The sequence below is a fragment of the Pseudomonas sp. LBUM1664 genome (assembly GCF_059695895.1).
In genome coordinates this window covers 3718823-3834165 of record NZ_CP166791.1, presented here as the reverse complement: position 1 = coordinate 3834165, position 115343 = coordinate 3718823, and the positions used below count along the sequence as shown (strand labels likewise).

The 115343-nt window shown below is 57.4% G+C and carries 87 protein-coding genes and 9 pseudogenes (1 of these 96 cut by a window edge); 49 read left to right on the top strand and 47 right to left on the bottom strand.

The window, feature by feature from the left end; all coding sequences use genetic code 11:
• A pseudogene (locus tag ACA047_RS17725) lies at positions 1-798 on the top strand (IS1182 family transposase) (it extends 634 nt beyond the left edge of the window).
• A gap of 184 nt (positions 799-982) precedes the next feature.
• Here the strand turns inward: ACA047_RS17725 and ACA047_RS17720 are convergent.
• Positions 983-1177 (bottom strand): hypothetical protein, encoded by a 195-nt coding sequence (locus ACA047_RS17720; protein ID WP_497360424.1) that lies wholly within the window; start codon positions 1175-1177, stop codon positions 983-985.
• A 679-nt stretch (positions 1178-1856) separates the two neighbouring features.
• On the opposite strand from ACA047_RS17720, the gene ACA047_RS17715 reads away from it, so the two are divergent.
• Positions 1857-2156 (top strand): Arm DNA-binding domain-containing protein, encoded by a 300-nt coding sequence (locus ACA047_RS17715; RefSeq protein WP_497351460.1) that lies wholly within the window; start codon positions 1857-1859, stop codon positions 2154-2156.
• A gap of 301 nt (positions 2157-2457) precedes the next feature.
• Here ACA047_RS17715 and ACA047_RS17710 read toward each other — a convergent pair.
• The 4 genes and pseudogenes from ACA047_RS17710 to ACA047_RS17695 all read right to left on the bottom strand — a co-directional run bounded on the left by ACA047_RS17710 (position 2458) and on the right by ACA047_RS17695 (position 12580).
• Positions 2458-2813, bottom strand: a pseudogene (locus ACA047_RS17710) (type II toxin-antitoxin system RelE/ParE family toxin).
• Positions 2814-2815: 2 nt separating this feature from the next.
• Positions 2816-2917, bottom strand: a pseudogene (locus tag ACA047_RS17705) (type II toxin-antitoxin system ParD family antitoxin); the annotation flags it as partial.
• A gap of 212 nt (positions 2918-3129) precedes the next feature.
• The gene (locus ACA047_RS17700; protein WP_497351458.1) at positions 3130-3855 is read right to left on the bottom strand and encodes a Crp/Fnr family transcriptional regulator; all 726 of its coding nucleotides are present in this window, start codon (positions 3853-3855) and stop codon (positions 3130-3132) included.
• 76 nt (positions 3856-3931) lie between these two features.
• Positions 3932-12580 carry a GH36-type glycosyl hydrolase domain-containing protein gene (locus ACA047_RS17695; protein WP_497351456.1) on the bottom strand — a complete coding sequence of 2883 codons (8649 nt, stop codon included), beginning with the start codon at positions 12578-12580 and terminating at the stop codon, positions 3932-3934.
• A 1326-nt stretch (positions 12581-13906) separates the two neighbouring features.
• Between ACA047_RS17695 and ACA047_RS17690 the strand changes: the two genes are divergently transcribed.
• Positions 13907-15796 carry a potassium transporter Kup gene (locus ACA047_RS17690; protein WP_497351454.1) on the top strand — a complete coding sequence of 630 codons (1890 nt, stop codon included), beginning with the start codon at positions 13907-13909 and terminating at the stop codon, positions 15794-15796.
• Between the two features lie 84 nt (positions 15797-15880).
• On the opposite strand, the gene ACA047_RS17685 is transcribed toward ACA047_RS17690, so the two are convergent.
• Positions 15881-16831: a magnesium transporter CorA family protein gene (locus tag ACA047_RS17685; protein ID WP_497351452.1), complete on the bottom strand. Its 951-nt coding sequence runs from the start codon at positions 16829-16831 to the stop codon at positions 15881-15883.
• 66 nt (positions 16832-16897) lie between these two features.
• Positions 16898-18484: a RimK family ATP-grasp domain-containing protein gene (locus tag ACA047_RS17680; RefSeq protein ID WP_497351450.1), complete on the bottom strand. Its 1587-nt coding sequence runs from the start codon at positions 18482-18484 to the stop codon at positions 16898-16900.
• A gap of 92 nt (positions 18485-18576) precedes the next feature.
• On the opposite strand from ACA047_RS17680, the gene rimI reads away from it, so the two are divergent.
• On the top strand, positions 18577-19722 hold the full coding sequence (gene rimI, locus ACA047_RS17675) for a ribosomal protein S18-alanine N-acetyltransferase (protein WP_497351448.1): 1146 nt from the start codon (positions 18577-18579) through the stop codon (positions 19720-19722).
• A 52-nt stretch (positions 19723-19774) separates the two neighbouring features.
• Here the strand turns inward: rimI and ACA047_RS17670 are convergent, their stop codons facing one another.
• Genes ACA047_RS17670 through kdpF form a run of 6 tightly spaced genes read right to left on the bottom strand, consistent with a single transcriptional unit; the run spans position 19775 to position 27722 of the window.
• Positions 19775-20464, bottom strand: a complete 690-nt coding sequence (locus ACA047_RS17670; protein ID WP_497351446.1) for a response regulator — start codon at positions 20462-20464, stop codon at positions 19775-19777.
• Positions 20461-23160 carry a two-component system sensor histidine kinase KdpD gene (gene kdpD / locus ACA047_RS17665; RefSeq protein ID WP_497351444.1) on the bottom strand — a complete coding sequence of 900 codons (2700 nt, stop codon included), beginning with the start codon at positions 23158-23160 and terminating at the stop codon, positions 20461-20463. The genes ACA047_RS17670 and kdpD overlap by 4 nt, the downstream gene beginning before the upstream one ends.
• A 26-nt stretch (positions 23161-23186) precedes the next feature.
• Positions 23187-23759: a potassium-transporting ATPase subunit KdpC gene (kdpC, locus tag ACA047_RS17660; RefSeq protein WP_497351442.1), complete on the bottom strand. Its 573-nt coding sequence runs from the start codon at positions 23757-23759 to the stop codon at positions 23187-23189.
• 12 nt (positions 23760-23771) lie between these two features.
• The gene (gene kdpB / locus ACA047_RS17655; protein ID WP_497351440.1) at positions 23772-25850 is read right to left on the bottom strand and encodes a potassium-transporting ATPase subunit KdpB; all 2079 of its coding nucleotides are present in this window, start codon (positions 25848-25850) and stop codon (positions 23772-23774) included.
• Positions 25851-25860: 10 nt separating this feature from the next.
• A complete protein-coding gene (gene kdpA, locus ACA047_RS17650; protein ID WP_497351438.1) occupies positions 25861-27633 on the bottom strand; it encodes a potassium-transporting ATPase subunit KdpA in 1773 nt (590 codons plus the stop codon).
• A complete protein-coding gene (gene kdpF, locus ACA047_RS17645; RefSeq protein WP_019689681.1) occupies positions 27630-27722 on the bottom strand; it encodes a K(+)-transporting ATPase subunit F in 93 nt (30 codons plus the stop codon). Before kdpF ends, kdpA begins: the two co-directional genes overlap by 4 nt.
• Positions 27723-28833: 1111 nt before the next feature.
• Between kdpF and ACA047_RS17640 the strand changes: the two genes are divergently transcribed.
• Together ACA047_RS17640 and ACA047_RS17635 are read left to right on the top strand one after the other, a co-directional pair.
• A complete protein-coding gene (locus ACA047_RS17640) occupies positions 28834-29244 on the top strand; it encodes a DNA cytosine methyltransferase (RefSeq protein WP_497351435.1) in 411 nt (136 codons plus the stop codon).
• Positions 29245-29475: 231 nt separating this feature from the next.
• A complete protein-coding gene (locus tag ACA047_RS17635) occupies positions 29476-29772 on the top strand; it encodes a DNA cytosine methyltransferase (RefSeq protein WP_497351433.1) in 297 nt (98 codons plus the stop codon).
• Between the two features lie 125 nt (positions 29773-29897).
• Here the strand turns inward: ACA047_RS17635 and ACA047_RS17630 are convergent.
• From ACA047_RS17630 to ACA047_RS17620, 3 genes and pseudogenes are all read right to left on the bottom strand, one after another.
• A pseudogene (locus tag ACA047_RS17630) lies at positions 29898-30743 on the bottom strand (conjugal transfer nickase/helicase domain-containing protein); the annotation flags it as partial.
• Positions 30744-30898: 155 nt separating this feature from the next.
• Complete coding sequence (locus ACA047_RS17625) at positions 30899-33832, bottom strand: TIM-barrel domain-containing protein (RefSeq protein ID WP_497351431.1); 2934 nt, start codon at positions 33830-33832, stop codon at positions 30899-30901.
• A gap of 99 nt (positions 33833-33931) precedes the next feature.
• Entirely contained in the window at positions 33932-35551 is a 1620-nt protein-coding gene (locus tag ACA047_RS17620) for a hypothetical protein (protein WP_497351429.1), read from the bottom strand.
• Positions 35552-36652: 1101 nt separating this feature from the next.
• Here ACA047_RS17620 and ACA047_RS17615 point away from each other — a divergent pair.
• Positions 36653-37066 (top strand): annotated as a pseudogene (locus tag ACA047_RS17615) (integrase arm-type DNA-binding domain-containing protein); the annotation flags it as partial.
• A 77-nt stretch (positions 37067-37143) separates the two neighbouring features.
• Here ACA047_RS17615 and ACA047_RS17610 read toward each other — a convergent pair.
• Positions 37144-37529: pseudogene (locus tag ACA047_RS17610) on the bottom strand (transposase); the annotation flags it as partial.
• Between the two features lie 203 nt (positions 37530-37732).
• On the opposite strand from ACA047_RS17610, the gene ACA047_RS17605 reads away from it, so the two are divergent.
• From ACA047_RS17605 to ACA047_RS17575, 7 genes and pseudogenes are all read left to right on the top strand, one after another.
• Complete coding sequence (locus ACA047_RS17605; protein ID WP_497351427.1) at positions 37733-38839, top strand: NADH:flavin oxidoreductase/NADH oxidase; 1107 nt, start codon at positions 37733-37735, stop codon at positions 38837-38839.
• Positions 38817-40220, top strand: coding sequence for an aldehyde dehydrogenase family protein (locus ACA047_RS17600; RefSeq protein ID WP_497351425.1), 1404 nt, complete (start codon positions 38817-38819; stop codon positions 40218-40220). The genes ACA047_RS17605 and ACA047_RS17600 overlap by 23 nt, the downstream gene beginning before the upstream one ends.
• Before the next feature lie 94 nt (positions 40221-40314).
• Entirely contained in the window at positions 40315-41628 is a 1314-nt protein-coding gene (gene aroA / locus ACA047_RS17595; protein ID WP_497351423.1) for a 3-phosphoshikimate 1-carboxyvinyltransferase, read from the top strand.
• 277 nt (positions 41629-41905) lie between these two features.
• Positions 41906-42223, top strand: a complete 318-nt coding sequence (gene tnpA / locus ACA047_RS17590) for an IS66-like element accessory protein TnpA (protein ID WP_497351421.1) — start codon at positions 41906-41908, stop codon at positions 42221-42223.
• Positions 42224-42349: 126 nt separating this feature from the next.
• Positions 42350-42514 (top strand): annotated as a pseudogene (locus tag ACA047_RS17585) (IS66 family transposase); the annotation flags it as partial.
• Positions 42515-42870: 356 nt separating this feature from the next.
• Positions 42871-43063, top strand: a pseudogene (locus ACA047_RS17580) (IS66 family transposase); the annotation flags it as partial.
• 50 nt (positions 43064-43113) lie between these two features.
• Positions 43114-43899 (top strand): nucleotide sugar dehydrogenase, encoded by a 786-nt coding sequence (locus ACA047_RS17575; protein WP_497351419.1) that lies wholly within the window; start codon positions 43114-43116, stop codon positions 43897-43899.
• On the opposite strand, the gene ACA047_RS17570 is transcribed toward ACA047_RS17575, so the two are convergent.
• The 3 genes from ACA047_RS17570 to ACA047_RS17560 all read right to left on the bottom strand — a co-directional run bounded on the left by ACA047_RS17570 (position 43881) and on the right by ACA047_RS17560 (position 46822).
• Positions 43881-44681 carry a helix-turn-helix transcriptional regulator gene (locus ACA047_RS17570; RefSeq protein ID WP_497351417.1) on the bottom strand — a complete coding sequence of 267 codons (801 nt, stop codon included), beginning with the start codon at positions 44679-44681 and terminating at the stop codon, positions 43881-43883. The genes ACA047_RS17575 and ACA047_RS17570 overlap by 19 nt on opposite strands.
• A gap of 78 nt (positions 44682-44759) precedes the next feature.
• Positions 44760-45344: an anthranilate synthase component II gene (locus ACA047_RS17565; RefSeq protein WP_497351415.1), complete on the bottom strand. Its 585-nt coding sequence runs from the start codon at positions 45342-45344 to the stop codon at positions 44760-44762.
• Positions 45341-46822, bottom strand: a complete 1482-nt coding sequence (locus ACA047_RS17560; RefSeq protein ID WP_497360422.1) for an anthranilate synthase component I family protein — start codon at positions 46820-46822, stop codon at positions 45341-45343. The genes ACA047_RS17565 and ACA047_RS17560 overlap by 4 nt, the downstream gene beginning before the upstream one ends.
• Positions 46823-47466: 644 nt before the next feature.
• Here ACA047_RS17560 and ACA047_RS17555 point away from each other — a divergent pair.
• The 9 genes and pseudogenes from ACA047_RS17555 (at position 47467) to ACA047_RS17515 (ending at position 56367) form a co-directional block, all read left to right on the top strand.
• Positions 47467-48819: a phenylacetate--CoA ligase family protein gene (locus ACA047_RS17555; protein ID WP_497351413.1), complete on the top strand. Its 1353-nt coding sequence runs from the start codon at positions 47467-47469 to the stop codon at positions 48817-48819.
• Between the two features lie 8 nt (positions 48820-48827).
• The gene (locus tag ACA047_RS17550) at positions 48828-49025 is read left to right on the top strand and encodes a hypothetical protein (RefSeq protein ID WP_497351411.1); all 198 of its coding nucleotides are present in this window, start codon (positions 48828-48830) and stop codon (positions 49023-49025) included.
• A gap of 10 nt (positions 49026-49035) precedes the next feature.
• Positions 49036-49590, top strand: a pseudogene (locus ACA047_RS17545) (SDR family NAD(P)-dependent oxidoreductase); the annotation flags it as partial.
• A gap of 242 nt (positions 49591-49832) precedes the next feature.
• Positions 49833-51080, top strand: a complete 1248-nt coding sequence (locus tag ACA047_RS17540) for a cytochrome P450 (protein ID WP_497351409.1) — start codon at positions 49833-49835, stop codon at positions 51078-51080.
• Between the two features lie 74 nt (positions 51081-51154).
• Positions 51155-52756 (top strand): GMC family oxidoreductase, encoded by a 1602-nt coding sequence (locus ACA047_RS17535; protein ID WP_497351407.1) that lies wholly within the window; start codon positions 51155-51157, stop codon positions 52754-52756.
• The gene (locus tag ACA047_RS17530; protein ID WP_497351405.1) at positions 52753-53514 is read left to right on the top strand and encodes an enoyl-CoA hydratase/isomerase family protein; all 762 of its coding nucleotides are present in this window, start codon (positions 52753-52755) and stop codon (positions 53512-53514) included. Before ACA047_RS17535 ends, ACA047_RS17530 begins: the two co-directional genes overlap by 4 nt.
• Positions 53515-53534: 20 nt before the next feature.
• Positions 53535-54692 (top strand): serine hydrolase domain-containing protein, encoded by a 1158-nt coding sequence (locus ACA047_RS17525; RefSeq protein WP_497351403.1) that lies wholly within the window; start codon positions 53535-53537, stop codon positions 54690-54692.
• Positions 54693-55547, top strand: coding sequence for an HTD2 family dehydratase (locus tag ACA047_RS17520; RefSeq protein ID WP_497351401.1), 855 nt, complete (start codon positions 54693-54695; stop codon positions 55545-55547).
• Between the two features lie 28 nt (positions 55548-55575).
• Entirely contained in the window at positions 55576-56367 is a 792-nt protein-coding gene (locus tag ACA047_RS17515; RefSeq protein ID WP_497351399.1) for an HpcH/HpaI aldolase/citrate lyase family protein, read from the top strand.
• Positions 56368-56421: 54 nt separating this feature from the next.
• On the opposite strand, the gene ACA047_RS17510 is transcribed toward ACA047_RS17515, so the two are convergent.
• Positions 56422-57198 (bottom strand): IclR family transcriptional regulator, encoded by a 777-nt coding sequence (locus ACA047_RS17510; RefSeq protein ID WP_497351397.1) that lies wholly within the window; start codon positions 57196-57198, stop codon positions 56422-56424.
• Between the two features lie 347 nt (positions 57199-57545).
• Here ACA047_RS17510 and ACA047_RS17505 point away from each other — a divergent pair, with 347 nt between their 5' ends.
• The 6 genes from ACA047_RS17505 to ACA047_RS17480 all read left to right on the top strand — a co-directional run bounded on the left by ACA047_RS17505 (position 57546) and on the right by ACA047_RS17480 (position 62563).
• A complete protein-coding gene (locus ACA047_RS17505) occupies positions 57546-58478 on the top strand; it encodes an SDR family NAD(P)-dependent oxidoreductase (protein WP_497351395.1) in 933 nt (310 codons plus the stop codon).
• Between the two features lie 110 nt (positions 58479-58588).
• Entirely contained in the window at positions 58589-59788 is a 1200-nt protein-coding gene (locus ACA047_RS17500; RefSeq protein ID WP_497351393.1) for a cytochrome P450, read from the top strand.
• A 9-nt stretch (positions 59789-59797) separates the two neighbouring features.
• Entirely contained in the window at positions 59798-59962 is a 165-nt protein-coding gene (locus ACA047_RS17495; protein WP_497351391.1) for a rubredoxin, read from the top strand.
• 61 nt (positions 59963-60023) lie between these two features.
• Positions 60024-60821 carry an enoyl-CoA hydratase/isomerase family protein gene (locus ACA047_RS17490; RefSeq protein WP_497351389.1) on the top strand — a complete coding sequence of 266 codons (798 nt, stop codon included), beginning with the start codon at positions 60024-60026 and terminating at the stop codon, positions 60819-60821.
• Positions 60822-60850: 29 nt separating this feature from the next.
• A complete protein-coding gene (locus ACA047_RS17485; RefSeq protein ID WP_497351387.1) occupies positions 60851-61543 on the top strand; it encodes an SDR family NAD(P)-dependent oxidoreductase in 693 nt (230 codons plus the stop codon).
• A gap of 81 nt (positions 61544-61624) precedes the next feature.
• Entirely contained in the window at positions 61625-62563 is a 939-nt protein-coding gene (locus ACA047_RS17480; protein WP_497351385.1) for an SDR family NAD(P)-dependent oxidoreductase, read from the top strand.
• A gap of 69 nt (positions 62564-62632) precedes the next feature.
• Here ACA047_RS17480 and ACA047_RS17475 read toward each other — a convergent pair whose 3' ends face one another.
• From ACA047_RS17475 to ACA047_RS17460, 4 genes are all read right to left on the bottom strand, one after another.
• Positions 62633-63613: an NAD(P)H-dependent flavin oxidoreductase gene (locus ACA047_RS17475; protein ID WP_497351383.1), complete on the bottom strand. Its 981-nt coding sequence runs from the start codon at positions 63611-63613 to the stop codon at positions 62633-62635.
• A 192-nt stretch (positions 63614-63805) separates the two neighbouring features.
• The gene (locus ACA047_RS17470; protein ID WP_497351381.1) at positions 63806-64606 is read right to left on the bottom strand and encodes an enoyl-CoA hydratase/isomerase family protein; all 801 of its coding nucleotides are present in this window, start codon (positions 64604-64606) and stop codon (positions 63806-63808) included.
• Between the two features lie 39 nt (positions 64607-64645).
• Positions 64646-65560 (bottom strand): NmrA family NAD(P)-binding protein, encoded by a 915-nt coding sequence (locus tag ACA047_RS17465; RefSeq protein ID WP_497351379.1) that lies wholly within the window; start codon positions 65558-65560, stop codon positions 64646-64648.
• Between the two features lie 29 nt (positions 65561-65589).
• On the bottom strand, positions 65590-66354 hold the full coding sequence (locus ACA047_RS17460) for an IclR family transcriptional regulator (protein ID WP_497351377.1): 765 nt from the start codon (positions 66352-66354) through the stop codon (positions 65590-65592).
• 116 nt (positions 66355-66470) lie between these two features.
• Between ACA047_RS17460 and ACA047_RS17455 the strand changes: the two genes are divergently transcribed.
• The 3 genes from ACA047_RS17455 to ACA047_RS17445 are packed head-to-tail and all read left to right on the top strand — an operon-like array spanning position 66471 to position 69653.
• Positions 66471-67244 (top strand): SDR family NAD(P)-dependent oxidoreductase, encoded by a 774-nt coding sequence (locus tag ACA047_RS17455; RefSeq protein ID WP_497351375.1) that lies wholly within the window; start codon positions 66471-66473, stop codon positions 67242-67244.
• A 21-nt stretch (positions 67245-67265) separates the two neighbouring features.
• Positions 67266-68474 carry an acyl-CoA dehydrogenase family protein gene (locus ACA047_RS17450; protein WP_497351373.1) on the top strand — a complete coding sequence of 403 codons (1209 nt, stop codon included), beginning with the start codon at positions 67266-67268 and terminating at the stop codon, positions 68472-68474.
• A gap of 12 nt (positions 68475-68486) precedes the next feature.
• Positions 68487-69653, top strand: a complete 1167-nt coding sequence (locus ACA047_RS17445) for an acyl-CoA dehydrogenase family protein (RefSeq protein ID WP_497351371.1) — start codon at positions 68487-68489, stop codon at positions 69651-69653.
• A 104-nt stretch (positions 69654-69757) separates the two neighbouring features.
• Here the strand turns inward: ACA047_RS17445 and ACA047_RS17440 are convergent, their stop codons facing one another.
• The 4 genes from ACA047_RS17440 to ACA047_RS17425 form a co-directional block, all read right to left on the bottom strand.
• Positions 69758-70369, bottom strand: a complete 612-nt coding sequence (locus ACA047_RS17440; protein WP_497351369.1) for a TetR/AcrR family transcriptional regulator — start codon at positions 70367-70369, stop codon at positions 69758-69760.
• Between the two features lie 134 nt (positions 70370-70503).
• Entirely contained in the window at positions 70504-71355 is an 852-nt protein-coding gene (locus ACA047_RS17435) for a 3-hydroxybutyryl-CoA dehydrogenase (RefSeq protein WP_497351367.1), read from the bottom strand.
• A gap of 10 nt (positions 71356-71365) precedes the next feature.
• On the bottom strand, positions 71366-72547 hold the full coding sequence (locus tag ACA047_RS17430; RefSeq protein WP_497351365.1) for an acetyl-CoA C-acyltransferase family protein: 1182 nt from the start codon (positions 72545-72547) through the stop codon (positions 71366-71368).
• A 712-nt stretch (positions 72548-73259) separates the two neighbouring features.
• Positions 73260-74174: a LysR family transcriptional regulator gene (locus tag ACA047_RS17425; protein ID WP_497351363.1), complete on the bottom strand. Its 915-nt coding sequence runs from the start codon at positions 74172-74174 to the stop codon at positions 73260-73262.
• A gap of 131 nt (positions 74175-74305) precedes the next feature.
• Between ACA047_RS17425 and ACA047_RS17420 the strand changes: the two genes are divergently transcribed.
• The 3 genes from ACA047_RS17420 (at position 74306) to ACA047_RS17410 (ending at position 77897) form a co-directional block, all read left to right on the top strand.
• On the top strand, positions 74306-75202 hold the full coding sequence (locus ACA047_RS17420; RefSeq protein ID WP_497351361.1) for an alpha/beta hydrolase: 897 nt from the start codon (positions 74306-74308) through the stop codon (positions 75200-75202).
• A gap of 83 nt (positions 75203-75285) precedes the next feature.
• Positions 75286-76179, top strand: coding sequence for a SphA family protein (locus ACA047_RS17415; RefSeq protein ID WP_497351359.1), 894 nt, complete (start codon positions 75286-75288; stop codon positions 76177-76179).
• Positions 76180-76649: 470 nt separating this feature from the next.
• Entirely contained in the window at positions 76650-77897 is a 1248-nt protein-coding gene (locus ACA047_RS17410; RefSeq protein WP_497351357.1) for a glycoside hydrolase family 68 protein, read from the top strand.
• Between the two features lie 74 nt (positions 77898-77971).
• Here the strand turns inward: ACA047_RS17410 and ACA047_RS17405 are convergent, their stop codons facing one another.
• On the bottom strand, positions 77972-79180 hold the full coding sequence (locus tag ACA047_RS17405) for an MFS transporter (RefSeq protein ID WP_497360420.1): 1209 nt from the start codon (positions 79178-79180) through the stop codon (positions 77972-77974).
• A gap of 270 nt (positions 79181-79450) precedes the next feature.
• Between ACA047_RS17405 and ACA047_RS17400 the strand changes: the two genes are divergently transcribed.
• Both ACA047_RS17400 and treA read left to right on the top strand, forming a co-directional pair.
• The gene (locus ACA047_RS17400; RefSeq protein WP_497351355.1) at positions 79451-80146 is read left to right on the top strand and encodes a tRNA (adenine(22)-N(1))-methyltransferase; all 696 of its coding nucleotides are present in this window, start codon (positions 79451-79453) and stop codon (positions 80144-80146) included.
• Between the two features lie 150 nt (positions 80147-80296).
• Positions 80297-81925, top strand: a complete 1629-nt coding sequence (gene treA, locus ACA047_RS17395) for an alpha,alpha-trehalase TreA (RefSeq protein ID WP_497360418.1) — start codon at positions 80297-80299, stop codon at positions 81923-81925.
• 180 nt (positions 81926-82105) lie between these two features.
• On the opposite strand, the gene ACA047_RS17390 is transcribed toward treA, so the two are convergent.
• Positions 82106-83827 (bottom strand): acid phosphatase, encoded by a 1722-nt coding sequence (locus tag ACA047_RS17390; RefSeq protein WP_497351353.1) that lies wholly within the window; start codon positions 83825-83827, stop codon positions 82106-82108.
• A gap of 355 nt (positions 83828-84182) precedes the next feature.
• Between ACA047_RS17390 and ACA047_RS17385 the strand changes: the two genes are divergently transcribed.
• Positions 84183-84749 carry a GNAT family N-acetyltransferase gene (locus tag ACA047_RS17385; protein WP_497351351.1) on the top strand — a complete coding sequence of 189 codons (567 nt, stop codon included), beginning with the start codon at positions 84183-84185 and terminating at the stop codon, positions 84747-84749.
• An 87-nt stretch (positions 84750-84836) separates the two neighbouring features.
• Here the strand turns inward: ACA047_RS17385 and ACA047_RS17380 are convergent, their stop codons facing one another.
• The 5 genes from ACA047_RS17380 to ACA047_RS17360 form a co-directional block, all read right to left on the bottom strand.
• Complete coding sequence (locus ACA047_RS17380) at positions 84837-86531, bottom strand: bifunctional metallophosphatase/5'-nucleotidase (protein WP_497351349.1); 1695 nt, start codon at positions 86529-86531, stop codon at positions 84837-84839.
• Positions 86532-86598: 67 nt separating this feature from the next.
• On the bottom strand, positions 86599-87246 hold the full coding sequence (locus ACA047_RS17375; protein WP_497351347.1) for a MotA/TolQ/ExbB proton channel family protein: 648 nt from the start codon (positions 87244-87246) through the stop codon (positions 86599-86601).
• Between the two features lie 23 nt (positions 87247-87269).
• Positions 87270-89552 carry a TonB-dependent receptor gene (locus tag ACA047_RS17370; protein ID WP_497351345.1) on the bottom strand — a complete coding sequence of 761 codons (2283 nt, stop codon included), beginning with the start codon at positions 89550-89552 and terminating at the stop codon, positions 87270-87272.
• Between the two features lie 25 nt (positions 89553-89577).
• On the bottom strand, positions 89578-90312 hold the full coding sequence (locus ACA047_RS17365) for an energy transducer TonB family protein (RefSeq protein ID WP_497351343.1): 735 nt from the start codon (positions 90310-90312) through the stop codon (positions 89578-89580).
• Complete coding sequence (locus tag ACA047_RS17360) at positions 90309-90716, bottom strand: ExbD/TolR family protein (RefSeq protein WP_497351341.1); 408 nt, start codon at positions 90714-90716, stop codon at positions 90309-90311. The genes ACA047_RS17365 and ACA047_RS17360 overlap by 4 nt, the downstream gene beginning before the upstream one ends.
• Before the next feature lie 189 nt (positions 90717-90905).
• Here ACA047_RS17360 and ACA047_RS17355 point away from each other — a divergent pair, with 189 nt between their 5' ends.
• Positions 90906-92486 carry an alkaline phosphatase D family protein gene (locus ACA047_RS17355; RefSeq protein ID WP_497351339.1) on the top strand — a complete coding sequence of 527 codons (1581 nt, stop codon included), beginning with the start codon at positions 90906-90908 and terminating at the stop codon, positions 92484-92486.
• A 55-nt stretch (positions 92487-92541) separates the two neighbouring features.
• On the opposite strand, the gene ACA047_RS17350 is transcribed toward ACA047_RS17355, so the two are convergent.
• Complete coding sequence (locus ACA047_RS17350; protein ID WP_497351337.1) at positions 92542-93249, bottom strand: ArsR/SmtB family transcription factor; 708 nt, start codon at positions 93247-93249, stop codon at positions 92542-92544.
• Positions 93250-93388: 139 nt separating this feature from the next.
• On the opposite strand from ACA047_RS17350, the gene ACA047_RS17345 reads away from it, so the two are divergent.
• On the top strand, positions 93389-94762 hold the full coding sequence (locus ACA047_RS17345; RefSeq protein ID WP_497351335.1) for an MFS transporter: 1374 nt from the start codon (positions 93389-93391) through the stop codon (positions 94760-94762).
• Here ACA047_RS17345 and ACA047_RS17340 read toward each other — a convergent pair.
• From ACA047_RS17340 to ACA047_RS17330, 3 genes are all read right to left on the bottom strand, one after another.
• Positions 94674-95216, bottom strand: a complete 543-nt coding sequence (locus ACA047_RS17340) for an SDR family oxidoreductase (RefSeq protein ID WP_497360416.1) — start codon at positions 95214-95216, stop codon at positions 94674-94676. The genes ACA047_RS17345 and ACA047_RS17340 overlap by 89 nt on opposite strands.
• Positions 95217-95346: 130 nt before the next feature.
• Complete coding sequence (locus ACA047_RS17335) at positions 95347-96363, bottom strand: EthD domain-containing protein (protein ID WP_497351333.1); 1017 nt, start codon at positions 96361-96363, stop codon at positions 95347-95349.
• Entirely contained in the window at positions 96356-97555 is a 1200-nt protein-coding gene (locus ACA047_RS17330) for an MFS transporter (protein WP_497351331.1), read from the bottom strand. The genes ACA047_RS17335 and ACA047_RS17330 overlap by 8 nt, the downstream gene beginning before the upstream one ends.
• Before the next feature lie 130 nt (positions 97556-97685).
• Here ACA047_RS17330 and ACA047_RS17325 point away from each other — a divergent pair, with 130 nt between their 5' ends.
• Positions 97686-98609, top strand: coding sequence for a LysR family transcriptional regulator (locus tag ACA047_RS17325; protein WP_497351329.1), 924 nt, complete (start codon positions 97686-97688; stop codon positions 98607-98609).
• 101 nt (positions 98610-98710) lie between these two features.
• Here ACA047_RS17325 and ACA047_RS17320 read toward each other — a convergent pair whose 3' ends face one another.
• Positions 98711-99427, bottom strand: a complete 717-nt coding sequence (locus ACA047_RS17320) for an SDR family oxidoreductase (RefSeq protein WP_497351327.1) — start codon at positions 99425-99427, stop codon at positions 98711-98713.
• Between the two features lie 518 nt (positions 99428-99945).
• Between ACA047_RS17320 and ACA047_RS17315 the strand changes: the two genes are divergently transcribed.
• Entirely contained in the window at positions 99946-100800 is an 855-nt protein-coding gene (locus ACA047_RS17315) for a helix-turn-helix transcriptional regulator (RefSeq protein ID WP_497351325.1), read from the top strand.
• Positions 100801-100858: 58 nt separating this feature from the next.
• Here the strand turns inward: ACA047_RS17315 and ACA047_RS17310 are convergent, their stop codons facing one another.
• On the bottom strand, positions 100859-102418 hold the full coding sequence (locus tag ACA047_RS17310) for an MFS transporter (RefSeq protein WP_497351323.1): 1560 nt from the start codon (positions 102416-102418) through the stop codon (positions 100859-100861).
• Positions 102419-102560: 142 nt separating this feature from the next.
• Between ACA047_RS17310 and ACA047_RS17305 the strand changes: the two genes are divergently transcribed.
• Positions 102561-103463 carry a LysR family transcriptional regulator gene (locus tag ACA047_RS17305; protein WP_497351321.1) on the top strand — a complete coding sequence of 301 codons (903 nt, stop codon included), beginning with the start codon at positions 102561-102563 and terminating at the stop codon, positions 103461-103463.
• A gap of 30 nt (positions 103464-103493) precedes the next feature.
• On the opposite strand, the gene ACA047_RS17300 is transcribed toward ACA047_RS17305, so the two are convergent.
• Complete coding sequence (locus ACA047_RS17300; RefSeq protein ID WP_497351319.1) at positions 103494-104096, bottom strand: glutathione S-transferase; 603 nt, start codon at positions 104094-104096, stop codon at positions 103494-103496.
• A 167-nt stretch (positions 104097-104263) separates the two neighbouring features.
• Here ACA047_RS17300 and ACA047_RS17295 point away from each other — a divergent pair, with 167 nt between their 5' ends.
• Positions 104264-105163, top strand: a complete 900-nt coding sequence (locus ACA047_RS17295; RefSeq protein ID WP_497351317.1) for a LysR substrate-binding domain-containing protein — start codon at positions 104264-104266, stop codon at positions 105161-105163.
• A gap of 35 nt (positions 105164-105198) precedes the next feature.
• Here the strand turns inward: ACA047_RS17295 and argC are convergent, their stop codons facing one another.
• Positions 105199-106122, bottom strand: coding sequence for an N-acetyl-gamma-glutamyl-phosphate reductase (argC, locus tag ACA047_RS17290; RefSeq protein ID WP_497351315.1), 924 nt, complete (start codon positions 106120-106122; stop codon positions 105199-105201).
• Positions 106123-106236: 114 nt separating this feature from the next.
• Here argC and ACA047_RS17285 point away from each other — a divergent pair, with 114 nt between their 5' ends.
• Positions 106237-107121 (top strand): LysR family transcriptional regulator, encoded by an 885-nt coding sequence (locus ACA047_RS17285; RefSeq protein ID WP_497351313.1) that lies wholly within the window; start codon positions 106237-106239, stop codon positions 107119-107121.
• Positions 107122-107197: 76 nt separating this feature from the next.
• Here ACA047_RS17285 and ACA047_RS17280 read toward each other — a convergent pair whose 3' ends face one another.
• Positions 107198-108424 carry a LysR family transcriptional regulator gene (locus ACA047_RS17280; protein ID WP_497351311.1) on the bottom strand — a complete coding sequence of 409 codons (1227 nt, stop codon included), beginning with the start codon at positions 108422-108424 and terminating at the stop codon, positions 107198-107200.
• Between the two features lie 136 nt (positions 108425-108560).
• Here ACA047_RS17280 and galB point away from each other — a divergent pair, with 136 nt between their 5' ends.
• The 4 genes from galB to ACA047_RS17260 all read left to right on the top strand — a co-directional run bounded on the left by galB (position 108561) and on the right by ACA047_RS17260 (position 113714).
• Complete coding sequence (gene galB, locus ACA047_RS17275) at positions 108561-109298, top strand: 4-oxalmesaconate hydratase (RefSeq protein ID WP_497351309.1); 738 nt, start codon at positions 108561-108563, stop codon at positions 109296-109298.
• Positions 109295-110008 carry a 4-carboxy-4-hydroxy-2-oxoadipate aldolase/oxaloacetate decarboxylase gene (locus ACA047_RS17270; RefSeq protein WP_497351307.1) on the top strand — a complete coding sequence of 238 codons (714 nt, stop codon included), beginning with the start codon at positions 109295-109297 and terminating at the stop codon, positions 110006-110008. Before galB ends, ACA047_RS17270 begins: the two co-directional genes overlap by 4 nt.
• A 2-nt stretch (positions 110009-110010) precedes the next feature.
• A complete protein-coding gene (locus ACA047_RS17265; protein ID WP_497351305.1) occupies positions 110011-111102 on the top strand; it encodes a 4-oxalomesaconate tautomerase in 1092 nt (363 codons plus the stop codon).
• 224 nt (positions 111103-111326) lie between these two features.
• On the top strand, positions 111327-113714 hold the full coding sequence (locus tag ACA047_RS17260; RefSeq protein ID WP_497351303.1) for a putative bifunctional diguanylate cyclase/phosphodiesterase: 2388 nt from the start codon (positions 111327-111329) through the stop codon (positions 113712-113714).
• A gap of 14 nt (positions 113715-113728) precedes the next feature.
• Here the strand turns inward: ACA047_RS17260 and ACA047_RS17255 are convergent, their stop codons facing one another.
• Positions 113729-114166: a type 2 periplasmic-binding domain-containing protein gene (locus tag ACA047_RS17255; RefSeq protein ID WP_497351301.1), complete on the bottom strand. Its 438-nt coding sequence runs from the start codon at positions 114164-114166 to the stop codon at positions 113729-113731.
• A gap of 11 nt (positions 114167-114177) precedes the next feature.
• Entirely contained in the window at positions 114178-115272 is a 1095-nt protein-coding gene (locus tag ACA047_RS17250) for a porin (RefSeq protein WP_497351299.1), read from the bottom strand.
• Between the last annotated feature and the right edge of the window lie 71 nt (positions 115273-115343).

Below are 115343 nucleotides of genomic sequence, written 5' to 3'. Positions count from 1 at the left end.
TTCAGGCGATCGAAATCCAGCTCAATGAATCGCCGGATAAACAAGTCTCACTGACCGGTCCAGACAGCCGCTCCATGATGACGCGCGGCACGGGAATAGTCGGCTACAACGTGTAGACAGCGGTCGATACTCAGCACCATTTGATCGTTGCTCACGAGGTGACGAATGTCGGTTCCGACCGCGATCAACTCAGCTCGATGGCCAAGCAGGCCCGCGAGGCAATGGCGTCAGATACGTTGTCGGTAGTGGCTGACCGAGGTTACTTCAAAAGCGAACAAATCCTGGCTTGTCACGATGCAGGCATCACCGCCTATGTGCCCAAGCCGATGACCTCTGGAGCCAAGGCTGAAGGGCGTTTCAATAACGATGCCTTCATCTATGACGCGGCAAAAAACGAATACATTTGCCCTGCTGGAGAGGCGCTGATCTGGCGCTATACCAACGTTGAAAAAGGCCTGACGTTGCACCGTTACTGGAGTTCGAAATGCCGGGGCTGTGCAATGAAACCGCAGTGCACACCGAGCACGGAACGGCGGGTTCGACGCTGGGAGCATGAAGCCGTCCTGGAGGAAATGCAGAACAGGCTGAGCAACGTGCCGGAAAATGATGCGGATCCGAAAACGGACGGTTGAGCATCCCTTCGGGACGCTCAAACAATGGATGGGTGCGACACACTTCCTGACCCGAAAGCTTAACGGGGTAAGCGCCGAGATGAGCTTGAATGTGCTCGCCTACAACCTGAAACGGGTCATGAAAATCATCGGCACCACTGGCTTGATGAAAGCGTTAACGGCGTAAAAACCGGTCTTTTTACCCCGTCCAAATGACTTTAAGAGGCTGCTGAGCCGTTTTAACTGTTCCTGAAAACGTCGTGACCTTGATCAGCTTGCGAAACGTGAGCACGGTCTCCTAGCGTCGATATAGAAAATCCAATCTGACGTTTTTACACACTCTGGGCCGACAGTTGTCTGTCGCGAAGTAGTTACTCCGGCGTCATGAGCACCGCGAGCGTCATATTGATGAACTCTTCGTTCCTACTGATGGCCCCCAGAGCACCCCGAACGTTCTCGGCAACGTCACCTGATCCACGTTGCTCGACCCAGAGCGTGAGTTCCATGATGGCGGCCTCAAGGGCAAGCTGGTTTTGGTTGATCTTGAAAAGCAGGGAAGGGAGCAGCCACTCAACGCCGATAACTCGCGATTGACGACGACAGTATCGAGGTGGAAGTACAGACCCGTGACACGGTCCTGAAGCGGCCAAACGCGGCAGGTCTGCTCAGCGCCGCCTCTGCGGACGCGCCGTTTAAGCTGGAAATCTACTGATCCACAGCGGGCTTTGCCCGCTGCTGGTGCGGCGGCCGAAGGCAATCTTCGGTCGTTGCGCCTAGGGGGCTTGTCGGTGGGGACGGATCTCGATCTGAACCTGAGCAATTGATGCGTTCGGGTTAATGACATACTCCCGATTGGCTATGAGCAGAACCCATTAGCTTGCCTTGGAATTTCTCTTTTTTTGCTCTTGAAATACCCCAATAACAAGTCCAGAATTGAGTCTTTTCCTGCTTTGGCAAGAAAAGAAACCCCATAGATTTCAATGGGTCGGACGCTAGATGCGAGTCTCGTTTTCCGCTTCAATGATTGTTCTACAGGCTTCTATAGAGATCTATAGAGACTGAAAAAAGAGGCTTCGGCCTCTTTTTTAGTTCCAGTAAATTCTTCTCGAAAGTACTAGCAGTCACGAATTTTTAGTACATTTTTTAGTACATTAATCCGGCGCCTGGTAGATCACTTTTTTGTGGTACTTAACTCATCGGAAACCGTACAAATCTCCTCCTTCCAAACGAGACGGAGACTGTACGATGGCCCTCACCGATACCGCGGTCCGACACGCCAAACCCCGTGTCAAGAACTACACCCTTCCTGACTACGACGGCCTCGCTCTTTTCGTGAATACGAAAGGCGCCAAGTGCTGGCACTTCCGCTTTTCCTGGGCGGATAAGCAACCTCGTATTTCTCTCGGCACCTATCCTGAAATTAGCTTACGAGATGCCCGCGTTCTGCGTGATGTTGCCAGGGCGCTGGTCGCCAAGGGCATCGATCCGCGCGTTCATCGACGGCAGGAGCATAATACCAGGCGTCTGGCCACGGAAAACACCTAAGAAGCGGTCTTTCAGCATTGACGTGATTTAAAGGCGTTGAGTCTGAGTATGTGCTGGAGGTGGTGCGCAAAATTAAACGTCGTCGTGCACTGACGGCGGCGGAGAAGTGCCGAACCAAATCTACTCTCCGGTACGTCATCGTCGCGGGAGAGCTCGAGACCAATCCGGCCGCCGACACTCGATAGTGTGGCAGTGCTTCGCCGAATCGGGCGACAGCGATGGGCGCTCAGATTGAGGCGTAGAGGGATGTGCCTCAGCTTCGCTGTTCATGGCCAGTTAACCCTTTGGGCCAGGTCTGTGATCAGTCATTAGGCAAGTGCAACTGCACTTCCATGGCGTCATGAGGGAGTCGGACGACCTCGATCACGTCGTCGTTTACCACACGATAGAACACGATATGGCGTGGGCCTTTGACCATTCCATGGGCTGTTTGGCCTGCTGGCGTGAATAGATGAGGTGATAGTTGCGAAGGCCCGGTGCAAGCTCATCACGGTCGTGGCTGCCAATGCGATAAGGCGTGCCGGCGATAGCTTGCAGCGCGGTGAGGGTCAGCGCCTGGTAGCGCTGGCGTGCTTGATCGCCGAACTGCGTCTGGGAGAGCCTGAGGATGTCGACAATGTCGGCGCGCGCCGCGTTGGAAATCCGATACGGCGGCATGCTCAGTGTTTCTCCCGCATGGGGAGGGCTGCCTCCAGACTCAACTCCTTGAGGTAGTGCTCCAGATCCCCTTCGTTCAACTGAGTAAAGCGCCCGTGCTCAAGTCCTCAAGCGGTTAAAGCACCGCTCCGTGGCACTGGGCATGGCCGGATGCGCCGCCTTCTTTCAGGCGAGTTCGCCGGGCTTAACTGACCTCCCTGTCCCATTGCTCCCCAGACCCCATGAAGCTCCCAGCGTTAAGCTCAAGAAAGCAGTGCATCTGAAGTCTAGAGTGACAGTAAATCACCCTGCACTTGATGCATAGCCATTACCCGCATCACTCGTCCTGACGACGGGTGTAATGCAACAGCCGATCGGTTTCGGTCTTGACCACCAGGTAGCACTCGCAGCTGAGCCGTTCAAGGCGCGCTCTATCCAGAACCGTGATCTGGCCCCGGCTGTACTCGATGACACCTTGACGCTGCAGTTTGCCCGCCGCTTCCGTGACGCCTTCGCGGCGCACGCCCAGCATGTTGGCGATCAGCTCCTGGGTCATGTTTAGGCGATTGCCGTGCAGGCGATCTAGCGACAACAGCAGCCATCGACACAATTGCTGATCGATCGAATGGTGGCGATTGCACAAGGCGGTCTGTGACATCTGCGTGATCAGCGCCTGGGTGTAACGCAGCATCAGCAGGAGCAGATTGCCATGACGGTTGAACTCTTTCTTGAGTTTTTGCCCTGGCAGGCGAAATGCACCACCGGCACTTTGCACCACCGCCCGACTGGAGGTGCTTTCGCCGCCCATGAACAGCGCAATGCCGATCAAACCTTCGTTTCCGACCACGGCGATTTCTGCTGACGAGCCGTTTTCCGTGACATGCAGCAGGGAGACGATGGCGTCTGTCGGGAAGTAAACGTGCCGCAAGGTGTCCCCCGGTTCATACAGCACATCCCCCAGCGCCAGGCTGACCTGCTCCAGGTGCGGAACAAGACGCTGGAGGTCGACGGCCGGGAGCGCCGCGAGTAGATGATTGTGGTTTGGATCGGGGGAGGCATGCATAGCAGAGCATCCGTGGCGGAACAGGGGCGTGCCCACTCAGGGTACTCCCATGCACGCGATGGCTGGTGATCAATGTCTATTCATCGGCGGCATGCTCGAATTCCAGCGCCTGAGGCCTGGGTGACCGGGCGCGACAATCTACCCGGACCCAATGCTCCAGACCTCCGTCATCCAGTGTCAGCGCAGCGTCACTCAATGGCTGGCCATCGAGGGTCATGGAGGTGAAGGTCGAACTGCCCAGACGCACATCAAAGTGGTAGAGGGTTTTGCCGAAGCGGTAGTGCAAGATGAAGCCCGGCCAGTCGACGGGTATCAGCGGTTCGATTCTGAGCGTGCGGCCACTGCGTTGTACGCCCAGCAATGACTCGACAATCAGCCGATACATCCAGCCCGCAGAACCGGTATACCAGGTCCAGCCACCTCGGCCTGCATGGGGCGCGGCGCCGTAGACATCCGCGGCCATGACATAGGGCTCGACCTTATAGGTGTCGATTTGAGCGTTGTTGGCAGGGGCGGCGGGGTTGATCAAATTCAGCAGTTCCCAGGCTTTTCCGGCTTCACCCAGCAGCGCAAACGCCATGCCCGCCCAAACGGCAGCATGGGTGTACTGACCTCCGTTCTCGCGCACGCCTGGCACGTAGCCTTTGATGTAGCCGGGGTCCAGGGTGCCCTTGTCAAACGGGGGATCCAGCAGCAACACGGCGCGGATGTCATGTTTGATCAGATGCTCATCCAATGACTGCATCGCCTTGATCTGGCGGACAGCAGAGCCGGCCTCTGACAGCACTGACCAGCTTTGAGCAATGGAGTCGATACGGCACTCTTCATTGCTCGCCGAGCCGAGCATTTGTCCGTCATCGAACCAGGCGCGGCGATACCAGGCGCCGTCCCAGGCCGTTTGATCGAGGTTGCGTTGCAGTGTTACCGCGCTGTCGCTGCAGCGTTTGGCAAATGCGTGATCACCGTGCAGGCGAGCGGTCACCGCAAATTGCTCCAGCACTTGATAGCTGAAGAAACCCAGCCAGACACTTTCACCTGCACCCAGATGGCCGACGCGATTCATGCCGTCGTTCCAGTCACCGGAGCCCATCAGCGGCAACCCGTGATGACCGCGGCGCAGGCTGTGCTCGATGGCACGCACGCAGTGTTGATACAGGGACTCTCGCAGGGGCGATACACCGGGAAGGTCATAGTAGGACTCTTCGCCGGCCACCAGTTGGCGTCCTTCCAGGTATCCGGCGACCTCTTCCAGCACACCCACGTCTGCGGTCATTTCGACATAGCGGTTGGTGGCGGCCACCAGCCACAAAAAGTCGTCGGAGCAGGCGGTGCGAACCCCTCGATTCATCGGCGGGTGCCACCAGTGTTGCACATCGCCTTCCACATACTGATGGCCGGCGCACAGCAACAGATGCGCTCGCACGGCTGCCGGATCGGCATGGATCATCGCCATGCTGTCCTGCAACTGATCGCGAAAACCGATGGCGCCACCTGACTGGTAGTAGCCGCTTCGGGCCTGGAAACGGCACGCGATGACCTGATACATCAACCAGCCGTTGACCATGACGTCGACCTCAGGCGCGCCCGTTTCAATACGAATCGCCCCGAGCAATGAGCGCCAGTGTTCCCGTACTTTATGCAATTCCTCGGCGGCCACCAGGCTGCCCCGATAACGCTGCACCAGCTGGGTGGCGGCGTTACTGGAAGACGCCGCCCCCAGACGCAGGATGACTTCCCGGGTATCGCCCTCGCCGAGTTCGATCGACACTTGCAGGGCTGCACAAGGGTCCAGACCGCCGCCCATGCGCCCGGACAGACCGGCGTGCTGCATCGCTGCCGGTGAGGCGAGGGTGCCATTGCGGCCAATGAATTCAGTACGGTCACCGCTGACACCGTGATCGATCGTGTCGGTGTCAAAGAACGCCACCCGCTCGGAAAACTCCACCGAATAGGCGTTGCGGGCGAAGAAAGCCCCGCTGGCGGGATCCGCTTGGGTGACCACATGCATCGCCGATTTGCTGCGCAGATCGCCCAGCACCCATTCCACATACCCTGTGACCGACAATGACCGGCGGCGTCCCGAGCGGTTGCTCAACACTAGCCTCGAGAATTTGATCGGCGCATCCAGTGCCACGTAGATCCACAGCTCGCTGTAAATGCCGTCTTCTTCATGTTCGAACACGCTGTAACCGAAACCGTGACGGGTCTGGTACGGGCCTTGTCCAGGACAGGGTTGAGGCGCTGCAGACCAGAAGTGCCCGGTCTCTTCATCACGCAGGTAAATGGCTTCGCCGCTGCGATCGGTGACCGGATCGTTGTGCCAGGGCGTCAGGCGAAATTCATGGGCGTTTTCGGCCCAGGTATAGGCACTGCCGGCTTCCGAGACCACCGTGCCGAGATGTGCATTGGCGATCACGTTGACCCAGGGCGCGGGTGTCGGATCGGGCGCGAGCCCGGTGATGATGTACTCACCGCCATCGGCGCTGAAGCCGCCATATTCGTTGCTCAACAGCAGGAAGGGACGGTTCGGTCGTACCGATGCCGGCCGAGCCTGAAAATGCCGGGTCGCCACAAACGGCGCGTGCACCGGTGATACTTTGCGCCGATGAATCTGTTCGGCCAGGCTGCCCAGATCTTCGCTCAGCACCAGCCTGGCAACCGAGAGGAACAGCACGCGATCCTCATTCGACATCTGCTGCGCGGGGCGCACAAAAATACCGCCCGGGCGATCCAGCAGAGTGGCTTCACTGCCTGAGGTGATAAGGCCGAGGATCGCGTCTTGCAGTTGCTGGCGATAACCCGCCTGATCTTCGTTCCAGATCAGCAAATCGACCACCAACCCCTTTTGCCGCCAGTAGGCGTGGGCCTGAATCAATTGCTGCACCAGGGCGATGTTGTCCAGGCTCTGGATTTGCAGCAACACGATGGGCAGGTCGCCGGAGATGGCCTGACCCCAAAGCCCCGGCTGATTGCGGCGATTGGCAATCAGCACCGCATGGTTGGCGCGCATCGAGGCGTTCGCGTAAAGCAACGACGAGGCCATCTGCTCGAACAGACGGGCATCGGACAACGAGGCGTTGAGTTGACGCAAAAGCACCTGGCTATGGGTCCAGGACAGGTCGAACACGCGGTCGGCGAGGTGGCGGTCGCGGTATTTGTTGATGAGGTAAAGGCAGTCATCACGGCTGTCGGCGACACCGGTGACCAGGTCGATGGTGGCCTGTTGGCCGGGTTGCAGGGTAATCCTGCAGCGAATCGCGATCACCGGATCGAGCACCGGGCCTGCACTGCCTGACAAGCGCTGGCAATCGGCATCAAGGGCGGCAGGTGACACAAGGCTGCGTCCTCGGCCGATGAACCGGGCGCGATCGGTTTCGTACGAGATCGCATCGATGTCCACCCCGTGTGCCGCCAGCAAATGGCACATCCACGGCGTCGGTTCATCGCTGGCCCGGGGGCGGCGGCTACAGATAATGGACTGAAGCGCAGGCAGTAATTCGGTCTGCACGAACAGCTTGCTGAACGCCGGGTGCATCGCGTCGTTGACCGGGGTTGTCAGCACGACTTCGGCGTAGGTGGTGATCTCCAGTGTCTTGGCCGAAGACGCTCGGTTGGTGACATGCAGGCGGCGCAGTTCGATGTCGTCCTCAGGCGAGACAACAATCTCCAGGTGCGTGTCGAAATCCAGGTTGCGCGCACGGAACTCTACACGGGAATCGCAGAAGATCGCCTCGTGGCTCTCGGGTTGATGCATCGTCGGTTGATGCGCAGCCGACCAGACCGTGTTGCTCTGGACATCGCGCAGGTAGCAGAACATCCCCCAATTGTCCTGTGAGTTGTCCTCCTGCCAACGGGTGATCGCCATTTCATTACGACGGCTGTAACCACCGCCGCCGCTGGTCAGCATGACGTGGTAGCGACCGTTGGAAAGCAACTGCACGGCCGGACGCTTGCTTCCCGGATCAGAGTACACCCGAAGCCCCGTATCCTGGCCTTGGCCAACATCACCGAGTACCGGCGACTGTGCGGTTTGCAGGTACGGCGCGGCGGATTTCGGCACCCGCTCTTGTAGCAGCAGCAGGGCTGAACGCAGCGCCGGGTCGGCCTCGAATCGCTGTTGCATGGGTTGATCGAGCAGTCGGCTGGTCAAGGCCAGCAAGCTCATGCCCTGGTGGTGAGCCATGAACGACCGGACCACGACGAAGCGTTGGCCGCGCGGTAAGCGGGCCTCGGTGTAATCCACGGCTTCATACAGACCGAAACGTCCGGCGGAGCCCTGCAGGGCGAGGCGTTGCAGGTTCTTGCAGGCCGCATCGGCATCGACCATCAACGCCAGGGCGCTGGCGTAGGGCGCTATCACGACGTCATTGCTCAGCCCGCGCTGGAGCCCCAGGGCCTGAACGCCGAAGGCGCGGTATTGATAATTGAAGTGCGCGTCGACGGTGGAGTAACCCGACTCCGAAACGCCCCAGGGAATGCCCAGCCTGCTGCCCTGTTCGATCTGCACCGACACGGCGGCGCGGCAAGTCTGGTCCAGCAGGCTGCCCTCGAAGTTGGGCATCACCAGCATCGGCATGAGGTATTCGAACATCGAGCCTGACCAGGACAGCAACGTTGGTACGCCCGCGTTTTCACTTAGCAGCCTTCCCAGGGTGAACCAGGCGCGTTGGGGGATTTGTCCCTGAGCGATGGCCACATAATTGGTCAGCCGCACCTCGGACGCCAGCAGGTCGTAGTAACCGGTGTCTAGCCTGCGCTCCTCGGCGTTGTAACCGATGACAAACAGGTCACGCTGGTGGTCGTAAAGCAACGAGAAATCCATCTGCGCCAGCGACGTCGCCAATAAAGCCAGACGCTTCAGGGTTTCCAGACGTTGCGCGGCGTCACTGCGGACCCGCTCGATTTCAGGGTGATGCTCGGCGGCCCAGTCGGCGGGGTTCAGGCCGGCCAGTTGACGCAAGGTGCGAGGCGATTCAATCGTGACCAAGGGGGCAGGGAGGCGATAACGCTGCAGTTCTTCTGTCCAGTCGATGCATTGACGGGTAAACGCTTCTCGCCAGTAGAGGCTTTCCTCGTCGGTGTCCGCTGGCTGACTGGTGACCATGATGCGAGCCGTGTGCAGCAGGTCTGCCAGCGCCTCAGGGGTCGCAATTTGCGAGACCGGTTCAAGGCCTTTTCTCAGTGGCAGGGCGTATTCATCCGCCCCCGAGGCGCGTTGGGAATCTGCAAGGATATCCAGAGTATCGCGCAGGCCCTTGATCACTGCAGGGCCGAACATCGGGGCGTCTGCCAGCTGCGCAATGCCGGTGCTCAAGGTCAACAGCAGGCCCGCCAGGTTGCCGCTGTCGACGGTGGAGACGTAATGCGGACGCAGCGGCTCGAGGGTCTGCGTGTCGTACCAGTTATAGAAATGCTGCCGATAACGCTCCAGACCGTCCATGCTGTCCAGCGACGCCGCAAGCCGGGACAGCAGCCGTTCAGTGCTCAAGTAAGCGAAATCGTGAGCGGCCAGGTGGGCGAGCAGCGACATGCCCATATTGGTCGGCGAGGTGCGATGGGCAATGGCAGGCCTGGGGTCTTCCTGCACGTTGTCCGGAGGCAGCCAGTGATCCTCGGGCCCAACGTATTGATCGAAGAACGCCCAGGTCTTGCGCGCCAGCAACCGCAGGAAGCGAAAATCATCCGTCGACGGTGCGAACACCGACTGCTTGGGTGCCGAACTGAGCCACCAAGCGATCCAGGGGCCCACTAACCATGACAACAGCAGCGGACTGGCGACGGCCAGCGTCAGCGGATCCTTCACCAGCAGGGTCAGTGAGATCAGGGCCGACACCGGCTCGATCCACATCTGGCGATAGAGGCCGGACAGCCGGTTTTCGGTGGTGCGCTCCACCTCGCGCGAAGGCTGCCATTGCAACAGCCGGCGTCTGCTGAAGCCGATTCGCCAGAGCGAGCGCAGGATGGCGTCAGCGCTGTAGAACATCTCGAAGGGCAGCCAGACGAGCGTCAGACCAGCCCGGGCGAGGTCTTGTGCCAGATCACCCAGCAGCACCCTAAGGTACTGCCCATAGGGCACATTAGCGGGGGGCTGCATCAGATCGGTCACCGCTCGCAGCAACGGTTGAATCACCATCAACCCGATGACAGTCAGGGTCCAGTTCATTGGCTGACTGCTGGCAAGCCAGCCCCATGCGAACATTAGCAACAGCGCCAGCGGTTCCAGGCTGCGTCGCAGATTGTCCAGAATCTTCCAGCGTGCCATGACGCTCAGCCTGTTGCGCACCCACTTACCGTCGGCATTGCGCGCCCAGGGCAATGTCCACGGCAGCAATTGCCAGTCGCCGCGAACCCAGCGATGCCGTCGTTTGACATCGGCACCGTAGTGCGAAGGGTATTGCTCGTAGACTTGCACGTCGCTGAGCAGGCCGGATCGTGCATAACATCCTTCGATCAGGTCGTGGCTGAGAATCTGGTTATCCGGCAAGCAACCTTCCAGGGCGCAGGTGAACGCGTCCACGTCGTAGATGCCCTTGCCGATGAAGGAACCTTGCTGGAACAGGTCCTGGTAAACGTCCGATACCGTGCGAGTGTAGGGATCGACGCCGGCATCACTGCCAAACAGCCGGGCGTAGATCGAGCGCGTGGCGCTGGTCAAGCTGATGCCCACTCGCGGTTGCAACACCGCGTAGCCGGAAATGATCTGCTCACCGTCACTGTCGAACAACGGACGATTCAACGGGTGCATCATGGCCGCCACGCATTGGCGAGCGACATCGCGCGGCAGCAGGGTGTCGGTGTCCAGCGTGATCACGTAACGCACCCCGCGCAATGGCGTGATGTCGCCGACGATGGCGTTGAAGCGCTCCTCTCCATGGCCACGCAACAGGGCGTTGAGTTCAATCAGCTTGCCGCGTTTGCGCTCGTGGCCCATCCACACACGTTCGCTCGCATTCCAGCGACGCGGCCGATGCAGCAGAAAGAATCGGTCGCTGAGTCCGTCCGCGTATTTTCGGTTGAGCAGGGTGATTGCACGGGAGGCTTGTGTGAGCAGCTCGGCATCTTGCGGCTGAGACTCTTCAGGCGCATCCAGAAAATCGCTGAGCAACGCGAAATACAGGTTGCTGTCGCGGTTGGCGAGAAACCGCACTTCAAGACCTTCCACCAGTTCGTCCACGTCTGCCAGGCTGGCGATCAGCGTTGGGATCACCACCAGGCTTCGTGCGCCATCGGGAATACCGCTGGCAAAATCCATTTTCGGCAGCGTCGTCGGCAATAGACTGAACGTCACCAACCAGTTGATCAGGCTGATCGCCAGTCGGCTGGTCATGATCAGGCATGGAATCGCCATCATCAGAAGCGCCGCATCGGGCATCCCGTCGCGCTGCGCGGAGGCCAGTAAAGGCCAGGCAAAGATGAGCGTCAGAACAGCCACCGGCGCCAGATAAAACATCAGCGGCGACTGCTGCAACAACCGTTTCCAGCGCTCATGAAGCGGCACCCTGGCATTGAGTCGTCGCTCCAGCGTCGGCAGCCCTGCGCTGATCAGGTAATACCCGACATGGCGCGCCAGCAGTTCGCAGGGGACTGAGGCGGTTCCGGCTGCGGCGAGATTGATCGCGGCGCGGGCGACCTGGATTTCCGAGTGTTGGGGGCTTCTTCGGGCAAGGCGTTCTATGACATGCCGGTAGCTGTCGCGGGTACTGAAATCCATCGCCCGGTAAATTTCTGCCGGGTCTTCATTGAGAATCTGAGCGACATGACTCATCGACTCGACAAACTCGCGCCAGTCCGTGGCGGACAGGAGGCGCAAACTGCCGATGCTGTTGCCAATCGACACCTGATCCGCTGCCTGTTGTTGCGCATCGAGCTGCACCTGGCGTTCGATGCTGGAGCCTGTCTCACTCAGCGTCTGCTCCATCCAGTTCAGCGCCAGGGCCAGCGCCGTGCTCTGGCCCTGCAGGCGGCGGGTGAATTCAGCGACAAAGGCGGCGGTCATCGGAGGTGCGGAGCGGGCCATGTCGGCAACGGTCAGCACCACGCTTTTGATGTCTCGTTCCGAGGTTTCGATCAGGTGTTCGGCCCAGTCATCGGCCAGATTGCGCTCGTCGGCGTTGGCCATGACCCTGGAGGCCACTCGCCGCAGGTTTTCGATCAACGCCAGACGCAGCATGATCGGTATCGCCCACAGTTCGCCCAGAGCAAGCGGCATCACTGTCTGATAGGAAAAAATGAAGCGGCTCAGGCTTTCCTCATCGACTCGACCGTCGCCATGGGAGATGGTCTCCAGCGCGATGTCATAGACGCGAGGCAGCCCCGCCGACGGGCCGTTGATCAGGCGTGGCAACTCACGGCTATAGCCTTTGGGCAGGTGCGTTCTGGCGGTGCGAATGTTTTCTTCGATCAGATAGTAATTGTCCAGCAGCCATTCCGCTGCTGGCGTCACTCGTCGGCTGGACACTTGCGCGTTGGCCAGCGCAGTGCTGCTGCGTTTGAGCAACTCCTCGTTGTCATCGAGCCTGTGCAGCATCGAGTCCCGTGCGGACAGCGTGGTCAGGCGATGCTGCCCGGCCAGGGCGATGCCGTGACTGGCCATCTGATCGGCGCTGAAAAGCTCCGAGCGCAATATGGGCTCGTATTTGAATCGGGGTGGAGGAAACAGACGGGTTCGCCAAAAACCGGACGAGCGAGAAAATACCTTCTGTAGGCGTGTCCATATGCTGTTCATAAGGTCCTGAGCCTGAAACGCATCATAATTGCGTGCATTTTTATAGGTGCGCCAAAGCAGCGCTTGGTGGACGTAGCTTTTCAACTTGAGTGTGGAGACTTGGAGGACTGGTCGTCTGTTCGCTGGCGAACATAGCCAGCGATCCTTGGATGCGGTCCACATTGCAGGCGGTATTGCTCGGACGCGGGGCGGGATTTATCCAGTCTCTCCGCGTTTTGTCGACCCCGCATTGGCGGCTAGTGAACCGCAGGGCTCATTTTGGGTTTTGCCGGCCTGATACTGCTATCAGCGCAGGCGGAGTAATTCATCCGCAACGGTGTTCGATGGAGATGAATTACCCCTGCATCCGCACTCAACCGCCCGACGGACAACTGTTCTTCGATGGCGGTGAGGCCCACCTATGGCAAAAACATGGCATCTATCGACAACTTTAGAATTGTGTCACCCAAGCATTTATTGGAACTGGACGCCACCACAGTGGGAATGTTGACGCTAGTATCATTTAAATGTGTGTCAGGATCCGATTGGGAAGTTGCGACCAAAAGACGGCATGTTGCCTATGAACGTTGAGACGCCTTTATAAATTTCCCAACAGGGGCCGGTTTTGATAATGCCGTCTGATGGCTGAGCAATTTGATTGACTGTTTTTGGTCCAGAGTGTGTAAAAACGCTTCGTCATAATTGAAGTTTGCGCATCTATGCGAAATCTGAAAACTATCGGCTGCTCAGCCGATCTGGATTTTGCGTAGAAGCGCGATTTTCAGTCCAACACTGGGCTCCAATCGCGCTGAAAAACGTTTTTACACAGCCTCGGCCGATAGCTGCCTGTCGCGAAGGGCTGCAGTCGAGACCCAATATAGGTAATCGGGAGTAACGAGCCGAAGCGCTCCTACCTAGGAAGCTACTTAGTAGAGAAAATTCCTGGCATTTTTACAGGTGCTTGTAAATGGCGGGGAATCTCAGGCTACAGAGAGGGCAAGTCTTACCCAGGCGTTAACCCAGATCGAAGAATGGCGTCATGTGTCAGTACGTAAAGAATACAGCCGAGCGAAATGGGTGTGACGTTGATTTCCCTCGACATGAGCAACGAGGTCCTCTGCGTCAGACCTAGTCTTGTGCCTAACTGTTCGAATGGGTAAGGGTCGTATCTGCCGTAAAATTTTTACGCTTTCTTTACGGTAGGTGTTTCTACTCGCAACGATACTGGCCGCGATTTTAGATCGTCCATGTGCCTTGCGTTTCCAATGGCCCTGGCAAATCGTATTGCCCAAGGATGGCATGCACTTCCTCCCCGCAATTTGAGAGAAGCGACCCTTCAGTGAAACAGTGACCAGTGCACATGCAGATTCCCAATCCAAAACGTCAGAAGTGGGCTTGCTCGTCGCCGCTGTCGGAGTGGTTTACGGGGACATTGGCACCAGCCCCCTCTACACGCTGAAAGAAGTATTTTCCGGCCACTACGGAGTTCAGGTAAATCACGACGGGGTGCTAGGCATTCTGTCGTTGATCTTTTGGTCACTGATCTGGGTGGTCTCGATCAAATACGTTCTGTTCATCCTGCGTGCCAACAATCAGGGCGAAGGCGGCATTATGGCGTTGACGGCGTTAGCCCGTCGCGCGGCAGCACCTTATCCGCACATGAGCAAGGTACTGGTACTGCTCGGCTTGTTCGGTGCGGCGCTTTTTTACGGGGACAGTATGATCACCCCGGCTATTTCGGTGCTTTCTGCGGTTGAAGGACTTCAGCTAGCGTTTGACGGAATCGAGCACTGGGTTGTGCCGTTGTCAGTGATTGTGTTGGTGGCACTGTTCTTGATACAGAAACATGGCACGGCTCGAATCGGCATCCTGTTTGGTCCGGTCATGGTGCTGTGGTTTGTGGTGTTAGGTGCGCTTGGGATTTACGGTATTTTGCAGCGCCCCGAAGTGCTGCAAGCACTCAATCCTGCTTGGGCGGTGCAGTTTTTCGTGGTTCATCCGGGTATGGGTGTGGCCATCTTGGGCGCTGTAGTGTTGGCATTGACCGGGGCGGAAGCGCTGTATGCCGATATGGGCCACTTTGGTCGCAAACCGATTTCTCGTGCATGGTTCATTTTGGTGTTGCCAGGGCTGGTACTCAATTATTTTGGCCAGGGTGCCTTGATCCTGGAGAACCCGGAGGCTGTGCGCAATCCGTTCTATCTGCTCGCGCCTGAATGGGCACTGTTACCGATGGTTGCGCTCTCCACACTGGCCACCATCATCGCTTCTCAAGCCGTGATCTCCGGTGCTTTCTCCCTGACTCACCAAGCTATCCAGCTGGGTTACGTCCCCCGCATGTTTATCCAGCACACCTCCAGCCAGGAGCAGGGGCAGATCTACATCGGCACGGTGAACTGGGCATTGATGGTTGGTGTCGTGCTGCTGGTGATTGGTTTCGAGTCGTCCAGTGCTTTGGCTGCAGCTTATGGCGTCGCTGTGACGGGAACCATGCTGATCACAACAATATTGTCCTCGGCTGTCGTCCTGCTTCTATGGAAAACGCCGCGCTGGTTGGCCATCCCGATGCTACTCGGATTTTTGCTGGTAGACGGTCTGTATTTCGCGGCCAATGCGCCGAAGATTTTTCAGGGCGGTGCGTTCCCGGTGATTGCCGGCATTGGTTTGTTCATTTTGATGACGACCTGGAAGCGGGGTAGGAAGATTGTTGTTGAGCGGTTGGATGAAACCGCGCTTCCGCTACCACTGTTCATAGCTAGCATCCGTACTCAGCCTCCCCATCGGGTGCAAGGTACGGCGGTGTTTCTTACGGCCAGGGCCGATGCTGTTCCTCATGCGCTGCTGCACAACCTGCTGCATAATCAGGTTTTGCATGAGCAAGTGGTATTGCTCACCGTGGTGTCTGAAGACAGCCCTCGCGTGAGTGCTGACCGACGGTTTGAGGTTGAAGCTTATGGTGAAGGCTTCTTCCGGGTCAGTCTGCACTTTGGTTTTATCGAGGAGCCCGACGTCCCCTTGGCCTTGAGTCTCTGTCACTTGGCTGAGCTGGATTTCAGTCCGATGCGCACGACCTATTTCCTCAGCCGAGAGACGGTGATCCCGACTAAGCGCATTGGGATGGCTCGTTGGCGAGAAAGTCTTTTCGCGTTTTTGCTCAAGAACGCCAATAGCAACCTGAAGTACTTCAAGTTGCCATTGAATCGAGTGATAGAGCTGGGCACACAGGTTGAGATGTAAAGAGTCATCGAGTATCCAGGGGGGCTCATGGGGCGGCGCGAGAAGGTCGAAGCTGCCGCACTGCCTGTGCAGCACCCCAAGAGTTCAATGCGGGCCATTCATGCTGGATGAGCCACGCGTCAGACGCTTGAGCGCGATGACCATAAGGCCCCCGGCAACCAGCATTCCCGTGAGAAAAAGCGGATAGGCAACCCACCAGGGGACGGCTGAGGTCATCATGCTGAACTCGGACATGCCACCAATGCTGGCGATCAGGTTGAGAGGCAGGAAGACCACATTGATCAGCGTCAGTTTGCGTAGCAGGTTGTTCATGGTGTTGTTCATCAAATTGCCGCGTGCATCGATCAAGCCGGCAAACACCCGGGAGTAGATTTCCGCCTGTTTGTTGCACTGGGTGTTCTCGATGATCAGATCGTCGATAAGCGCGATCGCCTCGACGCTGAAGTGCTCTTTTTCTGCATGGTTGCGCAGCCGTGTCAGGACAGCGCCATTGCTATGAATCGCGTTGATGTAATAGATCAGGCTTTCGCTGAGATTAAACATCTGGATCAGATGTCGATTTTCCATCGAGGAGTTGAACTTCTTCTGCAACTCACGAGCCACCATCTTGATCACCTTGAGGTGGCCCAAGTAGTGGTGCAGGTTGTTGAACAGCATGTCCAGCAGCACATCCAGCGGTGTGTGCAAGGGGTGCCGCTCCCCCAGTCCGCTCAACTGGGAATCGTCGGTCGCGATGACCAGCAAGCGTGTTTTAGAGAACAGTAAGCCGAACGACGAGACCTCGAAGGCCAGGCTTTCTCCGCCCGAGTAACTTTCCGGACGCTTCCAGATCAAGAACAGATTATCCGGGTGGAATTCGATGCGTGAGACTTCGTCAGGATCCAGTGCCGAAGCCAACGCGTGATCGTCCAGTTTGAAATCGCTGCGCAGTAGATCCCGTTCTGCGATATCGGGATTGCTGAACAACATCACGTCGGCATTGAGGTGTTCAACCGATACCAGCGCCCCATTGGCGAGTTGAAAACTCTTGATCACATCTGACCTCTGGCGTTATCGACTGAAGAAGTCAGTGTCTTGCAGGATGCGTGTCGGATCAAGCATTCACCACGCCTGGCCGCGACGTTTGAGTTCCAGGCGCCGGACGAATTCTTCCAGCACCAGTGAATACAAATCGTCCTGCAAGTAAGCGTCTTCGATGCCGGCGTCCATGTTCGGGTTGTCGTTGACCTCGATCACCACCACCTTATCGCCGGACTGCTTCAGGTCGACGCCGTACAAACCATCACCAATGAGGTTGGCGGTCTTCACCGCGAGTTCGACCACCGCTCGCGGGGCCTCGTGGACCGCCAAAGTCCGGCATTCCCCATTAATGTCCTGGCCCTTGGCTTTGTGATTGTAGATCTGCCAGTGACCTTTGGACATGAAGTACTGGCAGGCGAAAATCGGCTTGCGGTTGAGCACGCCGATGCGCCAGTCGTACTCGGTGTAAAAGAACTCCTGAGCTAGCAACAGCACCGAGTGTTCGAATAGCTCAGCGGTGGCTTCCAGCAGTGCTTGTTGGCTTTCGACCTTGATCACGCCACGGGAAAAACAACCATCGGGAATCTTCAGCACTAATGGAAAGCCGAGGCGCTCACCGACTCGCTCGAAGTCTTCCGGTCGTTCCTTGTAGAGAATCTCGGTGGCGGGCATACCCAATTGATGGCTTTTGAGTAGATCAGTCAGGTACACCTTGTTGGTACAGCGCAGGATTGAAGTGGGATCGTCCATCACCACCAGACCTTCGCTTTCCGCCTTCTTGGCGAAGCGGTAGGTATGATTATCCACGCTGGTGGTTTCGCGAATCAGCAGGGCGTCATACTCGGCGATTCGTGAATAGTCTTTCTTTTCGATCAGATCGACATCAATACCCAAGCTTTTGCCGACCCGGATAAAATTATCGAGTGCCTTGGCATTGGAAGGCGGCGGCGCTTCTTGCGGGTCATGCAAAATGGCCAGGTCGTAGCGGGCCACGCGTGGTGAACGTGGCATTCGCCATATCTTGCGGCTGAAACTGTCCAACGAGTTGGCAAATTGATCCTCTTGGTCTTCGCGTAACTTTTGCAAGACGCCAGACTTTATTCCCTCGATGCGCCAAGTATTGCTTTTACGGAACTCTACCAAGAGGATCGGACAAGGGAATATTTCGAAAATTTGCCGCGCCAGTTCTTGCAAGGGTTCAAGGTTGGTTTTACCGAAGTATAGAGTGAGCGTGAATCCTTCGGTATTACTATAAAGGTGGTTGTTCAGTGCTTTGTCGAGAGCCTTGTCCAGATCATCCAGTGCCAGGCCATACAGTGACTTTCGGGTAAGCTCGCTGATGGTTCGCACAGACGGAATAACTTTATGGCCGCGTGCTTCCGCCAGTAATGAACAGTAATACCCGTGTCCTAAGTACTTGTAGCTCCGACACAGATTAATAACCTGAACACGCTTGCCAGCTTCGCTTTCAAGGGGTTGCTCTAGATACTCCTGTGCACTCATAACATCCTCTGAGGGGAAATAAGAGGCCCAGTCTTCTTTGCGTTCAACAATAATAACTACCTGGCTAGACCTTCTAGGTGCACCCGGTAAATAAGTAAGGTTGGATATTGCCGCTAGCCGATTTTGCTCTGATACTTCACGCAAATCACCCTGTACTGCTGACATATGAGAAGGTCCGTTGGAGAACAAGTCCTTATCTATTAAGCACGATCTTTTAAGAAAGTCTCGTTTCGTTACGCAACTTTTACGGCGGCTATATGAACCTGGTATTTCGCAACGCTACACAAGATGATCTTAAGTCTCTGCTGGAACTGGAAAATCAGTGCTTTACCTGTGATCGGCTGACTCCGCGTAGTTTTCAGTGGATGATCAGCCGAGCCCATGCCAGCCTGATCGTTGCGCAAGCTGGGAGCCAACTGATGGGCTACTGCCTGGTCCTGTTTCACCGTGGCACCTCCCTGGCGCGTCTGTACTCAATCGCCATCGCCACCCACAGTCGTGGCCTCGGCCTTGGAAAACAGCTGTTGGATCAGGCGGAAGATTGTGCTCGCGCACACGACTGCGCCTACCTGCGACTGGAAGTCCGACCGGATAATCCCGTGGCTATCAGTCTTTATGAGCGCAATGGATACCGACGCTTCGCTGTGGTCCACAACTACTACGAAGACCATGTGCATGCGCTGCGTTTGGAGAAGCGCATTCTGCAACATCGGGAAAGCCGTGAATTCCAAGTGCCCTATTACCAACAGACCACTGAATTTACCTGCGGCCCGGCTTGCCTCTTGATGGCCATGAGGGCATTGCAACCCGATCGTTTAATCGAGCGTAGGGACGAACTGCAAATTTGGCGTGAAGCCACGACGGTGTTCATGACTTCGGGGCACGGCGGTTGCAGTCCCCAAGGGTTGGCGCTGGCGGCCTGGCGCCGAGGGTTTCGAGTACGCCTGCAAGTGAGTATTGCAGGTCCGCTATTTCTCGACGGCGTGCGCGACGAACATAAAAAGGAGGTTATTCGCTTGGTACACGAAGAGTTCTGCACGGAACTTCAGCAGAGTGATGTGGAGCAGGTCAGCAGCAACCAGCTGGATCTGGCTCTCACGCTGAAGGCCGGCGGTCAACCCTTGGTGCTGATCAGCAGCTACCGTCTGACTCGCTCGAAAGCCCCGCACTGGGTCATTGTCACTGACTACGATGAAGACTTCGTCTACCTACATGACCCGGACATAGATAACAGTCAGCACCGTCAGGCACTCGACTGCCAGCATCTTCCCGTCAGTCACAAGGCGTTCGATAAGATGTGTGCTTTCGGCGGCAATAAGCTGCGCGCCTCCGTGACGCTTTACGCACGCGAGCAGTCCAGCAGCGGAGTGCCAATTGCCTCCAGCACAGAAGCTTTGTGTTAATGGAACCTCGTATGCCGTGACTTTAAAGATTTTTACCTCCGTAAATCTATGCTCAAGGAATGAAGCGATACCCAACACCCGTTTCGGTGATGAGGTGTCGCGGCTGGGAAGGGTCTGTTTCGACTTTTTTACGCAGGCCGCCCATGAATACTCGAAGGTAAGGCGTATCGGTGGTGTGCGAAGGCCCCCACACAGCCTTGAGCAGTTGCTGATGCGTCAGGACCCGGTTCGGGTGTGAGCAAAGATGGACCAGCAGGCGGTACTCCAGCGGTGTCAAATGCAGAGGGGCGCCGGAGCGTTCCACGACACGGCGCTCCATATCAATCCGGACCTCGCCAAAGGCCAGAACAGCATGGTTCTCGGTATCTTTTACGTGTCTGCGTAGCATTGCGCGGACGCGAGCCAGCAGTTCTCCGGTGCCAAACGGTTTCACCAGATAGTCATCTGCGCCAGTGTCCAGGGCTAGGATTTTGTCCGACTCCGCACCACGGGCAGACAACACAATGATTGGCACCTCTGACCAACCCCGAACATTCCGAATAAGGTCAATACCGTCACCGTCGGGCAGTCCGAGGTCGAGCACGATCAGGTCGGGATGGCGTGTTCCTGCATCGATAAGGCCTCGGTGAAAGGTATCGGCTTCATGCACCTCCAGGCCTTCAGCTTGTAGGGCCATTCGCACGAAACGTCGTATTTCTTTCTCATCTTCAATGATCAGGACGTGTAGCACCGATTCGGTCATGGTTGCTCCTCGCCTGTTTGTTCAGCAAAGGGTTCAATGACTGGCGGCTCCTCACGGGGTAGACGCAACGTGAAGCGCGCACCGCCCTCTGGGCGTGTGACACCCAAAATGGTTCCTCCATGAGGCTGTGCGATGGCTCGACAGATAGCAAGGCCCAGCCCGACGCCGGGTATCGAGCTTTCCTTAATGCCGCGCATGAATTTGCTGAAGATCGCCTCTTCGTGACCGTGCGGTAACCCCGGTCCTTCGTCGGCGACCCACAACTCGATGTTGTCAGGCGTAGCCCTGGCCCCCAAGCCGATGGTGGTGCCTTGGGGCGTGTACTTGACGGCGTTCTCGATCAGGTTGATGAGGACGCGTTCGATCAGCATCGCGTCGATACGTACGGGAGGTAAATCATCGTCCAGAGCGACCTGCACCGAACGCCCGCCCAGGATCGGCTGGATGGCTCGCAGGGCACTGCCCACCACGTCCTCGATGGGTTGCCACTGCCGATTCAACACCACTTTGCCGGATTCGAGGCGCGCCATGTCCAGCAGGTTATTGACCAGCGTATTCATGCGCAGCGCTGATTCACCCACCGCCGTGGCAATCTCGGCGGCTTCGCCAGTCAGGGGCGGCTTGGTCAGCTTGAGCGCTTCGGCCAGCCCGACCATGACCGACAGCGGGGTTCGCAGGTCGTGGGAAATGGCCGACAGCAGCGAGTTGCGCAACCGTTCGGACTCCATTTGAACCGTCGTGTCCTGAGCCACGTGGATGTAGTGAATCCGTTCGAGCGAGATGGCCAGCAATGACGCACAGGTGTCGAGCAGGCGTCGCTGCTCCGGCACCACCAGCCGGGTGGTGTCGCGCGGTTGCACGGCCAACACTCCGCGCACCCGCATGGGCGCCGACAAGGGCAGGTAGAGCGTTGAACTGGAGGGTAGGGTGTCGGTGCCGTAGCCGGCCGGCTCGACTTTATCGAAGGACCACTGTGCAATGGCAAAGTCGACCTGGGGGGCATCTCCCGTCACCATCGGGGCTTGCAGCTTATTGTTATCGTCTGCCACTAGCAGTGCCGACCTTGCACTAAACTCGGCGGACAGAAAACGTGAACCAATTTCGGCGACCTGCTCGGTCATCAGCGCGGCCGACAACAGGCGCGACATGTCGTACAGCGCCCGCATGCGGTCTTCGCGCCGTTGCGCCACACGTGCCTGGTAGGTCAGGCCGGCGGTCATTTGTCCGATCACCAGAGCAACCACGAGCATGACGCTGAAGGTCACCAGGTACTGGATATCGGCGAAGGCGAACGAAAAACGCGGCGCCACAAAAAAGAAGTCAAAGGCGGCCACCGACAAAAAGGCTGCCAGAATCGCTGGACCGCGACCAAAGCGGACGGCGACGGCGACGACGGCCAGCAGGAACAGCATGACGATATTGGCCTGTTCCAGCACCTGAGCCAGAGGCAACGCCGCAAGGGTCGTCACCGCGCAGAGTGCCGCGCTCCAAATATAGGAGCGCCACATCACCGGAGTCTCGGTCTTCGTGGCACTGGGTTCGGTTTGTGTTCGCTGGTCGGTCGGAAGAGAGACTTGAATCACGTCCAGGTCAGCGCCCTGAGCACCAATTCGATCCGCGAGTACCCGCCGCCAGAAACGACGACGAGGGTGTTCGTCGCGGCCCAGAACAACTTTGGAGAGATTGTGCTGCCGTGCGTACTTGACCAGCGTTTCGGCGATGTCCTGACCGGCCAGGGTCGAGATCTGCGCCCCCATGTCCTGGGCCAGCTTCAGGGTCGCCAGAACGCGACGGCGCTTCGTGTCGGGCAGACGCTGCAAGGCGGGGGTCTCGACATACACGGCATGCCAGGGCACGTTGAGCTGAGCAGCCAGACGAGCTGTCGAACGTACGGTTTTTTCGCCTTTTTCATGCGGGCCGATGCAGGCGAGCAGCGAGTCGCGGGTGCCCCAGACGGGTTTGACGGCACTGCTGATGCGGTATTGCAGCATCTCGCTGTCGACACGGTCGGCGGTGCGGCGCAACGCCAATTCGCGCAAAGCGATTAGGTTGCCTTTGCGGAAGAAGTTCTGCACCGCACGTTCGGCCTGATGGGCCAGATAGACTTTGCCTTCCTTGAGGCGTTGCAGCAGGTCGTCCGGCGGCAAGTCAACAATCACCACTTCATCCGCCGTGTCGAACACATGGTCGGGCACGGTCTCCCAGACCCGGATGCCGGTAATGCCGCCGACGATGTCATTCAGGCTTTCCAGGTGCTGAACATTCATGGTGGACCAGACGTCGATACCGGCGCTGAGCAGCTCTTCTACGTCCTGCCAGCGTTTTGGATGGCGGGAACCGATGATGTTGGAGTGGGCCAGTTCGTCGATCAGGATCAGCTGCGGTTTGCGCAACTGGGCGGCGTCCAGATCGAACTCGGTCAGCGTGCGGTTCTTGTCGATGACCTGTTTGAGGGGCAGCACGTCCAGGCCCTTGGTCAGCGCCTGGGTTTCAGCGCGGCCATGGGTTTCGATGACGCCGATCAGTACATCGATGTGCTGTTGTTTTGCCGTTTGGGCGGCCGCCAGCATCGCGTAGGTCTTGCCGACACCGGCGCTGGCGCCGAAAAAAATCTTCAGCCGACCGCGGTTGGCTTGCGCTTCTTCTTCGCGAATCTGGGCCAGGAGCTGGTCCGGGTCTGGACGTTGTTCGGCCATCAGGTTCACCGTGTGTGAGTTGGCGCTCAATGGGCGGCGTCGAGTGCCAGGTTCAGTTCCAGAACGTTGACCCGAGGCTCGCCGAGAAAGCCCATCAGCGTGCCATCAGCGTGCTCGGCGATCAGCTCGCGGACGCTCTCGATGGGCAGGTTGCGCATCCGCGAGATGCGACTCGCCTGATACAGGGCTGCGGTGATGCTGATATGCGGATCGAGGCCGCTGGCCGAACTGTAGACCAGTTCGGCGGGGATGGTCGCGGTGTTACCTGGGTCAGCAACACGCAAAGCATCGATGCGACCCTTGATCGCGTCCGCCAATGCGGGATTCAGCGGCCCCTGGTTTGACCCCGATGATGCCGACGCGTTGTAGGGCATGGGGCTGGTGGCAGACGGGCGACTCCAGAAATGCCGGGGATCGCTGAAGCCCTGACCGATCAACGATGAACCCACGGTTTTGCCGTCTCTTTCGATCAGACTGCCCGCCGCTTGAGAGGGGAATACCAATCTGGCAATCCCCGTCGTGAGCAGTGGATAGGCCAGGCCGGTGATCAACGACAGCGCAATCAGCAGGGTCAACGCCGGACGCAGCAGAGAAGCCATGACAGTGCTCCTTCAAGTCAGACCGACGGCAAACAGCACCATGTCGATCACTTTTATGCCAATGAATGGAACGATCACGCCACCCAGCCCGTAGATCAACAGGTTGCGGCGCAACAGCGAGGCCGCGCCGACCGGGCGATATTTGACGCCTTTGAGTGCCAAGGGAATCAGGAAGATGATGATCAGTGCGTTGAAGATTACCGCTGACAACACCGCCGAGTTTGGGCTGGTGAGGCCCATGATGTTGAGTGCCGCGAGCTGTGGGTACGTGGTGACAAAGGCAGCCGGCACGATGGCGAAGTACTTGGCGATGTCGTTGGCAATCGAGAAGGTGGTCAGTGAACCACGGGTCATCAGCATCTGTTTGCCGGTTTCCACTACCTCGATCAACTTCGTCGGATTGCTGTCCAGGTCCACCATGTTGCCGGCCTCCTTGGCGGCTTGGGTGCCCGAGTTCATCGCCACAGCAACATCCGCCTGAGCCAATGCCGGAGCGTCGTTGGTGCCGTCGCCGGTCATGGCTACCAGCCGGCCTTCGGCCTGGTAGCGACGGATCAGTTCCAGTTTTTGTTCGGGTGTCGCCTCCGCCAGAAAGTCATCGACCCCGGCTTCGGCAGCGATAGCGGCGGCGGTGACCCGGTTATCACCGGTCACCATCACGGTCTTGATCCCCATGCGCCGCAGTTCGACGAAGCGCTCCTTGATACCGCCTTTGACGATGTCCTTGAGTTCGATCACGCCCAGTACCTTGGCCCCGTCGGCGACGACCAGTGGGGTGCTACCTCGGCGTGCTACCTCTTCAATGCTGGTTTGCACCGCCTCGGGAAAGCTGCCGCCCAGACCTTGAACATGCTTGAGGATCGCCTCGCCCGCGCCCTTGCGTATTTGCCGGTCGCCCAGGTTTACGCCGCTCATGCGCGTTTGCGCCGAAAAGTGCACGAAGTGGGCGTCGAGTGCGCCGATTTCTCGTTCCCGCAGATTGAAACGCTGCTTGGCCAAGACGACGATACTGCGTCCCTCGGGGGTTTCGTCGGCCAGGGAGGCCAGCTGCGCGACATCCGCGAGGTCGGCCTCTTTGATGCCCGGCGCCGGTAAGAATACCGAAGCGTGACGGTTACCCAGGGTAATGGTCCCGGTTTTATCGAGCAGCAGAACGTCCACGTCACCGGCGGCTTCCACGGCTCGGCCGGACGTGGCGATGACGTTGGCCTCCATCATGCGACTCATGCCGGCCACGCCGACGGCCGACAATAATCCGGCAATGGTCGTGGGAATCAGGCACACCAGCAACGAGATGAGGACGGTGATCGAGACGGGAGCTCCGGAGTTGGCCACGGCAACCCCGAACAGCGAGAACGGCAGCAGGGTCACCGTCACGCCGAGGAACACGATCGTCAGTGCGACCAGTAAGATTGACAGGGCGATTTCATTCGGGGTCTTTTGCCGCTTCGCGTTCTCGACCATCGCGATCATGCGGTCGACGAAGGTCTCACCGGGGTTGGTCGTCACACGGATGACAATCCAGTCCGACAAGACCCGAGTCCCGCCCGTTACCGATGAGAAATCACCACCACACTCCCGAATCACCGGGGCCGACTCACCGGTGATCGCGGACTCATCCACCGAGGCGGCACCTTCGATCACCTCGCCGTCGGCGGGGATCACAGAGTTCGCGAGGTCGCCGGCTTCAACCACCACGACGTCGCCCTTGCACAGGTCGCTCGATTGCGCCAATTGCCACTCGGCCCCGTAGTGCGGCTCGCGCAGTTTCTTGGCCCAGGTTTCCTTTTTCAGATCTCGCAGTGACGCGGCTTGAGCCTTGCTGCGGCCTTCGGCCAAGGCCTCGGCGAAATTGGCAAACAGCACGGTGAACCACAACCACAAGGCAATGGAGAGAATGAACCCGGTGCTGGCTTCACCCTTGCCGCTGAGGGCTTGAATCCACAGGCCGGTGGTGATGATTGCGCCGATATAGACGACGAACATCACCGGGTTACGCCACTGGATCCTGGGACTGAGTTTGCGCATGGATTCGACCATTGCAGGTCGTATGAGTTTGGGGTCGAACAAGGAGAACGCTTTGCGTGTCATGTTCGTGGTCTCACTTGATCATCATGAAGTGTTCAACAACGGGGCCCAGCGCGAGCGCCGGTACGTAGTTCAACAAGCCCACCAGCAACACCGTGCCGATCAGCAGAACAACGAACAGCATCCCATGGGTGGGCATCGTGCCGGCGGTGACCGCCAATCGCTTCTTCGCCGCCAGGCTGCCGGCAACGGCGAGCACCGGCACGATGACGCCGAACCGGCCGAACCAGGTCATGACGGCCAGCATTGTGTTGTAGAACGGGGTGTTGGCCGACAGGCCGGCGAATGCACTGCCGTTGTTGTTGGCCGCCGAGGTGAAGGCGTATAGGATTTCCGAGAAACCATGGACGCCGGGGTTGGCGATCCCCAGCCTCCCAGCCTCGGCCATGACCGCGATGGCCGTACCGAACAGCACCAGCAACGGCGTTACCAGAATCGCGATGGCGACCATTTTCATCTCGTAGGCTTCGATCTTCTTGCCCAGGTATTCGGGTGTACGGCCGATCATCAGGCCGGCGATAAAGACCGCGAGGATGGCGAACACCAACATGCCGTAAAGGCCTGAGCCTGTGCCGCCGAACACCACCTCACCCAATTGCATGAGTATCAGAGGCACCGCACCGCCCAGGGGGGTGAACGAGTCATGCATCGCATTGACTGCACCGCAGGAAGCCGCCGTGGTCACGGCCGCGAACAGGCTGGAGGCACTGATACCAAAACGCACCTCCTTACCCTCCATGTTGCCCGCCGCCGTATCGATGCCCAATGTCGAAAACTGCGGATTACCGAGTTGTTCGTAATGGGTCACGGCCACGACGGCAATCACGAAGATGATCGTCATCGCCGCCAGCAAGGCCCAGCCTTGGCGTATGTCACCGACGATGTGGCCGAAGACGAAACACAGTGCAGCCGGGATCAGGAAGATCGCCAGCAACTGAAAGAAGTTGGTAATCGCGGAGGGGTTCTCGTAGGGGTGAGCCGAGTTGGCGTTGAAGAAACCGCCACCGTTGGTGCCCAGCATTTTGATGGCTTCTTGTGAGGCTACAGGCCCCATGGCAATGGTCTGCTTGTCGGTACTGGCGGCCTTGGTCACCGGATTGCCCTGAGCGTCGAGGGCTGGCTGGCCGGCATCATTGAGTACCGGGGCCTGGTACTGCATGACCTCCAGCGTCGTGACTTCCTTGTACGGGTCAAGATTCTGGATCACGCCTTGGCTGACGAAGAACAGCGCAAAAATCAGCGACAGCGGCAGCAACACCCACAACGTGATGCGCGTGAGGTCGGTCCAGGCATTGCCGATGCAGTCCGCGCTGTGGCGCGCGAATCCCCGGATCAGAGCAACTGCGACGACGATACCGGTCGCAGCAGACAGGAAGTTCTGCACCGTCAGCGCGAGCATCTGGGTCAGGTAGCTCATCGTTGCTTCGCCGCTGTAGCCTTGCCAGTTGGTATTGGTGACGAAACTGGCGGCGGTGTTGAACGAAGAGTCGGGAGTCACCGCGCCAAACCCTTGCGGGTTGAATGGCAGAACGCCTTGCAGCCGTTGCAGGGCATAAACGGCCAGCAAACCCAGTGCATTGAACACAATCAAGGCCAAGGCATATTGAAGCCAACTCATCTGTGTTTCAGGCTTGACGCCGGCCAGGCGATACAGCGGCGACTCAAGGCGCGAGCCAAAGGCAAACCGCCCCTCCATCACGGTGGTTAGCCAACGGCCAAGCGGCCAGGCAAAAATACCCAGCACCAGCAGAAAAGCCCCGAGGAGGATCCAGGCTTGAGTTGTCATAGGAAGTCCTCCGGAAACAACAGCGCGGCGACCAGGTAAACCAGCAACCCGGCCGCTATGAGGCCACCGAACAGATAGAAGCCCGTCATGACCGCCTCCTGTTAAGTGCTGCACATCCGCGCGCCAAGCCAGCCAAGCTGATAAAAAACAGAGCACCGAGTACTAAAAAGATGAAGTCCATGGCATTCCCTCCCGCGATGAGGGGAAGCCTAGTCTGACTTCTCGTAAATTGTTAAAAAGACTGGGGGCGAAAGAGTAAAGATTTTATAAAGATCTTAAGTGGTGTGAAAGATCGAAGTCTGGGTTAGGTATTGGTCATTTCTTTTTTCTGTCTGTTCTTTTCCGCCTTTCTACGGACGTCACTGCCGTTTATTTTTTTTGGTTGAGCGGTTGGTGCTCAAATATTCAAAAGTAAAAGAAGCGAATCCGAACAGTCCAATTATTGAAATGATCATAGTGCCCAAGTCTGCACTGCTCAAAATATTCTCCCGTCGAAATTTATTTCGGAGGATAAAATATCTATTGCGGAACTCAAGGCGATCTACGAATTCTTTACGATTCTTTTGGTTAAATATACGAAGCTATACGGCTGTGGAAGCGCGACGCTCGACTTGTGGACAGCGGTTGCATAGGCTGACGACCTTTTGATGTCCGAGGGGAGCGCTATGGATAGGGATGCACTTGAACAGAACCAGATACCGGTCTACTTCGCTGCGGTAATAACGGTCTGCACCACTGTGCAACGACGACCTACGCCCTTTTGATAGATGAGTCTGGGCGAATGACTGTGGATGATATCGCTGCTTTTCCTGGACCAATTCGCGAAATTGTCCAGGTACCGTCTAGGTCATCAGCGAGCCATTTTCGTGTGGCAATTGATCATCCGGAATCTAGTATTTGATGGGATGCACTTCAGCTGCATCACAGTCCATTTAAAAGACATGCGCTCATGTTGCCGCTGTTTGGAGCGATAAATGAGTACCGAGCGACAGCTTTGGTGTTGCTCAATGCGTTATCCATTCTGGTTCGGATCGTCCAAGCTTATGGCGGCAGATACAGGAAGGGGAGCTTGATCATTTCAGGTCACTAATCGAGACGTTCCTTTCGGCGGTTGAGCGCATTCTTCCGGAGCAGTTTCTTGAGAAAATTACGGAGCAGTCGATTTCCGTACATCAAACTTATTCACTAAATCATCCCAAGGTGAAACTCTACGCAGAGGACATCCGAAATTTGGATGCGGAGGTGGTACTAAAAGAGGTGGGCTTGCGTCGAGGGGAGCTGGACCTTTTAGCGGGATGTCCTCCTCGTCAAGGGTTTTCTAGGCTTCGTACAAAGAACAAGGGGGCATCTGTATTCGACCCGAGAAACGACCTGGTTAGTTATTTTTTGCGTTTTATCCGGGAGATGCTACCTAAGAGCATCATGATGGAGAATGTTCCTGCATTAGCAAACGACAGTCGCTTTCAAAAGCTCTGCATAGCCATCGCCGATCTTGGTTATACGTACGTGGTTCAGGTACTCGACGCCGCCGACTACAATGTCCCGCAGCGACGAAAACGCCTGATTTTGCTAGCCTCGCGCGTACATGTACCGGCAGTTGCCGATAAGTAAACTGACAGAGTCACAGTGCGTCAAGCTTTCGCTGGCATTGGAGCGCGTTCAACGACAACAGATTTGCTGCATGCAATGCCTGAGCGTCGCTCTCCCAAGGTAATGGATATGATAAAGCAGATTCCAAAGGATGGGGGGAGTCGCATGGACTTGCCCATAGAGTTTCAATTGGAGTGTCACAAAAAGGCAAATGGTTTTTTTGATGTATATGGACGAATGTCTTGAGATGATGTGGCCCCCACCATTACAAGTGGCTGTTTTAATCCCTCAAAGGGGCGCTTCTTGCACCCTTCTTATAATCGAGCTATAACTTTGCGAGAGGCTGCAATTTTACAAGGATTTCCTTCTGACTACCAATTTGTTACCTCTCATGGGAAGGAATCAATTGCGTTGATGATAGGTAATGCTCTTCCTCCGCCATTCATTGCCGCGCATGCATTTGCTTTGCATAAAGGTATCGTGGCGTCAGTGGGGATGCACAACATGAACAGTCCATTATATAGATCAAATAGATTTTGTCATAGATAGGCAGAGTTTACAAAAAGTAACTCTAAGTTGCTCTGACTCGTGGAGCTAAGACGATTACTATCGTCGCGACTGCAACAGCTATTCCAGGGTAACGGAGTGCGAGGGAGAAATTTTTCTTTGTGCCATTATCTTATCTCGAGCATGAGGTAAGGGTTGCCCGGGGGGAGTGATTCGAAGATTAGCCTAGGATCTTCGAGTAGATAGCCTTTGAGTTTCGCCTTCTTTCGTGGGCCTTCAACTTGGCAGGTCCAGATATTCAGTCCATCGGCACGCTTCCTGTGGACTTTTAGTTTCTCAAACTGCTTCTGCGCCCAGCGCCATTCTTCAATCTCTTGATCAGACTCCTGTGAGATAGCAGGAAACTCCTGCGCGTAGCGTTGGAAAAGACCAGGCGTGACCAGAAATACGCTGCCACTCACCGTGTGGATTTTGGCCTTGCTGTCATTGATGACCAGCTTGTGGCTGAGGATGCCTTCCTTGACCCAATTCAGAAATACCTGGCCAGGGTTGTCCGACGAGGGATTTGATATTTCGAGGGTGCCTGCTGACGATGCGTTGCTGACCTCAGACTCTTCCAGCTCGAACATATCCAACAACGTGTCGAGATAGTCAGCGTCTTCTATCGCACTGGTATCTGCCAGCGAAGAGCTTTGACGCGATCCCGTACTTACAGTCTCGGGCGCTGCTGGTGATGTCGGAGCGTCAGTCGGGTGGTAATCGACTGCCACGCTCACCGTTCCGCTGAAAGCTTCTGGGCGGTCTTCGCTTCCCCAAATCAACGCCGGTTGAATGCGCAGAAAGATAAAGCTCTGCTGCCAGTTTCCCTGTGCTACGAGCGCAGTCCAGATGGCTTTGCCTTCTGGAGTCGACTCGACCAGCCCATGCGACTGCAGTTCGTCGAACACCGCGATGTTGGACGTGGGGATTCCCTCAATCGACTGCGACAGCAGGTAGGCTCGCAGCTTGTCGGTGGCTAATGTTTACTTTAACCAAGTACTGCTGCCGGTGTGTGCCGGTGCCTTGCACGCTGATACCGGGCAAACCAGCTGGTTTGCCACGGCATCGCTGATGGACTATGAGTACAGTCACTTATCCCGTTGTAGGGCGTTCACCTGCAGCATCTTCCTCAAGGAAAGAGAATCAGCACAGTCACGTCAGGACCTGTATCGAATATCTTGGCGTAGACCTGTTTTATCGTGCTGTTGTAGTAGTAAGCATTGACGTTGGACTGCGCCAGGGTTTCCGGGCTCCCCGCGTTGCCTAATGATTCGCCATCAACCGTCACTGACTGAGGCGCTTCGGCTCCGAGTAAAGATACGTAGTAAAACGTTTCTGAAGGGATGTAGTTGTCGAACACGCGCTGGATACGGATGTTTTGACCATTGGAAATGCCGCTATGACTGATTTCGGTCAACCGGTAGCTGTTATTGCTGGCGTATTGGGTGGTGTAACCGTCATCGAGATAGAGTTTGTAAGTTGAATCCTGGCCCGGGTAGATATTGAAAGTCAGCGGGTTGCTTTCCAGTTGCCCTACCCACTGTTCCAACTGACGCATGGGAAGGATCGCTCCGGCGCGTATATAGATAGGTACCTGATCCAGCCCCGCATAATAGGCGGTCACCAGTGTTCCTCCTTCAACTGGCGCCCCTAGAGGGAAATCATCATCCACGAATGCGTACCACTGGGAGCCGCTGGGCAGGTAGATATCGCGGACTGGCGGGGTGGGCGGACTGGCTGTTTCGTGCGATTCGATGATCGGGGCCACGAGGATATTGCTACCGACAAAAAACTGGTCGTCCAGATGGTCATAGACGCCAGGGTCCTGCGCTTCAAGGAACAACGCACGGGCAATCGGCATGCCCGTCTGCGTTGATTCGTAGAGTGCGTCATAGTAAATCTGCAACATCCTGTAGCGCAGCTCTATGTATTTCCGGCAATTGCTGGGCACAGGCTCTGCGTATTTGAACGGTTCTTGAAACTGCTTGGCATAGCCATCGTAGTGATTGCGGTACCAAGGCAAAAAGGAACCCAGCTGCATCCAGCGGGTGAACAGTTCGTAATTAGTGATTTGGCCTTCGCCTACGCTGCCGTCGCCAGGGCCAAACCCGCCAATGTCGCAACCCGAAATGGGGATTCCAGACAGCCCCAGGTTCAGTACCTGTGGCAGATTGATCCTCAGGAAGTCCCAGCTTGAGGCTGAGTCACCGGTCCACAGCGCCGCGTAGCGCTGCAACCCCGCATAACCGCCACGCGCGATGATGAAATTTCGTTGCTGGGGGCGCAACTGGCCAAGCCCGTTGTAGGTGGCTTCACTCAACAAAAGACCGTAGGCGTTATGGACTTCAGCGTGCGGTACCTGGCTGCCGAAGCTTGTCACCATCAAGTCCAGTGGTGCTGTTTTCCAAGGGGACAGCACCCTGATTTCCTCGGGAGGAGGGGCTTCTCCATACGGTGGGTTGGAATCCACGATGTCGTTCGCGGCTTGCTGCATCTGCGGCGTGTCGTAATAGGCATAGATCGCCGGATCGGTCATGTCCTGCCAAATCATCTCCAAACCGGCAGACAGCAGATATTGATACTGCTGTCCCCACCACGTTTGGACTTCGGGGCGGCCAAGGTCGGGGTAGTAACCACCGGAACCCAATTGAGTGTGTCCTTGGTCGTCCGGTTCCAAGGGCGGATATTTGTAAGGGTTGGTGCCATAGTTCACGCCGTAGTTTTCCTCCCCGAGGAACAGCGAGCCATCGGTTGGCAAGCCGACCCGCGTATTGGTCAGAAAGAAACCTCGCGCGATGCCTTCGTCAAGCGTCGGGTAGGGGACCGTATTCCCGGTCTCATCGCAGGGGTTATTGGTGATCATCCCGGTAATATTGGTACTGCACTTAAAGCCGTTGGCCTTGAGGCTTGAGAACATTGCGTCGAGATCGGCGAACTTGATATTGCTGTTGGTGAATGTTCGATAGTTATTTTGCAGATCGATATCAATGTGCAGACCATCGATGGGGATGTTGGCTTCGCGGTAGGCGGCGGCAGCTTCGATCAATTTGGCCTTGTCGTAATACCCATAGCAACCTTGGTGGTAACCCAGTACGTACTTGGGAGCAAACGTCGGTCGTCCCGTCAGTTGTGTGTACTGATCAACGACCTCGGACGCCTGGTTCCCGAGCATGAAGTAGTAGTCGAGCTCCCCATACAGCGCGCCGAAATAGTACATGCCGTCCATGTTGGAATAGTCGTTGGCGCCGATGTTGAAGTAGGACTGGGAAGGGTTGTCGAAGAACAGCCCGTAGCTATAAACCGGGCCAGCATTGACGCCCTGTGGGGCAGGGTTGTTCTCGATCAGCAAAGGCACTGAGCAGTAAAGAGCCTCGCTTGGGTTGAGCGGTCCGGACTGCTCGCCCGCCGGTAATGGGCCTGACATGTACTCGAAATTATCGAAGTTGAATTGCGTGAGGGTGAACCCGTTTTTTGCCAGTTGGGCGCCGGCTTTTTCGCCAAACCCAAAGTAGTAGGCATTTGCCGGTGTTTGCTTGAAGTTGGCAATGACTTCATGGCCTGGCAGAAAGACCAGATTGTAGTACTGGTTGTCATCCATCGTATCGCCATGAATCAACTGCAACCCATTGCCCGTATCGCGGAACACTTGCAATGCATAGGGTTGCAAGTTGATACGCAACTGAATCGTGCCGGTATCGATGAGTAAAAGATCGTGCGTGTTTTGTAGGATGTTGAGTGTCACTGGGCCGAGGTCACGATTAATCACGGCATAGGAGTTGTCTTGGTCGTAGCTTGCGTTCGCAGCAGGGTTGAAGCGGACGCGAAAGCAACTGGGCGACAAAATGGATACCTGCAGGCTGACATTGTTGTTTTGCGCTGTCAGCTGGAAGGTGTTGCCGGTCTGTGTGACGGCCGTAACGTTCCCGAAGGGCGTCCAGTGGCCGAGGTTGGGGGTGAAGTTGTCAGTCGTCACAAACTGATACGAGCCAGCCGGGTCCGCTTTAAGAAAGTCAGTGGCGCCATTGGCAATCAGGTATGCGTTTTGAGAAAGGGGACGACTCATGATGAAGTTCCTCCGTGAAGGGTGCCGAGTGCGAGAGTGAAGTGCACGATCCCGGGAAGTGGCTTGAAAGCCACGCTTTCGCAATCGTGCACAGGCCTCTCAGGGGGTCGGTTTTGCGTCCGTGGCGGGTTTGCTGACAGAACGGAAGTGCGCCAGCTGTTGAAACATCCAACTGAAGTCAGAGGTATTTGGGCCGCTGAAATTAGCCGTTTTGATTCCGCTTGGACTGATCGTATAGGCGCTCGCGATACCCGCCGAATAATGGCACCCCATACAGCTCTCGGTACCAAAGACCTTGTCGGAAACAGCAGGAGACCCTTCCTCCTGCGTTCCTACAGGCTGATTGCCCAGCTGGAAATAGGTCTCCATGATCGAGTTGGCCAGATAGACCGGCGTCGGTTTCCCACCCGATTTGTTGTCGATACTCGCCGGCAACGTATCAGGCCCCGGCGTGGTAGGAGGCGCGCCAGGATCTGTCGGCCATTGGGTGTTGATCAACTCGTAGTATTGCCAGACGGAGCCCATGTCGTGCAGCAGCGCTTGCGCTTGCCGATTGAGCTGCTGGGTGGCGGGGGGGATTGGGATCACGCGGGTCACTTGTGTACGCAATTGGCCGGTTGCGGTGTCCTTGGTGGGTGGGTAGGTGTTGACTAGACAGGTTTCACAGTCAGGGTTGTTGAACGACGCTCGGAGATGTCGCTGCTCGCCATTTACCTGGACAGTCTCAAGGGAATTGACCTGGAGGTTGTCGACATGTTCGAACGTTGACCACGTCCATTGCGGGGACGTGCCGGTCTTGTGAGCGATGTGCATTCCAACCAGACCGACCTTCACATCATGCCAGCCCTTACCATCGCTGTTGAGAACTGCAGCATCGGCGGTGAAAAAGCGTTGCGGGATGTCGCCGGCGGCCTCATCGAGCACACGCCATGCCAGCTTTAGCTCGACGGCCCCTGGCTGCTCAGGGTGATCAAACAATCCAGCAGGCATATTCAAGGCATTGTGCGTGCTGGCGAAGGCTATTTGCCCATCCAGATTGTAGAGCTCATTTTTTACGATGTACTGGGTTTCGACGTCGTTTATCAGGATTTCATAGTAGGCGAGACTACCGTGCTGATCCCATAGCGGATGGGTAAAGGCCTGCTCCGTCTCATTCAGGACTGTCAGCGCCTTGGTCGCACTGACTATCGACAGTACGCGTTTTGCCCGATCAGTAGTGGTCAAAGGTCCCAGGGCAACGCCATGGCGAGACGTTACGGCCATGCGCTGCGGTCGCGCCGCCAGCGTTTGCGCCAAGGTGGGCGGCTGACCATGCTCGCCAAAGATCTCGAATGACTCGTGCCAGCGTGTCCATGCAGGTGGCCCGAATGCCACGTCGGTAATTCGCTCAGCTGGCTTGCCTTGTTCTCCTGTCGGCCAATTGAGTGCCAGGAATTGCTGCCAGGAGTAAATATCGAACACCCGTTGTACCTGTGCAAACTCACCCTTTTTGGTCAATGCACTAATCATTGCGGGATTAACGTCTGAGGGTAGAACCGGGCTGAGGGGAGATGGCAAGTTGGGAGAAAAAGCGGGTTCATCCTGTGCGGCTGCGTGGCTTCCAACCAATAGCAGTCCCGCGAAAGCCAACCCTGCAGCGCGGCGTCGAACGGACGACGAGCAGGGCGGATTGATTAACGTTTTCCGAAAGGTATTGCTAGAGCGACCAACACTTTCCATAAGTCATATCCTTGACTGAGTGTGCCGAGAAAAGTGGAGCACCATGAAACTAGCTCCAGCAGTCCAGCTGCTGTGCTTTGACTTCCGGACGGTTAGGGGGCTCAGGCGGACCGTATTCGGATGCTTCAGGTCAGTTTTTTATTGTGAGGGGGCTAGCTCGGTGTAGCAGTGGACTGCAAGGGCGTCAAATACGTTGATACGTGTAAGTCTGCATCCAGCCAGTCTTGGCCTAGACTCCACTTTGATCGAAACATTGGATGACGATGTCGCGCGGTGGTATGCGCGGTGAGAATACAAACGCATAGCCCATGTGCCCGGATACTGCTGCCAGTGGGGTCGCGGCCAAATGTGGCAGGTCTGCTCAGCACCGGCAACGCCGCCATTGCGGACGCGCCGTTCAAGTTGGAAACCTACTGATCCACCGCAGACTTTGCCCACTGCTGACGCGGCGCCGAAGGCAATCCTCGGTTGCTGCGCCTAAGCAACCCCGTATCTCCCTCGGTGCCTATCTTGAAATTGGTTTTGCTCGGACCAGAAAGTCAATTTTGGGTCGAGCGGTTGAATCCACAGCCGATTGCTGCCCGTCACCACAGGTAGCGCTGGGTCGCCAACAGTCGGTTGTGTATTGGGGATGGGGGCAACTTGTCGGCGGGTACGCTTCTCGAGCTGAGCGTGCGTAATTGAAACTGTCAGGTTATTGGTATTCTCCAATTGGATATGAGCAGAACCCAATAGCGTTGCCTGGAATCACTGATTCTTTGTTCTTGAAGCACCCTGAAAATAAGTTCAGAATCAAGTCCTTTCCTGATTCATGAATAAAATAAACCCCTTAGATTTCAATGAGTAGGACACCAGATACGAATCTCGTTTCCCGCTCAAAATATTGCGCTGCAGAGCTCCACTGAATTCTGTAAGTGATTGAAATCAGGACCTTCGGGTCCTTTTTTCGTTCCAGCGGGAACCACTGAAATCCAGCACTATCCGGTGCGTTTAAGTCCAGGATTAAGTCCAGGATTCTGACGCGTACGGAATCGGTTTTTTGCTGGAGCAGTTTGCGTATCGAGATGAGCATCTGGCCCTGACTCTGTTCAGGAGCTCGCGATGGCACTCTCAGAAATGGCAGTTCGACACGCCCGAATCACCGGTAATGACTACACCCTCGGTGACAGTGATGGTCTCACACTCAACGTGACGGCCAGCGGCGGAAAAGTCTGGCCTTTTCGTTACTACTGGACGGGCAAGCAGAAGCGCATGTCCTTGGGTTGTTACCCGCAAATCAGCCTCAAAGAAGCGCGTACCCGTCGTGATGAAGCGCGTGCCTTGGTTGCCCAAGGCATCAATCTCTATGAGCACCGTAAACAGCAGCGCCGTGCTGTTCGTTTTGCGACAGAGCATACCTTTGAGGCCGTGTTTGATCAGTGGGTGGAGTTCCGCAGGCTGAGCCTAAAGGAAGGGCGCCAGAGCACGCTCTCGCAAATTTTGAGAATCTTCAATAAAGACGTCTTGCCCACACTGAGGGCCAATTTCTGTTTGGGGGTGATACCTTCCAGAGCCATGTATGGCCGTTCGTGATTGTATGTCGGCATTAACCGAGACAACCGCGGTTGGTAGCGATAGCAGGTGACGCTGACCCCGAAGACCAGGCACGCCTTGATACTGACCCGGCCGGAGTGAACAGCCCGCTGCGCAATCTCTCGCCGCCGAGATGGCTTCACCACTTTTTTGCCATCACCTGCTGGATGATCTCGGCCTTGAGGCGCTCTTCGACGTACATCTTCTTGAGGCGACGGTTCTCGTCCTCCAACTCGCGCCGCCGAGCCATCAGTGACGCGTCCATACCGCCGAACTTGGAGCGCCACTTATAGAGGGTCGCCGAGCTGATGCCGTGCTCGCGGCACAGCTCCGGGACTGGGCTGCCGACCTCAGTTTACTTAAGAATGGCAATGATTTGGCTGTCCGAAAAACGCGATGTCTTCACGCAAAATTTCCTTGATCCGATTAGGAGAAAACTCTACTTCTGACGAGTACGTGTTTCATGGGGCTAGTTCATATTACCAGTTTTCGGTCAGCGGCAATACTGTGTGTTCTGACAGGTACTAATTTCCGTCCTCCTTGTTATGGTTTGAGTCCAATTGATTAGCCGAGCTACTCGACTAATCAACACTTTTAAAGGAGGAAACAGTGTCCCGACTATTCTCGCCGCTAACATTGCGCGGAACGACTATTCGAAATCGAATTGGTATGGCGCCCATGTGTCAATATGTGTCCGACGACTCGCTGGTGAATGACTGGCATAAAGTTCACTTGGGCGCTCGGGCAATTGGGGGGGTAGGTCTTATCATTCTCGAGGCCACCTCTGTGACTGCGGACGGGCGAGTAACACCCCAGGATCTTGGTCTCTGGTCGGACGCTGCAGTGCCAAAACTCACGGAACTTGCTTCATTCTTGAGTGCGCAGGGGAGCGTTCCAGGCATTCAACTTTCCCACGCAGGTCGTAAGGCCAGTCGTCTAAGGCCTTGGGAGGGTGACCTTCCATTGCTCGCGGAGCAGGGAGGCTGGGAGCCTGTCGGGCCGAGCCCGATCCCATTTGCAAAAGGATATGCTGTGCCCCGTGAGCTGGATCTTTCGGAAATACCAGAGATACAGGAGGCGTTCGCTCTCTCAGCAAAGCGTGCATACGAGGCTGGATTTAAACTGTTGGAGCTTCACGCAGGACATGGGCGCTTACTTCACAACTTTTACTCGCCGCTGTCGAACAAGCGCACAGACGAATACGGTGGAAGTCGTGAGGGGCGCGCGCGATTCTTGCTCGAGACCGTGAAGGCTGTTCGCAAGTACTGGCCGGAGAACTATCCGTTGGCCGTGCGGCTCTCATGTACAGACTGGGTCGACGGTGGGTTCACAATCGATGACGCAGTCTTCCTAGCAGGCTCTCTCAAGTCTGTCGGGGTAGATCTCATCGACTGCAGTTCGGGCGGTATTGTGCGCCCTGTGAGCGTGGAAACATCGCCTGGATATCAGGTCAGTTTCTCCGAAATAATCCGTCGTGAGACCGGTATAGCCACGGCTGCTGTCGGCCTAATTACGGACTCTAGGCAAGCAGAGGACATCCTTGAGCGTGAGCAAGCCGACATGGTCCTCGTTGGCCGGCAGTTACTCAGGAACCCTCACTGGGCATTCGATGCGCTCAACGAGCTTTCTCAAGACGTCCGCCCGCTTTGCCCCCTCCCGTATCTAAAGGGTTTCTCATATAACGAGCGTAAGCATGGGCATCTGGCCGAACTCTGATCGTATGTCTGCACTTACGCCCCTATTTTTAAAGTCTTGTAATCCTTCCACTGGTGAGGCTCTAGGTGAAGTTTCTGTAGATAGCAACGCAGATATTGTGCGCAAGATCACTCTCGCGCGACAGGCTGGGAGGGGCTGGCGAAGCCTGACCCCGCGACAGCGCGCAGATTATCTGCGGGGCGCGGCGTCGAGGCTTTACGAGGCAGAAGAGGAGCTTTCTAATGCAGTAACCATCGAAATGGGGAAGCCGATAATGGAAGCTCGTCGCGAGGTGCGAAAGTGCTTCTCCGATCTCGAGTCGACCTTATTTGAGATCGAAGAAGCCTTATCCGCGCAGATAATTGAAAGCGAGACGACTAGAAGTCTAATCGTACATGAAGGGCGGGGAGTCGCTGCGGCAATCGCTCCCTGGAACTATCCTGTACTGATGCCTCATAGACTCTTATTGCCAGCCTTGATGGCTGGCAATAGTGTCCTTTTCAAGCCGTCTGAACATACACCACTGATAGGGAATCTCTATGCCTCGATTCTGGGGTGTGACCTTCCCGAAAGTGTCCTGCAAATTGTGCATGGTGGTTCTGCCCAAGGTGCTTTCCTAGTCGATCAGGTCGATTTGGTTGCGTTCGTTGGGAGTCGTGCCGTCGGCAAGCAGATTATCACTGCAGCTTCGCAGACGATGCCTCGCCTGATTCTCGAACTCGGGGGTAGTGACCCAATGCTGGTGTTGGACGATGCGAACGTTGAGCGTGCGGTCGAGTTCGCGACCTACAACGCTTTTCGCAATAGTGGTCAGGCATGTACCTGTACGCGCAGGGTGTATGTGGCTCGTGCACTATATAAAAAGTTCGAGGATGCACTGGTGTCTCGAGTGTCCTCCCTTCGGGTTGGTGATGGTCGCGATCCGCAGGTAGATGTTGGACCGCTTGCAGCCCTCGCGCTAAAAACACGCTTCCTTGCCGGAATTACTCACGCGAAAGAGCGGGGTGCGATCGTACTATGTGGAGGCAGTCGAGAGGGTAATTTTGTCGACCCAATCGTAATGCGCGACCCTTTGGATCGGGATGTAGCGGGAGCTTATGAGCTATTCGGGCCTGCCGTGTTCGTTTCTTCATTCGAAGACGAAAACGAGGCTGTTTGCCTTGCGAATAGAACGCGATACGGGCTCGGTGCAACAGTATTCACTGGGGACGAGTCCCGCGGATTTGTCCTAGCGTCCCGAATCGAGGTCGGGATGGTTGGCGTCAACAGTAGCTGCGTAGGGGTCAGAGGCTCTCCTTGGGTCGGTACCAAGGAGAGCGGGTACGGGTACCACGGCTCTGCAGATGGACATCGGCAGTTTGCTCAAACCAAGGTTGTAACCATACACAGGCAAGAGCTGTAGCCAGCGCCCCGGCCGTCTGATTGCCGTAATGTTATTACCGAAATTAGATCAGCTAAAGACTGCCGATCTGTACACGATATAAATGGAGCTTTGCATGTTTTTTGATGAGGTCATACCTGCTGCCCCTCTTACTTTCTCACGCTTGCCTAGCGTTTACTCGTCGCAGTGGGATATTCCTGGATCTAAGATCATTACCAATCGGGCCCTTGTGCTTGCAGCACTTGCAGATGGCACCACGACCCTCAAAGGGGTTCTGGATAGTGATGACACTAGACACGTGCGGAGAGCGCTGGAAGCGTTGGGTGTCGTCTTTGAAAATATTGACGACACGACACTCGTGGTCCGAGGTGGACGGCAGCGGCTTCAATGCCCGGCAGGTCCTATATATGTTGGTAACAGCGCTAGCGCCATGAGATTCATGACAGCCGTGGCGTGCCTTGTCGATGGTAACGTGACGCTCGATGGTGACGCTAGTCTTCGCGAACGGCCGCTCTTGGATTTGGTAGAAGGACTGCGAGAGCTTGGAGTTGATATTGAGTGCTTTAACGGTAGGCCTCCAATCACCATCCATGGGAAGGGGCGGCTACATGGCGGGCACATGCGGATTCGAGCAGATCGTAGCAGCCAGTTTCTATCTGCTGTATTGCTCGCTGGTGGTCTGGCTAGCGAGGACATCGAGATCGAACTTCAAGGCCCCATGGTCGGCAAGGGCTACGTCGAGTTGACCTCGCAAATGGCGGCAGCCTTCGGTGGACAAATTGAGCAGAAGGGTAACATTCTGCGAGTCAAGGCCGTTGGAAGCTATCGGCCATGCACTTATGTCGTAGAGCCGGACGCTTGTTCAGCGAGTTACGCATTCGCGCTTGCTGCTGGGAGCGGTGCTGTGATCAGCGTGCCTCGGCTGGGGAGCTGTTCTGTGCAGTCAGATGCTCGCTTCGTAGATATTTTGGAGCTTGCAGGTGCTCACGTACAGCGAGAAATTGACGCGACCACTGTCACAGGAACGGGCCATTTGCGAGGCGTTGACGTGGACATGCGTGACATGCCGGACTGCGTAGCGACGTGGGCCGCACTGGCTCCGCTTGCAGAAGGTCCGACCGTGATTCGCAATGTCGGAGACCTCAGGGTTAAGTCCTTCGACCGCCTAGAAGCAATTGCGACAGCATTGGCCTCGCTCGGGCAAGACGTGGTCGCGGACGGCAATGACCTATATATCACTCCTCGCCCGCTCGTCCATGCCACGATTGCGACTCAAGGGGACCATCAGCTAGGGATGAGTTTCGCCGTGCTCGGAGCCCTGCGTGGAGGAGTCACAATCGATGCGCCTCGCTGCATCGCCAAAAGCTATCCGCGTTTTTGGCTGGACCTCGGTAGATACTACCAAGCTGCCGGTGTTGAACAGCTGTAAGCTGTCCGGCCAAGTCATCTTCCGAAATCCAGCATTAAGGGCGATGGTATCCGCGTATTTAAGTGCACACCATGTCTTGGCTTTGCGGGGCTGGGTAGATGACTTGGCCGGACGGATACAGCACAACGACAGTAATGGCGCTCACGTCAAGACGTAATTGATACCATCAGAGCTTCCGTAAGGGGCCGGGGAACACACCTTCCTCGCCCGGCCGATAAGGGCGATTGTGTCCGCGTATTTTTAAGCGGACGCGATCGCCCTTAACGTCAGGGTTTCCATGCGCCAACGAAGCTCTTACCCGAAGCCCTTCAAAGCCCAGGTTGTTCAGGAATGCCTACAACCGGGGGCAACCCTATCCAGCGTTGCCATCAGCCACGGCATCAACGCCAACGTGATCCGCAAGTGGCTACCGCTTTACCGAGACCAGCTGCCAGCCGCGTTGCCGGCTTTCGTTCCGTTGAGAGCTACGCCCAAACGGCAGGCGGAAGCGTTAGCGATCATTGAGCTGCCGCTTGGCGAGCAATCGATCACAGTGAAATGGCCAACGTCCGATCCTGACGGCTGCGCCCGCTTTGTCCGTGGACTCCCTCAATGATCCGCATCGACGCCATCTGGCTCGCCACCAAACCCATGGACATGCGTGCTGGCACTGAAACTGCGCTGGCCAGGGTGATCGCGGTGTTCGGTGCGGCGAAGCCGCACTGCGCTTATTTGTTCGCCAACCCATCGCGCTTATGTCTGGGCCTACTGCACTACGCCGTTTTCGGCGCTCAAGGCAGTGGTTTACGACTTCAGCCCGAGCCGTGCGGGCGAGCATGCGCGCAACTTCCTTGGTCAGTGGAATGGCAAGCTGGTGTGCGACGATTTCGCCGGTTATGTTGCGGCCTGATTTATGTGATCCCGGCCGTGCCGATCAGCTTATTCGGTAGTAGCGGTAGGTGATCGGCATAACATAATTCTCAGCGTCCTACCCGCCTTCGTTACCATGGGGTATCAGTTCTTTTCAAAAATCGCTGCTACTCAATTGCCGCATGCGCACGTCCCTAACGCGGAATAGCTGGCTTGCTGAAAGCGAGAGAGGCCCACAGCACTGTACTGAGCAATCGGGGTGATTGTCTCGAGCCTGCCTGCGCGTAATGTGTCGCTCATATTTATGTGATGCTTTCTACGCCGAAACCCCCATTTGGAGACGTCGCCTTTACCACCGCAACATAACTCGCGTTATGTTTTACAACACACAACGCCGGCTACAAAGCAAGCTTCCAGCAAGGCATCACCGAAATTGGCTGCATGGCCCGCCCGCCGCAAGTTCTTCGATCTGCATGCGACCAACAAAAGCCAACTGGCCGAACAGGCACTGCACTCAATTGGCGGGTTGTACGAAATTGAACGGCTAGCGCGGAAGATGACGGACGAAGATCGCTGGCGAATACGCGACCGGCTCAGAGAACTGCTGCGCGGAGTGTCATTGAGCGGATAAACCCCGTGCTGCGTGGCTGGGCGGGCTACTTCAAACTCAGTCAGAGCAAGCGAGCTCTTGAAGAACTGGATGGGTGGGTGCACCGTGCTCCTTCGATCAAGGTGGCCGAAGCTGCCAAGGTCATCGAGAATACCCAGCGCGATCTGAACATCGCCCTGATGAATGAGTTATTGCTGATCCTCTCGGAACTGAAGATCGACACCTGCCAGGTGCTGGAAGCCGCGAATACCAAGTGGAACTTCCTGGATTTCAAGCCAGGGCTGGTAGGTGGCCACTGCATTGGCGTAGATCCCTATTACCTCACCTACAAGGCCGAGTCCCATGGCTACCATCCCCAGGTGATCCTTGCCGGGCGGCGGATCAACGATGGCATGGGCAAGTGGATCGTCGAGAAAATCATCAAGCTGCTGATCGCCTCCAACCGTGTGGTGAAGGGCTCGACGATCAATGTGCTGGGGATCACGCTCAAGGAAAATTGCGCGGATGTGCGCAATTCGAAGGTTCACGACATCATCGTCGAATTGCGAGCCTATGGCGTCAACGTCCATGTGCATGACCCACTGGCCGACCCGGCGACGGTCATGCGTCAGTACGACTGCGCATTGAGCAGTTGGGAACAGCTGCCCGCAGGCGATGCGGTGATCGTGGCTGTGCCGCATGAGGCCTATCGGCGCACCTCATTGCAGCAAATGCGCACCAAGTTATTGCCCGGGGCGTGTGTGATTGATGTCAAGGCTGTCCTGGATCGGGAGTCCTACGAGGCCGAGGGTTATCATTTCTGGCGTCTGTAAACCGGTGGGGCAACCGTCGGCATGACCAGCCCGCAGGCCACTGCAGCACTGACGGCCTGTTGGCGACTCACCGAACCCAGCTTGCGTCGGGCATTGAGCAGGTGGAAGTCGATGGTGCGCTCGGAACAGGTCAGGATGTGGCTGATCTCCCAGGTGGTCTTGCCGACGCTGGCCCAATACAGGCAGTCCAACTCCTTGGGTGTGAGGTCCTGGCGAGGTTGGGCAGGAACCTGCAACTGATGGCGCATTCCGGCGAGCAGGTAGGGGATGAGCATGAACAGTTGATAAACGGCAGGGTTGGAAAAGCCCTCCTGTTCGGTGATCTGGGTGTCATCGAAAGCCACACTCAGTGTTCCCCTGAGCAGCTCGTAGCGCAGCGGGATGCTCAGGCCGCTGCGCAGGCCGTGTTGCTCGCGTTGTTGCCAGAAGTGCCGGGAACGTCCACGGGCGCGCCTGCGCTCGCTGTCCCAGAAAAAAGGTAGCAGTTCGCGTCGACAGTGCCTGAGTATCGGGTCGATCTCGATCAACCCGTCACCGCGATAGTGTTCCAGCCAGCGTTTGGGAAAGGTGGTGATGAGGCTGGCGAGAGGGTCGGTATCCCTCGGTGCTGCCGGTCCCAGGCTGATGAGGTAGCTGCCGAAGCCGAGCTGACGCAGCACTTTGTTCAGCAGGCGCTCCCAATCGCAACGGTTGGCATCTTTGGCGAGACTCATGAAGGCGGTCAGCGGTGCGGTACGCCCGGCCTGGGTCCGGCTGCAGACGGGGGAGTTGTGTTTGTCCATAAACGAGTCGCTCTTGTTATAGCGGGAATGAAACAGCCGGAGCACGGAAAAGAAGGGGAGTGCGCCCCTCCTGGCGGATCACTGGTGCACGTAACACTTGATGAAACTGCGAAACAGGTCCAGGCCGTTTTCGGTCAGGATGCTCTCAGGGTGAAACTGCACACCCTCCACTGGCAGGTGGCGATGACGCACACCCATCACATAGCCGTCACCGGTGGATCTCGAGGTGACTTCCAGGCAGTCGGGTAACTGCTGGTCGCTGACCATCAACGAGTGGTAGCGGGTGGCCTGTATGGCGCGTGCCTGCGTGTGGTCATAAACGCCCTTGCCATCGTTCTCGATCGTGCTCACTTTGCCGTGCATCACGTGCGGGGCGCGGCAAACCTGGGCGCCGAAGGCCAGGCCGATGGCTTGATGACCCAGGCATACGCCCAGTAGCGGCAAACGCCCCTGCAAGTGCCTGATCACTTCGATGTAGCCAACGTCGGCCGGATGCCCAGGCCCAGGGCCCAGCACGCAGAAGTCCGGCGAAAAAGCCTCGATGCGTTGGAGGAGGTCTGGCACGTCGTGACGCTCGACGCGGGTTTCCAGCCCCAGTTGTTCCAGGTACTGGCTAATGATAAAGACGAAGCTGTCGTAGGCGTCGATCAGGAATACTTTCACAGTGCGATCTCCTTGCCGGTCACTGCCCGGTATACAGAACCCATCTTGTACAACGTCTCTTTCCACTCCATCTCGGGAACGGAGTCGGCGACCACCCCGGCGGATGCACGCAAGTGGTAGGTCCCCTCGTCGAAGACGGTCGAGCGAATGCACAGGGCGGTATTCACACTGCCATCAAAACCCACCAGGCCAAGGGCTCCGGCATAGATGCCCCGGCGGTTGCTCTCTATTCCCTCGATCAGTTCCATTGCCCTGACCTTGGGCGCGCCAGACATGGTTCCTGCGGGGAATGAGGCCTTGATCACGTCGTAGGCATCCAGGCTTGGGCGCAGCAGACCGCGAACGTTCGACACCATGTGGTAGAGGTGCGAGTACTCCTCCACCAGCATGAATTCGTCGACTTCCAGCGAGCCGGCCTGGCAGACGCGACCGATATCATTGCGACACAGATCGATGAGCATCAGGTGCTCGGCGCGCTCCTTCTCCGAGCGGGTCAACTCCAGGACCAGCTGGGTGGGATCGACGCCGGGCTTCTTGCCGACAGTACCGGCGATCGGACGCATCTCTATCAAATCGTCCTTGATCCTGACGAACAGCTCAGGGCTGGCACCGATCAGGTCGATACCGCCCACATGGGCCAGGTACATGTAAGGAGAGGGGTTGCGCAGGCGCAGGTTCTGGTACACCTCGAACGGCGCAACCTGCGAGCGAATCCGAATCTCATGACCGAGCTGGATCTGGTAGACGTCGCCGGCGCGGATGTGCTCCATCGCGACTTCGACACGTGCGCAGAACTGCTCCGGAGTGACCGTGCGGATTTCCTCGAATGTCTCTGGATACGGAGGCAGATCCACTGCCTCGCACGCCAGGGTTGTGGTCAGGAAGGGGTAATCCTCCACAGTACGGGGCGCCCACAGGGGGTGGTTGTTGATCAGGGTTTCGACAATGCCGTTGCTGTGGAAATAAACCAGTGTCTGATAGACCGACAGGGCGATGAGCGGGTAGCTGTAGATTTGTTCGGCCACATCGGGAAGCCGCTCGATCAGGCGAACGCAGTCGTAGGAGAAATAGCCGAAGAACGCCAGGCTGGAAGGGGCATTGGGCGCAGGTAGGAACGTAGCCTGGATAGCCCGGAGCAGGTTCCACGCGGCCTCGCTGTCCGGTAGATGGATCTTGTGCTCGGGATCGACCTGCACCCCCCCTTGTTGCAGGCTGGCGGACAAATGTTCACAAAGCGCAGGACAGCCTCGCAGTTGTGCCTGGCCCTCATCGATACACACTTCGAAAAGGGGCTCGAGCCCGAGGATCGTCGCCCGGCGATCGCGGCTTGGACCGGACAGTGATTCAAGAATGAAGACAGACTCGCGACCCAGTTGTGCCAGTGCATTTGCATATATGCCAAGTGCATCCGTGGATCGACGTTCTTCGCGACGAAGAACATCCACGTCAATTAAATTTGTATTCACGGTTAATACCATTTTCAAGGTGCAACGATTCAGGCACTCGATTAAGAGAGCACCACGGGAATATAAAGTGCGCAGGCACTTTAAATGCGTGTTGACGGATATCCTGAATATTCGGGGCGGACGCTGTTCATGTCGCGCGCGGTACAAGGCTGGCAACGGATTGCAGTCAGCGATGCGCAGGGCACAAGGCGCGAGCGCCTTCGAATTTCATTGGGGAGAGATCAGGACGTTGCTGGCAGGCAGCAGGCAGACGCTGGTCTTCGCTAGATTATTAGCGACGCCAGATATTGCTTTTGAAGATGGCCAGAATGGCCCGGGAACAGCTGTCGGGATAGCTGTGGGAGGAGCTGATAGCAGAAAGGTGATAGTACATTTTAGACATCCCAGTCTTGGCTAGGTACTGCGGGAATGAGCGGCAGTGCGGCGAAATTACCAGTGTGCCCCGGGGCTGTCAACTGCTCGGCGGATATTAATCTTTCATTCATTTCTTAGTGTCGACAGGCGCAACAACTATTCCTGCGCATATATCGCGCGTGCTTTTAACAAGAAATTCGTGAGCACACAACTGCGGGATAGCGCAGCTGGGTATTTGTAACTTCTGTCACTAACGTAGCGGCCGTTGAGCTCCAGTAACCCATCAAACCCGAGCGGCTGAAATGAAAGAGCATTTAGACACATTCAAGAAGCGGTACGATCCGATTCATCATGCCTATTGGACCGACGTCCTCAGCGACACCGCGCTGGCGACATGGCATCAGGAACGGTTGCGGGAAGTGATCGGCCACGTGAAGCTTTCTTCGCCGTTCTATGCCAGGCACCTTGCCCAGGTCGACGAACGTTCGCTGACCTTGGATGACCTCGTCACCTTGCCATTCACGACCAAGGATGACTTGCGCGAGGCAGGCTTCGACATTTTGTCCGGCCCGCTGGAAGACAGCATATTCTATTACGAGACTACGGGTACCACCGGGCCTGCTACCCCATGCCCGCGGGACCGCAAGGAAAGCTACGCGAGCAATCGCCAACTGGCCATGGCCTACCAGGCCGTGATCGAAAAGCATTTTCCAGGTGAGAAGACGGTAGTCGGCATCATGGGACCCACCGAGGTCCACTCCTTCGGTGACACCCTGGGTGATGTCTGCACTCAGCTCGACCTGTGCAATGCCAAGATCTGGCCGCACTCACCGGTGATTGGTTGGCCCAAGGCGCTCCAGCTGCTCAAGGACCTGCGCATCGGAGTGCTCGCCTCCGCGCCGGGTCTTTTGCTGGCCATGGCCAAGGAAGCCGAGCGGCAGGGCTTCAACCCACGCGAGGACTTCGTCCTGCGCGCCTTCATGATGAGCGGCGAGCTGTGCACGCCTGCATTGAAAAACAACCTCTACAGCCTGTGGGGCGCGCAAGCCTACAACAGCCTGTATGGCTCCCAGGAAGCGATGATCATCGCGGCCTGTAACGCCAACGACCAACTGGTGCCTCATCGCCTCAACTACCTCATCGAAGTGCTTGATCCCAAGTCCGGGGAAAGCCTGGGCAGCACCGGCGATGGCGAGTTGTGCGTAACCATGCTGATCCCTGGCAGCAAGCCGTTGATCCGCTACCGTACCGGCGACCTGGTCTCTATCCAGTCGCGCCCGGGCTATCCCCAATCGATGCGCCAGACCGTCAAGGTCGTCGGTCGGGTGAGGGATGCCGTGCAACTAAACGGTCGCGCCTTCTCGGCTGCGCAGATCGAGCAGGCGCTGCTTGAAGGCGTCGAACAGTGCCTTGGCTATCAGATCGTCCTCAGCCGCGCCAATGATCGCGATACGGTCATCGCCAAGCTGGAGATGTCGCGCTTCTTCGATGGCGATCGCGGGCGTCTGGTGCTACTGATCAAAGAGCGCCTGCGCGAACGGCTGGGGGTCGAAGCCACGGTCATGGTGGTGGGAGATCTTGCCGAACACGTGAACCTTGGCAGTTGGTTCAGCTGGAAAGAAGCCCGCATCGTTGATCAGCGTCAAGGCCAGTGAGGTCACCGATGAGCCTGTCTGTTCGCGTGATCGACAACGCCAGTGATCTGTTCGGGTCCGTCAGGCAACTGAGGAGTCGCTACCTGGGGACTAACCCTGCAAGGGAGGATGACTTCGAGCGAAGAGAGCAGCTGCGCGACGCCTTGTCCTATCACCTGATCTACCTGGACAAGGACGAAGTGGTCGGGACGTTGCGCGTCACTTGATGAGGCGGATGTTGTCGTGCTGTTTAACAAAGTTGTCGCTGACTTCGGGCGGTTGGACGTTCTAGTCAATAACGCAGCTATTTTTCCGAAGCGACCGTTCCTGGAAGTCGACACCGAATTCTGGGACAAGCTGCAATCGGTCAATCTGAGGGGCACCTTCCTGTGCTTGCGTGAATCAATCAAACACATGAAAACCCTGGGCGGCGGCTCGATTGTGAACATCTCCTCGGTATCATCGATGCAGGCGGTGGTCTACCACAACGCCACCTATAACGCCTCCAAGGCTGGCGTGAACGCCTTGACCCGGACTACGGCGCTCGAGTTTGCCGCCGACGGCATTCGGGTCAATGCCGTACTGCCAGGCGGTGTCATGACGTCCGGCGCCAAGGCCGCATCAGCAGCCATCGAGTTGAAAGGTCCGATCCTGGGTCAAGGCCGGGTTCCGCTGGGTGGCATGGGAGAGCCGCAGGACATCGCCAACGCTGTGCTGTTCTTTGCCAGTCCTGCTTCTCGCTACGTGACCGGGCAATTGCTGGCCGTGGATGGGGGGTTTCTGGTCAGTTAAGGCTGTTATCGCTATCTCGTGAGGGTGTTCCAGCGATGAGATGCTCCACTTTGGCACGGCTAAATTTTCTTCGAGGAGGCGCTTGCCGCCACAGGGCTCTGTGATTATAGTGAACGCAGTTCGCATATATGAATGATGTTCCCGTGTGTTGGCGAGACTCAACCCCTGAAGTGACTTCATCGACTTCGGCGACGTTGTGGCCAGCGAGCACTGATACCTGACGCGATCCGGAGATAATAATAATGGGTGCACAACTGAATATTGAAGACTTCGACGATCCTTCCTTTGACCCATTCCTGGAAGACGCGTTGATGTTTGGTGATCACCTTGATCCTTACGCAAAAATTGCCGAAATGCGTCGTCAAGGTTCGCTGCACAAAGGTGAGTACCGGGTCTTGATGGGCCTGTACGGTGACATTACCAAACCGGCGGATGCGCAGTATTACAGCGTCTTCGGCTACGACGAAGTGGCTCAGGTACTGGGCGACCCGGCTACCTACGGCAATCACGCCTATGACTACAATATCGGCATCAGCTTCGGTCAAAGCATCTCGACCATGGATGCGCCGGAGCATCCACGATTTCGCCGGATTTTCCAGAAAGCCTTCTTGCCGCAGACCGTGGCTGCCTGGGGTGAGACGCTGGTCGACCCCGTTGTAAAGGAATTGATGAGCAAGTTCGAGGGCCGGGGCGAAGCGGACCTGGTGCAGGAGTTCACCCTGCACTATCCCTTCCACATCATCTATCGCCAACTGGCGTTGCCGCCAGAAGACGCCAAGATTTTCCATAAGCTGGCGATTGCCCAGACCCTGGTCTCGGTGGATATCGAACACGGAACAGAAGCCTCACGCAAGCTGGGCGATTACTTCACCAAGCTGGTGGCCGAGCGACGCGCCAATCCAGGGGATGACTTGGTCAGTTCCTTGGCATTGGTTGAAGTCGATGGCGAATACCTGCCGGAAAATGTCCTGATTTCTTTTTTGCGTCAACTGGTCAACGCTGCGGGTGATACCACCTATCGTGGCACCAGTGTTCTGCTGACCGGTCTCTTGAGCAACCCTGATCAGCTTGAAGCGATTCGCAATGATCGTTCGCTGATCCCGCAGGCGATTGAAGAGGCCCTGCGTTGGGACGGCCCGGTGTTGATGCAGAGTCGCTTTGCTCGCAACGACGCCGTGTTGGGGGGAGTCAATATCCCCGCTGGCACCTTTATCGATGTGGTGGCGGGATCGGCCAATCGTGATGAGAGCAAGTTCCCCGACCCGGATGCCTTCAATATCTTTCGCAAGCCACAGCATCGGCATTTTGCGTTTTCCTTTGGCCCGCACGTGTGCATTGGTCAACACCTGGCGCGGGTCGAAATGAGCCGCGCTTTGACGGCGATTCTCGATGGATTACCAAACCTGCGCCTTGATCCGGATAAGCCAGCACCACAAGTGCGTGGAACGATGATGCGGGTGCCGCATTCGATTCATGTGAAGTTTGGCTGATAGCCCTCGCGCAACTGGCTCCAGTCCCGTCATGGTCAATGCGGTCATGACGGGCTTTTGAAGAGTTAAGCCCAATGAAAGATTTCGATTACATCATCGTCGGTGCGGGTTCGGCTGGCTGCGTATTGGCCAACCGTCTCTGCGAAAGTTCACGGAACAACGTCCTGCTCATCGAGGCTGGGCCGGAAGATCGCAATCCGTTGATCCATATGCCCAAAGGGTTCGGTAAATTGCTGTCGGACCCCAAGCACGCCTGGTTTTTGCCGGTAACGACGGACCAAAGTACCGGGCGCAGCACTGAGATGTGGGCGCGCGGCAAGATGCTGGGCGGTTCCAGTGCCATCAACGGCATGGTCTACATGCGTGGCCACCCCCAGGATTACGATGACTGGGAAGCCAATGGCGCGACCGGCTGGGGTTGGCAGACCATGGCCAAGGCATTTCGCAGCATTGAAAACCACGCGCTGGGTGAGAGCGAACTGCGGGGCGGTCAGGGCCCGTTGAAAGTGTCCAACTACAGTGAACGCAATGCCCTGGGCGATGCGGTGGTCAATGCGTGTAAGGGCCTGGGCCTGCAGCTCAAGGACGATATCAACGATCTTGACCATGAAGGTGTGGCGTACCTGACGTACACCATCAGCGGCGGTGTCCGGCAGAGTGCCGCGAAAGCCTTCCTCAGCCCAGTGCGCCATCGCAAGAATCTCACCATCGTCACTGATACCCAAGTGCGACGAGTGCTGTTCGAAGGCACTCGGGCAGTGGGTGTCGAGTGCACTCAGGGCGGGACCCTGGTGTCTTACACCGCACTGCGGGAGGTCATTCTCAGCGCTGGCGCATTGGAAACGCCTCGCCTGTTGCAACTGTCTGGAGTAGGGGACAGTGAACACCTGACCCGCCTGGGTGTTCCTGTGGTTGCGCACAATCCGAACGTCGGTCGCAACATGCGAGAACACCTGCTTTCTTTCTTGCAGGTACGACTGCGCCACTGGCGCGACAGCCAGAACCGCCAGTTTGGCGGTGTACGTCTGATCAAACACGCGCTGCGCTATTTCCTGACCAAGACCGGGCTGATGGCCTTGGGCTCTTATCAGATCGGCGGTTTTTTCAAAAGTCGGCCTGGATTGAACCGGCCCGACGCGCAATTGATGATGGCGCCGTATTCGCTGGACTTTTCGTCGCCCACCTACGGCTTTGAAACCTTCCCTGGTATGCAGTTATTTGCCTACCCATTGCGTCCACGCAGCTTGGGAAGCGTACAAATCACCTCGGCGGATCCTGCTCATCCAGCGCAAATCATCACCAATTACCTGGCAGATCCTTATGATCGCGAGGTTTCGGTGGCCGCGTTCCGTTTCATGCGCAAAGTCGTCAACAGCGCGTCGATGAATCATATGGTCCTGGAAGAGACACACCCGGGTCCGAAGGTGCAGACCGACGAAGAAATTCTCGCTGAGTTCCGGCGTCGCGGACAGTCGGGGTTTCATGCCTGTTCGACCTGCGCCATGGGCTCGGATGAGGATTCGGTTCTGGACCCAAGGCTGCGGGTCAGAGGCGTTCAGGGGTTGCGCGTCATGGACTTGTCGGTGATTCCAACGATGGTTTCAGGCAACACCAACGGACCGGTGATGGCCATGGCCTGGCACGCCGCCGACCTGATTCTGGAGGACGCGCAATGAGTCGATTCGAGGACTACGTACAGCGTTTTAACAATATCCGTCTTGAGCGCAGGGACGGCATCGTCCAGTTGTCGCTACACACCGATGGCAACTCGCTGACCTGGGGTGCGCTAGAGGACAGCGTTCACACTCAGTTGGGTGATTGCTTTCGTGAGATTGCCCGGGACCCCGAGGTTCGTGTACTGATCATTACCGGCACCGGTGATGCGTTTTGCGCAGCGATGAACATGGCCGAGATACCGAGTGAACCGATGTCTTCTGGATGGCACCGCTTGCAACGTGAAGGCAAGGATTTGCTGATGAACTTGCTGGACATCGAAGTTCCGGTCATTGGCGCCATCAATGGCCCGGCTTACATCCACGCCGAGATCCCGGTGCTGTCAGACATCGTACTGGCCAGCGACACCACGGAACTGGCCGATCTGGCGCATTTCGTCCATGGCGTCGTACCCGGCGATGGCGTGCAGGTGGTCTGGCCAATGCTGTTGGGAGCCAATCGAGGACGCTACTTTCTCCTGACCGGCCAGCGCTTGAGTGCGGCTCAAGCCCAAGCGTTGGGCGTTGTGGCTGAAGTCCTGCCCGCAGGTAAACTGCTGGCGCGGGCCTGGGAGTTAGCCGGGCAACTGGCAAGCAAACCCCTGCATACCCTTCGCTACACCCGCGTCGCCTTTACTCAACCGATCAAGCGCCGGCTTCTGGATGAGTTGGGCTATGGCCTGGCAATGGAAGGTCTGGCCACGATCGCCATGGCTCAATGACGACATAAGAGGATTTTTTGATGACTCACGTCTTAGATTCCCAATCACAGGCTATCGTGCAAAAAGCACTGGATTTTGCCACCAGCCAAGGCGGTGAAATCGGTGTCCAGGTGGCTGCTTACCTCAATGGCAAACTGGTGATCGACGCCTGGAGTGGTTTTACAGATGAGACACGAACACAGGCGGTCGATGGCGATACGCTGTTCAACGTCTACTCAGTTACCAAAGCAGTTGCTGCCACCGCCCTGCATATTCTCGCCGACCGCGGGCAAATTGATTACGACGCACTGGTCAGCCATTACTGGCCCGAGTACGCCGCCAATGGTAAGGAACTGACCACCGTTCGCGATGTGCTTACGCATCGTGCCTGTGTGCCGCAAATGCCGGCGGGTGTTACCCCGCAGCGGATGTGTGACTGGGACTGGATGACCCAGGCCATCGCTGAACTGGAGCCATTGGCGACGCCGGGGACGAAGACGTTGTACCTGTCGATGACCTTCGGTTGGATCGTTGGCGAGCTGGTTCGTCGCGCTGATCTCAAACACCGCTCCTTGGGCCGCTTTGTGCGCGAGGAAATCGCTGAGCCGCTGGGTATTGCAGACCTGTGGATCGGTATCACCGATGAGATTGAGCCACGTGTCGCCAAGCAAACCAATGCCATGGTACCGGTACCTGCCGAGTACCTGCCGCCGTTGTTCACCGCCTCCATGCCCGAGCCGGTCGCACTGGTTCCCGAAGTGTTCGAACGGGCCGATGTTCGGCGCGCGGAAGTGGCCGGAGTAGGGGGGATTTTCAGTGCGCGCTCCGAGGCGCGGTTCTGGGCGTTTCTCGCCAATGGCGGCGAGCTCGATGGTGTGCGACTGTTGTCCAAGGAGTTGGTCGACACCTTGAACACGCCACGAGCCAACAGCGAAGAACCTGACCCCGTAATGTTCGGCTTTGCGATTCCAATCACCATCGGTGGCTTCTGGTTTGGTGGCAACTATCCACCTGTGACCTGCGTGCAGAACCCACGTGCGATTTGCCATCCAGGCCAGGGTAACTCGATTGGCTGGGCGGATCCCGACATCAACCTGGCGGTTGCGATTTGTCATAACAAACTGTTCAACCCCACCAGCCCCCAGGAGGACCCTTTGCTACCCATCGCGCAAGCAGTGCGTGAGGCATTGGGGATTTAAATGGCCATTGACATTGAGCATCTGAAAACCTGGATCGGTCGGCGGGAGCACCAGATTGACCAGCTCACCCGGGTGCCCATGACGGCGCTGGCGGCAACCCTGGACCGTGAGCCGGTTTCAGCGGGTCTGGGTGACGCTCTGCCTGAGCTATGGCACTGGTTGTATTTTTTACCGTTGGCGCAACAGTCCGCCATCGCAGATGACGGTCATCCGCGACGGGGTGGATTCCTGCCGCCCATTGAGCTGCCACGTAGAATGTGGGCCGGTGGGCGGCTGGAGTTTCTTCGCAGCCCTTTGGTGGGTAGTTCGGTTGAGCGCACCTCGACCATTCTCGACGTGAGTCACAAGAGTGGTCGTAGCGGTGAACTGATATTCGTCACCGTGGAGCACCAAATCGCAGACTCGAACGGGGTTCTGATCCGGGAAGAGCAAGATCTCGTCTATCGGGATCATCCTCAACCAGGGACGCCATCACCGGCGCCGACACCAGCAGAGCGCCAGCCCTTGTGGATCCGCGAGTTCACGCCGGACCCCGTACTGCTGTTTCGTTACTCGGCACTGACTTTCAACGGACACCGCATTCATTACGATCGGCCTTACGCACAGGCTGCAGAAGGTTATCCGGGGCTGGTGGTGCACGGACCGCTGATCGCCACCTTGCTGCTCGATTTACTCCATCGACAGATGCCGGGCGTCAGGCTTAAACACTTCAGTTTTCGGGCGTTGCGGCCGCTGTTCGATATCGCGTCGTTCACCCTCTGTGGATTGCCCGATGATGATTGTGCAACGGTGCTGCTATGGGCCCAAGGGCCGGACGGCAGTGTTGCCATGCAAGCAACCGCCACCCTGGCTTAAAGCAGTTAGCGGATTTTAAGGAAACCCCATGCGCTCCTATTTGTTCGTTCCGGGAAATCGACCTGAGCGTTTTGCCAAAGCACAGGCATCAGGCGCCGACGTAGTCATCATCGACTTGGAGGATGCGGTTGCCGATGCAGACAAAGCTGAGGCCCGAGAGCACGTGCGGGCTGTGCTGGAGGCTGGCACCCGGGTATGCATACGTATCAATGCCTATGGGACACCTTGGTTCAACGACGATCTGGCATTGTTGGCATCGATCACTGTCGATAGCGTGATGGTGCCCAAGGCCGAGACTCTGGAGCCATTTCTGGCCCTGCGGGGCGTGACTCAGGCGCCGATTATTGCGTTGGTGGAAACCGCCCTGGGTATCCACCACGTCATGGTTGTGGCCCAGGCTCCCGGTGTGCAGCGCATCGCGTTCGGTTCAGTGGACTATCAGCTGGACGTCGGTTGCAACGGCAGTGATGAGGCCTTGCTTTACGCGCGCTCCCAGATTGTCGTTGCGTCACGGGTAGCACGTATTGAAGGGCCGATTGATGGGGTCAGCGTGGTGATTGATGACCAGGACGTGATCAACCGCGAGGCTGCCCACGGCAAAGCACTCGGCTTTGCCGGGAAAATGTGTATCCATCCGCGCCAGGTGCCTGTCGTTAATCAAGTGTTCAGCCCGTCTGAGCGTGAGATCGCTTGGGCCAATGAAGTCATTCAGGCCTTTGAATGCTCGAATGAGGGGGCTGTACAGCTGCGGGGGGAGATGATCGATTTGCCGGTGTTGCTCAAGGCGCGAAAAATTATCGCTCGGCGTGAGCCCGTCTAGGGAGCAGTGCACCCCCCGATTCGCCATGATCGAATCGGAGGGGGCTGTCGTTGGTCATGCGTTACCGAGTAGCCCGGACGCAGCGGTCCCAACGGAGATCAACAGCTCACGCAGCTCATTGAGTTTGTGCTGCATGCGTTCAGCAGGTGCCGCGATTACCAACGCTGCCGCTACGGTACCGTCCGTGTTATGCACCGGTACTGCAATGCCGGCTGCTCCTTCGCTGAGCTCGCTGATGCTTATGGCGACGCCGTTTTCACGAATCTCTTTCAATTGCTTTTTCAACGCGCTGCGATCAGTGATTGTGCGCCAGGTCATGGCCTTGAGCTTGGCCGACTTGAGATAGGCATCCTGGGTACGCTCATCCTGATAGGCAAGTAGCAAGCGGCCAGGCGCTGTGCAGTGCAGGGGACGGGGAGCGCCTAATGGCGATACGTAACGCACCGGGTTCTGCGAGTCGATACCGTCAATATGGGTCACCATCTGTGACTCCATGTCGATCACAGACAGATACACGCTTTCACCGGACTTGATGGCCAGCTCTTCAAGATACGGACGCATCAGCTTGGGGAAGTTGCGGGTGGCCAGAATGTCCCCGGCCAGCCGGTAGATGAATGGGCCCAGGCGATAACGATTGCTACCGTGACTGAGATAACCTTCAGCCACCAGCGGACGCAGTAAGGTCAATAAACTGCTTTTTGGGGAATCCAGAGTAACGCTCAGTTCGGCAAGAGAAAGCCCGTCAACGGCTTTAGCCAGGGTTTCGAACAGGCCCAGGATTCGCGTTACAGAGCGTGGGCCCATGGATACTTGAGATTCAGCACTATCCACGTGTAATACCTTTTTCATGATTAATCAAAACCGTCCAGATGATGTCAACGCTATCGCATAAAACGGTACTGTTTGACGTTGGCGTGCATCATATCAAATACCGTTTAACAATTCCTTTTGATCTTGAATTCCCCGCAAACGTCGAGCCATTGCTAATGGCTAGACGAAGACATGGCTTATTTATAGAAAGCATTTGCTCTGGGTGCAGCTTTTTTTGAGTTTTCTGAACGATTGATTTGTTTGCATATGTGAACGTCGTTCAGTATTATATGAAAAATGATCACTGCGAATGGATCGTTAGCGGCTCGTGGTAACCGAGCTAGCCAGGTTTTTGGTGATGAGCATTCATGATCGAGGAATCAGGTATGACGGATATGGTTAAGGCCAAGGTGGTCGTAGTCACAGGTTCCGGTGGCGGCATCGGGCGAGACATTGCACTGCTCATGGCGAAGTACGGCGCCAAAGTGGTGGTCAACGATGTGGGGGCGTCTGTCAGCGGTGAGGGCCAGGACGTTGGGCCCGCGCAGAAAGTTGTGGACGAGATCAGGGCGGCCGGCGGTGACGCGGTAGCCAATACCGATAGCGTTTGCGACCCGGCGGCAGCCACCAGGTTGATCGAGCAAGCGGTGCAGACCTATGGACGCGTTGACGTCGTGGTCAACAACGCCGGCATCCTGCGCGACCGTTTTTTCCACAAAATGACGGCCGAAGAATTTGACGCGGTGCTCAAGGTCCATCTCTACGGGACCTTCTATGTCAGCCGTGCCGCGGCCAACTATTTCAAGGAACAGGAGTCGGGCTGCTTCGTGCACATGACTTCGACCTCCGGTCTGATCGGTAACCTTGGCCAAGCCAACTACAACGCCGCGAAGCTGGGCATCATGGCACTGTCCAAGTCCATCGCCCTGGACATGCAGAAATTCAATGTTCGGTCGAACTGTGTCGCGCCTTTCGCGTTCAGTCGAATGATTGGCGCCATACCTACCGATACGCCTGAGCAGCAGGCCCGTGTCGAAAAAATCAAACAAATGACGCCGGCAAAAATTGCGCCTATCTGCGTTTATCTGGCCAGCGATCTGGCGGCCGAGGTCAATGCGCAGGTCTTTGCCGTGCGCAATAACGAGATTTTCTTGATGAGCCAGCCACGCCCCATTCGTTCTGTACAGCGTACGGAAGGCTGGACCCCGGAAACGCTGGCTGAGCATGGTATGCCTGCGCTAAAGGGCTCATTCGTACCGATGGACCGCTCGGGTGATGTCTTCACCTGGGATCCTGTTTAAGTCTGGCAGACGCAGTGCTGTAACTGAAACAGGCCGCCTCAATAAACGATGCTAATAAAACAACAATAACAGCCGCTGTTCCGACTCAAGGCGGCAGAGGAGGGAGTAACGTGACTTACCCTGATCACTGGACAGTGCCTGCACATGTCCCACCCCATCTGGTCATTGATTTCGACTACCTTCACCCTGTAGGGGCCGAGACCGATGTGCATCTTGCCTGGAAGGTTTTGCATGACGGTCCAGACATCGTCTGGTCGCCTTATAACGGCGGACACTGGATCGCTACCCGTGCGGAGGATATCGAAGTCATCCAGAAGGATGGCGCCCGTTTCTCACATCGTATAGTCAATATTCCGCCCTCCCCGCAAATAACGCTGGTTCCGTTGGAGCTGGACGCTCCGGAACACACCGATTACCGCGCGTTGATCACGCCGTCTTTCCTGCCGCAGGCCATTGCCTCGATGGAAGACGATGTCAGAGCGCTGACGATCGAGTTGATCGAGGGGTTTGAGGCTAACGGCGAGTGTGAGTTCGTCAACGACTTCGCCAAGATGCTACCGATCCTGATCTTTCTACGCTTGGTGGACCTGCCCAGCAGCGATCGTCTTGAGTTACTGGAGATGGCCGAGATGGCCGTGCGCGGCACGCTGGAAGATCGTACCGAGTCACAGGTTTTGCTGCAGCGTTACCTTGGGAAGTGGATTCAGGAACGTACGCTGAACCCCGGCAAAGACTTGATCAGCCTGATCGTCAATGCGCAGATCGATGGCGCGCCGATTCGACCCGAGCGCATGTTTGGCATGCTCATTGTGGTGCTCTTTGGTGGGTTGGATACCGTCGCTTCGATGATGAGTTTCATCTGTCGCTTCCTGGCTGAACATCCGACAAAACGCCAACAACTGGTGGATGATCCACAATTGATTAATACCGCGGTCGACGAATTGATTCGTCGCCACGGCGTGACCAACACCGCGCGGGTAGTGACCGGAGATTTCGAGTTCAAGGGCGTGCCACTCAAGGACGGAGATCAGATTCAGGTGCCTAACGCACTTTTTGGGATGGACGAGCGCCGTTTCAGCGATCCGATGGATGTCGACCTGACTCGCAAACCGGTGATCCACGCGGCCTTCGGCAATGGTCCGCACCGTTGCCCTGGCTCGTTTCTGGCCCGGACCGAGATCAAGGTGTTCTTGCAGGAGTGGCTAAAGCGCATCCCAGACTTTCGCATCAAACCAGGTGATCAGCCACGTACCGCTTCAGGGTCGGTGAATGGCGTGCTCCATCTGCCGCTGGTCTGGGACGTCAACTAAGGAGTCGACATGAAACAGTGGCAATGCATTTTCTGTGGTTTTTTTTATGACGAAGCATTGGGCCTGCCAGAAGAAGGTATTGCACCAGGGACGCGCTGGGAAGATATTCCGCAAGACTGGATCTGCCCTGAGTGTGGTGCCGCCAAAGTCGATTTCACCATGGTTGAAGTCTGATTGTCCTGCACCTTAAAGCGATAGGCCTCCGGGACATAACCCCCGGCCAAAGGGTACCTGAATGAATTTTTCGAGCTATAAAGCGCTCAAGCTGGAGCGCGATGAAAACGGCATTTTGACCGTTACCTTCAACCGTCCCGATTCACTCAATGCAGTCGATGAGGTCATGGATGAGGAGCTGGGCAGAGTGTTCACCGAAGCCGGCTACGATGACGAGACCCGTGTCGTGATCCTGACCGGTGCGGGTCGCGCGTTCAGTGCGGGTGGAGACCTCGAAGAAATGCAGCGGGTTATTGACGAACCCCAGCGCTTTATCGAAGGCATGCGCCGCGGTAAACAACTGCTTTTTTCGATGCTTGATTGCCCCAAGCCGATCATTGCCAAGATCAACGGTCACGCCATTGGCCTGGGCGCCACCCTGGCGCTGTTTTGTGACCTGACCTACGCCACGTTAACGGCCAAGATCGGTGATCCTCATGTCAGCGTCGGATTTGTCGCGGGCGATGGCGGCGCCGCGATCTGGCCGCAGTTGATCGGTTATGCGAAGGCCAAGGAGTATTTGCTGACCGGCGAGCCTTTGACGGGCGAACAGGCTGCACGTATAGGCCTGATCAACCATGCTGTCCAAGCCCAAGAGCTTGATGCAACGGTCCAGGCCATGGCGCTCAAGCTCGCCCAAGGCGCATCGAAAGCCATCCAGTGGACCAAGCTCGCGGTCAATATCAGTCTCAAGCAGATTGTCAGCTCGGTGATCGATGCTTCGTTCGCTTATGAGGCCTTGTCCAACCAGACCGAAGACCACCAGGAAGCGGTCAATGCCTTCCGGGAAAAACGTAAACCGGTGTTCAAGGGCCGCTGACATTCACTGTATTTGCAAGGGCATCTGACATGAGCAAGACCGTAGTGATTACCGGCGGCTTTGGCAGCCTGGGTGTTGCCGTAGGCCGATCATTTGCGCAGGCTGGCTGGCAGGTGGCACTGGTAGACCGCGCGGTGCAGGCCCAGCCTGCTATCAACGCCGAATTCGGCGGGCAGTTGTTACTGGGCGACGTCGACCTGACTGACCTGGAAGCCGCACAAAGTGCCCTGGCCAAGGTCAAGGGACGCTTTGGCAGCGTGGATGCGCTGATCAACGTTGCCGGTGGGTTTCGCTGGGAAACCCTGGAGGACGGCGACCTGGCGACCTGGGATCTGCTGTACCAGATGAATCTGCGTACAGCTGCGACGGCCTGCAAAGCCTCGCTCGCACATCTGAAAGCCAGTGGCGCAGGACGCATCATCAACATCGCCGCCGGCGCTGCCAGCAAGGCAGCATTGGGTATGGGGGCCTATGCAGCTTCCAAGGCCGGTGTGATGCGCTTGACCGAAGCGGTGGCTGAAGAACTCAAGGATCACGGGGTCACAGTGAACGCGATTTTGCCCTCGATCATCGATACGCCGCAGAACAGAGCGGATATGGTCGATGCCGACTTCACGCGCTGGGTGCAGCCGGTGCAGATTGCCGAGGTCATTCTGTTTCTGTCCTCTGACGCGGCGGCGGCGATCACCGGGGCGTCGATTGCGGTCAACGGCAGAGTTTGATTTCCCGAGGCTGCATGAACTGAACGCGACCAATTCCAACAATAAGAATGCCGCGCACGTTCGCGGTCGGAGTCTCTGGGCATGAACCTCAAAAGCCTGCACTTTGATCATCAGGTCGCTGTCGTCACGGGCGCTGGACGGGGCCTGGGCCGTGCTATTGCGTTGTGCCTGGCCGCTCGCGGCGCCAGCGTTGTTGTCAACGACTTCGGTTGTGACTTGAGTGGTAATGCTGGCGGTGATGCGGCTCCCGCACAGTCAGTGGTCAACGAGATAATCGCCAACGGCGGCAAGGCTGTCGCTGTCATGGCCGACATTGGCAGTACCGAAGGCGTAGCCGTGACACTCAAGGCGGCTTTCGAGCATTTCGGTGGGTTGCATATCATCGTTCATAACGCCAGTCCGGTGATGCCGATGACCTCATTCGAGGACGCCACACGCGAAGGCTTCGACGTCTCGTTGCGGGTCAATACCGTCGCTGCCTGGGAGCTTGCAAAGCAGAGCTGGATGCACTTCAAGGACCAGGGATTTGGCCGCATCGTCCTGATCAACTCGGCCGCAGGGCTGTTCGGGCGTTCCGGGATGCCGGCGTATTCGCTGGTGAAATCGTCGATGTCGGGGTTCGCCAAATACCTTGCTCACGAAGGGCAGGCGTTCGGTATCCGCGTCAACTGCGTCGCTCCTGTTGCCCATACGCGAGCTTGGGAAGGGCAGAACGTGCCGGCTGGGTTGGAGGCACTCATGCCACCGAGTCACGTCGCCGAAGTCGTGGCCCTGTTATCCCATGCTTGCTGCCCCACCAACGGCGAGTTGTTCCACAGTGCAGGAGTACATTTGTCGCGGGTCTTTGTGGGACAGACCGAGGGCGCTTGCTTCGCGTCGGCGGATTTCTGCGCCGAGCAGATTCTGGATGAACTGGACGCCGTTCTGTCTACTCAGTCTTTTGACATACCCGCCCATGCCGACGAATCTGGCGCGGTTATGGTCGGTCGGTTGATGGCCCGGGCAGGGGCTTCTTCCTGACGGCGCATACTCGCTCTTTGACTGCTCCCACCGCACAGGGAATTGCCATGTTTGCCCACGCCGGGGGCTTCAACCCATAGCCAGCAACGACGGTAATCGGTGGCTGATGATCTCGCGAGCCTGCTGGACGATACGTTCTATCAGCTGCGTGCAAGTGGGCAGGTCATCAATCAATCCGATGACCATGCCGATTGGCAGCGCTCCACCATTGATGTCGTCGTTTTCCATGGCTGTCATCCAGCGCTTGGCGCCGATCAGCAGTTGCAGTTCAGCGAAAGTAGGGGAGCCGTGCTTTTCCAGTGCGACGGCTTGCTCACTGATGCTGTTACGCCAGACACGAATGCTGTCGCCCTGGCTGCGACCGACCAGCAGGGTGTCGCGCTCGCTGGCCTTTAGAAAACCCTGTTTGATGGCCGCTGGCACGGGGGACTCCTGGGTCATCAAAAAACGGGTACCCATTTTGATCCCTTCGGCACCCAATGCCAGCGCGGTGACCAGCCCCTGCCCGTCGTGGAAGCCACCTGCGGCCAACACCGGAATCTTTAACTGACCCACTGCAGCCGGTATCAGCACCAGTCCCGGTACATCTTCTTCGCCAGGGTGGCCGGCGCACTCGAAGCCGTCGATGCAGACCGCGTCCGCCCCAAGGCTTTGAGCCTTGAGTGCATGCCGAACGGTGACGCATTTATGGATGACGGTTATGCTGGCTGACTTCAACTGATCGATATAGCGGGCGGGATTACTGCCAGAGGTCTCGACGAACCTTACCTGGCTGCCGACGATTGCGCGCACGTAACCGTCGTAGTCCAAGTCATGAGCATGGGGTAAAAGCGTGAGGTTTATGCCAAATGGCTTGTCGGTAAGGGTACGGACCTTGTCGATCTGCTGGCGCAGGGCGTCGCCTGTCGGGGAGCTGTGTGCGGACAGAAAACCAATACCACCTGCATTGCCCACAGCGGCCACCAATTCAGGCCGTGCGACCCAGCGCATGCCACCTTGAACGATGGGGTACCTGATGCCGAACAGTTGGGTAATCCGATTTTTCAACATGGGGCGATCCTTGAACAATTGATGGTCATTTTCAGGACATGGGCGAATACCAGGATAAGCCGCCTCTGTAGTTCGAGGTCACCGAAGTGTATATGTGAACATCGTTCATGAATAGTCGATATCGTGGGAGGGCAATCGATAAAAGCGTATAAGGTCAGCCGCGCAGTATTGCGCCTGCCGGTCTGGATGTGATCAAGGTTTCTTCTGCTTCCGTTTTTGCTGGGCAATAAACTCAGTCGCAATGCTGTGATGCTCTTCACTCAAGGTGGCCGCGAGCTGCCGCCCTAAGGTAGTGTCGAGCACCTGTGCAGCGCTGCGGTGCAGGTAGCTGTTCATGATTTTTTTGGTTTCACGCAGCGCCTGGCTCGGTTGCTTGAGCAGTTTTTCAGCCAGCGCGCGAGCTTCTTCCATCAACTTGTCCGGCGCTACCACTCGATTGGCCAAACCGTATTCCACGGCTTGCTGTGGTGTGATGCGATCGCCGGTAAAGATCAATTCCTTGGCTCTTAACAGACTGGTGTACAACGGCCAGGCTACCGAAATTCCATCGCCAACTACCAGACCGATATTGATGTGCGGTTCGGCCATGAATGACTTCTCCGACATCAACACGATGTCGCACAGGGTGGCCATGGTTGCACCCCAACCCACCGCCGGGCCGTTCACCGCAGCGATAATGGGAATGGGCAGATCAATGAAGCTGAGGATGGTGCGACGGGCATTCTCCTGCACCAACCGAGCAAAGTCCGAGTCGTCCAGCGTTTTGACGAAGTGCTGGAAATCGCCGCCAGCACTGAAGGCGCGACCGGCGCCCGTCAGGATGGCAACACGGGCTTCATTGTCTTCGGCCAAGGCGCGAAAAAGTTTCGGATAGGCGAATAACATTTCGGTTGAAGACGCGTTGAGATCGTCGGGGCGATTGAGGGTGATCAAGCGTAGGCCGCCTTCAGCGGTCACCTGAATTTGCGAAGGTAAATCATACAGATTGGACATGGCATGGCTCCTTGGAGTCGTGACGCGCACTGGCAGGTATCAGCCTGGAAACTCACCTGCGTGGGTTTTTACCCATTGCTCCAGTGGTGTAAGTGGCACGTTGTAGGCAGTCAACGCCTTGATGTCGGCGCGATAACCAACTTCGTTGGTCCACTCCTGCGAACGCACCCAGCCTGGGAAGAGCCCTGCCGCGACAGCTTGGTCAGGAGAGACCGATTCACTGATGATGTTCCTGTGCAGCACACCGCTCAGCAGTGCGGCAACCTCATCCATCGTCAGCGCCTCATTGGCCAGATCAATGTTTTTGCCGTTGTACAGGTCAGGGTGTTCAAACGCTGCACGTGCAAAGGCACCGACGTCATCAGCCGTGGTCATTTGCATGCGGGTCTGAGGATGAAAAGCTGTAATGATTTTGCCGTCGCCCAGGTGTGGGAACATGAATTGGGCTTTGGGCAGGATGAAGTTGTCCAGCATGAAAGCGGGTTTTAGCACGGTCCAGACCGCAAAGCCGGCGTGACGCACGCGCTCTTCGATGTCCCATTTATCCGTCCAGTACTTCTGCCACCAATAGCCGCTGTCCCAGCGTGAGAAGCTCGTGTGCCTACCTGCCTCGCACACGGAGGTGTGCACGAAGTGCTGCACACCGGCATCGTGGGCAGCATCCACCAGCGCGAATCCCTGTTTGCGTTCGCTGTCCGTCCCCGAGCTGTCTGGAACCTGTATCGAAAACACGCCGTAAACACCGTGCAGTGCACCGACCAGAGAAGCGGGTTCATCCATGTCACCCGCAACCACACTTGCCCCCAGCTTGAGCAGCGCCTGCGCAGCAGCAGAGGCAGGCGAGCGAGTCAGAATCTGCACGGGGTGTCCGGCCGCCAACAGCGCCCGGGCCGTTGCACCGCCTTGGGCGCCCGTACCGCCAGTGACGAGGATCGGTAAATTATTGTTGTTCATTCTTTACTCCTGGGTTGATGTTTACGCGGTCAGTTGGAAACGAGGGACAGTTTGCTCGCCAGATCGACAAGCTCGGCACCGATGGCCAGCAGTTTTTCACGGGGCCAATCGCAGGCCATGCCCGAGGCGGAGAGACCGTAGGTTTTTCCGCTTTCCCTAGTGCGAATGGGCACGGCGACGGCATTGAATTGACTGTGCATGACGCCGATGCTGAGGATGAACCCGTGCGCCTGGTAGTCCGTCATTGCCTGACTGATGCGGTCATGAATCACGGGCCAGATATCTGGATGTCGAGCTTTCAGGCCGTCCAAAACGCGCTGACGTTCCTCGTCGTCGTAAGCGGCCAGGCACGCCCAACCAGTCGGTGCAGATGCCAAGGGACGGCGCGCACCGACCGGGTCGTTGAAGTAAACGAAGTCACCGTGGGTGCGTTGCAGATAGAGCATGTCCAGGCCATCGCGAACCGATAACGAGGCCCCCATCCGATAATGTTCGGTCAACGACTGCATATAGGGCAGGGCGAGCTTGGGCAGTTCGGCGCGCACCAGCGCCGCATAACCGAGCGCGAGCGCCGGTAAGCCCAAGGCCATTTTGCTGTTGTCGCCCGCGCACACCAAAAAAACCTCGCGCTCAAGCGTATAGCACAGGCGCCAGACCGTGGGTTGCGGCAACCCCGTCATGCTTATCAGTTCGCGCGCGGTCAGCTCAGGCCGATCGTAGGTAAAACAACGCAGAATTTGCAGGCCACGCGCCAGGGCAGTGATGTACTGACGATCCTTATCGGTGTTCCCCATTCTGTCATTACTCTGAACGTCGTTCGGTATTGTAAACGAATTGCGATTAATCTACATTGATTCGCACAGCAGATTCAACATTCGCTGTGCGAATAAATTTCGAGGATAAAAACAAGATGACCTCCAGTCTGTTTGATCTCCACGACAAGGTTGCCGTTATTACCGGCTCAAGCCGCGGGCTTGGATTCGCCAGTGCCAAAGGCATGGCAGAGCACGGCGCCAAGGTGGTGATTTCGGGCCGTAAAGCGGACGCCTGTGAAACGGCGGCTCAACAGATTCGCGACGCCGGAGGCGAAGCTATCGCCGTGCCATGCAATATTGGCCGCAAGGACGAGCTGAAACATCTGGTGGATACCACCCTTGCAACCTGGGGGCGGATTGACATCGTGATGGCCAATGCCGCCATCCATCCCTGGGGAGGCTCGGTACTGGATCTTCAGGAGGAAACCTTTAACAAATTCATGCAGGTCAATGTGCAAAGCAGCATCTGGCTGACGCAAATGACCCTGCCTGCCATGCTTGAGCGCGGTTACGGACGTTTCATCGTTGTTGCCTCAATCGTCGGTCTGTTGGGCGACCCGGTCAGTGGTACCTACGGTTTGACCAAGGCCGCAGACATGCAGTTGGTGCGCAACATGGCCAATGAATTTGCCAGTCGGGGCGTCACGGCCAATTGCATCGCGCCGGGCACTTTCAAGACCGAGATGGCCCGTTCCCAGTGGGAGGACCCAGCCATGGTCGAGTGGTACAACGGGCGCAATCCCTCCAAGCGTTTTGGTGAGACTGACGAAATTGCCGGACTTGCCGTGATGCTTGCCTCGCCATCGGGCGGCTATATCAACGGCCAGACCATCGCGGTGGACGGCGGGCACACCATCTCCTTCCGCTAAGACCTCCAAGAGGACTACCTGATGGATTTCACTCCCGATCCTTCCAGCGAAAAATTTCGCGATGAAGTTCGACAGTTTCTCAAGTCTCACTTGCCTGAGGATCTTGCCTGGCGTGGGCAACAGGGCTATTTGCCGGACGACAGCGACTCATTGCGTTGGACCCGAATCCTGCATGAGGCTGGCTGGTCCGTGCCGTTCTGGCCAGTGGCGCATGGCGGTACCGGTTGGAGCGCTGAGCAACGTTATATATTTGAGGAGGAGTGCTACTTGGCGGGGGCTCCCCTGCAAAACCAGGCGGGTGTCAGTCTGGTAGGACCAGTGATTTACAAATTTGGCAGCGAGGAGCAAAAAAAGCGCTTCCTGCCGCCGATCCAACGAGGTGAGACATTCTGGGTCCAAGGTTTTTCTGAACCTGGCTCCGGCTCAGACCTGGCGTCATTACGCACAACGGCGATTCGTGACGGTGACCATTATGTGGTCAATGGCCAGAAAATCTGGACCAGTTGGGGCATCTACGGCAACTGGAACTTCGTCCTGGTACGCACCGACCTGAGCGCCAAACCGCAACGCGGCATCTCTTTTCTGCTGGTGGATATGCAATCGCCGGGCGTGACCGTGCGACCGATTCCAAGCCTGGACGGTTGTCATCATCTGGCCGAGGTGTTTTACGACAACGTGCGGGTGCCTGCGCAAAACCTGGTCGGTGAAGAGAACCAGGGGTGGGGGTACACCAAGGCGTTGTTGTTTGATGAGCGTGCGTTCCTGGGCGCCGAAGCACCAGCACTCAAGCGGTACCTGGCGAAGATCCGGCGCTATGCCTCCCGCAAGCGTGCCGGCGCTCAACCTTTGCTCGATGACCCAGCCTTTGCCATGCGCCTGGCTCAATACGAGCTGGAAGTGTTGGCGATTGATATGACGGTCAAAAAAGTCCTGCATGACGGGTTGGATGAACAAGGGCAGGGCATGGCCATTGGGTCAATGCTTAAGGTTCGCGGCTCTGAAATGCATCAGAGACTGACTGAAATGCTGGTCGAGGTGCTGGGCGATTATGGCCCGGTGTTCTATGCCGATCCCAACGAAGACCATGCATTGCGAGACCAGGCGTTTGTTGGTCCGGACTTCGCGCCGGGGCTGGCTGCCGAGCTGTTCTATCGCCGCGCGTGCAGCATCTACGGCGGCACTGCGGAAATCCAGCGCAACATCATTGCCAAGGCCCTGTTCGGTCTATAAGCGGAGCACAGCATGAACTTTCAGTTGAATGACGAACAACGGATGTTGCTCGACAGTGCTCAGCGCTACGTCGATAAAAGCTACACCTTCGAAACGCGTAGCCAGTTGGTCAAGGCGGGAGGTGGTTTCTCTCGTGAGACATGGGATGCTTTTGCAGAAATGGGCTGGCTGGCCGCCCCGATTGCCGAAGCCTATTCGGGCTTGGGGTTTTCGGCGGTAGAAACGGCTCTGATAGCCGAACAACTGGGTCGTGGCCTGGTGCTGGAGCCCTACACCCAATGTGCAGTGTTACCCGCGGCGGTGGTCAGTCGCTGTGCATCGCAATTACAAAAAGAAGTCATTCTGGCGACCCTCGCAAGCGCAGAGAAACTGATTGCCGTGGCTCACAGCGAAGCGCAGTCACGGGGGGATGTGGCCCGGGTGTCAACGAGCGCGGTCCGCCAGTCGGCCGGTGGTTATCTGCTCAACGGACGCAAGACACTGGTGGTTGGTGCCCCCGTGGCTGATCAGATAATCGTGGTAGCACGCAGTTCGGGTGACGCGAACGATGAGTCCGGCATTTCAGTGTTTCTGGTTGATGTAGAAACGCCGGGCGTCACCTTGCAGGCCTACAAGCTGCTCGACGGCACGCCCGCCGCGGACCTGATTCTCAACGGCGTGATCCTTGAAGCCAATGCCTTGCTGGGGGAGGAGGGCGCGGCCTACTGCAGTCTGCAGGCGGCGATAGACGAGGCGATTGTCGCGTTGTGCGCGGAGACCGTCGGTGGGATGGACGATGTTATCGCCCTCTGTGCGGAGTACTTGAAAGTGCGCAAGCAGTTTGGTGTTGCCATCGGCAGCTTCCAGGCCTTGCAACATCGCATGGCCGACATGGCAATTGAGGCATTACAGGCTCGGGCAACGCTGCATCGCGCGCTGGCAGCCTTGTCCGACGAATCGCTCAGGGATCGCAGCGTGGTAATTTCCGGCTGTAAAGCCCAGGTGACCCGCAGTGCCAAATTCGTGACCGCCCAAGGTATCCAACTGCACGGGGGATATGGCATCACCGAGGAGTATCGGGTCGGGCACCACTATCGGCGGATGGTGTTGACCGATGCCTTGTTTGGCAATCAGGACTATCACCTCAACCGGTACGCGCGCCACATTCAGTCCCAAGCAAGGACGTTCGAGAGCGCCTGATTGCATCCATTAGGAGGGAGCTTGCTCCCGCTGGGCTGCGAGCGTCAGCCCGGTTCAGAGCGGTCCACCGCTCTCAAATCTTTGGCTGGGCGGTAACTGATTCTTCATGGTACTTCGTATGACGCCAGGAGCATATTCAGCGCCGCTTCCACCACGGACTGCTGCATGGCCGAGGACAGAGGTGGCTGACCCCAGATGATCTGCGGCCAGAATGCGAATTCGTGCAGCAGGGCTTTTACCTGCTGGGCGATGATATAAGGGTCGGCCGCCTTGAGTTTACCGTCAGCCTGAGCCGCCCGAATCCAGCTGGCGAAGCCTTCGTCACGCTCGCTTAGTGGGTTGACCCTATGTTGGGCTTGCTTAGGAGAATGCATAGCTGTGGCGGTGACAGCACGTGTCAGATCCAGGAAGTTGGGGTCGTTGAGGACGCGCATCTTAGCGAGCAATAACTCCCTCAACTGTTCTCGTATGGGACGATCGCCGCAGTAGGTCGGCTCCAACTCTTGAGCACGGCTTGCCCATAACTGATGGATAACCTCGTCGAACAACGCTTTTTTGCTGGAAAAATGGTTGTACACCGTACGCTTGGACACGTTGGCATAGGTGGCAATGTTGTCCATGCTCGCGGCTCCGAAACCATTGCTGCAAAATTCGGCAATGGCCACTTGAATGATTGACGCGCGTTTTTGATCAGTCAGACGTCTTGACGCTTTCATGATTTTTATTCAGACAGAAGAACCGGAGTGATGACACTCATGAGTTAGCTTGTGTCAGTAATTAGGAGAAGGGGACACTTCGTACTGCGCTTGCAATGAAGTGCACAAAAGTACGCTTAAGGTGATCTCGCGATTCATGTGTAGATGTAAAAGCCGCGGCCGCTTTTACGACCCATATAACCTGCGGCAACCATCTCCTTGAGCAACTGAGACGGGCGATATTTTGGGTCGTTAAATCCTTGCTGGAAGCTCTCCATGATTGCCAGCATCGTGTCCAGACCGATCAGGTCGGCCAGAGCCAGTGGGCCGATAGGATGGTTGCAGCCCAACTGCATGCCAGTGTCGATATCCGCTGCACTGGCCAGACCTTCCTGCAAGACGAAGATCGCTTCGTTAATCATGGGGCACAGAATTCTATTGACCACGAAGCCTGGGCCGTTGCGCACGGCCACTGCACGTTTACCAAGTTGCTCGGCCAGTGTAAGCGCCAGAGCGTAGGTGGTATCCGAGGTTTGCAAGCCGCGGATGACTTCGAGCAATGCCATCAGCGGAACCGGATTGAAAAAGTGCAGACCGATGAAACGACCCGGCTGGGTGACCGCCGCTGCCAATTCGGTAATCGACAGCGACGATGTGTTGGTGGCGATAACGCAATGGGGGCTCACCACGCTATCGATTTGTTGAAGAATGCGCTTCTTCAATTCAAGATTTTCAGTGGCGGCTTCAATGACCAACTCGACCTCGCCCAACACGGCATAGTCGGTACTTACTGTTATTCGGGCGAGGGCGTCATGTTTGTCCTGTGGAGAAATGCTTTCCTTGCGCACCTGACGTTCCAGGTTTTCGGTGAGTGTTGCAATGCCCTTTTTCAGCGCCTGATCGGAAATATCGACAAGCGATACGTTGATGCCTGCTAACGCGCAGATTTGGGCGATACCGTTGCCCATGGTGCCTGAGCCAATGACTGCAACAAATTGTATGCTCAAGAATTACTCCTTAGACGCGCTCAAAAATGGCAGCAATACCTTGGCCGCCGCCAATACACATGGTTACTAATGCATAGCGACCGCCAATTCGATGCAACTCATGGATGGCTTTAGTGGCTATGATCGCACCGGTCGCCCCGACTGGATGACCAAGGGAAATTCCCGAGCCGTTCGGGTTGACCTTGGCTGGATCCAGATTCAGTTCCTGAATCACTGCGCACGCTTGTGCGGCGAATGCGATGTTGGCTTCGATAACGTCCAGATCAGCGACTGTCAGACCGGCACGCTTGAGCGCAAGGCGTGTGGCCGGGATTGGTCCGAGTCCCATCAATTCGGGTTCCACACCCACATGTGCGTAGGCAACCAGGCGGGCAAGTGGGTGCAGGTTATTCGCCCGGACCGCGGCGCCAGTCGCCATCACCAGCGCGGCGGCGCCATCGTTGAGACCGGCCGCATTACCCGCGGTGACCAAACCGTCTTTTTTGAATGCCGGCTTCATCTGCGCCAGTTGTTCCAGGGAGGTGGCGCGGGGATGTTCGTCGACGTTGAACAGCCGGGTGCCTTTTCGGTCACGAACCTCAACGGCAACAATCTGCTCGATGAAGCGACCTTCCTCGATAGCACGAGACGCACGAATCTGATCCTCCATCGCCAGAATGTCCTGCATCTTGCGACTGATGCCATTGCGTTCAGCGACGTTCTCAGCGGTGATGCCCATGTGGATGCCATGGAAGGGGTCATGCAGGATGCCGAGCATGTAGTCGATGGCCAGCGTGTTGCCCATACGGATACCCCAGCGGGCGGAGGGTAAGATGTACGGACCACGACTCATGGACTCGACGCCCGCGCCAATGGCGATTTCGGCGTCACCCAAAAACAAGGTTTGCGCCGCCGAGATAATTGCTTGCAACCCAGACCCGCACAAACGATTAACATTGTAGGCGGGCGTTTCTTTCGGGATGCCGGCGTTCATCGCGGCGACCCTGGAAATATAGGCATCATTAGGTTCAGTGGGAATCACATTGCCCATCACCACATGCCCGATCAGCGCCGGGTCGACGCCGCTACTCTGCAAGGCTGACTTGACCGCCGTGGTTGCCAGGTCGGCCATCGGTACATCTTTGAGTGATCCGCCAAAGGTGCCAATGGCGGTCCGGACGGCGCTGACGATAAATACTTCAGGGGCACTCATTCTGGATCCTTGTTCTCATGGCTGTTGCTCATGAAACACTTGCACTGTGTGCTTCCATGGCAGGTTGCAATTACCTTGTTTTTTTCGAGGGATCGGCGCTTAACCGCAATGGCAGGGTTTGAGAAATCGCCATATGAGGTCTTGCCGCCAAGACATGCCATCCGGCAGTGGAATAGTTTATTTATCCAAGGCTGCCATTTCTTATTCTGAACGATGTTCAGTTATTGTAAAGAAAAATAAGCCTTGTGAAGGTACAGCTCAATCGCGCTGAGTGCATCGAGGCAAGGTGCTGGGCAATGTTTCATGGCTCAATCACGGTTTGATCCCGCAGTTGAGGCTTTATCGACCCAGCAACTGCATCCGGGGGTGGCAGGTAACTGCCCTGCCATCCTTACCGCAACCGCAGAAGCAGGGGGCATGTTACAAACCGCTAACCTTCGATGGAGTGGGGCAGCAGCTTTTGACTAGGCCGCAACGGACTTCTACCGCCCTGGTGAGCTGTTTGATAAGTGCCACGGAGGCCTTTCGGACCTCCGGAGAGAGATTCGCAATCAGGCGGAGCGTGGCGACTACATTTGAAGGCGGCTACCCGCCGTTGACCGCAGCGAGATGAGCATCTGGCCCTGATTTTGTTCAGGCGAGCTCACCATGGCACTTTCGGATACCACCGTTCGGCTAGCCCGAATGACCGGATATGCAAAATGGGATGTGCTCATCCCTTTACAGGTGTGCTCCGCGCGGCCTCAATAATCAGGGAGCGGAACCACCTATGTGCAATATCGCTATTGTGGATCGGGTGCCAGGTCATTGCCATGGAAAGTCGGTGTGGTAGCAGGGGAGGCGGTGTCTGGCATCTCGTTCCCATGAGACGGCTGTGTGCTGCTGCAAAACTGCGAGGGATGAGGCCTACGGCATTGGTACCGGCAATCAGCCGCATCAGGTCGGCAAAGCTGTCTGTGCGTGCAGCGACCGATAGAGGGCGATCTTCTTGCTCCAGCAGCCGAACCGGCGACCAGTACATCGGAGGATAGTCGAAGCATAGTACCCAGGGGCGGCGAAGCAATTCATCTACGTCGTGCGGATGATCCACGCCCTCAATGCCATCGGACACCAGTGCCCATTCGTCCTCATAGAGTCCATGGCTGGGCAAGGTATTGGAGACGATATGAGACGGGAGTACTGCCGCATCCACATTGCGTACTTCGTCAACCAGGGACCACTGGACACTTGGATGCGGTGGCTTCAGTCGAAGAATAACACCGGGCGCGCGCTCCCTGATCAACTGCAACAAGCGTGGCGCCAACAATGCAGACTCCGCGTCACCGAGCATCATGGTGAACTCGCGCTCAAGGAGTGCGGGCTGGAAGACACTCGATGCTGTGGTCAGTTTATTAATGTCCGCTATAAGCACAGAAACCCGCTCCCGGAGGCCATAAGCCAGGGGGGTGAGTTGCATCCTGTGACCCACCGCGCGTACCAGGAGCGGGTCGTCAAAATGTGCTCGCAGTCTTCGCAGAGCAGCACTGCATGCCGGCTGGGAAAGCCCAACGCGCTGCGCGGCCCGGGTTACGCTGATTTCCTGTAACAACGCGTTAAGCGTTATAAGCAGATTGAGATCAAGCTTCATAGGATGGCCTTCAGTGCGCTGGGATAATGTATTTGTCTTGTGAATGCACGATATAATCACATGTGGATTGTTGTATGGGTAGGGGGGCGGATAGATTGGGCCGCCAACCTAACCAACGATGGAGACGCAAGATGTTTGAGGACGTGAACTTTTCTGTGCCAGGTGCAACCCTACGGGGTCGCCTTTACCTACCTGACGATATAAAAGGCCCTCACCCCGTGGTGATCGCTCATTCAGGGATTGGCAGTGTGGCTGAAGGAACCCGTGAGCTCGCTCATCTATTTACCGGCGTTGGCTTGGGTGTCTTGTTTTACGACCACCGCGGCTTTGGTTTTAGTGATGGAGAAACACGTCAGTTGGTGGATCCATGGCAGTTCGGACGCGACCTTCGCCACGTGATTACCCATCTCTCGCTTCGCGCAGACATCGACGCATCACGCATAGCACTCTGGGGCGTTAGCCTGGGTGCCTTGGTCTCATTGTTCGCGGCCAGCACGGATCGGCGTGTAAGTGCGATCTGCGCTATAGTGCCGCCGGTCAGTGGCTGGTCGGCGCGCACGCTATTTCCACCAGAACAATTGCGTCATATTGATGATGCGATTTATGCCGACCGTGTTGCACAGGCGCAGGGGATGCCACCTCAAATGCTGATCACTTCAGGGGAGCGCACCCCGGGAGGGCCGCCGGTCATGTTCACCGACCAGGCGGGGATCGATTTTATCGGTCGCCATTACGATCATATTCCAAGCTTTCGCAACGAACTGGCGATTGGGTCCCTCGACCATATCTTCGAAATTGAAGCACCCGCGTATGCGGAGCGGCTGATTGCTCCGTTGTTGCTAGTACTGGCCTCGGACGATACCGTTGCGCCGGCTTCTGATGCCCGTGAAATGTTTGAGCGTATTGCCTCTCACGACAAAGAACTGATTGAGTACCCTGGCGAGCATTATGCAATCCTGGTCGACGGCTATGAAGCGATTGTGAAACGCACGGCAGACTGGCTTTGCTCACGACTGGGTCGAGTGTAAGGGGGGGCGCGCAACAAGTTCAGTACAATTGCAAATACGATTTTGAGAAAACGTACGGCCCAACAAAAATAATAGGAAACCCTATGTTTAAAAAAATAAGCTCTTTGATAGCCGGTGCTTCTTTTTGTCTCACCGCTCCCGCATTTGCTGAAGTGGGTCACTACTCGGTAGGTTCTGAAGGTTTGTTGATTGCAACCCTACCGCCGCCCGGTCTCTACTACAGAGGTTACCTTGTTAATTATTCCGCTGACCGGCTGAATGACAAGCGGGGCGCAAAGACGTCCGGGCATAATAAAATCGACGTACAAGCACTCGCTAATCAATTCATATGGGTGAGCGATTATTCTCTGTTGGGGGGAAACTATGGAATGAACGCCGTCGTCCCCATTCAACAGCAGGAGACCAAAATAAGTAACTATGGTGTGAAAGGTGATGCCTCCGGCGTGGGCGACATATTGTTGCAGCCGTTCATGATCACTTGGCATGGTCAGCAGTGGGACGCGGTCAGTATGTTAGGGATGTGGGTGAAAACGGGCGATTATGATAGCGATCGAGCAGTGTCCATTGGCAAAGGCTATTCCTCATACATGTTCACGCTGGGGGGGACCCGATACCTGGATCACGAAAAAAATTGGGCCATATCAGCCACCTCCAGATATGAAAAAAATACCGAGCAAGAGGGAACCCACTTGACGCCCGGCGACGCGTTTTCTGTGGAATGGGGCATCAGCAGGAAGATAAATCCAGTCTTGGATGTTGGGCTTGTTGGGTACGATGTCTGGCAGTTGACGAATGATTCCGGGACGTCGATTTACCACGCGGGAACCAACATTGAGCGCCATGCAATAGGGGGTGAGGTTCAATACTTTTTTCGTGACCCTCGATTGCTCCTCAATGCCGCCATCTATCACGACTATAAAAGTGAAGATACTTTCCAGGGCGATACTGTTCGATTCACGCTGACAAGGCGGTTCTAACGTCCGTGCAAGAGGCCAGTAAAGTAGCTGCGTATGAACGTTACCAAGGTTTTCGTTCATACGACTTACCCAGCAGAAACCATGCAGAAAAAAATCGTATAACTCACTCCTCCGCCCTCTTTCGCGACGCGTGCTGCTCCGGCGCACAGTAAGCGTAAGCGAGGCGGAATTAAAGTCGGAGGTAGGCCGCACGTTGACCTATAAGTTCCCTTTAATCACGCTATCAGTCGACTAAGCGTATTGTGCAGGCTTGAGGATGCCACTAGTTTAATTTGTAAATAACATCAAGGTGGTGGCATTTTCTGGTTGAGTTATATTGCATCTTGCAAATTGTGGGTTCTATGTTAAACCTTGTTTCGTGCTCTTGGAGTCGAGCCTGGCTATGCTTATGCCACTACTCCAAGTTTAAGAGCTGTATTTTTAGCTAAAAATTCGGCTTGTTAAATAAGCGTCAGTAAAAGGACATCAACATGAAACATGCAAATCACACACCCACTCGCTGGACCCGGGCAGATGCGCTAAAAGTTAATGAAAATGATCCGACTACCACGCAACCGTTAGTAAGCCCTGACTTCCCCGTCATGAGTGACACCGTCTTTATCTGGGACACCATGCCGTTGCGTGAACTGGATGGTACGGTAGTGTCCGTCAACGGCTGGTCGGTGATTTTTACCCTGACCGCTGATCGTCGTCCCCACGACCCACAGTTCATAGATGCCAACGGGCGCTATGACATCAAGCGGGATTGGGAGGACCGCCATGGTCACGCACGTATTTGCTATTGGTATTCCCGAACCGGCAAGGACTGGATCTTCGGCGGCCGTGTCATGGCCGAGGGGGTTTCGCCAACCACTCGCGAATGGGCAGGCACGCCTATTCTTGTGAATAACAACGGCGATATTGATCTGTACTACACCTGCGTGACACCCGGTGCCACCATCGCAAAAGTGAGAGGCCAAGTTGTTACGTCGGAGCAGGGCGTTGAGTTACAAGGCTTTAATAAAGTAATTTCGCTATTTGACGCCGATGGGGTTTATTACCAGACGGAAGCACAGAACGCGACGTGGAACTTTCGTGATCCGAGCCCGTTCATAGACCCCCACGACGGTAAGTTATATATGGTGTTCGAAGGCAATGTGGCTGGAGAGCGCGGTACACATGAGATCGGTCCTGACGAACTTGGGCTGGTACCCCCGGGCTATGAAGAGGTGGGTGGGGCAAGGTTTCAAGTGGGATGTATCGGTTTGGCGGTGGCCAAAGACCTCAAGGGTGATGAATGGGAAATACTGCCGCCACTGGTCACCGCTGTTGGGGTCAATGATCAGACCGAGCGTCCGCATTATGTCTTTCAAGACAATAAATATTACCTGTTCACCATCAGCCACAAGTTTACTTACGCTGACGGTGTCACCGGTCCCGATGGCGTTTACGGATTTGTAAGCGACCATTTGCTTGGCCCTTACACGCCGATGAACGCTTCCGGCCTTGTATTGGGTAATCCGCCCTCGCAGCCTTTCCAGACCTATTCCCACTGCGTGATGCCAAATGGCCTGGTGACCTCGTTTATCGACAGTGTGCCGACCACCGGCGATGACTACCAAATCGGTGGCACTGAGGCACCCACGGTGAAAATTCTGCTCAGAGGGGACCGCTCATTCGTGCAGGAAGCCTACGACTATGGCTACATCCCTGCGATGCGCGATGTTGTATTGAGCTAATAACAATCCACCCATCCGGAGTCCTTGTCAGATTCCGGATTTTCCCTAAGAAAAAGAGGGGGCCATCAAGTTTTTTACGCCATAGCTCCGACCATCGTTCGTCGCCACACGATGCGAGCTAGCGTGATCGACCAGTTGCACAAGGCGATGACCAAAATGATGTAGAGCAGGGCGGGCATCCCATCACTAACGATGACCTTGCCGGCTAACAGGGGAAAGCCAAACACCCCGACAAAATAGGAAAGGCTGAACAATACTAATGATTGCGCCGTTTGGCCGGCAGGTGCTTCGTTGGCGGCAAGGCCGTTAATGACAGAGTAAGTCAAGCCATAGCCTATCCCGAGGATGGCCGCCGCCAGCAAATAGGCCCCCGAAGAATTTACGCAATAGATAAACATCAGAACCGAAACCACCATCAATGCGCTCAGCAGGCATGCCATCAGGTACGGGTCGCGCTTGACGATAAATCCCGCGACCAGCAGGCGACATGAGATCGCCGCGCTCATGAAGCCTAAAAAGAACAATGAGTAGTCGAGATGGTTGACCTCGGCATACGAGGTTTGGAAGCTTGAAAGTCCGCCGAAAATTGCGCCACCCAGGCCGACCATCACTATGGCAAATACAGCTTTGGAATTCAGCACCGAGCGTGCTGCCCGGGCGGTAATCTTGCAGACTGTGACCGGGCCAAGTCGGGCTTGTTGTTTGATTTTCGGTCCGAGCAGGGAAAATACCAAGCCCCCAGCCAAGCTGGCTATTGCCGCCACCAGAAACGCCGACTCCACTGAGTAGCCCAGCGCCTCGGCAGCTCGTCCTACCAACGGTCCCGTACCAATTCCGCTCATCATGCTGCCCGACAGCAAGGCAAAGTATTTCACTCGCCGGGCAGGCTCTATGATCATTGCCACGATGATCGGTCCCAGGGTGTAGAAAACACCCCAGCCAAATCCCAGAAGCAAGCCGCTGGCCAGCAATGCTCCACCATAAGTAGGAACTGTGGCGAAACCCAGGCAGGCCGCCGCCAGCAACAGCGCTCCAGCAGCGATGGCCTTGGGCGCACCGATCAGGTCGGTCAGGTGCCCTGAAAATATTACTGCCAGGAATGTACTGAGCATCGCAACCGAGATAATCGTACCGGCGTCGGATTCGCTGCCACCGCTTTCCCTGAGCTTCATGGCTAATAAAAACGTGGTGCCATAAGACAGGGATAATAAGTAGCTACCCAGGCAGAAAAGACCAAACAGCCCGTTGCCAGCGGCGTGATGCGCGGACGCGGTTGACGACATGAATTTCTTTCCTTGTGGAATCGAAAATAAGATAAGGGTGGGGTTAGTCCGATAGCGTTGATTGGCCAGCTGAAGGATAGAACTTGAGAGGCGCGGCGGGAAAATAATTGGTTCCACTCTCTCGGATCTTAGCGTCAGCATTTCTTAAACAAAGCCTCTCGTGCGATATGACGCTGATCGCAGGCATTTGAAACGTACGGCGTTGCTCGATAGAGTCGCGCCCTGATCCGGCCAAAGGTGCCGGACGTTCGTGGTGAAAAGGGGTCGCAGTTGAACGAACAGACATTGTCCATGCGCCTGGAGCGCGTGGCGGCGCATGTGCCAGCAGGTGCGCGCCTGGCCGATATCGGCTCGGATCACGGCTACCTGCCAGTGGCGTTGATGCGCCGTGGTGTCATCGCGGCGGCGGTGGCCGGCGAGGTGGCGTTGACGCCGTTCCGCTCGGCTGAACGCACTGTGCGCCAGAACGACCTGGAGCAGCAGATCACTGTGCGCCGGGCTGATGGCCTGGCGGCGATTGAACCGGGAGACGGGATCACGGCGATCAGCCTCTGTGGCATGGGCGGCGAGACGATCCGCGACATCCTCGACAGTGGCAAAGCGTACCTGAGCGGCCAGGAACGCCTGATCCTGCAGCCCAACGGCGGCGAACAACCACTGCGCCAATGGCTGATGGAAAATGGCTACTGCATCCTCTGCGAGGAACTGCTGCGGGAAAACTGCTTCTACTACGAGATCATCGTCGCCGAGCGCGTCGGGCCGGCCATGTACACCGCCGAGCAACTGTACTTCGGCCCATTGCAGATGGAGGCACGCAGCCCGGCGTTCCTGGCCAAGTGGCAGCGCATCCTGCGCGAGAAGCAGAAGACCTTGGCCAACTTCGCCCGGGCGCGGCAGGCCGTGCCCGAGGAGAAGGTGCAAGACATCGCCCGGCAGGCGCGGTGGATCAGCGAGTTGCTGGCTTGAGCCTGGTCCGGGGTTTTATGGCTATGCGGATCAGTTTGAGCCGTGCTTCGCTCGTCTTGCCTCCCTGCTGATCCAGGGGCATTTAATGAACTGAGGTCCATCCCGTCATGTCTGTCGTCTGTCAGGAACGACAACATGATGGAGCTGCCAATGCGACCTATGGATTTCACCAGCCTGTCCTTCGCCGCGCTGCTGTGCGCGGCTTGCTCAAGCCAGCCGCCCGCGACCTGGAGTTACCTGGATGCCCAGGGTCGGGCTAATCTGCCGCCCGACCAGGCGTACCCCGAGCTGTTTGAAGCGGTGCAGCGCGAACAGCTTTTTACTGACCAGAAGCACTTTGTGGACGCGCTGCCCAACCGTGACCCGTCGCAAATCCGCGCCGATTACCTGGCCCGTCGTAACAGCGGTGACTTCGATATCAAAGCCTTTGTGAAAGACAACTTCATCGAGTCCGGCGAAGCTGAAAGCCCGGCACCGAAACCTGGCGCTTCGATCGAAGAACACATCGACAGCCTTTGGCCCGTGTTAAGCCGAACCTACAGCCAGGTGCCGCCATACAGCAGCTTGTTACCCTTGCCGCAGCCTTATGTGGTTCCAGGCGGGCGCTTTCGCGAGATGTATTACTGGGATTCCTACTTCACCATGCTGGGGCTTGAACAAAGCGGTGATCAGGCCAAGGTTCGCCAGATGACCGACAATTTTGCCTACATGATCGACACCTACGGCCACGTTCCCAATGGCAATCGCACTTACTACCTGAGCCGGTCGCAGCCGCCGTTCTTTGCTTACATGGTGCAATTGCAGGCGCGCATCGAAGGTGACCAGGCGTACCGGCGATACCTTCCGCAATTGCAGAAGGAATATGCCTATTGGATGGAAGGCGCTCAGGCGCTCAAGCCCGGTGCGGCTACCCAGCACGTCGTCAAACTCGCCGATGGCAGCGTTCTTAATCGCTATTGGGATGCCAGTTCGACGCCTCGACAGGAATCCTGGTTGCAAGACGTCAGGACCGCCGAGCAGGCGCCGGACAGGCCCAAGCAGCAGGTTTGGCGTGACCTGCGCGCCGGCGCAGAAAGCGGTTGGGACTTCAGCTCTCGCTGGTTGGGCGATGGCCAGAACCTGGCGACCATACGCACCACGTCCATTGTGCCCGTGGACCTGAACAGCCTCATCTATCACCTGGAGCGCACCATCGCCAAAGCCTGTGAAACCGTTCAGAACAGGCCATGTATCCAGGCTTATGGTCAGCGCGCCGATCTGCGCCAGCGTGCCATCGAGAAACACTTGTGGAATGCCGATAAAGGCTTCTACGTGGATTACGATTGGCAACAGAATCATCAACGCCAGCAGCTCACCGCCGCTACGCTTTTTCCGCTTTACACAGGCCTTGCCTCCGTCGAGCACGCCAATCGCACTGCCAATGCGGTACGAGAAGGCCTGTTGCGCCCAGGGGGCATCGCCACCACCCAGGTCAGCAATGGTCAGCAGTGGGATGAACCCAATGGTTGGGCACCGCTGCAATGGGTGGCGGTGGAGGGCCTGGACCGATACCGGCAAACCGCGTTGGCCCAACAAATTGGCCGCCGCTTTTTGCAACAGGTCCAGAACCTCTACCGCAAGGAGAACAAGCTTGTGGAGAAATACGATTTATCTGGGCAAGGAGACGGCGGGGGAGGTGGCGAATATGAGTTGCAGGACGGCTTCGGCTGGACAAATGGGGTGACGCGGAGGCTGATGAGCAAATATGGCGCAATCGCCCCCCCAAACCTCTCTCGATAACGTGATGCTAAAGGGCAGAGGCGCGAAGCTGGATGGGCGTTCAGAGAGATAACGGGACCCGAGGAATCATCAGTGGGCAAAAGCGCGCTTGCCCACGATTATAATTCGTCAGTCACAACCTGCTGTGCCGAAGAATCGCCATCGCGGGCAAGCGAGCTCCCACTAGTAATGTCGCTGTGCCTACACCGGGAAGTGCAGCGCGTTACTCAGATCTCCCATCGGCGCCTGCCCGCGAGCAACCATCGCGTTGTCCCGCTCGACGATCCCATCGAGTTTTTCCAGGCCATGAACGCGGGTAATCAGGCGCAGGATCGAGGCGGTGTCGTAGATCGTGTGGTCCACCGTGCCCTTGCGCGCGAACGGCGAGATGACAATCGCCGGTACCCGTGTGCCGGGCCCCCAGCGATCGCCCTTGGGTGGCGCAACGTGATCCCACCAGCCGCCGTTTTCGTCGACGGTGACGATGATCACCATGTTTTTCCATTGCGGGCTGTTGCGTAGAATCTTCACCGCGCGATCGATATGTCGATCTCCGGCAGCCACATCGGCATAGCCTGCGTGCATGTTCAGGTTGCCTTGCGGCTTGTAGAACGTCACCGCAGGCAACTTGCCGGCTTCGGCGTCAGCGAAAAATCTGTTGGTGGTCGACTCATCGCCCAGCCCGCCATCGCGCAGACGCTTGTTGCGCTCGACAGGGTTTTGTGGCCCGAGCTGCTTGAAGTAATTGAACGGCTGATGGTGGTACTGGAAATTCGGAATCTTCGGAATACCGGTCGAATCTTTGTACTCGTCCAGCGTGACCTGCCAGGCCCCGGCGTACCAGGCCCAGTCCACGTTCTTCTGCGACAGCTTGTCGCCGATATGGTCGTGGGATTGTGGGACCAGGACGTTGGCCTGGTTGGGCTGCGAGTAGTCCGGTTTTTCCTTGTCGCGCAGCGAGGTCGGCCAATAGGGCGGGACCATTGTGTTGACCGCGTAACCATCTGGCGTCAGCGCGCTGGGACCGAACTGAGGCGGACCGACCATGGCACTGGCTGGCGATTTCTCCAGTGGCTTGAGGCGGTAATCCAGCGGGTCGCTGCTTTGCAGCACGGCGATCTGCGACTTGGCGGGCGAGTTGACGGCGTCCGGATAGAACGGTGCCCTGGCTGAAACCAGATATTGATGATTGAGGAACGAGCCGCCAAATGCGCCTTGGAAGAAGTTGTCGCAGAGTACGAACTCCTTGGCGACATCCCACAAGCGCAGGGAATACTGGGTCTGGCTGTAGTGGCCCATGGTCAGGCTGCCGGAATCGGCCCAGGCAACGAAACCGTCGTTCTTGCCGCCGTTGATCTGCATCTGGTTCTGATAGAACACATGCCACAGATCGCGTGTGACCACGCTCAACGGCAGATCCTCGCCACCCGGGCCCTTCAGCGCATAAGGCGCGTTAGGGAGATTTTCCTGATACTGGACGCCGGTCGCATAGGTTACGCCATCGATGCTTTCCGGCCCTGCCTGGCAGACACCGCCCCAGCAGGGCGGCAGTCTGTCCAGCAGCGTGCCGTCGCGGTCACGCTGTCGATAGTCCTCGGGGCTGACCGCTGACAGGGGGTTTTCGACGCCGGGGAAGTTGGCGAACAAATTGTTGAAGCTGCGGTTCTCGCCATAGATGACCACGATGGTCTTGATGTTTTCCTGCAGCGCCTTGTCCAGTTCCGGACCGCTGAGAGTGCTTTCCAGCAAGGCGCTCTTGCTGTCGCCGCCCGATTCGCTGGCAGCTACAACGCCGCTCAGCGTAGCGCCCGCGCCCAGTACCGCAACGCCGCCCAGGAATCGGCGACGGCTGCTGTCGGTCGGGGAATCAGTTGCGGTGGCGCTGGCGGACGGCTTGGATGGATCTTGTGGCTTGTCGCTCATCACGGCTCCTGCTTGCTGGACCTAACTAAATGTTACCAGTTGTGTCAGCGGAGCCTAATCTCGCGATGTGACGGTATTGCTACAGCGCTTGGCCCGCATTCCAGAGCCCCGCTGCAGTGGTCAACCGTTGAGGCGGTGAAGATATCTGTCGCCGTTTGAACGTTGAAGCGGGGTGATCAAATTCTCGCCTAGCGGGGGAATGTTCAGTCTGTCGAGAGATTGACGAGGGAGAGGCCGAGAAATTACGCCTATGTGGTGAGCTGGTTCTCCTATGGTGATCGTGCTTGGCGTGTCACCCTACGGCAACGGCCGCTGCGTACAGTAATTTCTTTTTTGATAGCACAGAGAGCTGTCGATGCACTTACCCATCCTGAACACGCCGCGCCTGCAACTCATGCCGTTGCAACTTGAGCAGGCCGCGTGTCTGTCACAACTGGGCGATGATCCCCTGGTGGCCGCTCATACGGCGAGCGTGCCGTCGCCTTATACCCTGAGCCAGGCTCAAGAATTTATCGAGCGTTCCGCGCTGGCAGGTGAGCGCGACGAGAACTTCGTGTTCGGCATAAATTTGCAGTCGAACGAGCTGGTCGGCGTGATCAGCTTGAGACCTTTGCACCGGCACCGCAGCGGTCATGTCGGTTATTGGATGGGCGCGCCTTTCCGAGGCCACGGCTATATGACCGAGGCCGTCGAGAGAGCCTTGCACTTTGGGTTTGAGACGTTGGAGATGCATCGTATTCATACGGCCTGCCTTGCCGTGAACCAAGCGTCGGCGAGGGTCCTGGAGAAAGCGGGGTTGGAGCGTGAAGGGTGCAGCAGGCAGGCGTTTTTCAAAGAGGGAGTGTTTCATGATTTGCTGCACTTCGGTGCTGTTGGAGAGCTCTGGCATAGGCACCATGCAGGCGGGAGCCGGGACCGCTGACACAGCCCCAACAACCCTATGCCTGGACAGTTATAGTCCCGGTATCAATGTTACTGAGCGTCGCTACAACGCAGCCCAATACAAGGCTTAATTAAGTCGCTCGATACGACCCGCACTCACTGCCTTGCCCACTGGCACCTTCTTTTCCTCGTTGAGACGTAAATAGCTCAACATGGCATCAAGATCCACCAAGCCGCTGTCCTCAACACGTGTGCCTTGTTTGAACAAGGTGAAACGTTCAGCGCCGGCGGCCAGAAACGAATTGGCGACAATTCGGTACGTGGTCTTTGGCGCAATGGGTTTGCCATTGAGCCGCACGCTACCCGGTACCACGCGGTTATCGGCGGGGCGCTGTGCATCCCAGCGATAGCTGAAACCCGTGGACACCTGCAATGGATTGAAGTCCTCGCCCTTCCATTGCTGGTTCAGCAATGCGAGTACTTGTTCGCCGGTGAGGTCCATGAGCACGAGGGTATTGGTAAACGGCTGCACGCTGGCGAGCTGAGCGTACGTCAGCCCCTGGCCCTCAGGTTGCGCCAGGCTGGCGCGAATGCCGCCGACATTCATGAACGCGATCTGGGCACCCCACTTCTGCGTCATTGCCAGTTGGGAGTCGCTGACCAGATCGCCCATCGGCGATTCGCCGTTATGGTCCAGTTGAGCGGTCACCCGCGGTACTGAGAGGCGACCCGCTGGCTGCATCAGCACGGCGTTACTGCGTGCTTCCAGCTCTTTTTGCAGCGCGACCATTTTGGCGTCCGGCGGGTAGCGCCGCGGATCGGCCAGCAGGTTGGTGGCCGTGAGGGCAGTGACATGGTGCTGGCCCGGCGTGACCTGCAGCGTCAGGCGCGTCAGCAGATGCCCGTAGGAGCTGCCTTGAGTAACGGAGAGATTGCCCACCTTGCACAGATAACCCTGGTGCGAATGAGCGCTGAGCAGCGCATCCACGGCCGGATCGAGGCGTTGGGCAACGTCGACGATATCGCCGCTCAGTTGTGTGCAATCGGGTTGATCGAAGCGCTCCGGGGTGCTGCCTCCCTGGTGCACCACGGCAATGATGGCGTTGACGCCCTGCGCCTTAAGCTCGGGAATCACTCGGTTGATGGCTTCTGCTTCGTCCGTTGCCTTGAGGCCCTTCATGCCGTTGACGCTGACGATCTGCGCCACGTCGCGCAGTACGGCGCCGACGAAGGCAATCTTCACGCCATGACTCTCCTCGATACGGTAAGCCGGTAACAGCAGCTTGCCGGTATCGGTATCAATCAGGTTGGCGGCAATGTAGGGAAAGCCAGCGCCCGCAAAGTTCGGGTGGAATTTGCACGCTTTCTGCGGGCGTGGCGACTGGCAGCCGCCGTTGATCTGGCGCAGCAACTCGGCCTTGCCGGCGTCGAGCTCATGGTTGCCCAGGCTGCTGAGCAGCAACCCCATGCCGCGCAGCGCTTCCAGCGTCGGCTCGTCGGCCCACATCGCCGAGAGCGCCGGGCTGCCGCCGACCAGATCACCGCTGCCGACGAACAGTAACTGCGGATCCTCTGCACGAAGCTGGTCGAGCATGCCGCCCAGAGTGGCGATACCTCCGGCGTCGAGCTTGTGCACGGTGCCATCGGCATCTTTGTAGCCCCACGGGTTGGGCTGCAGGTAACCGTGCAGGTCGTTGATGGCGACGATGTTGACTTCGACGGGGCTGGGCGGGGTATTGCTCGGAGCCTGGCTGCAGCTGGCGACGGCGCTGAGTAACAGGAGCACCACCATGCGGCGGCTGTGGTCGAGAAAACCTTTCATGGGTAAACGTCCTGTCGTTCCTGAAAAAAGCGATGCGCCTGGGGCAAGGAGGCGCATCTGCATGGTTTTAAACGGTGCTGTAGTGCGCAGCGGGCCGTTGCGTCACCTCGGTTGGCGCGTTGACGCGCACGCCCATGGAAGCGCGGATCAAGAGCATCTTCAACTGATCGTTGATGCGTTCGAGGCGATCCTGGAACAGGTTGTGAAACACCACGCAGAACAGCGCGATGGCAATCCCCAGGCCCGTGGCGTACAGCGCTGTACCGATACCGGCAGAAATCTGCCCTGGGTCCGAAACCCCCGCGCTGGCCAACGCCTTGAAGGTGTCGATGATGCCTAGGATGGTACCCAGTAGGCCGAGCAGCGGTGCCGCGGTGACGATGGTTTCGATGATCCACAGACTACGTGCCAGCGGTGCACGGGTGCTCAGGTACTGGGTCTCGATGACATCGTCGAGATCCTTGCGGGTACCGCCGGCCGCTTTCTGCTTCAGCACTTCGCTGACCATGTTCATGGGCAGGCTCTTGCGCGCGGTCAGGTCTTCGGTCAGGCCGTGTTCGTTCTGCATGGCCGGGGTGAGCTGGGCGTACAGGCGGTATGCCTGTTTGCGCACATAGGCGAAGTAGAGTGAACGCTCAATGATGATGAACACGGCAATCGCCAGGGCGCCGTACATCACATAGAACGTCACGTCGTGCATCAGGTTGGTATTCATGAAGATCTCCGATTCGGGTGATGTCAGAAATTGGCTTCGAGGGCCACGGTAATGGTGCGCTCGACGCCGACGATGTAGGCCGGGTCGCCATCGCGGTAGCCGCCATAGGTCGCCGAGTTGGTCTTGATGGTGTACACGCCGTCCAAGTATTCCTTATCGAACAGGTTGTCCACGTTTAGGCGCAGCGTCGCGCTCTTGAACAGGCGCTTGTCCACCGGCAGGTAGACGCCCGCGCCCAGGTTGAAGATGGTGCGCCCGGGGATGCTTTCATCGTTAGTCATGTCGCCGTACAGCTTGCTGGTCAGCTTGGCGCCGAAGGTGCCGTAGTAGCGGCCGTTGTCGTAGCCGATGTTGGCAGCGAGCATGTGCTCTGGCACGTTGGGGGACTGTTTGCCGGCCGTCGGCAGGGTCACCTGTACGCCATTGTTGTATACCTGAAGATCGTCTTTTTGCTTGGCGCGGGTGTAGGTGTAGGAGGTGTAGTAGTTGAAATCGTGTGGCAGCAGGCCGCTCCATTCCATTTCCACGCCGTAGTTGTCCACGTCGCCGGCGTTGATGTCGGTAGCGTCGCCATTGACGTCCTTCGAGGAGACCTGGCGGTTCTGGAACTGCATGTAGAACAGGCTCGCCGACAGGGTCAGGTCAGGCTCGACGAAACGCCAGCCCAACTCTTGGTTCCAGCTGGTTTCCGGCTTGAGATTGATGGACTCCTCCGAAGCGTCATACAGCGCGTAGTTCTGCGGAATACGCATGTTGCGCGAGAGGCTGTAGAACACTTGGTTGCGGTCGTCGATCTGGTATTTGAGGCCGGCGTTGGGCAGAAATTTGTTGTAAGTCTGACTACGTTTCTCGGGGGCTTCGGTCAGGCTGCCGTGGTTGGTGCCTTTGCGCTCGACGTTCATAAACGACAGGCCGGCGTTGAGGGTCCAGTCCGAGTTGATGTACCAGGTGTCCTGCGCCCAGACCTTCTGCGAAGGGGTTTGCGTGTAGCGATTGCGGCCCTGGACGACTTGGCCGTTGGCGTCGACCACTTGATCACTGTCAGGCCAGACGGAGTCCGGGTTGCCCTCGGAGTCGATACTGATGAAGGGTTGGGTCTGACGCTGACGAGCGTTTTCGTACCAGTAGCCGAATTGCAAGCTGTGTTCGCCCAAGTCCCAGTTCAGCTTGGTGGTGATGCCCGGGCGCCAGGTTTGGGTGCGCGACGAGCGATAGTAGACGCCGCTGTTGGAGGTGCCATCTGCGTTGTACGTAGCTGCCGAGGCCAGGTTGCTCAGGTCGTAGACGCCGCTGGTGCTGGAGCTACTGTTGAGGGCATAGCTGGAACTGCCGACGCCGCCGCCGTTGCCATAGTAGTAATACGGGTTGACGTCCATCGAGACGTTATCGGCCAGCTTGAAATGGGTGTTGAACACGGCCGTGAAAGTTTCGAACGGGTTCTGTGCCAGGCCATAGTAGCTGGTGATCTTGCCGTTGCTGTTACGCGTGGCTACGGACGGGTAGGGGTCGTAATCGCGGCCATACTGGGTGTACTGATCCTTGGTCAGCTGGCTGTAGCTGTTGTTTTCCTGCTTGTGGTACTTGAGGATCAAATTGGCGGTATTGCCGTTTTCAGCTTCGAAGAAGCTGTTCCACTCGACCTTGTCAGCCCGCACTGCACCGTCACCCCGCCATTTCTGGCCTTCTTCGTGGGACGCCGACAACCAGTTGCTCAAGCCGTTGAGCTCGCCGGTGTTCAGCCGCGCGAACGTCTTGTAGGTGCCATTGCTGCCTGCGGTCTGCTTGACGAATGTGCCGGTTTCCTTGGTCGGGCGAATGGTCACGATACCGATGTTACCGCCGCTCGAGCCGATGTGCGGGGCGTCGGCTTCCGAAGCGCCCTGGGTGACGAAGATCTGATCGATGTTTTCTACGTCGCCCAGCAAGTTGGAGTACAACGTATAGTTGCCGGAGTCGTTGATCGGCATACCGTCGACGCTCATGCCGACCTGGTCGGAGTTCATCCCGCGCATGGTGAACTTAAAGCCGGAAAGTCCGGTGGCGTCCTCGCTGGAAATATTCAGGCCGGGGGTGTATTTCAGTTTATCGATGGCGTTGCCGGTTGCGGTTTGTTTATCCAACGCTTCCTTGGTCACCGTCGAGCGGGATTTCGCGCTGTCTTCGGGCGCCATGTAGCCACCTCCCTGAGTGGCTTTGCCTTCGACCTCGATGGTGCCGATGTCCGAATCCTGCGATTCGGCCGCGAAGGCGACACTGTGGGTCAGGCTTGCGGTCATCAAGGCGAGGGTGATCTTGCTGAACTTCATCACTTACTTCCTATGCAGTCTGTGCTTATTGCACGCTGTAGTTGAAGGTGGCGGTAAAGCGATGCTGGCTTCGGCCACCAAAGGCTTGCTCAGGGAATGGCTTGACTTGCTTGATGTGTTTGAGGCTCGTGCTGGCCGCGCGGTTGAGCAGCATGCTCGGCGCCGGCTTCTCAATGCCGGCATCCAGAACGTTGCCGGCGCGGTCCACCAGCAACCACACCACGACATCGCCGGTAGGGCGTTCGAGCGATGCCTGGCGGCCGCTGGGGTACTGTTTGAAGCGGTCCATGTCGCTGCGCAGTCCTTGCATGTATCCGCCTTCGAGCGCGGCGGTATCCACTTTGGGCGTCGCCGGTGCAGGCTTGGCTGGCGCCGCAGGCGCGCTGGCCGTTTGTACGGGGGCTGGCTGTGGTGCTGCCGGAGGCGCCTTGGCAACGATGGGCGCCGCGGGCTTGGCGACAGGTTTGGGTACAGGTTTTGGCGCTATGGGCTTGGGCGGTGGCAGGGCGGCCTCAGGCTCTTGCACCACGGGAGGCGGTGGCGGCTCTTCCAGCACTGGCGGGGGAGGCTCGACCACGGGTGGTGCCACTTCGGCAGGCGGCTCGGGTTCGACCAGCGCCAGCTCGACAGCGGATTCGTCGTATACCGGCTCGATCTTCAGCGGCTCGGTACGCAGCGTGATCAGGATCGCTGCAACTGCCGCCACCGCGGGTATGCCGCCGAGCCATTGCCGGCTGCGATACAGGAGGTAGAGGCTCATGATTTGCGCGTGGCGATGGAAATGGAGGTAAAGCCACCCGCACGCAGGGCATCCATGATTTCCACCAGCCGCGCCACTTCGACGCCCTTGTCGCTGTTGACGATGATGACGGTCTTGGCATCCGGCTTCTCCAGCGCTTTGAGGGCCGGGATCAAGGCATCAACCGTGGTGGCCTGGCCATCGAGCTGCAATTGGCCCTCGAGGCCCAGCGTGAGGATCGATTTATTCTGCGGCTTGAGCTGCTGCGCGGTGCTCGCACTGGGCAGCTGCGTCTTCATTCCCAGCGCCGGAATGACGTTCAGGCTGATCAGTACAAAGAACACCAACAGGAACATCATCACGTCGATCATCGGAATCAGTTCGATGTGCGCCTTGCGTTTTTTTGGTTCGTCCCAGGCTCTCATGACGGTCCCCTTGTTTTAACTAGAGGCGGGACACTAGCAGCGGATTATGAAAAAAATGTTAATTAATATTTAAGATAAAAAGCGTCTAGAACGGCCATCTTGACGAAATATTTAAAGTTTTATGACCGTCATCAAATCGACTTCGCTGAAGCCCATTGTCGGGAAATTTGACCGAACGGATAACTTTTCATGGCCGCGAATTCAGCCCCTTTCAACCCTTCCCGAAGGCGCATTTTGACGGGCGCTGCGGCGGCAACCGGGTTGGCATTGATTGGCCCGTACGCACGTGCCAGTGGTATCGATTACCCCTTCACTTTGGGGGTGGCCAGCGGCGATCCATGGGTGGATGGTTTTGTGATCTGGACCCGTCTGGCGCCTCGCCTCGGGTTGGACGCGCAAACCGCATTACCCGGGCAGGTACCGGTGCGTTGGACGGTGGCCAGCGACGACGCCATGCAGCATGTGGTCCGCCAGGGTGAGGCGGTTGCCGACAGACGTTTTGCACATTCGGTGCATGTGGAGGTCGGGGGCCTGCTGCCCGATCGACCGTACTGGTATCGCTTCGAGGCTTTGGGGGCTCAGAGCCCGATCGGACGTTCGCGAACCGCCCCCGCAGCACACAGTTTGGCGCCTGCGCATTTCGGCTTCGTGTCCTGCTCAAATTGGGAGCTGGGCTATTTCAGCGCCTACCGACATCTTGCGGCGGAACAGCCAGACCTGGTGTTTTTTCTGGGCGACTACATCTACGAGGGTTCATTCGCCCCAGGCTCGTCGAAAATACTGCGTGCGCACACTGTGGCTGAGGCCGAGGATCTGGCGGGCTACCGTAATCGTTACGCGCAGTACAGAAGCGATCCCGACCTGCAAACCCTGCACGCTTGCGCGCCGTGCGTCGCTACTTGGGACGATCACGAGGTGCAGAACGACTACGCCAATCGTTGGTCGCAGGACGCTGGCGTGAGCCCGCAGGCGTTTCTGCGACGGCGCGCGGCGGCCTATCAGGCGTTCTACGAACACATGCCGCTACGCCGCAGCAGCCTTGCGCATGGACCCGACATGCGCATTTATCGGCATCTGGATTTCGGCCGGCTGGCGCGTTTTCATGTACTCGATGGTCGGCAATATCGCACCGAGCAACCGTGCATTCCGGGCAGCGGCAGCCGTCGCGGGCATATCGCCAGCGCTGCGTGTCCCGACCTGCTGGACCCACAGCGCACAATGCTCGGTTGGCAGCAAGAAGCCTGGTTGCATCAAAGCCTGGCGCAATCGCAGGGTTGCTGGAATATCTTCGCCCAGGATCTGTTAGTGGCACCGTTGCTCCAGCACGACCCGAACAGCCAACTCCTTGGACACTGGACGGATGGATGGGATGGTTATGAGGCCACGCGACAGCGCGTGCTGCACTCCATTGAGCAGACCAGGGCGCGCAATCCGGTGTTCTGGGGCGGCGATATTCATTCGTTCTGGACCACCGACCTGCATCTGAATAGCAAGGATCTCGAGTCGAAAATCGTTGCCACCGAGTTCGTCGGTACATCGGTGACTTCCGACGGGCCATCCTTTGAGACCTTCAGTGCGATCCTGCCGCTCAATCCTCATGTGAAATTCTTCGATAGCCGTCAGCGAGGCTATGTATCGGTGTCGCTCGACAAAATGCAGATGGAAACCCGTTTCCGGGTCATCTCAGACCGGCGCGATCCCCTCGCCACGGTATCGACCCTGGCTCGGTTTGTGGTTGAAGACGGCAGGGCGGGGGCGCAGTTGGTGTAGGGGGATGGGGCCTATGAAGTACACCTGAAGCCGGTGCGGTGCTCGTTTATTTTGATTAAAGGGCTTCAAGCTCATGCAGGTGCTGGACGCCTAAATAGTGCTTGAGCGCTCTCCAGCCAACATCGGTGATGGTTACGGCGCGAGTGCCTGCGGACCTGCGCATCCAGCCCTGGTGGCAGAAGGTATCCAGCAGGTGTGCGCCCAGCGGTCCTGCAATGTGATGTTGCCTTTCGGTCCAGTCCAGGCATCGGCGAGCCGGGCCTAGGTCTTCGAAACACAGCTCGCCGATGTCCGGGTTGAGGGTTCGTATCCATTCAATGCCGCAAGGGCTAAGCGCATATTCACGCTCATTGCGCTCAACGATGAACCCGCGCTCAAGCATGCCTTGAGTCACCGCGACGCCGACTTGACCGGCCAGATGGTCGTAGCAGCAACGGGCAAAGCGCAGCTCATGGGCGGCGCGATTGGGCAGGCTGCGCCAGGAACTGGTTTGTGGGGAGACGGCTGCCAGGCTTTCCAGCACGCGGGAAACGTCAGGGCCTGCCAGTTGATAGAAGCGGTTGCGCCCTTTGATCTCGACGGTCAGCAGTCCGCCATCGAGCAGTTTTGCCAAGTGCGAACTGGCGGTCTGTGGCGTGACGCCGGCGGCGTCCGCCAGTGCACTGGCTGACAAAGAGCCGCCATCGGACAGAGTGATCAGGATGACCGCCCGTACGGGTTCAGCAATCAAGTAGGCGATGGATGCAATTTTAGGCGGGGTCATTGCATTGAGTTCCGTGTAGGCGTCGGATCACTTCGGATTTCAGGATGACATAGCTAGCCACACTTCGACATAGCTCGAAGTATTTTTTGAAAAAACCTGCTTATAGTCAATCCGTCGCCAGGAAAGGAAACGCGAAGTCATGGATATCACGAATAGCTACCAACGACAGGTTCTGATTGCTACCAGCCTCAGCTACGTCGTTGTCATTCTCGATACTTCAATCGTCAACGTGGCACTGGAATCCATTTCTCAGACATTTGGTTCGGATATCACCGGGCTGCAATGGGTGATCAATGCTTATACGTTGACGTTCGCCAGTTTGCTGCTGACGGGGGGATTATTGGGTGATCGTTTCGGTGCGAAAAAAATCTACGGCGTTGGCTTGGTCCTGTTTGCTGTCGCTTCTGCATTGTGTGGTCTGGCCACTGAACTGCGTGAACTGGTGATCGCCCGGGCCTTACAGGGGGCGGGCGCGGCCATGTTGGTGCCGTGCTCGCTGATGCTGATCAACAGTGCGTACCCGCAGACTCATCAACGGGCCAGTGCCATCGGTGTCTGGGCAGGTTGTGGCGGTATTGCCATGGCGGCCGGGCCCTTGGTGGGTGGGGTTCTGATTGAACTGTTCAGCTGGCGCAGTATTTTTTTGATCAATGTGCCTATCGCCCTGGTCGGCGTATGGCTGACGTCGCGTATCAGCCATTCGACGCCATTGGTGCCTAATCGCCACCTGGACCTTACTGGCCAGGCTGCAGCCATCGTCGCCCTGGCCACTTCGGTGGCTGTGCTGATTGAAGGGGCGAAGTGGGGGTGGAATTCCGAATGGGTGTATGCGGGCATAATCCTGGCCTGCGCCGCTTGGTGCTTATTCCTGATGATCGAGAGTCGGCACAAGGATCCGATGTTGCCGTTGTACTATTTCCGTAGTCCTGTGTTTGCAGGGGCCACCTTGCTGTCGTTGATTTCCGCGTTGGTGTTCTACGGTCTGTTTTTCCTGTTGAGCCTGTATTTCCAGACAAGCCGCGGATGGTCAGCCCTGGATACCGGATTGGCATTCCTGCCCTTGACGGTCATGGTCACCCTCGGCAGTTTTACCTGCGGTCGGTTGACCCGTGCCTATGGCGCCCGCGTTGTGCTATGCGCGGGGTTCGGGTTGTATACCTTGGGATTCATTGGGTTGTTCGCCCTTGCCAGTGACGCGCAGTACTGGCGGATCGCACTGTGTTACCCAGCTGTGGGTTTTGGCGCCGGGGTCATTACCCCGGCCGCCACCTCGGCACTGATGAGCGTGGCTGACCGTGCCAAGGCAGGGGTGGCGGCTGGCACCCTCAATGCCAGTCGACAGAGTGGCTCCGCGTTCGGCGTGGCGATATTCGGCGCGCTGCTGACTTCGATCCAACCGCTCAACGAGGCCATCTATGTCGCGGTCAGTGTTGCGATTGGCTTGTCGTTGCTGGCCATGGCGCTGTGCGTGCTGGTGCTGAAAATACCGGCGGCCCAAACTGTGGAAAATTGATTCGCTCTATCTGTAACAGAGATCGCTCGGCACGCGTTTGCGAATGTCCTGAGGTGTTGCTGCCCCCGAAAAACATCAACAGTGGTGTTTTGGAGGCATAGTCGGCGAAGACCGGTGCCTTCTGTTTTTCCGTAAGGAAATCCCACCAGGGTGTATCGATGACACCGGCAGACACGCCGTTAGCACGCAGAGGACGAAGTTCAGCGGTAAGAGTGAGGGCCAATGCGGCGACCGCGGCATTGGCCGCGCCAACCCCTGCCGTCCCTGGCATAGCAGCATGGGCCGTCACCGCAGAGACGAAGGTGATACTGCCATCCTTGCGTAGGGATGGGAGCGCGGCTTGTGCCGTAGCAAAGTGTGGAAAGACCTTTTCCTCGAAACCCTGTCGCACCTCGTTGAGGTTGACTGATGCGAATAGTCCAATCCCCCATGCCGCTATCGAGCGAAAGTACATGGTGATCGAATGCACCGATGTGCGCGAAGGCCTCGGGCAGACTTTCCGTGTCGGCGGCGTCTAAGACGAATACAGCAAGATCGCCGCTCAATTCGGATGTCGCCGTTTCTACAATCAGCGTAGCCTCAGTTCATGTGCCCAGGGCGGTGGCGTATTCCGGGGCGATGCGGTTGATCAACACCATGTCGATAGTCGTCCACCATTCGCTGGCCGCCGGATCCATCATCCGCGACTCGTCTTCGGCGATCGACTTGTGTTCGGGGCTGCGCAGGAAATCTTCCACGTCGCCTACGCTGGTGAAGCTCATCAGAGTTACCCCGTCAATGCCGCAGGCCTGCGGGTGATACAGCGGTTGGCCCGGCTCGATCGGCCCGATGTTGTGGAGTTGCACATAGCGCCGTGCCCAGCCCTTGGACTGCACCGTCGCGAGCGGCGCATGCTCACGCAGCCACCATTGCTGGAACGCTTCGCGGCTGACCGTCGGGTTGCGCACGTGGAGTTTGACCAGCGTGACGGCTTCGTTGCCCGTGGCGCTCGGCACGATGACGTACTGGCATGAGAGCACTGGGGCGATGTCGCGAAAGATCACCTGGTCTTCGGGCAGAATTTTCTCGCGCACGCGGGCATTGCCGAGCACTACGGCAATATCCTCGGGGCCGGAGAAGTTCAGATAGGCGATGCCGTCCCAGCGTGGGCGCCGGTAGGCTTCGATATGGCCGACGACGGTGGGCCACAACTTACCCTCTGCATCGGCCGGCGCACGGTACGGCGGAGGGTCGGTGTGGGTCGGTCCTGGCGCGAAGCGGTGCAATTGGTCGTAGCGCAGCAGGCGCTCCAGACTGCGGTCGTCCGGCTCCTCGGCATGGATGAAGCGCACACCATGCACCTTGCGCCAGTACTCGCCCCAGTGCTCGAAGTTGAGATTCGGATTGCCCTCGAAGGCATTGGCGGCGGCATCGGCGGCCGGGTCGGTGATGACGTTTGCGGCATGGTCGAGCATATGGCCATCGGCTCGCCGCCGTTCGGTCAGCGGCGTGTTGTCGGCGCGTGCGAGCAGCGAGCACAACACGGTAAGCGGTCGATCGCTGCCAGGCCGAGGTTGCAGGTACGGAACGCGGAACAGCCGTTCCTCGATGGTCTTAGTCATGGGGATGGTCTCCAGGGAAATGATGAAGAAAGGATATGGCCAGTGCTGCCAGCCCCGCAGCGGCGGCAAAGCCGTAGAGCCCGAGCGTACCCGCGCGCGCCCACGCCGCGCTGCCGATGGCCGCGCCGGCCGCCATGCCGGCCATCGCGCCGGTCATCAGCAGACCGTTGAGGCGACTGCGGGCCTGCGGGTCCAGTCCGTTGACGATGACTTGGTGCGAGACCAGCGCGGCCATCACGCCTAAATCAAAGACCGCGGCGCCGACCGCCAGACTCCAGAGGCTGGGAGGCAGGATTGCCATGCCAAGGAATGCCACGATCACCAGCCCGCAACCCAGGCGGATGGCGGGCAGCGGTCCATGGCTATCGTTGAGGCGGCCAAACCGGCGCGCAGCCAGCGCACCGGCCGCGCCGGCAATACCGTAGGTGCCCGCCACGCCGGCTCCTACATGGAACGGTGGCGCCGCGAGCACCAAGGCAAGCGTGGACCAGAACGCGCCCAGCGTGGACGCGAGCAATGCCTGTGCCGCCACGGCCAGCCGCAGGGCGCGGTGTTTTCGCCAGAGCGTCCACAAGCTGACGATCAGGGCACCATAGCGGCTGCGGCTTGTGGGTGGCAGGTTCGGCACGGTGCGCCAGGCGATAGCCATCACCCCTAGCATCAGGCCGGCCGCTACGAACTGCATGGCCCGCCAGCCCAGGGTGTCAGCGATCCAGCCGCCCAGGGCGCGCGAAAGCAGGATGCCGCTGAGCAATCCGGTCGTGACGGTGCCCACAGCGCGACCACGCTGTTCGTCGGGGGCCAGCTGCGCCGCGATCGGTACAAAGTCCTGGCCGATGCTGCCCAGCAGGCCAACGGCGACACTGGTGACGATCAGCCAGCCGAGGCTGGGGGAGAAGCCTGCCGCCAGCAGGCCCAGCACCAGCAGCACCGCCTTGACCAGAATCAGCCGCCGCCGAGGCACTACGTCTCCGAGCGGGGCCAGCAGTAGCATGCCCAGCGCATAGCCGATCTGGGTCAGGGTCGGCACCCAACTGACCTGTTCCGGGCTGGCGCCGAACTCGGACTGCACCAGAGCCAGGCCCGGCTGGAGATAATAGATGTTTGCCACGCCCAACCCGGCGCAGGTTGCCAGCAGCAACAGCGTGCTATTCAGGCGCGACGAAGCAGACGTAAGAGCCAGTTGTGGCATCGGGGTTCTCGCGTAAAGATCGACAGCCCTGGTGGGCTATTCCAGCGAGACATGTTATTGACGAATCTTGATTCGATATATGATCTAAGAATCGCAATAGAGTTGAATTTAATTCGTCAATGGGTGCGCAATGAATACGCCAGACCCGTTCCGTAGTATCGCTGTCTTCATACAGGTCGTGCAGACCGGCAGCTTCACGTTGGCGGCCGAGCGGCTGGACATGAGCAAGTCAGGGGTCGCCAAGAGCATTGCCCGCCTGGAAGCCACGCTGGGCGTCCGGCTGTTCCAACGGACCACGCGCCGCCTGGGTCAGACCGAGGAAGGCCGCCAGTTTAACGACGGCTGCCTGCGGGCCTTGGCGGAGTTGGAAAAGGCGCAGGCGCAGGTGACGACGCAGCGGCAGATACTGGCCGGGCGATTGCGTGTTGATCTTCCGGTGGTCTTCGGCCGGCGCTGGGTACTGCCGGCATTGCTGGAGATTGCCAGGGAATACCCGGCGCTCGAACTGGACGTGAGCCTGACTGATCGCCAGACCGATCTGGTCGAGGATAGCATCGACCTGGTGATACGCATCGGGCCGCTGCAAGACAGCGCCACGCTGGTTGCCAAGCCGTTGGGCGTGCAGCAAGCCATGCTGGTTGCCCATCCGGACTACTTGGCTCGGCACGGCCAGCCGCAGTCTCCGGATGATCTGCACCGGCACACCTGCATCACTTTCGGCAGCGGCGGGCAGGCGCGGCCCTGGCACTTCCTTGACCGCCACGGCCAAAGTCAGCTCTTGGCGGTGCGCGGGCGGCTGGGCCTCAACCATAGCGAAGCCATCCTGGACGCGGCGTTAGCGGGGCATGGCATCGCGCTGCTGTCCGACTGGCTGGTGGCCGAGCACTTGACCGCAGGGCGGCTGACGCAAGTGCTGCCCGAGGAACGAACCCAGGGCTTTCCCATCCATGCGGTATGGCAGAAGAACCAATTCCTGTCGGCCAAGGTACGCCATGTCGTGGACTTGCTGGCCGAGCGATTCTTGCCAAAAGCGCCTTGGCAGCGGGTTGAGTAAGTGCAGTTTTTCGGCGGCCGCAGGGGAGCAGCGCAAGTTCCCTTCCATCGCGCACATCCACGCAAGTGACGATGTTCAAACTTGAGGCTACGTCCAGCGCCTTACCCACCGAACCGTAACCCGCCGTCGCAAATGATCACTTCACCGCAGATGAAACTGTTGGTAATCAGAAACGCGATAGTCTGGGCGACATCTTCTGGGCGTCCGACACGGCCAACGGGTGTTTTGGAAGCGTAGTCGGCGAAGACCGGTGTCTTCTGCTCTTGCGTGAGGAAATCCCACCAGGGCGTATCGATGACACCGGGAGACACGCCGTTAACACGCAGAGGACGAAGCTCAGCGGCAAGAATGGGGACCAATGCCGCGACCGCTGCATTGGCCGCGCCAATCCCTGCCGTCCCAGGCATAGCAGCATGGGCCGTCACCGCAGAGACGAAGGTGATACTGCCATCCTTGCGTAGGGATGGGAGCGCCGCTTGTGCCGTAGCAAAGTGTGGAAAGACCTTTTCCTCGAAACCCTGTCGCACCTCGTTGAGGTTGACTGATGCGAAGGGGCCTGCCCCCTTGCCGCTACCGAGCGAAAGCACGAGGTGATCGAATGCACCGATGTGCGCGAAGGCTTCGGGCAGACTTGCCGTGTCAGCAGCATCTAAGACGAATACAGCAAGATCACCGCTCAATTCGGATTTCGCCGTTTCCAGGCGCTGTTTACTGCGTCCTGTAATTGTGACTTTGTGGCCCAGAGTAAGAAGCAGGTTAGCAGTAGCAAAGCCGATACCAGAAGATCCACCTACAATAACGATATGTTGGGATGACATTGAATTATTCCTTTCTGTTTAGGTTGAAAAGTGAAAACGGTTAACGCACTTGAAGACGCGGGTAATTGCTTGCCAGGGCCACGTATTACTTGGGGTTATCCCGATAGGCCGACAAGTTCGAGACTGACCCATCGAAGGCGTTTGCGAGCGTTGTCGTCATAGGCTTGCGGGTTAGCCTTCTAGTTCATGGGGAAGTAAGCTTATTTTTACAACCAAGAATACCAGGCCGGAAGTTATGGCATTATCCTGGTATAAGTTAGTACCAGGATAGTGAGGGGTACGTCCGACTCAGGGTGTGCTGAATGGGAGAATGATCCGGATCTGGCGCTGTCAGCTTCAAGCATTGTGGTTATCCTTGATTATTCAGATTTTGCGTTCTGAAAAGGGCATTCAGTGCATGCCTCCAGTCGAAAACTTTCATCTTTTAGAGCACATCGATCTTTGCTTGGCGGGAAAACGTTGTGCTACTTTCGGTGACGCAGCCAGTTTTCAAGTTATCCTGATATTGGGGTACTGTCATGGGCATGGGGTTGATCGATCTGGACGCTGCTAGGCGGCAGGAGTTTGGTGATTTTCTGAAGTCGCGGCGAGCACGTTTGTCGCCGGAGCAGGTGGGCTTGATAGTAGGGAAGAGACGGCGTACGCCGGGGCTGCGCCGTGAGGAGGTGGCGCTGCTCTCCGGGGTGGGAACCACTTGGTATACGTGGCTTGAGCAAGGGCGAGAAGTGCGACCCTCGTATGAAGTGTTATGGGCGCTTGCTAGGGCGCTACAGCTGAATGACGCCGAATGCCGCTACCTGTTTGATTTGGCAGGCCGGCAAATGCGCGAAAAGCACAAGCCGTTTTATGACCCCCGTCAGCCTCCAGATTCCTTGTTGCGAATGCTTGATCAACTGGCCAACCAGCCAGCCTACATTCTTGGCCCATGCTGGGAAGTCTTGGCATGGAACCGTGCAGCGTCCGCGCTTTTTGGGAATTACTCCACGCTTCATGGTATTGAACGCAATATCATCTACATGTTGTTCAATAATTCCGAGCATCGCAAGCTCCTAAGCGATTGGGACACCTTGGCACCGACTGCTTTAGGGATGTTTCGTGCCGAAAGCGCACATTCGGCTGGTCGGCCCGAACGCGACAATCTGGTCAACGAACTTTTGAAAAAAAGTGAAGATTTTCGCTACTGGTGGGGCAAGCATGATGTATTTCTTTACAGATCAACCCTCAAACGGATATGCCATCCGCAAGAAGGTCCAATGTATTTTGAGTACAACAGTTTTACTTCCGATGACGGCTCTCGAACTAAGCTGGTGATGTACACTCCTTTGGAAGAGGGGAAGACTATCGATAAAATTGAACGATTAATGCGTAACTGATTGGGAGTATATATGGATGCGTATGGCTATTACGTTAGCTTTTCATAGCGTCTATATCTCAGATATCCGATGAAAGACCAGCTGTGCCGGACGCAGGTTCAGCTTTTATGTCTGCGACGTTGCGCCGTCCCAGAAACAGAAAGACTACGGCGGCTGTCAACAGCGTGAAAATCGCCAGCATTTTCAGCAAAGTGTTGAACCCTGCGGTATAGGCCGCGCGCAACACCTCAAGGGGGATTTGCGCAGCAGCAGGGGGGATGTGTGCGATATCACCCATGACCAAGCGTCGAGCAATATTTGAAACGTCGCTGGGTGAGAGCTTGACCGCCGCGCTGACGGTCAGGTGGTGAGCGACCAGTGCGGTCAATACCGCGACCGTGATCGCCAGGGCAACGCCTTCGCTGGCCACCCGGGTCGTGTTGAAAATACCAGATGCCATACCCGCCCGTTCTTTTGGAATCATGCTGATCGACAGGCCATCCATCAAGCCCCATGGCAGTCCCGTCCCCACTCCAATGAGCAGCATGGCAGCGATGATCTGACGTTGATCGCCGACCTTGATCGTGCTGAGCCAGTAGAGGCCAGCAGCGGCGATCAGGAAGCCAATTGCGCAGAGCGCGCCTGCCGATAACCACCGCGTGAGGGACGCCGCGATGATGGGGACGACGAGCATCGGGGCCGAGAGCGCCACCATGATCAATCCAGCCTGAAAGGCGCTGGCGCCTTCGACGCCGATAAACCGAAAAGGCAGCAACACGATCAAGACGATGTAGCAATAGCAGGTCCCGATCGGCAGGATCTGGACGCCGACGAAACGGGGAAAGAGAAACAGCCCCAACTCCAGCATCGGCTTGCTCACACGATTTTCGACGAGGATAAACAACAGCAAAAAGAACGTAGCCGCTGCAAGGAGGTATTGAATGAGCGGGGATGCCCAGCCTTGCTCAGGCGCCAGAATGACAGCGGTCGTGAACGTCACCAGCAGTGCGCAAAACGTCAGCACGCCGAGGGCGTCCAACCGATGCGCTTGTGGGTCGCGGCTTTCGTGCATTTTAGGCACGGCAAAAATCAGCGAGAGGCCCGCGAGTAGGGCAGTGCCGAGGAAAATCGCACGCCAGCCCAGGTGCTCGATCAGCAGCCCGCAAACTAGCGGTCCAAAGGCCAGGCCAACGCCGAAAGTGGTTCCCAGAAGGCTGAAGGCGCGGGTCCTGGCATGGCCTTCGAACGCTTGCGCCAGGGCAGCGCAACCGCTGGACAATGCGGCGGCGGCAGCGATGCCCTGTACCGCACGTAACGCGTCCAGCCAGAGGATGCTGGTCGCCGCCGATAACAGGATAGAAACGCAAGCGAACAGTGCCATGCCCCACATGAACAGGCACTTGCGTCCGTAGATGTCGGCAAGTGTGCCGGCGGCCATTAACAGGCTGCCGAAACTGAGCATGAAGGCATTGGTGATCCAGGCCAGTTCCGTTGGCTCGGCATCGAATGTCTGGCCGATGAAAGGTGTGGCGACCGCCCCCCCGGTAAAACTCATCGGTAAAACCAGTGCTGCCAGGCAAATCGCCGCAAGAATGGAATACCGGCCATTGGCGGGCAGCGGTTCGTTCGTGGCGTTCATTGGGTTATTCCCTGGGTGTCCGGTGGGGCATCAGTGCTGCGGGAGCACGGGCTGCGTGGTTCGGACACTCTAGGTGGGATGCAATCGAAGATAAATGGGCTTACATTCCAGTAATAGCGGACTTAAAGGATGTAATTGATTCGTGGACAGTCTTAGCGGAATGATCTCCTTCGTGAAAACGGCAGAGGCGCTCAGTTTCATTACCGCCGCCCGGGCGATGGGAATTTCTGCCTCGGCAGTGGGCAAAAATGTCGCGAAACTCGAGGCGTCGCTGAATGTGCGGCTGTTGCACCGTAGCACCCGTAAAGTCAGCCTGACCGCCGAAGGCGAATTGTTTTACGAGCGATGCAGAAAGATTCTCGACGATCTTCAGGACGCCCGGGCCATGCTTTCTCATGTCATACAGCAGCCGCGTGGCAGACTGCGCGTCAGTCTGCCGACCATCGGCTATCGCTTCCTGCTGCCCCACATGAGCGCGTTCAGAAAGGCTTATCCGGAGATCGAGCTGGAGCTAGATTTCAACGACCAATTGGTGGATGTGATCGAGGAGGGCTTCGACGTGGTGATTCGAAGCGGTGGGCTGGCCGATTCGAAGCTCATGTCGCGCAATCTGGGGCCCTTTCGATTTGTTCTGTGCGCATCGCCTGAGTATCTGCAGCGCAAGGGTCGGCCAGAGTCTGTCAGAGACCTTGAGCGCCACGAGTGTTTGCGTTACCGGTTCGCGACGACCGGCAAGATAATGGACTGGAGCATGTCTGCCGACCCCGCGATCACACAATTGCGTCTGCCGACAGCACTGACATTGAACAACATGGAAGCCATGCTCATGGCCGTGGTCGATGGGCATGGCATTGCCTATGTCCCGGATTTTCTGGCCAGAGAAGCAGTTGCCGAAGGTCGCCTGGAAACTGTGCTCGACGGGTACTCAGATGACCAGGGGCAGTTCTGGGCATTGTGGCCTTCCAGCCGCCACCTCTCACCGAAGATCCGTGTGTTCGTGGATTTTGCCGCCGAGCGACTTTTTCGCGACGCCGGCAGCCGATGAGCCCCGCGACGATCGCTCAGGCATCGCGGGTTATTCGATGGGGTATCTCTTGAATGCGTGATGCTGCTCAAGGCGTGCGGCGTGTCGTTGCAGGTTGGGAAATTCATCGGCCTTGACCACCGATGGGAGGGTGAACTGGCTGAAAGACCACGCCACTGCCGCCGTCAGCGCTCCCTGGGTCAGTGGCCCGGTGGCGGGCTGGGCCAGGCGTTGTTCCAGGATAGAGTAGGCGGCCAGCAACTGCCCGGTTACCCGGTCGAGCCACGGTTCGTGCCGCTTCTCCACCGGTCGCAGGTGGTGCTCATAGACGATCTGGACGTTTTTTTCACACGCGGCCAAGGCCAGCCCGATCAATTGCAGGTCTTGGGCGCGTGCTGCGGGTTGTTGTGGCAGCAGTTTCTTTTCGACCGGCGCCAGGGCCTCGAAGTAGTCAAGGATCAGGCTTGAGTCCAGCAGCACCGTCGAATCGTCCAGTACCAGGGTAGGTGCCTTGACGACCGGGTTGATCTGGGCAAATTTTTCGTAGGTGCTGAACACCGAGAGTGGCTGATGCTCATATTCGACACCGTACAGATCCAGGGAAATTGCCACGCGGCGCACGTAGGGCGAGTCCAGCATGCCGACCAGTTTCATGAAGCCTCCATTTGCGTCAGGGTGATTTTTCAAGCAGTGCGGGGCTTGAAGTGCTTCAAGAGATTAATGGCACTTCTGGGGTAGGGTTGTTAATTTCAATTACTTTATAGTGGTCAGAATCCTTGCAATATCGATAATTTTTACCAAGACGGGTTAAATTTTCTTACATGAGCGCCTTTCCTCCATTGACTTGCCTGCGCAGTTTCGAGGCCACCTCCAGGCTGGGCAGCGTCACCCTGGCTGCCAAGGAATTGCACGTCACACACTCGGCCATCAGCCAGCAGATCAAGGTGCTGGAAGAGATTATTGGCCTGACGTTGTTTGTGCGTGAAGGGCGTGGCCTGCGCGTGAGCGAGGATGGCCGGCTCTATGCCTTGCAGATCCGCCAGGCCCTCGGGGACATCGCCGAGGCTACACGATTGATCCAGGCCCAGCCCAAGACAGGTGAGCTGGTGGTGGCGGTGCTGCCCTCGTTTGGCCGCTCCTGGCTGTTGCCGCGGTTACCGGGTTTCCAGCAGCTTTACCCGCACATCAGCATTCGTTTGCAAGCCAGCCTGACCCTTTCCAATCTGCATCAGGAATCGGTGGATATTGGCATCCGCATGGGCAAGGGCGATTGGGAGGGGGTGGAGCAGAAGCTGTTGTTCCATGACGAGGTGGTAGCGGTCGCCGCTCCCGGTTTCAATGGTGGACGACTGCCGCAGACGCCGCAGGCGATTGTCCAGAGCACGATTATTTATAACACGGAGTCCTGGTTGCCCTGGTGCCAGGCGGCGGGCATCGAGATGGGGGTCGAGCGCAAAGGGTTATGCAGCAATGACTCGAACCTGGTACTGGAAGCGGTCCGTCTCGGGCAGGGCATTGCCCTGGAGCGGCGCAGCCTGGTGCATGACGCCATCGAGCGGGGTGAGCTGGTGCAGTTGGGCGACGTCAGCGCGCCGTATGCCTACCCTTATTGGCTGGTATGGCCACCACGGGAACGCTCGGAAAACAAACAGCGTGAGTTCTCACACTGGTTGTTCACGGAGGTGGAGAGCTACCTTGGGCAACTGAAGAAAAGCAGCTGAAGGCGTTCGTAATACCTTGCAGCTGCTGCCAAGACTTATGCGCCCGCAAGCATCAAATCCAGATTCTGCACCGCCGCACCGGCAGCTCCCTTGCCTAGATTGTCAAACACCGCCGCCAACAAAACCTGGCCCGCGTTCTCGAACACCCTCAATTGCATATCATCCGTCCCGTTGAGCATCTGTGGATCAAGATAAGCCAACCCTTGCGCCTCCTGCATCGACATGACCTGTACATGATCGGTATCGGCGTAGTGCTGCTCCAGGCAGGCATGTAACCGCGTCGCATCAATGCCAGGGGCCAATAAGCGAAGTTGTACCGGTATGGTCAACACGATCCCTTGCCGAAAAGCCCCATAAGCCGGCACAAACATCGGCCGCTGGGCCAAGCCACTCTGTTGCTGGATCTCCGGAACATGTTTGTGCGCCAGCCCCAGCCCATAAATCTGAAATGCAGGCGCCCGTGAGGCGTTTTCCCCCTCGTGTTCTTCGACGGCGACGCGTCCTCCTCCGGAGTAGCCGGACACAGCATGAATGCTGATCGGATAATCCCGGGGCAGCAGCCCCGACTCCAGCAATGGCCGCAGCAGGCCTATCGCCCCCGTGGGATAACAACCGGGATTGCTGACTCGCCGCGCTGTGGCGATGCGTTGTGCCTGCTGGGGAGCCATTTGCGCGAAACCATAGGTCCAGTCTTTGTGGGTACGGTGTGCCGAACTGGCATCGATTACCCGTACAGCAGGATTTTCGATGCTCGCTACCGCATCGCGTGCGGCGTCGTCAGGCAAACAGAGGATCGCGATGTCGCAGGCGTTGATGGCCGCGGCGCGACGTTGAGGGTCCCTACGGTGTTCAGGTGCGAGCGTGACAAGCCGCAGATCAGGCCGGTTGTGCAGGCGTTGATGGATTTGCAACCCGGTGGTGCCTTGGTCGCCGTCGATAAATATGAGGGGAGTGGTCATGGGAAAGCGCTCGTAGGCAAGAATCAACAGCTGCGATCTTCGGCACGGGAGTAGAATAATGAAAGTTGAATTTAGAAAAGGTTTAATTCAGATTTTCTGAATCAGGAGTCATGCATGCGCGAAATCAGCCTGGACCGCCTACGCACGTTGGTCGCCATCGCCGACCTGGGCTCGTTTGCTGAAGCGGCCCGTTTTCTGAACTTGGCACCGCCCACCGTCAGCTTGCATATCGCCGATCTGGAGTCGCGGGTTGGGGGATTGCTACTGTCGCGCACGCGCGGGCGTGTCCAGCCTTCGGCGATTGGCGAAACGTTGGTGGAGCGTGCGCGACGCCTGTTGGCGGATGCGGAGCAGGCGCTGGAAGATGTGCAGCGTCAAGTTCAGGGCCTGGCAGGGCGCGTGCGATTGGGCGCCTCCACGGGCGCTATCGCGCAGTTGATGCCGCAGGCCTTGGAGACGTTGGGCCAACACCATCCCACCATCGATGTACAGGTCGCTGTGCTCACGTCACAAGAGACGCTGAAGAAACTTGTCGACGGCACGTTGGACATCGGTCTGGTCGCGTTGCCGCAGCCCCCGGTGAAGGGCTTGCGCATTGAACCGTGGCGGCGGGACCCGGTCATGGCCTTCCTGCCGGCCCGCTGGGATTGCCCGGACTTCATTACGCCCGGCTGGCTGGCGGCTCAGCCGTTGATTCTGAATGACAGCACCACTCGGCTTTCTCGCCTGACATCAGAGTGGTTCGCCAGTGACGGCCAGCATCCCACCCCACGTATCCAGCTCAATTACAACGACGCGATCAAAAGCCTGGTGGCGGCCGGTTATGGCGCGACACTGTTGCCCCATGAGGCGTCCACACTCTTGCCCGATACCAGAATCGTCATGCGGCCTCTACAGCCTTTAGTGTGGCGTCAGTTGGGCATTGCCCATCGTGGTGGGGACGTCGAACGGCCTACCCAGCATGTGCTGGATGTCTTGTGGGGGTTGAGTGCGGACTAAGGCCTCTTGTCGGGACCAGAGACGCCGGTTTCAGCCGATGCCTCATAAGAATAAGCGATGTGTCCAACCGGCCCATTTACTCCACCATGGACGGGTTGTCGCCAGACGCTTTTCGGGCCACCGCCCGGATCTGCTGCAGCAATGCCTGCGCTGCCGGAGAGTGCAGGCCGTTGGTTCGGTAGATAAGGCCTATTGGCCGACGAGTGTCGTGCAGTTGCAGCGCCAGGCGCTGCAACTCGCCTGAAGCGATTTCGTGTTCCAGCTGATGCTCCGAGACCACCGCGAGCAGGTCCGAACGCAGCAGCAGCCCTCGGATGATTGCCAGGTCACCCGTTTCTACCACCGGCTCGGGAGACTTTTCGCCCAGGTGCTCGAAATGGGTGTCCATTATCAACCGGGCAGGTGAATGGGCCCTGGGCAATATCCATTGGGCGTTCTTCAGGTCGTTGGGGGTGACGACTTTCCCGGCCAGCGGGTGTCCGCTTCGGACCAGCACGACCATTTCCTCGGTCAACAATGCTTCGCCATGGAGGTCGCTGGCATAACCCGTCGGCCTCAACGCCCCAAGTACAAAATCAACGTCACCGGCGCGTAGTTCCATCGCGAGCAGGTTGAAGGGGCTTTCGTTCGTCGCGACCCGAACGCCGGGGTGATCCTTGATCAGTTGCACAATGGCTTGTGGAAGGATCCGAGTGCGTCCCAGCGGCAGGGCGCCCACCGTCACGGTGCCTTGCAGGGTGCCCTTGAGTGCGGCGATGTCGGCGTCGAGATGCCGGAGCTCATTGAGGGCTCGACGAATGGGATAGAGAATTTCCTGGCTCACCCGAGTCGGTCGCAAACCACGGGCGGTGCGTTCGAACAGGACTTTGCCGGTGCCGCTCTCGAGTACTTTTAGCGCGCTGCTGATGGCTGGCTGAGAGAATCCGAAGGCATTGGCCACGGTCTGCATGTGCTGGGTCTCGCACAGCTTGACGAAAATTTCCAGGCGCCGCGTATACAGCAGATAAAGCGGTTCGTGCACGGTTACCGGCGGCTGGCCGAGGATCTCTGCAATCCCCGCCAGCTCGGCCAGGACCCGTCGTGCCCGAGGCAGGATACATTTGCCATAGGGCGTTAGCAGCATGCCATGGGCGTGGCGCTCGAACAGTTGCACACCCAATCGAGCTTCGAGGTTGTGGACCGACCGAGTGACCACCGATTGCGCTCGCAACAACACGTGGGATGCACGAGACACGCTTCCATGATCGACCACCCGAATAAAGGTTCGGATTTGCATCAACTGCGGCAGTTCACTGGCTGACATTAAAAAACTCTGTCGGGTCAGGCGGGCATTCGATGATGCCGATAAGTAAAAAGTATAGCATTGTAATTCGAACGCATTAGTCGCCCCCCGGTCGCTGTGCCAGCATTCCCTTAAATAAAAGAGGGAGTCCAGACTGATGAGTGACACTAACGCAAAGACCGCCCTGGTCGTCAGCGCCCATTCCGCCGACTTCGTCTGGCGTGCCGGCGGTTCCATCGCACTGCATGCCCAGCAAGGTTATGAGGTACATATCGTTTGCCTGTCTTTCGGTGAGCGAGGCGAGTCCGCCAAGCTGTGGCGCAAGGGCGAAATGACTGAAAGCAAGGTCAAGGTTGCTCGGCGTGAAGAGGCCCAGGCCGCCGCCGATGTTCTCGGTGCCACGGTCGAATTCTTCGACATCGGCGACTACCCGATGCGCGCCGACAAAGAAACCCTGTTCCGCCTGGCTGACGTGTTCCGCCGTGTGCAACCAGAATTCGTTCTCAGCCACTCTCTGAAAGACCCCTATAACTACGACCACCCTCTGGCCATCCACCTGACCCAGGAAGCGCGGATCATCGCCCAGGCCGAAGGTTATAGGCCGGGCGAGAAAATCGTTGGCGCACCACCGGTGTACAGCTTCGAACCGCATCAGCCGGAACAGTGCGAGTGGAAGCCCGATGTGCTGTTGGACATCACGGATGTGTGGGACAAGAAATACGCAGCCATCCAGTGCATGGCCGGTCAGGAGCACCTGTGGGAGTACTACACCCGGGTGGCCTTGCAGAGGGGCGTGCAGGCCAAACGCAACATTGGCATCACCTCGAAGAAAGACATTGTCTACGCCGAGGGTTACCAGAGCGTATTTCCACGCGTCACGGAGAATATGGGATGAGCATCGTCGGCAGGACGGGGGTGGTCGTGCGCAACATTGAGCGCGCTGACAGTGTGTTGATCGATGAGCTGTGCCAGTACGGCGTCGCTACGGTTCACGAGTCTCAAGGTCGTAAAGGGCTGTTGTCGTCGTCGATACGGCCGATCCAGCAAGATATCGCCATCAGCGGTTCGGCTGTAACGGTGTTGGTCGCCCCCGGCGATAACTGGATGTTCCATGTGGCCGTGGAGCAATGCAAACCGGGCGATATTTTGGTGGTCGCGCCCAGTTCGCCTTGCAGCGATGGCTTTTTCGGCGACTTGTTGGCCACCTCGCTGAAAGCGCGTGGCGTGCGTGGCCTGGTGCTGGACGCGGGTGTGCGAGATACCAAAACCCTGAGGGAAATGGGCTTTTGGGTCTGGTCCCGAGCCGTGCATGCCCAAGGCACCATCAAGGAAACCCTGGGTTCGGTGAATATTCCAGTGGTGTGCGCCGGTCAATTGGTCAATCCCGGTGACGTGGTGCTGGCCGATGACGATGGTGTGGTGATTGTGCGGCGTGAAGAGCTGCCGGCAGTGATCCAGGCCAGTCGTAAGCGTGCCGACCTCGAAGAGCAAAAACGCCTGCGTCTGGCGAGCGGCGAGTTGGGCCTGGACATCTACAACATGCGTGCGCGCCTGGAAGAGAAGGGGCTGAAGTACTACGACAGCCTCGATCAATTGGAGGGCTGACGATGAGCCAGACCCGTATTCCCTGTCTGTTAATGCGCGGCGGCACCTCCAAAGGGGCCTATTTCCTGGCCGATGATTTGCCGGCTGAGCAGGACCTGCGCGATAAGGTTTTACTGGCGGCCATGGGCTCGCCTGATCCGCGACAAATCGATGGTATTGGTGGCGCTGATTCGTTGACCAGCAAAGTCGCGATCATCCGTCGCTCAGAGCGCCCAGGGGTCGATGTCGACTACCTGTTTGCTCAAGTGGTGGTGGACCAACCGCGGGTCGACTACGGTCAGAACTGCGGCAACATCCTGGCTGGGGTGGGGCCTTTTGCCCTGGAGCGTGGGCTGATTTCGGCCCAGGGCGAGGTGACGCGGGTGCGGATATTCATGGAGAACACCGGCCAGACCGCTACGGCCGTTGTCCAGACGCCGGATGGCGAGGTGCGTTATCACGGCGAGGCTAACATCGATGGCGTGCCTGGCACCGCAGCACCGGTGATCGTTGAGTTTGACGACATTGCCGGCTCCAGTTGCGGAGCCTTATTGCCCACCGGCAACGCACGCGATCGTTTCGATGGCGTCGAGGTGACCTGCATCGACAACGGCATGCCGGTGGTTCTGATGCGCGCCGCCGACCTGGGGCGCAGCGGCTATGAAAGCCGCGAACAGCTGGATGCCGATGAAGCGCTCAAGGCCCGGATCGAATCGATTCGTCTGCAAGCCGGCCCCTTGATGAACCTGGGTGATGTGACCCAGCGTACCGTGCCAAAAATGTGCTTGATTGCCGAGCCCATTGCCGGTGGCGCTATCAACAGTCGTAGTTTTATTCCGCACAAGTGTCATGCATCGATTGGTGTGTTTGGTGCCGTGAGTGTGGCATCGGCCTGTTTGATTGCCGGCTCGGTGGCTCAAGGTGTGGCTCGTGTCCCGAGGGGTGAGCATCTTCGATTATCGGTGGAGCATCCAACCGGTGAATTCACTGTGGAGCTGCACACGGACAATGGTTCACTGGGGGGGTGTGGGCTGCTGCGTACTTCCAGGCTGCTGTTCGATGGTCAGGTTTGCATACCCCGCGGCGTTTGGTCGGGGAAGGGGAGTGGTGGCTGACAATGTCGATCTCATGGACGAGATAGAGATTCAACGGAGCCCGCCCATTGTGAATTTTAGGTCTACAGTAAGAGCTCACACTGACAGGCACAGTTTGTCGTCTATAGTTCTTAGCAGATCCGAAATCCTTTCGTGCGGGTGATCAGGCGCAACAACCTCTTCGAACCCTAACCACGTCGGATACCCGCAAGTCTTCAGTAGTAGATCAATGCAGGGAGCACACCATGCCGATCCAGCGGCCCAATACACTGAGGTTGGCCCCTGGCATTGCCAATTCCGCAAACCCCATTTGCGCTACCATGAGCAGGCTGTTTCGACGCGCCTTCGACCAGGTCAAAGAAGCCTATATTTTATTTCCGCTGCTAGCTGTTCTCCTGCTGTTGGCGATCTGGACGGCCACCCTGTACCTGATCAAGGTCGAACATGCTCGCGCGCAGCAGAGCATCGCTGCGGTGAGCCTGGAAGTCGGCGCCACGTATGAAGCGCAAATCATACGGGCCGTGCGTGAAATTGATCAGACCCTCAAGCTCATCAAATACACCTACGAGTCCGAAGGGGAGCAAAACCCGCTGCCCAAGCTCAAGGCGCGAGCGTTATTACCGCCGCCTATCCTGTTTGACATCAGCGTGGCCGACGCCAACGGCCTGATCATCGCGAGCACCCAGGCGAGCGAAGCAGGAAGTATTGTCGCCGAGGATGAATTGCGAACACTTCGGCACAACGGTTCACTGTCGATCAGTCGCCCCTGGAAAAGCCCTGTCACAGGAGAATGGCGATTGCGCTTCAGCCGTCGCCTCGACGCGGCGGATAGCGCATTCTCCGGGATTGCGATGGTCGAGGTCGATGCGGCCTATTTCGTCAGCAGTTACGACGCCTCGAAACTCGGCAATCACGGCCTGCTCGGCTTACTGGGCATCGACGGTGTCTTCCGGGTACGGCGCACCGGGGAAGAGGTATTGGCCGGTGATGCGGTCGATTATTCGGCGGTGGTGCCGGACACTGAAAACACCGAGGCCGTGCTCTCGGTCAATGGGTGGGACGGGGTGCAGCGCTACACCAGCGCCCGTCAACTCTATGATTTTCCGCTGGCGGTGATTGTTGGGTTGTCCGAGGAAGAACAACTGGCCGCGGTGACTCGGCAGGCACACACCTACCTGTGGCGGGCGGCGAGCGGTAGCCTGTTGCTGGTATTGTTGGTCGCTCTGTTGAGCCGGATGAGCTGGCAACTGGTGCAAAGCCGCCTGCGCGCCGCCGAAGCCAAAATAGCGTATGCCGAACGTGTCGAGTATCTCGCCTATCACGACGGTCTTACGTCGCTGCCCAACCGCAGTCTGTTCAGCAAGATGTTGAGTCAAAATATCAGCGAGGCAAGCCGTGATCATCGGCAACTGGCGGTGCTTTTTCTTGACCTCGACCGCTTCAAGCAAATCAACGACACGCTGGGGCACGATGCCGGTGATCAGTTGCTGCAAGAAGTGGCACGGCGACTCAAGGCCTGTTTGCGCGCCAGTGATATCGTCGCCCGATTGGGCGGCGACGAATTCGTGGTATTGCTTCCAGACCTGTCCGAGGACAAGTACGTGGCGACCACGGCGCAGAAAATTCTTTCCGTCATTGTCCGACCGTTTAACCTGCGCGACCAAGAGTTCCGCGTGACCGCCAGTATTGGTATCAGCATCTTTCCGCAGGATGGTCTGGACGAGCAGACACTCAAGAAAAACGCCGATATCGCGATGTATCAGGCCAAGCAAAAAGGCAAAAACAACTTCCAGTTCTACTCCGCGAAACTGAATGCGGATTCACTGGAACGACTGACGCTGGAGCTCAGCTTGCGCCACGCGCTGGAGCGCGAGGAGTTCCAGCTTCACTACCAGGCCAAGCGAGATATCCGCAGTGGGCAGATCACGGGTATGGAGGCGCTTTTGCGCTGGGACCACCCCGACCTGGGTATCGTAGCGCCCATGCAGTTTATTCCGGTCGCGGAAGAGACCGGTTTAATCGTGCAGATCGGCAAATGGGTGCTCAAGACCGCCTGCAGGCAAAACGTCGCTTGGCAACACCAGGGGCTGCCGCATTTGGGCATGGCCGTGAACCTGACAGCGCGTCAGTTTGCCGACGAGAACTTACTCACGGACCTCGCCTCGATACTTGCAGAAACCGGTATGGATGCCAGTCTGCTGGAGCTTGAAATCGCCGAAAGCTTGCTCATGCAAGATGTCAAAAGGGCATTGAGGGTGTTGACCAGGCTTAAACAATTGAAGATCCGGATCGCAATCGATGATTTTGGTATCGGTTATTCCTCGCTTTCGGCACTCAAGCAATTTCCGCTCGACGCCATCAAGATCGATCGTTCGTTTATCTGTGATATCAGCAGCGTGTCAGAAGAGAAAGCGTTGACCGAGGCCATTATCGCGATGGGCAGAACCCTCAGCCTGACCGTGGTTGCCCAGGGCGTGGAAACCAAGGAGCAGGCCGACTTCTTGCGCGACAATGCGTGCGACGAGTTTCAGGGGTTTTACTTTAACAAGCCGGTCCCCGCGGATCAGTTCAAGGAATTGCTACAGGCACAGACGGCGCATACGAACGTCGATACGTCAGGCCCAACAGCCTGACGAATGAGGTGCTCTCATTGGGGGGGTGATGGGAGCGCCCTGACACTACCATCCACGTCATGGGCCTCGATATAGCCAATAGTGGCGGGATTCTCTGCAATACGTTTCTTGACTTCTGCGCTGTTTGAAACAGCCTGCGGAGGCTGCCCTCTGCCGGTAAAGATTATTTTAGACCAGTGCGCTTTGAGCTGGGGTGCGGACTTGCCAGTGAACGTCGAGTAGAACTCATTGTGGACCGCCGAATCTTCAGCCTGATCGAGCGGGACAGCCGGTCCGCCGTCGGGAAAACGACTGGTCTTGCCCAGGAAAATATCCGCCACCTGATTACGCGCCAGGGCTTTCACCGGGCTGGCGGTGGCGACGACGACCACCACGTCGGCCCTGACGGTAGCGCTGGCCACGCCTATAACGAGCCCCGCTACGGAAAATCCGATGAGCTTCACAAACCCCATGGCCTGCTCCATCAGAATACGAAATCGACAGCTAGGCTGATCAAGTTGAACGAGCCTCCCGGCGCAAAGTCCGGTTGGATATTGATCAACGGACCGGTGGCATTGTCCTTCATGCGCGTGTGATCGTACTGCAACTTGGCGTCCATATTTTTTGTGAAATCCCAGCGCACACCAAGGGAAAGTGTTTGCTGGCCTTCGTTTGTTTCCTGGTCCGACGTTGCTCGTGCGTAAGTGATATAGGGTGTGAATGCGTCCACTCGGTACCCACCGCTGACATACCAGCCGTCTCTCCTCGCTATCGAGGGCTCGATCGTGGTACGCCCCCATTCGCCCATGACGAACCACTGGCCTGGATCATAGCTGGCACCCATGCCAAAAAACTCGAGCGGTCTGGCAACGGAGTTACCGACGAGTGAATTGGCTTGCTTGGAGCTCAGGTCCGCTTTCATGTAGGTGATGCGCGTGGTCAGGTTTGCGAATTCGGTCGTATTGGCAACTCCCCAAAGCTCCCTCGCCATCACCGTGCCGATACCGTTGGGTAATTGGGCGTCGTTTTGGCCGTAATTACCCTGCAAGGTATTCGTGATTTCATTGACATGAAATCTATAGCTGACGTCCATGCCGTCGCTGCTGGTGATGGGTATCAGATTGTAAACCTCCCCTGGAGGACGCACCCAGGGCATGGTGTAAGCAACTTTTCGGGTGTCGGAGAGCAAAAAAGTCGGCAACACCGTGCGCCCCACGCGCGCATTGAAATCGGGTGTGAGCTGATACTTGATGTTGGCCCATTCGAAGAATGGCCGGTAGCTATTGTCGTAACGCTGCTCCGAGATGACCTGCACCACAGCCGAAAGCTGCGGTGTGAAATTGGCGGTCAACTGAGCCCCAATCAGACTGTCGACGTTGGCGTTCCAACTGTGCGAATGACCGGCACCGTTGGGCTTGAATGCACCCGAGGTAAAGTCGGCTTTTTTCTCGCTGGAGTGAACGATCCCTGCTGTGCCGAAGCTACTCAGTGTAAATATCGACGTATCAGGATCGTCAGCGCTGACGGTGCAGGCATACAACGTCACCACCAAGGCCACTAAATTTCGTTTGGGATCCATACGATCATTACTACCTCATCAGAAAAAGCATCGTGTGGTTTAGGCTCGACTCCATAACCCGGAGCTTCGGC

Excerpts from the sequence above, each read along its gene's own strand:
- ACA047_RS17715 (WP_497351460.1), top strand. The coding sequence starts at position 1,857 with ATGGCCCTCACCGATACCGCGGTCCGACACGCCAAACCCCGTGTCAAG.
- ACA047_RS17700 (WP_497351458.1), bottom strand. The coding sequence starts at position 3,855 with ATGCATGCCTCCCCCGATCCAAACCACAATCATCTACTCGCGGCGCTC.
- ACA047_RS17695 (WP_497351456.1), bottom strand. The coding sequence starts at position 12,580 with ATGAACAGCATATGGACACGCCTACAGAAGGTATTTTCTCGCTCGTCC.
- ACA047_RS17680 (WP_497351450.1), bottom strand. The coding sequence starts at position 18,484 with ATGTCAGCAGTACAGGGTGATTTGCGTGAAGTATCAGAGCAAAATCGG.
- rimI (WP_497351448.1), top strand. The coding sequence starts at position 18,577 with ATGAACCTGGTATTTCGCAACGCTACACAAGATGATCTTAAGTCTCTG.
- ACA047_RS17670 (WP_497351446.1), bottom strand. The coding sequence starts at position 20,464 with ATGACCGAATCGGTGCTACACGTCCTGATCATTGAAGATGAGAAAGAA.
- kdpD (WP_497351444.1), bottom strand. The coding sequence starts at position 23,160 with ATGGCCGAACAACGTCCAGACCCGGACCAGCTCCTGGCCCAGATTCGC.
- kdpC (WP_497351442.1), bottom strand. The coding sequence starts at position 23,759 with ATGGCTTCTCTGCTGCGTCCGGCGTTGACCCTGCTGATTGCGCTGTCG.
- kdpB (WP_497351440.1), bottom strand. The coding sequence starts at position 25,850 with ATGACACGCAAAGCGTTCTCCTTGTTCGACCCCAAACTCATACGACCT.
- kdpA (WP_497351438.1), bottom strand. The coding sequence starts at position 27,633 with ATGACAACTCAAGCCTGGATCCTCCTCGGGGCTTTTCTGCTGGTGCTG.
- kdpF (WP_019689681.1), bottom strand. The coding sequence starts at position 27,722 with ATGACGGGCTTCTATCTGTTCGGTGGCCTCATAGCGGCCGGGTTGCTG.
- ACA047_RS17625 (WP_497351431.1), bottom strand. The coding sequence starts at position 33,832 with ATGAGTCGTCCCCTTTCTCAAAACGCATACCTGATTGCCAATGGCGCC.
- ACA047_RS17620 (WP_497351429.1), bottom strand. The coding sequence starts at position 35,551 with ATGGAAAGTGTTGGTCGCTCTAGCAATACCTTTCGGAAAACGTTAATC.
- ACA047_RS17600 (WP_497351425.1), top strand. The coding sequence starts at position 38,817 with ATGGGCATCTGGCCGAACTCTGATCGTATGTCTGCACTTACGCCCCTA.
- aroA (WP_497351423.1), top strand. The coding sequence starts at position 40,315 with ATGTTTTTTGATGAGGTCATACCTGCTGCCCCTCTTACTTTCTCACGC.
- tnpA (WP_497351421.1), top strand. The coding sequence starts at position 41,906 with ATGCGCCAACGAAGCTCTTACCCGAAGCCCTTCAAAGCCCAGGTTGTT.
- ACA047_RS17570 (WP_497351417.1), bottom strand. The coding sequence starts at position 44,681 with ATGGACAAACACAACTCCCCCGTCTGCAGCCGGACCCAGGCCGGGCGT.
- ACA047_RS17560 (WP_497360422.1), bottom strand. The coding sequence starts at position 46,822 with ATGGTATTAACCGTGAATACAAATTTAATTGACGTGGATGTTCTTCGT.
- ACA047_RS17555 (WP_497351413.1), top strand. The coding sequence starts at position 47,467 with ATGAAAGAGCATTTAGACACATTCAAGAAGCGGTACGATCCGATTCAT.
- ACA047_RS17550 (WP_497351411.1), top strand. The coding sequence starts at position 48,828 with ATGAGCCTGTCTGTTCGCGTGATCGACAACGCCAGTGATCTGTTCGGG.
- ACA047_RS17540 (WP_497351409.1), top strand. The coding sequence starts at position 49,833 with ATGGGTGCACAACTGAATATTGAAGACTTCGACGATCCTTCCTTTGAC.
- ACA047_RS17535 (WP_497351407.1), top strand. The coding sequence starts at position 51,155 with ATGAAAGATTTCGATTACATCATCGTCGGTGCGGGTTCGGCTGGCTGC.
- ACA047_RS17530 (WP_497351405.1), top strand. The coding sequence starts at position 52,753 with ATGAGTCGATTCGAGGACTACGTACAGCGTTTTAACAATATCCGTCTT.
- ACA047_RS17525 (WP_497351403.1), top strand. The coding sequence starts at position 53,535 with ATGACTCACGTCTTAGATTCCCAATCACAGGCTATCGTGCAAAAAGCA.
- ACA047_RS17520 (WP_497351401.1), top strand. The coding sequence starts at position 54,693 with ATGGCCATTGACATTGAGCATCTGAAAACCTGGATCGGTCGGCGGGAG.
- ACA047_RS17515 (WP_497351399.1), top strand. The coding sequence starts at position 55,576 with ATGCGCTCCTATTTGTTCGTTCCGGGAAATCGACCTGAGCGTTTTGCC.
- ACA047_RS17505 (WP_497351395.1), top strand. The coding sequence starts at position 57,546 with ATGATCGAGGAATCAGGTATGACGGATATGGTTAAGGCCAAGGTGGTC.
- ACA047_RS17495 (WP_497351391.1), top strand. The coding sequence starts at position 59,798 with ATGAAACAGTGGCAATGCATTTTCTGTGGTTTTTTTTATGACGAAGCA.
- ACA047_RS17490 (WP_497351389.1), top strand. The coding sequence starts at position 60,024 with ATGAATTTTTCGAGCTATAAAGCGCTCAAGCTGGAGCGCGATGAAAAC.
- ACA047_RS17485 (WP_497351387.1), top strand. The coding sequence starts at position 60,851 with ATGAGCAAGACCGTAGTGATTACCGGCGGCTTTGGCAGCCTGGGTGTT.
- ACA047_RS17480 (WP_497351385.1), top strand. The coding sequence starts at position 61,625 with ATGAACCTCAAAAGCCTGCACTTTGATCATCAGGTCGCTGTCGTCACG.
- ACA047_RS17475 (WP_497351383.1), bottom strand. The coding sequence starts at position 63,613 with ATGTTGAAAAATCGGATTACCCAACTGTTCGGCATCAGGTACCCCATC.
- ACA047_RS17470 (WP_497351381.1), bottom strand. The coding sequence starts at position 64,606 with ATGTCCAATCTGTATGATTTACCTTCGCAAATTCAGGTGACCGCTGAA.
- ACA047_RS17465 (WP_497351379.1), bottom strand. The coding sequence starts at position 65,560 with ATGAACAACAATAATTTACCGATCCTCGTCACTGGCGGTACGGGCGCC.
- ACA047_RS17460 (WP_497351377.1), bottom strand. The coding sequence starts at position 66,354 with ATGGGGAACACCGATAAGGATCGTCAGTACATCACTGCCCTGGCGCGT.
- ACA047_RS17455 (WP_497351375.1), top strand. The coding sequence starts at position 66,471 with ATGACCTCCAGTCTGTTTGATCTCCACGACAAGGTTGCCGTTATTACC.
- ACA047_RS17450 (WP_497351373.1), top strand. The coding sequence starts at position 67,266 with ATGGATTTCACTCCCGATCCTTCCAGCGAAAAATTTCGCGATGAAGTT.
- ACA047_RS17445 (WP_497351371.1), top strand. The coding sequence starts at position 68,487 with ATGAACTTTCAGTTGAATGACGAACAACGGATGTTGCTCGACAGTGCT.
- ACA047_RS17440 (WP_497351369.1), bottom strand. The coding sequence starts at position 70,369 with ATGAAAGCGTCAAGACGTCTGACTGATCAAAAACGCGCGTCAATCATT.
- ACA047_RS17430 (WP_497351365.1), bottom strand. The coding sequence starts at position 72,547 with ATGAGTGCCCCTGAAGTATTTATCGTCAGCGCCGTCCGGACCGCCATT.
- ACA047_RS17425 (WP_497351363.1), bottom strand. The coding sequence starts at position 74,174 with ATGAAGCTTGATCTCAATCTGCTTATAACGCTTAACGCGTTGTTACAG.
- ACA047_RS17420 (WP_497351361.1), top strand. The coding sequence starts at position 74,306 with ATGTTTGAGGACGTGAACTTTTCTGTGCCAGGTGCAACCCTACGGGGT.
- ACA047_RS17415 (WP_497351359.1), top strand. The coding sequence starts at position 75,286 with ATGTTTAAAAAAATAAGCTCTTTGATAGCCGGTGCTTCTTTTTGTCTC.
- ACA047_RS17410 (WP_497351357.1), top strand. The coding sequence starts at position 76,650 with ATGAAACATGCAAATCACACACCCACTCGCTGGACCCGGGCAGATGCG.
- ACA047_RS17405 (WP_497360420.1), bottom strand. The coding sequence starts at position 79,180 with ATGTCGTCAACCGCGTCCGCGCATCACGCCGCTGGCAACGGGCTGTTT.
- treA (WP_497360418.1), top strand. The coding sequence starts at position 80,297 with ATGCGACCTATGGATTTCACCAGCCTGTCCTTCGCCGCGCTGCTGTGC.
- ACA047_RS17390 (WP_497351353.1), bottom strand. The coding sequence starts at position 83,827 with ATGAGCGACAAGCCACAAGATCCATCCAAGCCGTCCGCCAGCGCCACC.
- ACA047_RS17385 (WP_497351351.1), top strand. The coding sequence starts at position 84,183 with ATGCACTTACCCATCCTGAACACGCCGCGCCTGCAACTCATGCCGTTG.
- ACA047_RS17380 (WP_497351349.1), bottom strand. The coding sequence starts at position 86,531 with ATGAAAGGTTTTCTCGACCACAGCCGCCGCATGGTGGTGCTCCTGTTA.
- ACA047_RS17375 (WP_497351347.1), bottom strand. The coding sequence starts at position 87,246 with ATGAATACCAACCTGATGCACGACGTGACGTTCTATGTGATGTACGGC.
- ACA047_RS17370 (WP_497351345.1), bottom strand. The coding sequence starts at position 89,552 with ATGAAGTTCAGCAAGATCACCCTCGCCTTGATGACCGCAAGCCTGACC.
- ACA047_RS17365 (WP_497351343.1), bottom strand. The coding sequence starts at position 90,312 with ATGAGCCTCTACCTCCTGTATCGCAGCCGGCAATGGCTCGGCGGCATA.
- ACA047_RS17360 (WP_497351341.1), bottom strand. The coding sequence starts at position 90,716 with ATGAGAGCCTGGGACGAACCAAAAAAACGCAAGGCGCACATCGAACTG.
- ACA047_RS17355 (WP_497351339.1), top strand. The coding sequence starts at position 90,906 with ATGGCCGCGAATTCAGCCCCTTTCAACCCTTCCCGAAGGCGCATTTTG.
- ACA047_RS17350 (WP_497351337.1), bottom strand. The coding sequence starts at position 93,249 with ATGACCCCGCCTAAAATTGCATCCATCGCCTACTTGATTGCTGAACCC.
- ACA047_RS17345 (WP_497351335.1), top strand. The coding sequence starts at position 93,389 with ATGGATATCACGAATAGCTACCAACGACAGGTTCTGATTGCTACCAGC.
- ACA047_RS17340 (WP_497360416.1), bottom strand. The coding sequence starts at position 95,216 with ATGTACTTTCGCTCGATAGCGGCATGGGGGATTGGACTATTCGCATCA.
- ACA047_RS17335 (WP_497351333.1), bottom strand. The coding sequence starts at position 96,363 with ATGACTAAGACCATCGAGGAACGGCTGTTCCGCGTTCCGTACCTGCAA.
- ACA047_RS17330 (WP_497351331.1), bottom strand. The coding sequence starts at position 97,555 with ATGCCACAACTGGCTCTTACGTCTGCTTCGTCGCGCCTGAATAGCACG.
- ACA047_RS17325 (WP_497351329.1), top strand. The coding sequence starts at position 97,686 with ATGAATACGCCAGACCCGTTCCGTAGTATCGCTGTCTTCATACAGGTC.
- ACA047_RS17320 (WP_497351327.1), bottom strand. The coding sequence starts at position 99,427 with ATGTCATCCCAACATATCGTTATTGTAGGTGGATCTTCTGGTATCGGC.
- ACA047_RS17315 (WP_497351325.1), top strand. The coding sequence starts at position 99,946 with ATGGGCATGGGGTTGATCGATCTGGACGCTGCTAGGCGGCAGGAGTTT.
- ACA047_RS17310 (WP_497351323.1), bottom strand. The coding sequence starts at position 102,418 with ATGAACGCCACGAACGAACCGCTGCCCGCCAATGGCCGGTATTCCATT.
- ACA047_RS17300 (WP_497351319.1), bottom strand. The coding sequence starts at position 104,096 with ATGAAACTGGTCGGCATGCTGGACTCGCCCTACGTGCGCCGCGTGGCA.
- ACA047_RS17295 (WP_497351317.1), top strand. The coding sequence starts at position 104,264 with ATGAGCGCCTTTCCTCCATTGACTTGCCTGCGCAGTTTCGAGGCCACC.
- argC (WP_497351315.1), bottom strand. The coding sequence starts at position 106,122 with ATGACCACTCCCCTCATATTTATCGACGGCGACCAAGGCACCACCGGG.
- ACA047_RS17285 (WP_497351313.1), top strand. The coding sequence starts at position 106,237 with ATGCGCGAAATCAGCCTGGACCGCCTACGCACGTTGGTCGCCATCGCC.
- ACA047_RS17280 (WP_497351311.1), bottom strand. The coding sequence starts at position 108,424 with ATGTCAGCCAGTGAACTGCCGCAGTTGATGCAAATCCGAACCTTTATT.
- galB (WP_497351309.1), top strand. The coding sequence starts at position 108,561 with ATGAGTGACACTAACGCAAAGACCGCCCTGGTCGTCAGCGCCCATTCC.
- ACA047_RS17270 (WP_497351307.1), top strand. The coding sequence starts at position 109,295 with ATGAGCATCGTCGGCAGGACGGGGGTGGTCGTGCGCAACATTGAGCGC.
- ACA047_RS17265 (WP_497351305.1), top strand. The coding sequence starts at position 110,011 with ATGAGCCAGACCCGTATTCCCTGTCTGTTAATGCGCGGCGGCACCTCC.
- ACA047_RS17260 (WP_497351303.1), top strand. The coding sequence starts at position 111,327 with ATGCCGATCCAGCGGCCCAATACACTGAGGTTGGCCCCTGGCATTGCC.
- ACA047_RS17255 (WP_497351301.1), bottom strand. The coding sequence starts at position 114,166 with ATGGGGTTTGTGAAGCTCATCGGATTTTCCGTAGCGGGGCTCGTTATA.
- ACA047_RS17250 (WP_497351299.1), bottom strand. The coding sequence starts at position 115,272 with ATGGATCCCAAACGAAATTTAGTGGCCTTGGTGGTGACGTTGTATGCC.